The sequence below is a fragment of the Enterococcus sp. AZ078 genome (assembly GCF_051714985.1).
GTDB lineage: Bacteria > Bacillota > Bacilli > Lactobacillales > Enterococcaceae > Enterococcus_B > Enterococcus_B hirae.
Genome location: NZ_JBIOSW010000001.1, coordinates 2,054,636 through 2,169,978 on the forward strand (window position 1 = coordinate 2,054,636; position 115,343 = coordinate 2,169,978).

A 115,343-nucleotide genomic window follows, 5' to 3' on the forward strand; every position below is an offset into this window, starting at 1 on the left:
ATTTGGTAACACAAGTGGTGGTAAAATGGCTAATAAAACAGCTAATACTACTACCACTGGCGTGTAGTAACGAGCAAATTTAGTGATGAAATTTTCTGCTGGTGCCTTTTTACTACTTGCATTTTCTACTAATTCGAGCAATTTACTAATGGTTGAGTTTTGATAATTTTTTTCTACTTCAACAACTAATGGTTGATTGATATTGATAAAACCACTTAATACTGACTCTCCTTCAAAAACTTCTTTTGGAACCGATTCTCCCGTTAATGCAGAAGTGTCAACTAATGACTGCCCACTGATGACTTTCCCATCTAATGGTACTCGTTCTCCTGGTTTGACAAAAACATGCTCCCCAATCATTACTCTTTCTGGCTGGGTTGTCACCAATCCAGCTTCTGTTTCAACATGAGCCACTTCTGGTCGAATCTCCATCAATGCACGTATCGATTTTCTTGATTGGTTGACTGCAAAGCCTTGGAAATATTCACCTACTTGATAAAACAACATGACCGCTACTGCCTCTGGATATTCACCAATCAACATCGCACCGATCGTTGCGATTGCCATCAAAAAATTTTCATCAAACAATTGACCTCTCGTAATGTTTAATGCAGCTTGTTTAATAACATCAAAACCAATAAATAAATAGACAAGTAAAAATCCAATAAAACGAATCGGTTCAGCTGGAGCCCAAATAAACAAGCCTAATAAGCCAATAGCTGATAGGACAATACGAATCAGATCCCTTTTTTCTTCATTTAATGTCGAAGTCACTTCTTCCATCTCTTTTACCTCAACTTCTGGTTCTAATTCCTTGATCACTTTTCTAGTTTCAGTTTCGATTTCACCTATCTTATCCTGATCTGCGTCAATCGTTAATTTACCTACAGCAAAGTTAACATTTGCTTGCTTTACCCCATTGATTTCGTTGATTCTTTTTTCAATTTTCATTGCACAGTTTGCGCAATCCAATCCTTCTAATCGATAGCTTTTCATGCTCTGACCTCCTCACTTTAAACATGAACGTTTATTCATGTATAATTATATATGAGTGGTCACTCATTTGTCAAACTAATACTTCTTCTATTTTTTATCAATCAAAAAAGCATTACCTTTACAATAAAAAAAGCGACTCATAAAGTGAAAACCATATCATCCATTGTAAGAGTACAGGAGTGTCACAAATAAAAAAGAACTGAACAACGGAATCTACACTTGTCCTTACCCGAACTAATCCATACCTAATAGCTATCTTATCAGCAATAAAAAAAATAAGCATTTCTCCTATTTGATTAAAACTCCCCCACTAGCCAAACGAGTGAGGGAGTTTTTTTATTGTTGTCGTATCTCTTCATCCTAAGCGATATCTATTTTACTGGGATTATTCCACTTCTATAGTCGCTAGTAGTTGTTGGAAACTATTCGTAGTACTTGTTCCTGGTCGATTACCTACTAATTTAACTGAAATGATATCGCCAGCAACCACGCCTTTACTGTAAGTCACCCGAACAGTCTCATTCATTTTTTTGACTGATGAATAGTAAGCTTTTCCTTTATAAGTTTCCGCGATATATGCATCATTTTTATAAAGTACGATTCGATTGTCTTGCTCAAATATTTCTCGATCAATATCCATCACTACTTTATTTCCAACTACTTGAATATCTTTCACGATCTGATCATATTCAGTCGCTGCTGATTCCAATTTTTTCTCTACTACATAGGTTTCTAACAATACTTTACCTGCAGAGCTTTGACCAGGTGATCCAGGCGCTAAATAAACTTCAATTTTTTCACCTTTGTTGCCTTCAAACCCACGACGTATCTTTACTAGTTCGTCTGTTATATCTTTATAAGAATAGTATGCTTTACCATTATACGTTTCAAAATAATAGTTACCATCCAAATAAACCATCAGGCGTTGTTTGCTATTAAATTGTTCTGGCGTTAAGTTTAAGTAGATATATGGTTGGTGACTTTCTACTCCAACAGATAACAAAGTATTTTGGGATATGTCATCTTCTGATTGGATATCGATATTTTTAAAAGTTGCCCAACCATTTCCCGTAGAAGAAAAACGGATAATATATGTATTGTCTTTTTCTGGTGTCGTAAAAGTAAACGAATGTCTTTCCCATTGTTCATTATTATGTGCCGATTCTTGTAAAGAAACAAATTCTTCTCCGTGATTCAATGTACCAAACTCGACTTTACCCGGAAAATTTTTACTTCCCGCAGCGTCATAAGAAAATGTGTAGGTCGTGTTGGGTTGTAATTTCACATATTGATGGATATTTTCGCCCAACATTGCTTTCACATAAGAAACCCCATTTTCAGTTACCAGTGTTGGATTGTTCGATTCTGGGTTTGACACGATCCAATGATCCAAACCAGCGCTAAAATCCCCGTTACTGATAATCGAGTCCTCAACCACTTCTTTCAAGTTATCACTGATAGTAATAGCTTCCTTACCTATGGTTGTTGCATGTACGCCTATAGAAGTTCCTAAAGACAGACAGGCAATGCTTGCGACAAACAGCTTGTTCATGTTATTTTTCATTCTATTTTCCCCCACTAATTGATTTCTGCTGTTACGATTAGGTAACGAGACTCATTCTATATTATCTCTGGAGATACTCTTTTATTTGCCTTGAATTTTCATGAACATTTTATTTTAAAGATCCTTTTTTACACAAAAAAAGAAATAAATCGCCAAATCCCCATTTTTCATCTCTCTATTTAGCAATCCTGCTAATGTTTACTAATTTTTTGGAATTGTCCATAATTTTTTTTTCCAAAAAAAGAAATTATCATTGCCGATAGCAGCTATTTCATTAGTACAATCCTTATAACGAGTAAGGAGGTTCCAACCAAGATGAAAGCGATATTATCCAAAAAACATTATATCCAATTAATTATTTTAGAAACATATTTAGCAAATGGACAAGTGACCGTTCAACAACTAGAAGAAACAACCCAAGCAACCAAGCAAACGATTCTTAAACAATTGAATGAGCTGGAAAATCGTGGCTTTTTTCAAGTGGAAAAGAAAAAAGATCATTTATTGCTGAGAAAAAATAAACCAATCAGCTATAGTGAAGTATACAGTTATATTTATCAAGATTCTGTACAGATTCAATTTATTTCTCTGGTTTTTTCTTGTCCGTTTATAACAACTTCGGAAATTTTAAAAAAACTAAAAATCAGTAAATCTCAATTTCGCCGTATCAAAAAACAAGTAGCTGATTTTTTGAACTGCCATGATATTTGTCTGACTGACTCTCCTTTCTACTTTACAGGAGATTCATCTAAACTACATCAGTTTTTTTATGTCTTTTTTTCAGAAAAATATCACGCTAATACTCAATATATTCTTCCGAAAGAACAATTAATTCTTGATCAACTGTTGCAAGGATTTACCGAATTGCCCAACTTCTCTACTTCTCGAGAACAACAACGATTAAGTAGCTGGATCTGGGTGATTATTAAGCTTAGTGTCCATATCCAAAAATCAACGACTTATTATAAATCAGCGGATAAAAATGCAATATCCTCAGCAACTTTACCATTTGATGATTCACGAATCGTCATTGATTATGCACACTTCAAAGAAGTATTCAAGCTTTCATATACGGGTGATGTCCAATCAAATCTCTTAACATTTCAGTCAATGATGAAAGAACCAAAGCTTTCACTAGAAATGCAAGGGAAAAAGCAATCCTTGATTCAGTTGACAACTGAACTCTACCAGCTATTTGGAGAAAATAAAGAAATTGAGCTCCATTATTCGATCGATCAATCACTAACTTTGTCTGGAAAAATCAAATATTTGTTAAATGATCAAAAAAAAAGATTTGTGATTGAATTTTTTAAGCAAAATGGGCGCTTTTCTGCCCATACTGCTAACCGACTGTTACAAAAATTGATCACTTTCAGAAATGAAATAAATGATGATCCTTTATTTTATGAATGGCTCTATCTTACAATTATCTATGATAAACACTTAAAGGAACTTATTAGAAAAAATCAACAGAAGAAAAAAATTGGTCTTGCTTTTACCTACGACCAAGTACATAGTGAATTACTGATTACGCTTCTTAAAACGAAATTGAATGAGTACGCAGTTTTTGAAATCATTGATGTCCAAGATTCTGTAATGAACGATCAAAATGCAGATTCCATCGATTACTGGATTTCTAATATTCCAATAGCTCCTCAGAAAAACTGGCTACTTTTAGACAATTATCCTTCGCTAAAAGAGATTCGTACCTTAGAATTGCTTCTTCAGCAATCAACGATCCAACCATTAATCGAAGCTTTAAAAAAGCCATTACCAACTGACTAAGTTATAAAAAAACTGCAGAAAGTTAACCTCCTAAGAGGCCACTTTCTGCAGTTTTTTGTGGTTGAACCAGCTATTTCATTTTTATGGATAGATACGGTTCAACAAACGTGGGAATGGAATTGCTTCACGCACATGGTCGATACCTGCGATCCAAGTAACTGTTCGCTCTAAGCCCAATCCAAATCCAGAATGTGGCACTGAACCATATTTACGCAAATCAAGATACCAAGAATATTCATTTTCGTCTAAACCATGATTTTTGATCTGTTCTAATAAGAATTCATAATCCGTTGCCCGTTCACTACCACCAATGATCTCACCGTATCCTTCTGGTGCGATCATATCGGCACAGATCACTACATCTTCACGAGTTGGATGTGGTTTCATATAGAAAGGTTTGATTGCTTTTGGATAATTCAAGATAAATACGGGTTGTTCAAATGAATTGGCAATGAATGTCTCATGCGGAGAACCAAAATCATCGCCCCACTCAATATCATCAAACCCATTTTTCTTCAATAATTCAATCGCATCATCATAAGAGATACGTGGGAATGGTAACTTCGTATAAGTTTTCAATACTTCTTTGTCTCGTTCCAAGACATCTAATGCGTAATCACAGTGATCCAATACATTTTGTACTAAGAAAGCAACATATTGTTCTTGGACCTCTAGACTTTCTTCTTGATGTGTAAATGCCATCTCAGGTTCAATCATCCAAAATTCGATCAAATGACGACGTGTTTTTGATTTTTCTGCACGGAATGTTGGACCAAAGGAGAATACTTTACCAAAAGCCATCGCTGCAGCTTCCATATATAATTGACCACTTTGTGATAAGTACGCTTTTTGGTCAAAATAGTTCGTTTCAAATAAGTCAGTCGTTCCTTCTGGTGCAGAACCAGTTAAAATTGGAGGATCGATTTTGACAAAGTTATGGTTATTAAAGAACTCATATGTTGCACGAATAATTTCATTTCTGATTTGCATGATTGCATGTTGTCTGGAAGAACGTAACCATAAATGACGGTGATCCATCAAAAAATCAGTTCCATGTTCTTTAGGTGTGATGGGATAATCATGACTTTCACTGACAACTTCGATTGTCTTAATCCCGATTTCGTAGCCAAATTTTGAACGGCTATCTTCACGGATTTCTCCGGTCAAGATGATTGATGTTTCTTGGTGAAGATTTTTCGCTAATTGAAATACTTCTTCTGGAACTTCACTTTTCACAACTACTCCTTGAAAATAAGCTGTTCCATCTCTTAGTTGTAGAAAAGCAATTTTTCCGCTTGAACGTTTATTTGCTACCCAAGCGCCAATCTTTACTGTTTCTCCTACATGATTTTTCGAATCAATGATTTGAATTGTTTCCACTTATGACTCTCCTTCGCTCTACCTTAATTATTAGGATTATATTTGACTTTTACTCTCAATAAATTGCGCAATACGTCGGACTGCTTCTTCCAAAGTTCCAAGATCCGTTGCATAACTTAATCGCACATTTTCTGGCGCACCAAACCCTTCACCAGTTACTAAAGCAACACCCGTTTCCTCTAATAGATCTTCTACCCACTTCGTGACATTCTCATAACCGCACATAGCCAACGTTTCTTTTACATTCGGAAACAAATAAAAAGCACCTTGTGGTTTATTAAGTGTCACTCCAGGTAAGTTTGAAACAAGTGGATATAAGATATTTAGGCGTTCTTCAAATGCCAGGCGCATTTCTTCCACTGGATCTTGCTCACCAGTCAACGCTTCAATCGCAGCATATTGGCTGACTGCTGTTGAATTACTTGTTGATTGAGAAGCAATTGCAATCATCCCATCGATGATTTCTTGGTTCCCCAAAGCATAGCCGATTCTCCATCCCGTCATTGCATAAGTTTTTGAGACCCCATTGATGATGATCGTTTGCTTACGAATAGCTTCAGAGATTGTTGCAATTGGAGTAAACTCATTGCCATTATAAACTAAACGTCCATAAATATCATCTGCAACTATCAAAATATCATGTTTGACAGCCCACTCTCCGATTGCTTGCAGCTCTTTTTGATCATAGATCATTCCTGTCGGATTCGAAGGAGAATTGATGATCAATGCTTTCGTTTTAGGGGTTCGTGATGCTTCTAGCTGGGAAACAGTTATTTTAAATCCATTGTTTTCCTCGCCTTTAACAAATACTGGTCGACCTTCTGCTAATTTTACTTGCTCTCCATAACTTACCCAATAAGGTACTGGGATGATCACTTCATCTTCAGGATCTAAAATCGTCTGAAAAAGGGCATATAACGCAAATTTTGCACCATCCGTTACAATTGTTTGAGAAGGTTCATAGGTGATCCCATAATACTCCTTGATATAATCGACAATTGCTTGGCGTAGTTCAGGAATCCCTGCGCTCGGCGTATAGTAACTTGCTTTGCCGTTTCTAATTGCCTGAACCGCCACTTCTTGGATATTTTCGGGCGTTGCAAAGTCAGGTTCTCCGACCGTTAGACTTAAGATATCTTTTCCTTGTGCCTTCAAAGCTTTTGCTTTTGCTGCTGCAGCAAGCGTCACAGAAGGTTCTAATTGTTGTACTCTTTTTGACAGCTTCATCCTACTCATCCTTTACAAATTATATTCCAGTGATAGTTTTTATTTCTTTCCCTGACTCGAAAGAAAGCAAATAATAATTGAATTGATCCTTTGAATTTTTTCCAACAACTTCCCAGACAGCTTGATTATCGTACATTCCTAGTGAAGCTTTTTCGATTTGGACTTCTGGATGAGCTTGAGCAATTTTTTCTTTTGCTTCTTGTTCAGTTATCCCATCTTTTTGAGCTAATACTTTGACCTTTTCGCCCGATTTAGGAATAATGACCGCAATTTCTTGCCCTTTATCGTTTTTACCAGTCAAAGAAAAGTAAGTATGATTCCGAGTAAACCAATAAAAGTGATCTGCTTCTTCAAGTCCTGCGTATTTTTTAGCAATCTCAATTGCTTCTTGTTTGGCTTGCATCCTTGGGCGGCTCGCACGTAAATAAAAAATCGAACTAAATACGATGATCGCTAATAAAGCGATAATCAACCCTAGTAATACATGATTAATTGTTTTTTCTTTCGGAGATTCTTGCTTTTGTTTTGATTGTTTCTTCAAGGATCGTCGCTCCTTTTATATTCGCTAAGTTTTATTATAGCAGATTTTTCATGCGAAAATAGATTGTCTGAAGAAGTTTATTCTTCGTTTTTCTTTAAGAATTTTGGGATATCTTTGCAAATATCGTCCAATGTTTCTTCTTTGATCGTAATATTCTTCGGTAAGGCCTGCAAGATCCGATTACTGTATTTCGCAGACAGTAATCGACGATCCAGAATCAATAAAACGCCTCGATCTTCTTCACCACGAATCAATCTTCCTAAGGCTTGTCTCAATTTTAAAGCAGCTTTAGGGATCGATTCTTGATAGAATGGGTTGATTCCTTCTGATTCAAGGTAGGTATTCCTTGCCTTCACCATCGGTCGTAACGGATTGTCAAAAGGTAAGCGGGTAACCACGACAATCTGTAAAGCATCCCCCGGTAAATCCACACCTTCCCAAAAACTATCAGCTCCAAATAAAACACTCATTTCAGACAGCATGAATCGTTTCAACAATTTCTGTCGGCTACCGCCGATCCCTTGGGCTAAGATTTCCCGTCCTTGCTCTAACATGGATAAATGAATCGTCTGATAAACTTTTTGTAAAATATCATGTGACGTAAACAAAACCAAGATTGGCCGCTTTTCTTGTAAGATCAATTGAGACAACGTCTGAGACAAATAGTCCACGTATTGTTGCTGATCAACTTGACTAATTGACGGTGCTTCTTTGGGTACATAGATACGGGCTTGTTTTTCGTAATCATAAGGAGATGCGATCACTTTCAATGGTGTACCTTCAATTCCTAAACGTTTCGCAAGATACTGGCGATTCGGTCCCACTTTAAGCGTGCCGCCAATATATAAAATATGCGTGTAGCGCGGATACCAAACTGTTCTTTTCAGTGAGGCTGCCTTGAAATCGTGAAGATGAAAAATCGTTTGTTGCGCCGTTTTGTTGGGAACAAACCAATGGATCAAATTTTCATGCCAATCTTCCAGCCACTGTTCCATCAAAGTTGCTTGCTTTTCCATTTGATCGAATAATTGATAAAGAGTGGCTAAATCAATGCGCATTTGTTTCGTCCAGCTTTCTTGAATGATTGTCAAACTTAAGCGCATTTGGTCTTGTAGTTGTTTGATTTCACGATAAAACACATGGAGATGGTCAATTGCAAGGCTCGACTCAAATGGTAACTGCGAAAGCATTTCTTGAGTAATCATCATTTCTTCTGGATACTGACCGTTTGTTTGCTTTGCCGCAAATTGATTCAGTCCTTCTGCCAGAAAAATTTGCGCTTCGTTAAGTGCGTTTAACTCCTCTTGGTAAATCTCTAACCAACGTTGAACTTCGTGGTTTTCTGGTAAATACGCTTTGATCCGGTCAAACAAATGATCCGATTCGTTAAACTGTTGGATTTGTTTGAAAAAATACGCAATACTTAAGCGGCGATCATTGACTTTCTCTGCAATATCAGGCAAATGATGCGCCTCATCGATCAATAAATATGGACTCTCTGGTAACAATGGTCGCTTTCTTTGGGTTTCTTGGACTAAAAAAGCATGATTCACAATCAAAAAATTGCTTTGCTGGATCTTTCTCTCTAAAAAACGAACAAAATCTTGTGCATAAAACGGCTGATTTTTAGCTAAAAATGAAGTCCCCCGATGGGCAATCTCACTAAAGAGAAGATGATTCAAGTTGGTCAAATGCAATTCGTCTAAATCACCGGTTTTCGTTTGAGTCAACCAAACAAGGATTGCCATTTGGTAAAGTAAATACTGTTTTTGTTCTTTTGGCGCTTCAAGGGTCGCTTTGAACCTTTGCAAATCGATATAATGGCGATAACTTTTAATCACTGTTGCTTGAATCGGCTGATCCAACAATTGATTTAACAATGGGATATCTTTCTCCAAGATCTGCTGCTGGAGTACCAGTGAGACAGTACTGATGATCGCCGGCTTTTCAGGAGTGGCTAAATAGCTGAGTGGGAGTAGATACCCGATCGTTTTTCCCATTCCAGTAGCGGCTTCAATCATCAAATCTTTGGATTCATCTTTGGTAAAATGGTCGTATACTGCATTCATCAAGCGATTTTGTTCCTTACGATACATCAATGTTTTCCCAAATATCTTTTCTTTAGCTTGTTTCTTTCTAGGATAAACTTGCTCATTGTAATGAATGCTGGTATAAAGATCTACTTCTTTTTTTTGCAAAGCTAACCCATCGATTATCTCTAATTCTTCGTTTAACGGCTGAGGTTGTTCTCTCATCTCTTCCATCACACTTTGAATAAATCGACTTGTATCCATTCCAGTTTGCCCACTTAATGCATAAATGGCTTCTAATGTGACTAACGGTAAACGGCGCATCCGTTCTTCAATCAATAGAAGAAGTTGGGCAGTCACTTCGGCATCACTATCAGCTTGGTGTGGGTTTTCATGAATAAAGCCTAGACTCTCTGACAGATCAACCAATCGAAAACTTGGCTCACTTGGCAAGAAGATTTGAGCTAATTCAACAGTATCGATGCCAGGAATCTTTAATCCCGGTGTTTGGCACCTTAATAGCTCCTGATTAAGAAAGTTATAATCAAAATAAATATTATGAGCAACAAAAATCGTATCCGCCAACAGATTATAGATGGTTGCGGCCACATCTTCAAAATAAGGTGCTTGTTGGACACGACGATTGGTAATTCCTGTCAGATGTTGGATTTGTTTGGAAATCTTGCGTCCGGGATTAATATCAATCGAAAAACGAGAAGTGATTCGACCACCTTCAATCATGACACATCCAAATTGGATAATGCGATCTTCTTTTGGATTTGTCCCAGTCGTTTCAATATCGACAACTGCATAAGTTTTTGATTTCAAATTTACTTCCTCTTCTCTTGCCTTTAAATGTTCTCTTGCGATTATACTACAATCACAAGAAAATTTCTTAATCTCTCTTTCCATTTGTGAAAAAAAACCTTTATATTATTGGTTCACTTTCTAAATCATCTGATCATCTTAACTACCGGCTGATTACTCAACTACCTATTGATGCAGAATCAATTCCACTTATCTGAAGAACGTATTTAACTTCGTGATTGATCCAAAACAAAAAAGCTCGACAACTACAATGTAGTTATCGAGCTTTTATTCAAATCAATTAATTAAGCTTTAACAACGTTAGTTGCTTGAGGGCCACGTTGACCTTCTTCAACGTCAAAGTTTACTGTTTGACCTTCTTCAAGAGTTTTGAATCCGTCGCCTTGGATAGCTGAGAAATGAACGAATACATCGTTACCGTTTTCTGCTGTAATGAATCCAAAACCTTTTTCTGAGTTAAACCATTTTACTGTACCTGTTTCCATAATAAAAATCCTCCTTGTGTTTCAACACATATTTTGCAATTACTTGAATGGTGTATATCTGGAAGATGTTTATTTGAAACATGCCACAGATTACCGAACAAAAACTACACTCTTAATATATCATATCGGTTACAAAATAGCCACTATTTTCCCTTCTTTTTTTCCTTTTCATCTGGTGTTTTCTGACAAAAACGAGAAAAAGAGGGATATCTCTGTATTCCGTCCTAACAAATATGGAATCGTTTCCTTATAATTCAGACTTTCTCTAACGATTTTTTTTGATAAGATTCCCCATAAGAACGATAGTTGATAGTAAAATAACACCAGTTGAATTGATTTCTTCTACTTTTTATTTTTTAACTATAAACAAGACTGAGGAAAAAATTTCCCCAGTCGTGCTCTTTCATTTCTTTATTCAAAATGCAAAATCTCACATCACTCTATTAGTAACGAAGGATTGCTACTAAACTTTTCTCATCTGGTGCCTCTTTTTGTTCAAGAATGACTACTTGTCCTCCGTTCATGATGACATTATCTGCCAATTCATTTAAAACTTGACGACGGTCATACTCTGTTTCTGGATCTTCTCCAAATCCATCCACTAAGTTAGACGTAGCAATAAACAAGTGAGAAATTTTCCCTTCTTTAGCAGCTGGAACGATATCCACTAGTTGATCGATAAATTTCTTATCTAACAAACGATTATACCCTTCTGCTTCTTTCGCAGCTAATTCCTCAGAGAGTTTTTTAGCTCCTGCTTCGATTTCTTTTAACGATAATTGTGCAGGTGAGGCAGAGATCGCCACATCAGAACAATAGTACGGATTTTTAGCAATTTTTTTGAACATCGTTTGGTTTTCCGGTAATGCAAAGAGATAAATTGGGCGTTTTTCAGGATTGTCAAAGGTATCCTTAAGATAATCATCAACTGCTTGATAATAATTGACCCAGTCGATCTCTACTTCCTCATCTTTTGGATTGACACCATGAAACGTAGCTCCCTCACTACCATTTGAAGTATAGTTTAATCCGCCACCTGTTAACTCAGAACCTAAAGCTGTTACTACATCTTTCGGTGCATCTTCCGGTAATTTTACTTCAGTTACCTGCTTATTGTTTACTTCGTACAACTTCATTGAATCACGATTCAATCCTAGTAGATAATAAGCGTAGTTAAAGTGACTATTTTTGATAATCGCTAGAAGATATGGCAGATCACTCACATAATATTGGTCATCTACAGGAATACCTAAGCGATGGATATACGTATGTTCTGGAGATAAGATGACAGCCACGCTTGTTGTAGCGCTTCGCCAAAATGAAGCATCTTCTAACAAACTAGTGATTTTTTCTTGGAACAAGGACCAGTCATGTTCAGCATATTTTTTTTCAAACCGTTTTTTTGCTTCTTTCGCAAAATTTTTGAACTTGATTTGATCTTTTTCTACATCTTGATGTGCGACATGGGTGTTCAACATAATCGTGACGAATGGGCCTGTTGCACCTTCTGAAGTCAGCTGTGACAATAATTCTTTCGCCATTTTTGTCATAATCGTATCCCTCCTAAAAAAAGTCATTCCTTTACTATAAGTAAAGTCTACCACAACAAATTTTTTCGAGATAATAAAACGAATTTTACTAAAACGACTTATTTCTATTTTTGTTTTATTTAATTAATTTCATAATTATTTCATACTTTACTCAATCATTCTTTTGATTTCTTAAAAAGAAATTCAATTCTTTTTGCTACACTAAGAGAAAATAAATGAATGAGGTGATCACATGCACATATTCATGATCTTCAGTTTATTAACCCTAACTGCTGTTACTATTTTTGTTGCTTCTCGATTGAATGAGCCAGAAGTGCAACCGGTAAAAATTCGTAGCAAAGATCAAGAGAAGTAACCACTTTTCTCCTTTTTCTATAAATATCTTTTATTATGTTTTTATCAGAAATATTGAAACTACTCTATCTCTTTGATAAAATTTTAATTTATAGGAAAACTATTAGAAAACAAGGAGAAAATAAATGCCTCAAAAAAAATTACGATTGTTCATGTTATTAACAAGTTTGATCTTGTGCCTCACTGCGATTTTACCAATCACAGCAGTTCACGCTGACGAATCATTCAAAGTCAATGCAAAAGCCGCTTTTGCTGTTGATGCAGAGAGTGGTAAGATCCTTTATGATCAAGATGGAGAAAAACCAATGGGAATTGCTTCAATCACCAAAATAATTGGTCTTTATATCGTTCTTGATCAAGTAAAAGAAGGAAAACTGACTTGGGATGAAAAAGTGCCAATTTCAGATTATGCTGAAAAATTGAGCGTTGTTCCTGACTTGTCAAACGTACCTTTGCACAAAGAGAACAGCTATACGGTCAAAGAACTTTTTGATTCAGCCTTTATTCAATCTGCTAACGCCTCAATGGTAGCTTTAGCCGAAAAAATAGCTGGCAGTGAAACAAAGTTTCTTGAATTGATGAAAAAACAATTAAAAGATTGGGGTATTAACGACGCAACGATTGTGAACGCCTCTGGATTAAATAATTCCTATCTCGGTGAGAATCGTCCTGAAGGTACCTCGGAAACAGAAGAAAACCAAATGTCAGCCAAAGATGTTGCGATCGTTGCCAGACACTTGATCTTAGATTTCCCTGAGGTATTAAAAGTGACAAATACTACTAATGAAACATTCGGCGAAGGGACTCAGTCACCTGTCGAAATGGTGAATTGGAATTGGATGCTTTCTGGGTTTGTTAACTACAAAGAAGGCGTAGATGGTTTAAAAACTGGTACAACTGAATTTGCTGGTGCTTGTTTTGTTGGAACGATCAATAAAGAGGGTAGACGAGTCATTACGGTTGTTTTAAATGCCGATGACCATGCTACAAATCCAAGTGCCCGCTTCAACGAAACCGGACGTTTAATGGATTACTGCTATGATAATTGGTCAATTAAAGAACTTGGAAAGTCCAATGCAAGTATTCCAGATTTAAAAAACTTAGCAGTGAAAGATGGCAAAGAAACTTCAGTAGCAGTTGCCTTAAAAAATCCTGTAAAAGTTTGGGTAAGAAATGGTATGGATACTGGTAAATTAAAAATTACTCCTACCCTTGATAAAAAAGTCGTAACGAATAATCAAGTAGCAGCTCCCGTCAATAAAGGTATGAAGGTAGGGACAGCAACGATTACCTTAGCCGATGATTCACTGGGCTATTTGGAAGACAATAAAGAACCAACCACAGATATTATTACTGCTAAATCAGTTGAAAAAGCAAATATCTTTGTGATTGGTTGGCGACATGTTACTGATTTTTTTAGTAATTTGTTCTAATCCAGCTAAAATACCAACAAGTAGAACGTAGAATTTTAAGTACACCTCTTAAGTCAGAATGTCATTGTCTAACTTAGGAGGTGTACTTTTATCTAACAATCCCTGCTACATGCCTCAAGTTTTCCTTTTTTTAGTTTTTAATTTTTCAGAACAGCTTTTTTCTCTAATTTTAGCTATAATAGTAAAGGTTGTGTCAATTTTATTGATTTTATCTTTCAATCAATCGTTATTGCGTAAATTGGTATCAACCTAAACAAAACACGTTTTATTTCGTGTTCATTAAACGAAAGGAGTTAATTCTATGAATTTGACAAGAGACCTGACTTTCTTGGTTCTCTATGTTTTAGGGTTTACCGGTATTCTTTATTGGCGCCGTCGTCAAAGTGATCCTGCTCTGTTCTTTTATTGTGGATCTTGGACATTTATGATGATGGTCACTTACTTCATTGTTTTGGAAATTTTTTATTCCACCTTTTACTTTTTGATCCCACTTGTTTTTTTCAGTATTTTTGCATTCTCCTATTTTACTGAAAAACGCAAACTATTGAACGGGGTATTGTTCAATTTCTTTTTAATTAGTTTTGGTGGCTACTTAGTCACCTTGCTGCTTGAAACACAAAATATTTTTATTGGTGGTTTATTTGCAATAATTGCTATCCCCGTTTTGTTGATCTTGTTATTTGGCGTCTACATTTTGATCGTCTTTTTATTTTGGAACGGGTTATTAGTTTTAAAAAGAGAATCTCGCTCATTAGCCAATCTCTTAACTTTATTATTAGCAATCTTTTTGACGTTATATACTATATTTCAAATCTTCTTTATCCAATATTTCCCACAATGGTTCAATGTATTATTCACGGCTGTCCCATTGATTCTGTTTTATCTTTTTGTGGTTTTCTATAACTTTATAACCGTTTCTTTTTTGTATCAGTTCAACCGTCCACGATACAACCAAAATTACATTATCGTTTTAGGGGCTGGTCTACTAAATGGCGAAACGGTATCCCCTCTTTTAGCAAAAAGAATCGACAAAGCGATCGCCTTTTATTGGGCACAAAGTAAAGCAACCTTGAACCCGCCTATTCTATTGATGTCTGGTGGTCAAGGATCAGATGAAAAAGTGCCGGAAGCAATTGCGATGAAGCAATATGCTTTAGCTAAAGGCATTCCTGAGAGAGATATCTTGGTGGAAGCCAATTCAAAGACAACTTTAGAAAATATGCGTTTTTCTAAAGAACTCATGGATCAACAAACTGGTGGGCCATATCGAGCGATTTTCACTTCTAATAATTACCACATCTTCCGTGCAGGTCTTTATGCAAAGCAAGCTGGTTTAAAAGCGGATGGAATCGGAGCGAAAACTGCCTTTTACTACTTGCCGAATGCATTTTTGCGAGAATATATCGCCATCTTGGTTCTGCACAAAAAAAGACACTTGATCGTTGGTGGCTTAATCGTGCTATTTACCGTATTATTCGCAGCTTTGAGCATCTTTATTTAAATAAGGCATTTGGGTGCCCCCCAAATGCCTTTTACTTTTTGTAATCTTTCCTTTTGCAACAACTATTTTCGTGTTTTCGTTCTCCCCTTAGATCGCTCAGACTGTTTCTGACTTCCCATCATTGGCAGGAAAAGAATTCCCTTTTTCACTACTACTTTTTGTGCTGAATAAATTCCACTATTACCAGAACACATGAAGCTCACCAGACAGATCATAAAGAAATAACTGGCTGCTTGTCCACCGAACAATTCGATTCCCATAACAAAACAAGCAATGGGTGTATTTGTTGCTCCTGAAAAGACGCCAATGAAACCCAAGGCTGCTAAAAAAGGAATGGACACATGTAAGATTGGTGCTAGAGCAGCACCTAATGTCGCTCCGATTTCAAATAAAGGAGTTACCTCTCCACCTTGATAACCAGCACCTAAAGACAAGACAGTAAATCCAAGCTTTCCAAGAAAATCATAGAAATGGGCGGTACCATTAAAGGCATCAGTTAACAAAGGCAAACTGAGCCCCAAATATCTTTGGGTTTGCAATAAGAGCGCTGCGATGACGACCACAGCTCCGCCAATAAAATTACGTAGAACTGGACTAGCCATTCTTTTGGCATACCAAGTTTTCAAAAAAACGATCGAACGACTAAATACCCAACCAATAAGACCAAAAGCAATGCCTGCAACGAATAATTTAAAGAAAAGAGATACATCCCAATTTGGAATCGTCCCCATAGGGTAATGGATATGTTTCACCCCAAAGCTTTCAGTCACAAAGTTAGCAAACAGTGCTGCAAAAAAACTTGGAAATAAGGCTTCTGTTCTAACTTTTCCAATTGCTAAAACTTCTAACCCAAATAGTGTTCCAGCCAGAGGCGTACCAAAAACGGAACTAAAACCAGCACTGATCCCGCTGATCACCAATAACTCCCGTTCCACTTTATTTAACTGAAAGAGACGGGCTAAATTTTCTGCTAAAGCGCCTCCCATTTGCACAGCTGTTCCTTCTCGTCCGACAGAACCACCAAATAAATGGGTGGTAATCGTTCCAAATAACGTTAAAGGAATCAGGCGTAAAGGAATTTTTTCTTCCCCACCATTTCCTTGATCAATCACTAAGTTATTTCCTCTACCAGAATTTCCTCCGTACTTACTATATAAAAAAGCAAAAATTCCACCACTTACTGGTAAAAGAAACAACAACCAGGGTGAAGCAAGGCGTATATTAGTAACCCACGTTAAACTATTGAGAAAAAAGGCTGATAAACTCCCCATAAAGATTCCCAATAACAATGTGATTAATAGCCACTTGAACATGTATACGACGACCCTAATTGGATCAGGTAATCGATTTTCCATCTCTTTTCCTCCTCAAAAAAACGCCTACTAAAAAAAGGGGTATCCCGATTCTTAGTAGGCGTCATTAGTTATCTTAAGATTAACGTTTAAAGGCGAACACCATCACCTATTCACTTCATCAATTAAAATAGCATATATTTATGAAAAATACAATGAAATTATCCTTCTTTTTTTACAATCTCAGTAAATTCATAAAAAGGAGTCAATTGGACTAAATTGTGGTTACAATGCTCACTATCATGGCAAATATAGTTTCCTTTTTTCGTATAGGTGCCATCTGAATTCGATTTTGTTGTTGCTAAAAAGAGTGACACACTCGAAGTTTTTTTACAAATCGTACAAATCCCTTTCGTGATGGTCGGGGATAAAGTCCCGCGAATACCGTTTAACTTCCCTGATTCATCATAATAAACAAGAAATTTTTTCTGGGTACCAGGATCATTCCATCCAATATAGGTGTGTTCTCTTAAATCCAAATGATTCCAATCAGGTTGTTTTAGCTTTTTCACTTTTCGGAATAATTTTTCGATTTGAGCTTTCGAAGGTTGCTCAAAAGGTTGAACTGATTCTTTTAATTCTTCTAATAAGCGTTCAGCAGTTTCTTTGGTCAAAGAAGTATCTAAGATGTTTTCTAAGAAAAGGTTCATCCTTTGTGAGGGTTCTACTAGTTCCTCTATTCTCTCCACAGCTAATGCTTGGACCGTTTCGATCGTTTTAGAATCGTTTACTGAATGATAGACTGATATTAATTGTTCGACTTCTCTTTTAATAAAATAATATTGATAAGGTTTAATTGTTTTTTCCATGACTTTGAGTCCTTTCTTCTTTCAAGTGAATGTACTTTGAAGAAAAGAACTTCAACAAAGTACGTTAGTTAAAGCTTTTCCACTCTTTTAAATAAGATCCATATGGCATCTTATCATCACCCCCTTTAATTTTGTTTCAACAACTTGTTCTTGATACAAAGTAAACAGTAAAAATCATGGTTCGTCAATAAAAAAAAACCTGAGAAATTTTATGAAATTTCTCAGGAAGAATTCTTAATCACATCGTATTAAATCGATTGTTCTTTGCCGAAATATCTTTGCCATTTTTGTTTCATCGAAGCAGTCATCGGCTGTGCTGCTTCTTTCACAGCACAATATTTGTCGACAAACGTCACAATATAGCTTTCTTTATACTTAGGCGGTGCGATCGTAGCGCCCCACATATGTTTTAAGATGATATCACGCTCTAAATCGGATAGGTCAGTAATTTTTTCTGCATTTTTCACTGCGATCCTTGGATGGATATAAGCATGCGTTCCTTCATCAAATTTTGTTGTACGCCAATCATAGTAGAAAAGATCATGCAAAAGACCTGCACGTGCAGTCGCTTTTGCATTACCGCCCCATTTTTTGGCTAATTTATAACTATAGTAAGAAACACTAAGAGAATGCTCTAATCGAGTGGAGTGGACATGTTGTGTATAATTGGCTAATTTCTTCACTGCATCTGTTGCTAATAGATCTTCTACATAAGACATATATTCTTCGTCTTCACGCCATTTTTCTGTCATAATTATTGATCTGCCACCTTTTTTGAATTTCATTTTCCTTTGAAATTGATCCTAGTATACCATTAGTGTTCGGAATATTCTAGTGAGGTTCCATCAAAATGTAGAAAGCTTAATAGTTCCTTAATCATAAAGAGAAATGGTAAAGTACGATGCCTGCTGCCACTCCTACATTTAATGATTCAGCATTTCCGCGAATCGGAATATAGATATTTTTATCCGTCAAGGAAAGAATTTCGGGCCGCACGCCTTGCCCTTCATTCCCCATGACAATTGCATACTTCTCAGGAACAGTTACCTGTTCTAATGAACGAGCATCCTCGTTCAATTCCGTTCCATAGATATTAAAATTGTGTTCCTTTAAAAGCGGGATCATTTGCTCAAGGTCTGTTTGAAGTATTGGTAGATGGTAATTGCTCCCCTGCATACTTCTTAACACTTTTGTACTATAAATGTCAGCTGATCCTTTTCCTAAAACGACACCAGATAGTCCAAAAGCATCTGCCGTACGAATCATTGTTCCAACATTCCCAGGATCTTGGACATTATCTAACAATAACCATCCTCCAGTTAATTCGGGCATGTTTACTTTTTCGTAGAGCATAACGGCTAAGATACCTTGGGGTGTTGGCAAATCTGATACCACAGCCATGACTTCATTCGTTACCAAGGTACAAGGGATGTCTAAATGGTTTTTAAGCCACTCCTCCCACTCTTCTAACCCTTTTTCTGTGATTAAGATTTCTTTTACTTTGGCATGAGAAGCAACTGCCTCTTCAACCAAATGGAATCCTTCGAGTAGATACTCGCCTGTTTCTTCCCGGTATTTTTTCTTATGTAGTTTTTTCAATTCTTTGATTCTTGGATTTTTTGCTGATTGGATTTCTTTCACATTTTTCACCTCACTTAATTATAGCATGAATTCGAACCTTGAACTTGTTACAACATCAAAAAATCGGTATCATTAATTTAAAAAGCAAGGAAAGAAAGGTGGATATGATGAAAAAAATCAAGATGAACGTTCAAGGACGTGTCCAAGGTGTTGGCTTTCGTTATATGACAAAAATCGTTGCCGATCAATTAGGGATCACAGGCACAGTTAAAAACGAAGAAGATGGTTCGGTGACAATCGAAGCATGTGGCGATGAGGAAACGATCAAAAGATTCATTGAAGAAGTAAAGGATTCTCCAAGTCCTAGTGGTCGCGTACAATACGTTGACTTGCAAGATAATCCGATGATGGAAGAACGAAAAAAATTTGATGTGATCGGCTAATTTACTGATTCTGAATGGACGAAACACGCAAAAGGTAGTTCTATTTACACTATGAGAAGGCTCACATGACTTTAAGAAAGTTTGACGATAAAGGACTTTTTTAAAGAAACAACGTGCCTTCTCTCTTCTAATCGTCCCTCACTCGTTTGATCGTTTTTGCTTCTGTTTAACCGATGGCTTTTCTCCCTTTCCTTTTTGTGGTTTGACAAATAACTTTTTTATTTTTTTAAGACCATATAGGTAGGAATCTATGAATTTTCTATAAAGTAGATTGAATTGTGTGTGCTTTTTTAGTATAGTTAATTTTGTGTAAAAATTATAAAAGAGGAAGTATTTTATGAATAAATGGAAAAATTGGGTATTGGGTTCTGGCCTTGTCACAGTCATGCTTTTCTTATCTGGTTGTGTTCGTCTGGATTCAAATGGTAACCCTGACACATCAGGTATCGTGTACCGAGTATTAGTCCATCCAATGGGACAAGCGATTACATATTTAGTGGAGAACTTCAACTGGTCCTATGGTTGGGCTGTTATTTTAATGACAGTCATCGTTCGTATCATCATTTTGCCATTAGGTATTAGTCAATCGAAAAAGACAATGATCCAATCTGAAAAAATGCAAGCATTGAAGCCGCAAGTCGAAGCCGCTCAACAAAAACTAAAAACGGCGACTACTCGTGAAGAACAAATGGCTGCACAAGCTGAAATGCAACAAGTTTATCGTGAAAATGGGTTAAGTATGACTGGCGGGATTGGCTGCTTGCCTCTCTTGATCCAAATGCCGATCTTTTCAGCCCTTTATTTCACAGCTCGTTATACAGAAGGCATTCGTGAATCCTCTTTCTATGGGATCGACTTAGGACACCCTAGTTTTGTATTAGTTGCGATTGCTGGTGCTGCTTATTTACTTCAAGGATATATTTCAACAATCGGTATCCCTGAAGAACAAAAGAAAACAATGCGTACGATGCTTATCGTTTCGCCTGCGATGATCGTCTTCATGTCGATCAGTGCGCCAGCTGGAGTCACACTTTATTGGGTAGTTGGTGGTATCTTTAGTTGTTTGCAAACCTTCATTACAAATGTCATCATGAAGCCTAAATTAAAAGCTCAAGTGGCAGAAGAGTTAAAACAAAATCCACCGAAGCAAGTCGTAACACCTCGTAAAGACGTGACACCTGCGGATAGCGAACAACCAGTGAAGAAACAAGTCAAAGCACCTAAAAACCAAACAGGTCGTAACGCTGGAAAACAACAAAAACGGAAATAACTAAGCATTTCGTTTATTTCTCAAAATAGCTAAAATAAAAAAGGAAGAGAGAACGCCTCTCCTCCTTTTTTATTTTGTCCTCTGATCATTGACTATTCTTCGCTATATTGCCGAATCAATGGTTCGGATTGAATGAAAATCAGTGTAAACATTTTTCTTTTCACTAGCAGCAACCACTTTCAAGGTCTTTGACCTGTTGTTTGTCATCATTAGATTTTCTTTTTGATCCTCAATAAATCAACTAGTGGATTGACTTTCGTTATCGTTGTGATTGCGAGATAGATCGGACAAGCAATGACGAATTGGATCAGATTGGTTCGGATATTACTCGTTAAATGACCTGTTAAAAACCTGGTGATCAAACACATGATCAATCCAGCAATTATAAATATCCCGATTTTTCTGAGAGAAAAGGTAAACGTCGTCTGTTTCAGAAAAGCTCTTGTTCTTACAACTGTAACAAAACTTTCGGCGAGAATAGTTGAAAATACGACGCCCAAAAAGCCAATAGACGGCAATAGTATAAGATTTGCCACAAGATTGATGATAGCTCCAATGATTACTGAACGATTATACTCTTTAACCTGACCGATTGGCATTAGATATTGTCTAGAAATCGCCATGCCTAAAGGAACGATCACAATCAAAACCGTAAAATAAGGAATAATTTGAGTGATGTAGCTAAATTTTTCGCCAAAAAACCAAGGAACGAGCTTGTCATAAACTGTCAACATCCCAAACATGATTGGAATCGAAAAAAACAATTGTAAATGAATCGTTTTTTCCATCGTGCGAACGATTTTCTCCATATTTTTTTTTGCAAAAAAACTTGTCATATGGGGAAGTAAGACGATGTCTAAGGTAGTTATGATCGTGATGAATACGGTATTCAATTGCAGAGAATTGGTAAAATAGCCCACTGCAACACTTCCTAATGTGAAACCTAAAAGGGTCTTATTCAAATTGGTATACAACATGATTGCAATTTGAGGAATAAAATAATCAAAAGAGCCCTTTAAATGACTAAGACTTTTCTTTAAATCAACTTTCGTCAAATGAATGTATTTAGGAATAAAGAACCAGACACTCACTTGTGAACAAACTAAACCTAGTCCTTGAATCAAGGTATATTTTAACGTGTCGTCTTCGTTTTTAATCAAGAAAAGAATGAGAAAAAACGTGACTAGTTGGACTACTAAATTAGCTATACTAGTTTTCTTAAAATCTTCAATTCCCATAAAAAACCAAGATACGTCAAATAATACAGCAAAAATCGCCAAGGATTGGACAAACAAATACGAACGATTATTTAATAAAGAGGCAACAATAAAGTAAGCGACTATGACAATTAAGCTCGCTAATGCCTTAAAAAGCAGAATTTCCCAAAAAACTTCTGATAACGCTTCTTTCTTACGGTTGTAAGTCAAAGTTATTTCCCGGTTCCCGTACATCGTTACCCCTAGCCCCGCAAACAAAACAAAATATTGGACAATTGAAAACGTATAATTATAAAGACCGATCCCACTTGGCCCTAAAGCATTAGAAACGATTGGAATGGTAATAATCGGAAGAATGATTTTCGTCAGTTGAAACAAGCTCTGATAAAAAAAATTTTTGGCTATATTTTTCATTTATTCATCCCGTCTAAAAATATCTCTCGTATAGACTTTTTCGATCACATCTTTTAATTGATGGTCCATCCGATTTGAGACGATCACATCCGATAGTTGTTTGAATCGCGCAAGATCCGAAACGACAGGCGCATGATGAAATTCTTCAACAGGTAACGTTGGCTCATAGACAACCACCGAAACTCCTTGTTCCTGGATTCGTTTCATGACTCCTTGAATCGATGAATAACGGAAATTGTCTGAATCGGCTTTCATCGTTAACCGATAGATTCCCACAGTCTTAGGCTTTTGGGCTAAAATTTGTTCTGCAATAAAATCTTTTCTGGTTGTATTTGCTTCAACGATCGCTTGGATAAGATTGTTAGGCACATCGGTATAATTTGCTTTCAACTGTTTCGTATCTTTTGGCAAACAATACCCTCCATAACCAAATGATGGATTATTGTAATGAGAGCCGATACGTGGGTCCAGTCCGACGCCTTCAATGATTTGTTTCGTATTTAAGCCTCGTATCTCCGCATAACTATCCAATTCATTGAAGTAAGCCACACGCAACGCCAGATACGTATTTGAGAATAACTTGATTGCTTCCGCTTCTGTTGAATGAGTCAATAAAACTGGGACATTATCTGCTTGCGTATTCTTTTTGAACATATTCGCAATCTCTGTCCCTCTATCTGAACATTCTCCTACAACAATGCGGGAAGGATAAAGATTATCGTACAATGCTTTACCTTCACGTAAAAATTCTGGTGAAAAAACAATATTTTCTGTTTGATATTTTTTCTTTAATTCGGCCGTATACCCTACTGGTACCGTGGACTTAATGATAAATTTTGCTTCTGGACGAATGGCGAGAGCTTGTTCAATGATGCTCTCAATCGATGAGGTATTAAAATAATTTTTCTTTTCATCGTAATCAGTGGGTGTGGCAATAATCAAATAATCACCAAAAAGAACCGCTTCTCGGAAATCCTTAATAAATTCGATTGCTAGGTCTTCTCTTTGAAGAAAATTATGTACTTCACGGTCTTCAATTGGTGACTCCTTCTTTTGTAGTCGTTCGATCTTTTCTGCTACGATGTCATAAGCTTTGACATTCTCATGCTGGCTAAGTAATAACGCATTGGCTAGCCCTACATAGCCTAGGCCGAAAATTGATACGTTCAATTGGTTTCACCTCTATAATTAGTTTTATTAACATAAAAAACACAAACTGGAACGTTATTGGTCGTTCTTCGTTTCATTCGCTTTATCATTCTTCTAAAAAAACAAAGCCATTTACTTTTCCTTTGAACCCAGGCTCATTTCGTCAGTCACTCTTACAAATAATCAAAACATTCTTGAGGTTAAGAGCTTTTCACCTCATTTTCCCTGTTTAAGTGCTTTTTTTATTTTGTGAAATTCCTTTAGTTATAAAGTTTCATAAAGTTCTGCTACTTGATTGAGGATTACATTTTCGCTGAATTGTTGGATATGAGCAGCAGCGTTCTCGGAATATTTTGTAACAGGTAACGTTCCAGCAAAAAAATCTTGAAGAATATTCACTAGTTCTTCTGACTCTTTGACATCAAACAATTTTCCTGTGTTCTCATCATAGATCAGATCTTTATTGCCTCGTATATTTGAAGCAACTACCGGTAAACCAACGCTCATAGCCTCCATGATCGATACGGGCAATCCTTCTCTTAAAGAAGGAAAGAGAAATAGATCACTCATTTTCATGATCTCAATAATATCCTTACGATATCCGAGTAAACTGACTTTCTTTTCCAAACCTAAAAATTTAATTTTTTGTTCCAGCGTTTGTTTCAAAGGCCCCGTTCCACAAATAAAATAGTGGAAATCTTGATCTTTAAATGAAGCGAGTGCATGAATCACCAGTTCGTGGTTTTTGTTTTTATTTAATTCACCGACTGAAAGGAGTACTTTGGTTGTTGGCTGAGCTAGTGAAAGTACCTTACTTTTTAGCCGTTTATCAACCAAGGTTTTCTCGAACTTTTCGACTTGGATTCCAACCCCCTGAATCAAATGAGTTTGTGTTGCTTTAAATTTTTGTGAAGCAAGCAAATAATCTTCCTGATTAATGGTAATAAGCTTACTTGTATAACGAGATAAGTATTTTTCAACTGGGTAATAGACGAACCAATTAAGCATTGGGGCTCCTTGATAAAAGTGAAACCCATGTGCCGTATAGTAGATAGGAATATTGATCCGCTTACAAGCAAGTCTTGTCACCATCGAAGCAACTGGCGTATGCGTATGTACGATATCGATATTCTCTTCTTTGATCAGCTGTTTGATTTTCTTATAGGCTAAAAGATTGCTTTTAGCTAATGGATTCCTATTGAATGGTATTTGAAACACAGGTATTTTTTTATCAGAAAAATAAGATGCCAACGGTTGTTCAAGCGCACATGCCACACTCACTTCATGTCCATTTTTGATTAGTTGATCAATATGCGGGATTAAAAAAGCATTGAGTGTATTGGAGATCGTCGTCACATATAAAATTTTCAGTATGGTTCATTCCCTTCAAATTTTTCACTTGTTGGTCCAAAATTTGAGCTAATCCCTTCTTGTTTGAACACTTTAAGGACTGTTTGTAACAAGATCCAAACATCTTTGCCAAACGAATAACTTTCAACGTACAAACAATCATACGTAAACTTTTCTTCCCAACTGATCGCATTTCTACCACTGACTTGGGCCAATCCGGTCAAACCTGGGCGAATGTTGTGGCGTTTTCGTTGCTCTTCATTATAAAGTGTCAAATATTCTACCAATAATGGACGAGGACCAACAAAAGACATTTCGCCTTTAAAGATATTCCAAAGCTCTGGCAGCTCGTCAAGGCTAGTCGCTCTAAGTAGTTTGCCGAATTTTGTTAGACGAACTTCATCTGGAAGATACGCGCCATGTTGATCTTTCTCGTCTGTCATCGTGCGAAACTTGTACATAAAAAATAATTGTTCATTCTTCCCTGGTCTTGTTTGCTTAAAAATAATCGGTGAACCTAATTTTAATCGCACACACCCTGCAAGTATGAGCATCAGTGGTGCAAGCAAAAGCAATAAAAGACCTGAGAAAAAAAGATCGAACGCACGCTTTCCAAAAAGTCGATAAAAGGTTGGTTTACTCATAACGCATCACTCGCTTGATCGTTGCAACGACTCTATTTAACTCTTCATCCGTCATTTTAGTATCTGAGGGAAGACAAACTCCAGAAGAAAAAAGCGATTCTGCAACTTCGCCGCCAATAAAATCAAAAGAGTCAAAAACAGGCTGTAAGTGCATCGGTTTCCAGACAGGACGTGCTTCGATCTGTTCTTTTTCCAATTCTTCAATCAAATAAGATGGATCTATTCCTTCTAAACGAATGACACTCAACCAATAGTTAGGTTCGTTCCAAGAGTTTTCCGGCATAAATTGTATATTAGGAAACTCGGACAATTCTTCTTGATAAAATTGATAGATGGCACGCTTCTTTTGGATTCTTTCATTTAATACTTTTAATTGACCACGCCCGATTCCTGCTAATATATTGCTCATACGATAGTTATAACCGATTTCTAAATGTTGATAATAACGTTCATTTTCACGAGATTGAGTGGCCCAAAATTTGACTTTTTCGATTTTTGATTGATCGTCAGAGATTAATGCTCCCCCACCTGAAGTTGTGATGATCTTATTTCCATTGAAGGAATAAATCCCATAGTCTCCAAACGTTCCTGTATATTTACCTTGGTAAGTCGTTCCTAATGATTCGGCAGCATCTTCAATCAACGTCACTTGATATTCTTGACAGATCTGCATGATTTCAGCTAAGTTTGCAGCTAATCCATATAAGTGAACGACGATCACCGCTTTCGCTTTTGGATATTTTTCTAAAGCTGCGCGTAAATGGACAGGACTCATATTCCAAGTTTCGGCATCACTATCCACAAAGATTGGGACGGCTCCTTGATAAAGAATCGGGTTGACCGTAGCTGCAAAAGTCAAGGATTGACAAATCACTTGATCTCCTTTCGTGACACCTGCTGCCTTTAATGCTAAATGAATCGCTGCCGTACCTGAAGAAAGCGCAGCAACATGCTTGGCTCCCACATGATCTGCCAGTTCTTGCTCAAAACCATCGACATTGGCACCTAAAGGGGCAATCCAGTTCGTATCAAAGGCTTCTTTGACAAACGCTTGTTCATAGCCTGCTTCACTCATATGGGGCGAAGCTAATAATATTCGCTTTTTTCTCACATCAACTCCACCTTTCAATTATCTTTGCTGGTACCCCCACCCATTTTGAATGATGAGGGATATCTCTGATGACAACACTGCCAGCCCCAATAATGTTACCATCACCAATCGAACGTTCTTGAATAATCTTTGTACCGACACCCAGTTCATTTTTATCTCCTAAAGTGACTGCTCCCGAAATATTGACATTAGGAAAAATGGCATTGTAACTACCTATAATGGAGTCATGACCGATTGTTGAACCAATATTGATCATATTGAAGTCACCGATTGAAATATCTGCAGTATAGGTCGTGTAAGGCATCAATATGTTCCCAATGCCCAGTTGAACATTTAAGCCAATCAATGCGCTAGGGGCAAACAAATTTGGAAAAAGCAAGTGAGGGTTTTGTCGTAACTGTTCATAGATGTTTTCTTTGACCGTCGGAGCCGCAATCCCAAGAAAAACTGCCATTGGTGTTTTGACTTGAAGCAAGTCAGCAATTTTGCCAATCACAGGTTTTCCTAGAACATCGCTTTGCTCACTTTTACGATCATCGACAAAACCGACCCACTGATACTCATTTTGTTGTTGGAGCAAAAAAGCAATTTCTTTACCAAACCCACCTGCTCCTACTATTATTGCATCCACTCGCTTTCTCCTCTCGTTTCTTTTTTTGATGGTCAAACGTTTTTTTACATGTGATTTGAATAACGTATCCCTATGCAATTTTTGATCGCAGGAATCGTATAATCCAGCACATAAAGCAATGATTTTACTACTTTACTAATAGTACGTTCAGCTTAAAACAGCTAGTTTCTATTGATTAGAAGCATTGGCAAAACGAATCACTTCTCTTGCTAATTGTTTCTCATCTTTTGGCAAATGACGGATAAAATCCATCACTTTTTGATTTGAATAACCTTTGATGTTTCCGACAAAAATTTTTTCATAGACAGCTTCATCGTTTCTCTCTTTATCCAACAGTAGTTCTTCATATAGTTTTTCCCCAGGACGGATACCCGTTTCAAGAATCTCAATTTCGTCTTCACGATAGCCACTCAGGCGAATCATATTTTTGGCAAGGTTGACGATTTTGACTGGTTCACCCATATCTAAAATAAAAATCTCTCCACCTTTCGCCAAGACTCCTGATTGAATGACCAATCGACTTGCTTCAGGAATTGTCATAAAGTAACGTGTCATCCGAAAATCAGTAATCGTGACTGGTCCACCTTGCGCAATTTGTTCACGAAAGACAGGAATCACACTTCCTCGTGAACCTAATACATTTCCAAAGCGAACAGCGGAAAATGTTGTTCCATTTTTTTCGTTCAATCCTGTTACAATCATTTCTGCAATCCGCTTTGTCGCTCCCATCACATTAGGTGGATGATTCGCTTTATCTGTTGAGACCATCACAAAATTTTTGACTTTCGCTTGCTTGGCTGCTTCCGCAACATTTTTTGTTCCAAGAATATTATTTTTTACTGCTTCTTTGGGATTTACTTCCATGAGAGGAACATGCTTATGTGCTGCAGCATGATAAACGATATCTGGGCGATAGTTTTGCATGATCTCATTGATTTTGTCACGATCTTGAATATCTGCAATGAGCGGGACGATTTTTGTCTGCTGATTTTGCCGATTCATGCGGAGTTCCCGATCGATCAAATAAATCGAATTTTCCCCATGTCCTACTAGTAATAATTGTGCTGGGGAAAACTGGATAATCTGCCGACAAATCTCTGAGCCGATCGAGCCACCCGCACCAGTCACAAGAATGGTTTTCCCTGTCAAATGACCTTTGATCGATTCAATGTCCAATTCAACTTCATCTCTTTCTAGTAAATCAACTACGTCAATTTTTTTTAATTTTGTGACACTGACTTTTCCAGAAGCGATTTCTTCCATTGAAGGCATCGTGTTTACTTTGACATGCAAGGATTCTACCATTTGAAAGATATTCCTGATTTTTGTTTTGGATAAGGAAGGAATGGCGATGGTAACGATTTGTACATCATGTTTCTTGATTAGTGCAGGGAGGTCTTTGATCATACCGATCACTTTTTTTCCTGAAAGATATGTATTTTGCTTATTAGGATCATCATCAACAAAACCAATGACATAGGTGTCACTTGCTGTTTTTGATCCAAGTAAGATATTTGCCAAAATTCTACCGCCTTCACCAGCGCCTACGATGATTGTCTTCTTGGCAGTGGCTCTAGGTTGTAGCTTTGTCTGCTTTTTCTCAATGTAAAGACGCCACTCCAGACGGCTTCCCATGATTAAAAGCAAAGACAAAATATAGGTAAAGATCGTTAGACGTAACATATACTGATGATTGATAAAAAACAAGACAAAAAGATTTGAAATCATAGTGATCGACAAAGAAACAAAAATCGCCCTGATTTCTTCTAAATTCATATAGCGATTGATCCTTGTAAAGACTTTAAATAAACTCCCATAAAACAAATAGAAACCTATTGAAACGCCTGTAGAGATGAACATAAAATCCGTTGATACTTCTGCGAATGGCTTCATGAATCTAATTGTAGCAATGTTTGCCAAAAACAACAATAAGCTATCAACTCCTATCAAAATAGCAATCTTTCTTTTTCTTGTGACTTCAAACACCTTTACTCCCCCTAAAATAACCCAAACTTCTTCTTTTTTATCGCTTGATAAGTTGGATAATGAATCTGCTCCCCATTGATTAAATCTTTGGCGACTTGTTTCATTTGCTCAACTTTTTCGTTATTGAAGTCTTTAGCGATTTGTTCATAACATTCTTTTAAATAAAAAGAGCGTCGCTCAACACCGTGAGCATCCGAAGCAACCATTTGTACAAGATTGTACTTGACCATTTTTTTTGCTGTTTTTTGGATTTCTTTGCCAAAGCGCCCCAGATAACTTGGCGCTGTCAACTGTGTCAAACACCCCATTTCTAGATAAGGCAACAAACGATTCGGATCTTTTGCAAAATAAGTATTACGCTCAGGATGCACGATTACTGGTATTTTTCCTAGTTTCAACAGTTCAAAAAAAAGGTTCTTTGCATATAACGGTACTTCTAATGTAGGAAATTCAATCAACAGATAAGTATCATTTAAATCTGTAAAAAGAAGTTCATCTCGGTGAAGCGCTTCAAGCAATTCTCCAGTAATACGAACTTCTTGACCTTCTAATAACACCAACGGTAAATTTCTTTTATCCAGCTCTTTTTGTAAAGTGGCGACTAGGGGAATGACTTTTTTCTTTTGATTACAATACTTGCCATTGTTATGGTGCGGTGTACATAAAATATGAGTAATCCCTTGTTCAACCGCTTTTTCAGCCATTGCCAGGCTTTCTTCCAGGTTTTGCGCACCATCGTCAACTGCTGGTAATAGATGACAATGTAAATCGATCATTCCCTTTACCTCCTCTTTATCATTCATAATAATAACTTGTATCTTTGCTTTGTTCGACTCCGTTATAAACAATTCCCAGTACCTTTGCCTGAGCCATCTCTAATAATTTTTTGGCTTTCACAACTGCTTCTTTTCGTGAAGTCTTTTCACGTACTACCAGAAGCGTACCATCTGCCTTTGATGACAAGATTTGAGCATCTGTCACAGTTACAATCGGCGGCAAATCAAACATCACGATATCATAGAGCTGACTTGCTTCTACCATTAGCTGATCCATTCTTTTCGAGCTTAACAGCTCTGATGGATTAGGAGGAATCGGTCCACTTGGTAATACTGATAATTCCTTGATTGTCGTTTTTTGGATCCCTTTACTGATCGTTTCAGTTGAACTGAGTAGATTACTTAACCCATAATGATTATTTATTTGAAATGCTTTGTAAATAACTGGTTTTCGCATGTCAGCATCAACTAATAACACTTTCTGACCAGCTTTTGCAAAGACAACAGCCAGATTTGCAGCCGTGGTCGATTTCCCTTCACCTGGTCCAGATGACGTGACCACGATCGTTTTGACTTGTTGATCATTGATTGAAACAAATTGGATATTGGTTCGAATCGTTCGGTAGTGCTCAGCCGCTGCTGATGAAGGATTAGTTAAAGTAATCAAACGAATCGGTTGAAGTAGTGTTTCTTTTTGTTTTATGACACGTCGCATGTTTTCCCTCCTACACTCTCGAACGAGCTCTACGAGAAGCTCTCGCTTGTTCACCAGTTTCATCGTTTATTGTCACCGGTGCGTTATTGTTTTTGTCATTTCTATTGAAATCTTTGGCAGTCATTTCTGGTACCGTCCCTAAAATTGGAAACCCTATGACCTCCGAAAGATATTTTTCATCTTTCACAGTCTGGTCGAACAATTCCAATAACAGAGCTATCCCCATGCCAATCATCAGACCTAAAATAAGGCCAAGGGCAATATTTATTTTTTTATTTGGTGACACCGATGTTCCGTCCGCAACCGCTTCAGAAATGATCGATATTTTATCGACATTCATCACATCTTTTGCTTTCGTTTGAAACACCTCAGCTGTGGTATTCGCAATTTTCTGAGCATTATCTGGAATCGAACTAATCGCTTGGATAGAAAACATTTGTGAATTTTCGGATTGATTCACTGTGATTGCTTGTTTGATTTCTCCAACCGTCATTGCTAGCTGATCTTGCGTTTCTAATTGATCTTTCACTTCACTTAAAACTAAGTCACTAATGATCATATCTTTGTAGGTGTTAATCATTTGTAAATTCGTATTCACATCATTGACATTCGTAATATTTGACTGAGGCAACGTGACAATCAATTGGGCTTGTGAACTAAACTTGGGTGTTAAAATAAAGAATGTAACGAAACTTGCTACCGCCAAACCAACTAACGTTGAAATAAATAAGGTCAACAAACGCTTACGAAATACTCCGATGATCTCTTTTATACTAATTGTATCTTCCATTTCTCTCCACTTTCCTGTTACTTTCCTAGATTCATTTTTCTTTTAACACATGACATCCTGCTGATGTTACTTGTTCTCATAAAATATACTCATTTCAGTGAAGCTTCGTGAGACTTCCATCCTATGAATATACTTAGATAATAAAATGACATCGATTTCTAAAAAAATTTTTAGTTTATCATTCAGATGATAATTATTATCATCTAGAGTAAGATACTGGATCCCATCGTTTTAAAAACTTTTTATTCCCAAAAAAATAAATCGTTACTTTATCTAATCGCTTCCAAATCACGGGAAATTTGCTAATTTCATTAGACAAGTAAAGAATTTCTACCTGAGATCCTATTTACTATTATCCCATTCATAACAAGCTTTTCTTGTTATGAATAACAATTTTTCTATATTAATTATACCTAACTTTCATTTTTAAATAAAGGATGATTTAAAAATAACAAAAACTATGCATTTCACTCAATAGCACTAACCGATTGTTCTCTTTTTACCAAAAAATGTCATATTGTTCTGATTCGTGAAAGATAAGTCGTTTATTGCTAGATAGCATGAATAAAAACGATATACACTACATAAAAAGAGTCTGAGGTATTAAGACCTTAAGCTTACTTTTTATACTAAGATGAGTAATTGCTATGAAAGCATCCACTCTGGTACTTTCACAATCTTATCGACGGCGTTCAAAGATCTGCACTTCGGTAATCAGTCAAAAAATAAGCCGAAGCATTTAAAAATAGAAGAAACTATTTTCGGATGCTTCGGCTTATATCTCAGAGCTAGACTTGTCATAACGCTTGTTTCAAATCAAGTTGGCAAAGGGCTACCTGATTTATTTAGTGATAATCTGATCTAAGCTTGCTATTGATAGTGCCATTTCAGCAATTTGTTTCAGCTGTGCCAAACGATTGTTACGGACAGCAGGATCGTCTACCATGACCATGGTTTGGTCAAAATACGTTTCGATCAATGGACGTAAAGCAACAAGTTGATCATAATCTTCTTTCAGCGTTTGTGTACCAAATTGTTTTTTCATTTCTGCTACCGCTTGATAAAGTGCTGTTTCAGCTTCATTTTCAAATAACGCAGGATTAATCTCTGTTGTCGTTGTTTCTTGCGCTTTCTTCGCTAAATTAACCACTCGAGTCAATGCTTCCATCGATGGCTTAAACTCTTCCTCATCTAAACGTTCTTTAAACAGTTGAGCTGCTGCAAAAACTTTTGTCAAATCGCTTTGTTTTGCATTTAAAACTGCATCAATCACATCGTGTCGGATTTGTTTTGTAGTTAGTAACTGACGGAAACGTCCTTTGATAAAATCAATGACTGCCTGTTGTCCATCCGATAACTGGACGCCAAAACGTTCTTGATCTTCATTGATTGCCTGGTCGATTTCACGTTGTAAACGAACCAATGGAAATGCCCAATTTTTTGCTTCGATGATGCGGACAATCCCATACGCTTGACGACGAAGAGCATACGGATCATTTGACCCACTTGGGATCATTCCAACTGTAAAGAAAGAGAAGATACTATCTAATTTGTCTGCAATCGCTAATACTGCACCAATTTTGGTTTCTGGTAAGTCACCTTCACTTGAAATTGGCAGATAGTGTTCCTTGATAGCTGTTGCTACAGCTGATGTTTCGCCGTGTAATCGCGCATATTTTTCACCCATGATCCCTTGAAGCTCTGGAAACTCACCTACCATGTTGGTCACTAAATCAAATTTATAGATTTCAGCAGCACGTTGTAAATCCGTTAACTCTTCTGGTGATAAGCCGACAGATTTACCTAAAATACGAGCAATAACTTGTACTCGTTGCATTTTTTCGTAGATGCTTCCAATTTTTTCATGGAAAGTCACTGATTTTAATTTATCAACAAAAGTATCGATTTCAATCTTTTTATCTTCATTGTAGAAAAACTCTGCATCTTCTAAACGAGCAGTCAATACTTTTTGATTTCCACGGATCACGTTTTCTAGTTTGACACGATCCCCATTTCGAGCAGAAATAAAATGTGGCAAGAGTAATCCTTGGTCATTTCTTACTTCAAAATAACGTTGGTGCTCCTTCATTGAAGTAACCAATACTTCCTCAGGGACAGACAGATATTTTTCTTCAAAATCGCCAGCAAAAACTGTGGGATATTCGACTAAATTATTCACTTCTTCTAATAACTTTTCGTCTAAATCGATCGTCCAATGGTTTTTCTCTGCTAATTCTGTTGCTTGTTGGACAATCATTTCTTTTCTTTTATGTGGCGCAGCTATCACGAATTGTTCTTGTAATTTTTCTTCATACTCATTGGCATGAGCGAAACGAACTGTTTCTCCTAAGAAACGATGACCACGTGATGTGCGATCTGTTGTAACATCTAAAATCTCGAAAGGAATCACTTCATCATCTAGTAAAGCAACAATCCAATGAATAGGACGAATATATTCAAAGTCAAAATTTGCCCAATGCATCGTAACAGGAAATGTCAAACTTTTGATGACATCTGCAAGTCCAGTCAATACTTCTTTCGCTGGTTGTCCATGTGTATATTTGGTTACGTACACATACTCTACACCCTTCAGCTCTTTAAAGGTAATATCGTCAGTCGTCAAACCTTGACCACGTACAAACCCTTCTGCGGCTTTCGTCCAATTTCCATCTGAATCCAATGCGATTTTTTTAGCCGGACCCTTTAATTCTTCTTCGCTATCTGCTTGACGTTCTGGGATATTGGTTACTTTGATCGCTAAACGTCTTGGCGTTGAAAAAGTTTCGATTGTATCATAAGACAATTGGTGTTCATCTAAAAACTTTGCTGTTTTTTGTTCCAGTTGTTTCATGCTTGGTGTAACTACATGGGCAGGCATTTCTTCCAACCCGATTTCTAAAAGTAACTCTTTTGCCATGTTATTCAGCCTCCTTAACCGTTTCTGGATTTGCTGTGTTTTTATTCAATAAAGGAAATCCTAATTTTTCACGCTCTGCCACAAAAATCTTTGCAACAGATTTTGCCATATTTCTGATACGTGACAGATAACCAGCACGTTCTGTGACAGAAACTGCCCCACGAGCATCTAATAGATTGAATGTATGGCTGCATTTTAAAATGTAATCATAGGCAGGATGAACTAAATTTTCATCAATGCATCGTTTAGCTTCTTTTTCAAAACGATCAAAATTACTTAATAATAGTTCTTGATCACTGACTTCAAATGAATACTTGGAGTGTTCGTATTCAGGCTGTTTGAAAATCTCCCCATATTTTACGCCATCTGACCATTCAAGATCATAGACACTTTCTACTTCTTGGATGTAGGATGCCAAGCGCTCCAAACCATAAGTAATTTCAGATGTCACTGGTTTACATGGCAGACCGCCGACTTGTTGGAAATACGTGAATTGTGTAATTTCCATTCCATCGAGCCAAACTTCCCAACCAACACCAGCACAGCCCATCGAAGGGTTTTCCCAGTTATCTTCGACAAACCGAATGTCGTGTTCCAAAGGATCGATCCCCAATAAACGTAAACTTTCTAAATAAAGTTCTTGGATATTTTCAGGTGATGGTTTCATCACTACTTGGAACTGATGATGTTGATACAGACGGTTTGGATTTTCCCCATAACGACCGTCGGCTGGGCGACGAGAAGGCTCTACGTATGCTGCATTCCAAGGCTCTGGTCCAATTGCTCGTAAAAAGGTATATGGGCTCATTGTACCTGCCCCCTTTTCTGTATCATAGGCTTGCATCAACATGCACCCATTTGATGACCAAAATTTTTGTAACGTCAAGATCATGTCTTGTACAGATAATTTTTTGCTCATTTAAAATGACTCCTTCCACTTCTAAATAGTTTGCTGAGAATTTGAAACAACAAAAAGTCCCTATGCTTGTCTAAACAAACATAGGGACGAATAACTTCGCGGTTCCACCCTACTTCCGAAAATTTCGGCAGCTTCATTGTCAGTACTCCCAAGTGCCTCTTCAAAAACCGACAGCATTCGGCTCACACCCTCCCGAACTCGCTTTTGCTACGTATTTTTTACTGATCTTGTTCAACGTACTTTATTCTTTTATTTAGCCAATCAAGTTTTTGTACAAAACTCTCATTTATCTAGGTTCCATAATAGACGTATAGTTAGGCTTTTGTCAAATAGTTTTGAATGTTGATTGAACATTCTACTCATTTTTTTGGTTTTCAGAAGCACTTTCTCCTTCCGAATCAGGCTTTTTTAGGACATGTTCCCATGATTTCATTTGATCAATGAACTTTTTACTTTTTAGATGAATCCCTACGTATTCTTCGTATAACTGGTCAATCAGTTGCCTGATCGTTGCCTTGGTTTCGTCTTTTAAATTGATCCCTGTGATCTTATCATAAGAAATAGCAGAGAACATACGCACGAAATAAACAGCTCTTGGATCTGCATGATAACGACGGTGATCCATTGACCAATGTTCTTCGCATAGCACGCCTCCATATTTGGAAGAATAATCAAATTTACCTTGTGTTTTGCCACACACCACACAATGTGTCCAAATCGGTGCAATCCCAAAGCGTTGCAATAATTGTACCTCAAAGATGTTGGTGATGATTTCCGCGTCGTCCCCCTGATCCATCCGTTGCAATGCTGCTTGTGTAAATTGAAAAAGATGGGGATCATATTGATGGTCTTCGATCGCTGCATCCACTAAGTTTAACAAATACGTGCCGTAACCACTTAAAAAAATGTCTTCTTGAATTTTTCTAAAGGAGTGAACATCTTTTACGCTGGTTATAAACGAAAGTCCTTCACTTTTAAACGTACCAATGTAGATTCCTTCAGTAAAAGGGAGTAGTGCAGGTGCTAATGGTTGGTTTTGCCGGTGAATTCCTTTGACATAAAACATCAGTTTCCCCGCAGACTCAGTAAAAATTTTCACTAATTTGTCTTTTTCTTTATAATTTCGACTGGACAATATGATCCCTTTTGATTCGGCTAGCTGGCTCATTTTTTTCGCCCCCTTTTAGAAAAAGAATAAGGAAAAGAAAAATCATTCACTGAATCATTTTCCTTTCCCACTTATTCTACTCATTTTCTTGTCTTCTGACTTTTACACGCGGTTTCGTCTATCGAATATTCACGTTCAACTCATTTTTATCTACTTAAAGTTAGTATTCCTCTTTGCGGTAACCAAAATCTTGTAAATAAACTCTTTTATCGCGCCAATCTTTTTGAACTTTAACCCATAGTTCTAGAAATACTTTGTCACCAAGCAAATTTTCAATATCTTTTCTTGCTTTCGTCCCAATTTCTTTTAGCATTTTACCACCTTTACCGATGATAATCCCTTTTTGACTATCACGTTCAACGATAATGGTTGCTTGAATTTGGATTTTATCATTTTCATTGCGTTTCATTGAGTCAACAACAACAGCCACTGAATGTGGGACTTCATCTCTAGTCAAAAACAGGACTTTTTCACGAATCAATTCCGAAACGATAAAGTATTCTGGATGATCCGTTACTTGATCATCCGGGAAGTATTGAGGACCTTCTGGCATCTCAGCGATCAACACTTCCATTAGACGGTCCACATTGTTCCCTTCGGTAGCCGAAATCGGTACAACTTGTGCAAAAGGCATTTGTGCCGAATAATCTTCGATGATTCCCAATAATTCATCTGGATGAACTTTATCAATTTTATTGATGATCAAATAAACAGGTGATTGAACATTTTTTAATCGTTCAATAATAAAATCATCCCCACGTCCACGTTTTTGATCCGCACTAATCATAAATAAGACAGCATCCACTTCTCTTAGTGCACTGTAGGCTGATTCCACCATAAAATCACCCAAACGATGTTTTGGTTTATGGATTCCCGGAGTGTCGATAAAAATCAACTGTGCTTCTGGTGTCGTATAAACGCCTTGGATCTTATTTCTGGTCGTTTGTGCCTTGTCACTCATGATAGCAATTTTTTGCCCAACGATTCGATTTAATAATGTTGATTTACCAACATTTGGTCGTCCCACAATAGCGACAAAACCTGATTTATGTTCTAACATATTATTCTCCTTTTAATTAAAAAACATTTGATAGATTTTAGGTACAAATAAAATGAGACCGACGATCACTGCAAAACAAGCGGTGACTAACACTGCTCCTGCCGCCATATCTTTGATTTTTTTCCCAATTGGATGGAAATGAAAATCGGTAAACATATCCACCACATTCTCAAAAACAGTATTTAAAATCTCAACGATCCACACCAGAAAAACTGCTAAAACTAACCACAGCCATTCTATTTGATTCAGTTGAAATACAACTCCCATAAAAAACGCCAGCAACCCAAAACCTACATGTTTTTTCATATTACGTTCCTCATCAAAGACTGTTTTAACCCCTTGAAGAGCAAATTCTACTGACATAGCGAAGTGCTTATTTTTCTCAACCTTTTTCTCGCACTCTTTATCTTTTAAGTCCATAAGCATCTAAAATCTCTTTCTGTAAACCAAACATCTCTGCTTCATCTTCGGGTGTCATGTGATCATAACCATTGATGTGCAAAAAGCCATGCACTGCCAAAAATCCCAACTCTCGATCATACGAATGACCATATTCTTCCGCTTGTTCCTGGGCACGCTCAATTGAGATCATGATATCTCCTAATACTCGTGGTAAAGGATTATCGCCTTCTTCAAAAATCACGGGAATTTCGTCTTCCCCTTCGTCTTCTAATGCAAAACTAATCACATCTGTTGGGGCATCTTTGCCACGGTAGACACGGTTGATTTCTTGGATTGCTGCATTGTCCATAAAAGTAACAGACATTTCTGTTTCCTCGGATAATTTCAAATGAGCCGCTGCAAATTGCAGAAGGTCCTCGATCTCCTTGATTTTTTCTGTTGAAACTTTCTGTGTTTCATCCATAAATGTGATGTCCATATTTATCGCTTCTTTCTTACTTATTGCTGATATTTTTTATTTTAGCCATTTTCTTTTTCTACTTTCATCGTTTCCGCTTCCGATTTCATTTTAGGATATTTGATCCGTGAATGGAAGGTACTACTTAACCCACTGATCAAAGATTTTTCCACTTTGCGAATTTCTTTTAATGTTAAACCACTATCATCAAGTTGACCATCAGAGATTCGTTCTTCAATCAAATTATGGACAAATTTTTCGATTTTTTCACCTGTTGGATGATCCATTGCCCGTACTGCCGCTTCACAACTATCTGCAATATTCACGATGCCGGCTTCTCGGGTCTGTGGTTTGGGACCAGGATAACGAAATTGTTCTTCGGTGACTTCAGGATTTCTTTCTTTTGCCTTGATATAGAAATACTTCATCAATGTTGTTCCATGATGCTGTCGGCAAATATCGATTACCATTTGCGGCATGCCATATTCCTCTAAAATTTTCGCTCCATCGGTCACATGACCAAAAATGATCTGTTTACTATCTTCCGGTAATAAGAAATTATGTGGATTTTCAGCACCAGAAGGCAAGTTTTCTACAAAAAAGCTAGCATGTTTGATTTTACCAATATCGTGGTAGTAACAAGCTACACGCGTCAATAATGACCGCCCATTGATCTCAGCCACTGCGTTCGCGCTTAAATTGGCGACCATCATACTGTGATGATAAGTTCCTGGTGCTTCTTCCAATAGCTGTTTTAACAATGGATGGTTAGGATTACTTAACTCATTCAAGACGATCACACTATCATCGTTGACCATCAATTCGATATACGGATGTAATCCCATCGTTAACAGATACGACAGCAAAGCCCCCATAAAGCCACAAATCAGTGTTAACCAAGTTGTTCCATTACTAAAGCTCATACCTTGATAAACGATCAACACAACATCCATCATCAACGGAAAAATAATGACCCACATCATAGCTGAAAACCATTGTTCTGACACTCGTTGGCGTTTTAAAACCGTCGCTAATAAACCTGAAAAAAGATAAGCCATCAAGATAACGGTCAAAAAGTTGGTCCCAATCGAGCCATAAAAAATAAACAATGCAGATACGGCTTGGAACAAGGCAGCCATGATTCCTGCCCTCCGGTTCAAAAAGAAATTTAAAACTAAAGGAACAAAAGCTGCAGGATAAAACAGCGGGATAAAAGCTGCTTGTTCCGTTTGGAATAGTTGGAAAAATTTCATTAATAACACACTGATGGACATAGCCGTAACGTAAAAGAGAACATACTCTGTTCGTTTTCCGGCTTCATGGTACTGCATTGAGTTGTAGACTAAAACAGCAATTTGCAATAAGACTGCTAAGATCATTGCTACTAAAGGAAAAATTGACGTTGTTTGACTGGTCAATCCTAATAATTCAAGCTTTTTCATTGCATCTGCATCGATTTGATTTCCTTCACGAACAATGATTTCGCCTTGATAGATCATGACCGGTTGAACCGCACTCCTTGCTGATTGTTTCAATTCCTCTGTTTTCTTTTCATTTAAGACATCATTTACGACGATTCCTTGATCGACAAGATAATGGATCGTTTGTTGTTGGTCAGGTGTCACGTTCAAATATTGGATCTGTTCTTCCGCCTGTTGCTTGAAGGTTTCTAAATCACTTTCTCGAACTTGTTTTTTCATTTGTTCATTGATCAATCGCAGACTTTCATCTCGGACTGTCGCAATTTGACTATCTGACATGCCAAAGATTTTTGTGTAAAAGTTAGTCGGTAATTTTTGATAAAATGCCACGTTTTCAGCATTAGCATTTTCAAAACTCTTCTTTAGAGCTGCAATTCGCTCATCTATAGTTGGTTTGGGAACATTCTCATTTTCTTTTGCTTTATCCACTTTTTCTTTATACGCTTTATTGATCGAATCATTTGTTTTATTGATCAATTCAAAAAGCTGCTTGATGCGACTACTTTGTTCACTCGCCAAATCTTGTTGATACGTATATTCTGGCGTAACAGCTTCCGCTGCTAGTTTTCTTTTTTGTTCCGTTTCTTCTGTATTTTCGATCGTTTTATTCGCACGGATACTTTCTTCTGCCACTTGTCCTTCTTTGAAATCATTGGCTTTTTGCTTGACGCTACTGAACGTAACGCCACAAACGATCACAAAAAACAAAAGCAATAAGAAAGGCATTGCCGCCTTTCCTAATTTTGCTTGCAGTTGTTGGAGTATTTTATTCAACATTGCTTATCCCCCTAAGCCTTACTCTTGATGAAGATCTGCCTTTTCATAAGCTTTGATGATTTCGGCTACAACAGGATGACGAACGACGTCACTTGCTTCAAAATTGACAAAAGCAATTTTTTTGATTTGTTTCAATGTACGTTCTGCATGAATCAAACCACTCATCGTCCCTTTAGGTAAGTCAATCTGACTTGTATCGCCGTTTACGATCATTTTTGATTGATACCCCAAACGAGTCAAGAACATTTTCATCTGTGCCACTGTTGTATTTTGAGCTTCATCTAGTATTACAAAAGCATCGTCAAGTGTTCGCCCACGCATATAAGCTAATGGCGCAATTTCGATGATCCCACGCTCCATCAAACGATTGGTATGATCTAAACCAAATATTTGATACAGTGCATCATACACTGGACGTAAATAAGGATCAACCTTTTCTTTCAGATCACCCGGTAAGAAACCAAGATTTTCTCCTGCTTCCACCGCTGGACGAGTCAAAATGATTTTTTGGACTTCGCCTTTTTTCAACGCAGCAATTGCTAAAACGACAGCTAGAAATGTTTTACCTGTTCCAGCAGGACCGACACCAAATACGATGTCATGTTTAGCAACGGCCTCGACATATTGTTTTTGTCCACTATTTTTCACTCGAATCGGTTTACCATTGCGGTCTTTGACGATTTCTTCTTCATACATTTCAATGAAGTAATCCAATGTCCCTTTTTGCCCCATTTTTAAGGCAGTAACAACATCAGGTGTACTGACATGTATCCCCCGCTTGATCAATTCTTGTAAGGTACGTATCACCGATTGTGCTAACGAAAGCCCCGGCTCTTCTCCAATAATCTGGATCATTTCGCCTCTCGTATGAATCGTTGTTTCAGTCATTTCTTCAATTAATTTTACATGTTTGTCATGCGAGCCTAACAACATACTGATATCGTCAGCATCTGTTAATCTAATTTCTAAAGAACTGGATGCTTCTGTCAAAAATAGACATCTCCTTTACTTCAATTCATTCCTTCCTATTTTACCATATTCGTAAAAAACTATATAGCAAATAAAAAAGGTTGTCTCACTCCTTATTCGTTTCATTCATTTTAACCTAAAATTACTTTGCTGAACTTCCATGATTTACTTTATGTTATTCCATGATTGAGAGATTCCTGCCTATCAATAAATAGCTTTTACTTAATAGATAAGGCAAAGAACCAATCTAACCAAGCCTAGATCTATCGAGTGAGGAAGAGAGATAAAAGAAGGATATGTATGATTGCATGGGGAACAAGGCGTACCGATTGATGTTGCCTTGGCGCTCACCTTGAGGAAATTGGGACATGCATGAAAAAAAATCTAAAAAAAATAAGTCTGATTTTGACGTTGTGGATCAAAATCAGGCTTATTTTCTTTTTAAGAGAGGGCGGTTGTCCCAAACTCTTTAAATGATAAGTTTAAGATTGTAATAGCTCTTTCACAATCGCATTCACTTGGTTCCCATCTGCTTTTCCTTTGACTTTCGGCATGATCGCACCCATGACTTTGCCAAATTCTTTGACAGAAGAAGCTCCAGTTTGTGTAATCGCTTCTTGAACAAGTTGACGAATATCATCCTCAGAAAGTTGTTCTGGCATGTATTTTTCAACAATTACTATTTCACTTTTCACTTTTTCAGCTAAATCGTCACGTCCAGCTTCTTCGAACTCATGTAAAGAATCACGCCGTTGTTTCATTTCACGAGACAACACTGTTAATTCTTCATCTTCAGTCAAGTCGTGACCTTCTTTGATTTGCTCGTTTTGAATGGATGACTTAATCATACGTATGACTTGTAAAGATTCTTTATCTTTTGCTTTCATCGCTGTTTTCATGTCATCGTTCAATCTACTTAGTAGTGACACACTACCAACTCCAATTCATAAAGGAACTAGTTTTTTTGCGTTTTTTTGCGTTTTTTCGCTGCTTTTCTAGCTGCTTCAGATTTTTTCTTACGTTTTACGCTTGGTTTTTCGTAGAATTCACGTTTACGAGATTCTTGTAAAGTACCCGCTTTTGACACGGAACGTTTGAAGCGACGAAGAGCATCGTCAATTGATTCGTTTTTACGAATGACTGTTTTTGACATGTTAATTCCCTCCCTCCGAGCTTAAAAAGTAACCGTAATTGTTATTGAAATTATAATCCAAAAAACAAGACTGTTCTATAAAACATTATATCTAATGCTGATTTGACCGTCAAGGGAATCTTTGGATTTTTTAAAATAATGATATGTTATTTTATTATAAAACAACTACTGACAGTTTTCACATCGACCGAAAATTTCAAACCGATGCCCTTCGATCGTACAACCTGATAATTGATTTTCAAAATAATCCATTGGACACATATGGATTTCTTTTGTCATCCCACAAACGGTACAAATAAAATGATGATGGTGACCGATCTCTCCCTGGCAACAATGAAAACGAAACTTCATTTCGCCATTCAAATCGGTTTCTTCTAATAAGTCTAACTCAGAGAAATCATGGAGATTACGATAAATCGTATCATAACTCACTCCTTTAAATTCCTCATTCATAAAATCAAATACTTCTTTTGCTGACACATAACGATTTCTTTTGACCAAATAAGTCAATAATGCTTCTCGCTTTTTCGTGTATTTAAATCCGTTATTTTTCAAAATTTCTAACGATTGTTCGATTAATGTTTGGTTTTTCAAGTCTTTCCCTCCAAATCAAAATGATTACGAAGTACATATTCCACAGTATGGTATACTAAAGATAAAAAAAATGCAAGTGAGGTTTTTTATTTATGGCTTTTGATTCTACTGAGATCGTTACTTTTTTTGTCATTTCTGATTCAGCTGGTGAAACAGCAACAAAACTCGCACAGGCAACCATGGCACAATATCCTACAGTTGAATTTAATTTATTTCGTCGAACGTTTGTCACTGACCAAGACACCCTCGAACAAGCCTTACAAGATGCGTTAGCAGAAAAAGCGTTAGTACTTCATACCTTGATCAACCAAGAGCTGATTGATTATACCCGAAGTTTTTGCGAAGAAAACAACTTATTTAGTTTTGACGTGATGACTCCACCGATCGAAGAAATCCAACGATTAACAGGAATTCAACCTACTCGTCAACCTGGAGCCCTACATTTATTGAATGAAAATTATTTTAAACGAATCAAGGCAATGGAATTTGCTGTAAAATACGATGATGGGAAAGATCCAAGAGGTTTCTTAGAAGCAGACGTGGTGTTGCTAGGAGTTTCCAGAACGTCAAAGACACCGTTAAGTCTTTTTTTAGCGAATAAAAACTTAAAAGTGGCGAATCTCCCACTCATTCCTCAAGCCCATATCCCAAAACAACTTTGGGAGATCGATCCTAAAAAAATTGTTGGTTTAACCAATAACCCCGATATTTTAAATAATATTCGAAAAGAACGGATGCGTTCCTATGGATTAAATCCTGATACGGCTTATTCTGATATCGAAAAAATACGAGCAGAATTAGATTTTGCTAATGATTTGTATGAAAAATTAGGTTGCGTTGTGATCAATGTTGCTTCTCTCTCAATTGAAGAAACGGCTTCGTTGATCCTAAATGCCTTAGATTTAGAGGACCACAGTTATTATGGCACGGATACTTCAGGAGAAAAATAAAGAACAAATAATTGTATCCAGTAAGCAGCTATAACAAACAACCAGAACCAAACGCATAACTAGTTGAAAAAAAAGCCAACTGACACGTGTCTGCTGGCTTTTTTTTCAGTATAATCTATTTACATTCCCTTAGAAATGCCTCATTCTTATTTTACTGATGTTCCACATGTTTCAAGGTTTGTTCCAAGATATCCAACACGTGAAAATCATCTAAACTATACAATATTGCTTTGCCTTCACGATGCGATTTTACCACATGATTTTCCCTTAATAAACGTAGTTGGTGGGAAACAGCGGATTGTTCCATTTCCACCGCTTGGCTGATGGCCGTCACATTTTGTTCTCCATCTTTTAAATACATCAATATTTTCAATCGGGTAGGATCACTTAAGACTTTAAATAATTGACTCACTTTTTCTATTTCGCTTTTTGGTGTGTCTGTCAACCGATTCACCTCCATAAAAAAGACTGACTTCTAAAGTTTACCACTTTTTCCATCAGTCTCAATTATTTTATTCTTCTGTCATTGATTTGATGATTGCTTCATAGGTATCGATCTTTTCTTGTGCCTCTTGTGCGGAATTGCCTTTTACACCGATATAGAATTTGATTTTTGGCTCTGTTCCTGAAGGACGGATCGCTACCCAACCATGTTCTTCTAATACATATTTTAATACGTCAGATGGAGGTGTCGTTAATTTTTCCACTCGTCCAGCTGAATCTGTTTTCGTTAATTCTTTGAAATCTTCTGTTTGAAGAACTTTTGCTCCAGCAAATTCTGATGGGGCATGGTCACGGAATTTCTTCATCAAAGCAGCGATTTTGGCTGAACCTTCTTGACCACTCATCGTGACTGAGATTGTTTTTTCAGCAAAATAACCATATTTTTCAAAAATCATTTGTAAGCCGTCATAAAGTGTCTTCCCTTGTTTTTTATAAAAAGCAGCCACTTCGGCTAACAATAAGAGTGCTTGGATTGCATCTTTATCACGTACAAATGGTTTGACCAAGTAACCATAGCTTTCTTCAAAACCAAACATAAATGTATGAGAATGATCTTTTTCAAATTGATGGATTTTTTCTGCAATAAATTTAAAGCCTGTTAAGACATTGATCATCGTAGCGCCATAGCTTTCAGCGATGGCTGCAGGAAGTTCACTTGATACGATTGACTTAAGTACGGCTGCATTTTCAGGTAAAGTCCCTCGTGATTGATGTGCTTCTAAAATATATTGAATCATTAACGCACCGATTTGATTACCGGTCAAAACTTTATAAGAGCCATCAGGTTGGCGAACTGCTGCTCCTAAGCGATCCGCATCAGGATCAGTTGCAATCAATAAATCAGCGCCTTCTTTTTCACCTAAACGAATCGCATACTCAAATGCTGAATGTTCTTCAGGGTTTGGTGATTGAACCGTTGTAAAGTCAGGATCAGCTACAGCTTGTTCAGGTACAAGCATAAATTGTTCGAAACCAGCTTGTTGTAATGCTCTTTCTCCTAGCATTTTTCCTGTACCATGAAGGGGTGTAAACACCAATTTTAAGTCTTTCCCCATTGTTTGGACTAATTCTTGATCAATCGTGACTGCTTTGATTTCTTCCAAATATGCTTTATCGACTTCTTCACCAATGATCGTAATCAATCCACTAGTTTCTACTTCGTCATCAGCTAAAACAGCGACTTTTAAAGGATTACTTACTTCACGTACATATTTTGTCAATGCATCCGCATCAGCGGGTGGCATTTGTCCGCCATCTTCTCCATAAACTTTATAGCCATTGTAAGCTGCTGGGTTATGAGAAGCTGTCACCATGATTCCCGCAAACGTATTCAAATGACGAACAGCGAAAGAAAGCTCAGGTGTTGGACGTAGACTCTCAAAGACAAAAGAAGGAATATCGTGTTGTGCCAAAGTCTTCGCTGCTTCCATCGCAAATTCAGGCGATTGATGGCGTGAATCATAAGCAATCGCTACGCCGCGACGTTTTGTTTCTTCTCCTTGTGTATCCATAAAACGTGCCAGCCCTTCTGTTGCTTGTCTGACCGTATAAATATTCATTCGATTGATCCCAGGACCTAAAATTCCCCGCATTCCTGCTGTTCCAAATTCTAAAGGAGCATAAAAAGCATCTTCCAGCTTTTCAGGGTCCTGACTAAGATCAGTTAATTGTTTTTTTAAATTTTCTTCTAAATTTTCTTCATTGGCCCATTGTTGGTATACTTGTTCCCAAGACATGAAGCGAACACCTCTTTCTAAAATATCTACCTCTTTCAGTATAGCATTCTCTTTTTAGATAGAAAAGTCAGAAGGAAAAATAAGCGCAGATGGGTTCTTCTTTTCTTTCGCCAAGATCAAGATTATTCCTACTGTTCTTACAATATCAAACAAGATTTTTCTTGTTTTTGAAATTGCACTGAACCGTTACGATTATCTGGTTGAGTTTTTTTATTTTTTAGAATATCAAATAATTTTCTTTTTTATTTGTTTGCTCTTCTTTCTTTTGCAAAGTTCCAAGATTATTCCAACTCTTCGGCTGATATGCTTGCCAAACTTCTGGTTCCTGTTCCCAAGGTGCTTTTACCCTCTGTCCTCCTTTCATAAAAATAACTTTCTCGCTCAATTCCTTCCAATTGCGATAAACGTAGCGAAGCTCAGTTGATGTTATCTTTTTTCCGTTGCAATTGTCTTTAGATAAAACCTCACTCATAATTTAGCCCATCTAAACAAAAATGGATCTTTAAATTTGGATTTAGTTTTGCACTATTCAAGCCAATTTTGCATCCTCTACGTATATGGCTTATGGAGAGGAAAGTGCGCATAACAGAAAAAATAAGTTCGATTTTGACAATAAACATCAAAATCGAACTTATTTTCTTTTTGAGAAAGAACTATTGTCCCACTCTCTCTTTAGTAGTATAAAAATAAATAGTATTCAAGAAGCTCTTCATCTCTTTTGATCACTTTACGCTTGTGTTGTTTCTTCTAATGCTTCTAAATATTTATAAACTTGTTGACCAGCAATGCCTCCATCGCCGACTGCTGTCGTGATTTGTCGTAAATCTTTTTCACGAACATCCCCAATAGCGAACACACCAGGCATAGTCGTACGCATGTCTTGATCTGTTGGAATCCAACCAGCTGCATTAGTTAAACCAGCTTTTTTAAATGGTTCAGTCAACGGATCTAATCCTACGTAAATAAACACGCCATCTGCTGCTAAATCAATGGTTTCATTCGTTTTCACATTATGCGCTTTAACCCCAGTGACCACCATGTCATTACCAACGATTTCATCTGTGACAGTGTCCCAGACAAATGAAATCTTTTCATTAGCAAAGGCACGATCTTGGATGATTTTTTGCGCACGTAATTCGTCTCTTCGATGAACAATCACGACTTCAGAAGCAAATTGTGTTAGGTAGATGGCTTCTTCTACCGCAGAATCGCCCCCGCCGATCACGACTAAGCGTTTGTTTCGGAAAAAAGCACCATCACATACGGCACAATAGGAAACACCTCGTCCAGCGTATTCTTCTTCTCCAGGAACACCTAACTTACGATGGATACAACCCGTTGCGATAATCACTGTTTTGGCTTCATAAGATTGATCTTCACAAATCACTTCTTTGTAATTTCCATGGTCTTTGATGTCTTGCACAATTCCATAGACATTTTCTGTTCCAAATTTAGTGACACCTTCATACATTTTATAAGCAAGATCAGGTCCCATGATGGAATCAAATCCAGGATAATTTTCAACTTCAGCGGTGTTATTCATTTGTCCACCCGGTGCGCCTTGTTCAATCATAGCAACTGAAAGATTTGAACGTGACGCATATAACGCAGCAGTCATTCCAGCAGGTCCAGCACCAATCACGATAACATCATACATATGTACATTCCTCCATTATAAAAATCAAGTAAGCTTACTTTACAGCCTATAGAAAAAAAAGTCTATTGTTCTGCTTACTCTTTTCTCGAATAGATTTATTATACTCGAAAAATCAGTTTAAAAACAATAGACTTTTATTTGATTCGCTATTCGTTACTTAAATCTTCTCCATTTGTTGCAATGACTTTTTTATACCAATTGAACGATTTCTTCTTCGAGCGTTCCAATGTCCCATTTCCTTCGTTGTCACGGTCAACGTAGATGAACCCATAGCGTTTCTTCATTTCGCCAGTCCCAGCAGAGACAAGATCGATACAGCCCCAAGTCGTGTAGCCTAGGAGATCCACACCATCGAGCTCAACCGCATCTTTCATTGCTTGGATATGTTGTGCTAAATAATCGATCCGATAGTCGTCTTCTACATAGCCATTTTCATCTGGTGTATCAATGGCACCTAACCCATTTTCGACGATGAACAATGGTTTTTGGTAACGATCATAAAGATCATTCATCGTGATACGTAACCCCAATGGATCAATTTGCCAGCCCCATTCACTGGCTGAAAGATAAGGATTTTTAGCCGATTCAAAAATATTACCGGCCGTTTGCTCTAATACTTTTGGATCAGTAGTAGCTACCCGGGAAGAGTAATAGGAGAATGAAATAAAATCAACGGTATGTTCTTTTAATATTTCTAAGTCAGTTGGTTCCATCTCGATTTTGATTCCATTACGTGCCATTTCTTTTAAAGCATAGGCTGGATAACTTCCCCTTGACTGGACATCAATAAAGAAATAGTTTTCCCGGTCCGCCTTTCTTGACGCCCAGACATCTTCAGGTTTACAAGTGTAAGGATAATTTGCGCCGGCTGCTAACATACAGCCAACTTTATTTTCTGGATCCACTTCATGAGCGATCTTTGTAGCGATTGCACTAGCAACTAGTTCATGATGGGCTGCTTGGTATTTGATTTGTTCCACATCGTCCCCTTCTTCAAAATACAATCCAGCGCCCATAAATGGAGCATGTAAAATCATATTGATTTCGTTGAAGGTCAACCAGTATTTCACTAGTCCTTTGTAACGATTAAAAATGACATGGCAAAGTCTTTCATAAAACTCTATCAACTTTCGAGAACGCCAAGCACCATATTCTTTGACCAAATGCATCGGACAATCAAAATGAGTAATCGTCACTAACGGTTCGATTCCATATTTTTGACATTCTTTAAAGACATCTTCATAGAACTTCAACCCTTCTTCATTTGGTTCCTTTTCATCACCTTTTGGAAAAATACGACTCCACCCAATGGATAAGCGATAGGTTTTAAATCCCATTTCCGCAAAAAGTGCAATATCCTCTTTGTAACGATGGTACATATCAATAGCTGTTTTTGCTGGATAAAAATGTTCCTCATCAAAGTCAAACATTTTTTGTTTCCCAGTGATCACTGAAAAACGATCTTTACCAATCGGAACAACATCAACATTAGCTAAACCACGTCCACCTTCAGCGTAGCCTCCTTCACATTGATTGGCAGCCGTTGCGCCACCCCATAAAAAGTCTTTTCTAAATGCCATCCTACTTCCTCCATTATTGTTTTTGATAAGTTTTTGTCAGGTTGTTTGCTATTTCATCTTGTACTTCGATCCCCTCTTCTTTTAAGCGGTGGATCGTTTCCTTAAATTGTGGCAAATACGCTTCGTGAGCAACAAACAATTCATCCATGATCCGTTTCGCTGTTTCACCCGAACGTACTAAGGGATTGATCGTAAATGCTTGAAGCGCTGTGCCATAATCACCCGTCACTGCCGCTTCGATCGTCAATAGTTCCATATTTTTCATGACTTGAAGCCAGCCACGTTCAGCTGGTGGCAAAGAACCGAAAGCAACGTTACGTGCCCCCTGTGCCCCGACATACGCTGTGACCTCCACGACACAATCAGCGGGCAGATCAGGAACAGCGCCGTCATTTTTTGTTGAAACAACGATTTGGGTTTCTTTATTGGCATAGATCGAAGCGATCGTTTCACAGGCAGCATCTGAATAATAAGCACCCCCACGTTGTTGTAACTGTTCTGGTTTATGGTCTAGTTCTGGGTCCTGATACAACTCAAATAATTCTGCTTCCGTTTTTTTAACTTGTTCTGCTCTTGTACCAATTGTTTGATATTCTTCTAAAGCATGGTTCAACATTTCTTCTTCACGATAATAATAGCGATGGTAGCCACAAGGAATCATTTGCATTTGTTGTAATTGTTCCTTGAAAAACGGCACATCGAATATATTTTTTGGTAAGCCATTATTTTCAGCATAAAGTCGGTCGATTAGCTCATTCGTTCGATCGTTTCCATGTGAATCTGCTACTTTATGCCAATGAAAGTGATTGAGTCCAGCAAATTTATAAATCAAGTTTTCTTTGGTTTCTCCCAGCATTTCTGGCTCTGTCATCATTGCCATAACTGGTACATTACAAAGCCCAATCACCTTTTCCCATTTTCCGTAGCGAACGACAGCTTCTGTAACCATTCCACTAGGATTGGCAAAATTGATCAGCCAAGCATCGGGACATAGTCTTTTCATATCTTCTACGATTGAAAGAATGACCGGAATGGTACGAAACGCTTTGAACATACCGCCAGCTCCATTGGTTTCTTGTCCAAGCATGCCATAATATGCAGGGATTCGTTCATCTTTCACTCTGGCATCTAATTGACCTACCCGAAACTGAGTTGTTACAAAATCAGCATCTCGCAGTGCTTCTTCTCGATCCAACGTCGCATAGATCTTAACATCATAAGGCGAAGCATCCCACATTCGTTGAGACATTTCACTGACGATTCTTAATTTTTCTTGACCCTCTGCTACATCCACTAACCAGATTTCTTTAATCGGTAATTCTTCATATCGTTTAATAAACCCTTCCATCAATTCAGGGGTATAGCTACTTCCGCCACCAATTGTTGCAATCTTCACTTTTCGTTCCATGAGCTTCCTCCTTTTTTGTTTTTACAACTATATTATGTTTTTTGTAAACGAAAACAACAAGTTAACTTTATTCTTTTGCATTTCCATTTACAAAAATTCATTATATAGCAGATTATTTTGTAAAAATCTTGTATAAGAACAACGAACGATTGACGAATCAATAAATAGCGCTTACAATATTTTTACACAAAAAATTAAAAAAATGTAAAAGAGGATCGTCATGCTATTAAAAGAAAAATTAAAAAAAATTGCTTTTTCTCCCGCAGAAACAGAAGTGATCCATTTTATTCAAAGCCATGAACATCAACTCAAAGAAGCAACAATCCAACAAATTGCGAAGGCATGTTATGTCCATCCTTCTACGCTGATCCGGATTGCCAAAAAGGCTGGGTTCAACGGTTGGGTCCACTTTAAGGAAGCTTTTTTGGCGGAAAACGAGTATTTGGAAGGAAATTTTCAAGAAGTTGATGCCAACCTCCCCTTTCTAGAAAACGATGGAATCATGTCTATTGCGAACAAAGTCGCTGCACTGGAACGAATGACGATTGAAGACACACTCTCATTGCTTCACCACGATGACTTACAACGAGCAAAACAGCTTTTATTGAAAGCAAAAAAAATCGTCCTTTTTTCTAGTAATTCGAATACTTTGATCTCGCAGGCTTTTATGTTGAAAATGAAGCGAATCAAACGAGACGTAACGATCGTGACGACTTCAGGCGAATCCTACTATGAAGCCTACAACTGTACGCCTGATACTTGTGCCATCTTAATTTCTTATACCGGCGAAAATAAAATGATGTTACGAACAGCCAAGATTTTGCAAGAAATCAATGTGCCGATTTTAACATTGACGAGTATTGGTGATTCCACTCTTTCTACTTTCAGCTCAGCTATCCTTCGTATCACTACCAGAGAACGATTGTATTCCAAAATCAGTAATTTTACGATCAATACTTCAATTTGTTACTTACTAGACGTACTATACAGCTGTATCTTTGCAGAGGAATATCAAAAAAACCTCAACCATTTAATCAAAATCGGACAAAAAGTAGACGACCGCCCAATCAGCTCCTCTATTATGGAAGAGCCTCCTACAATTAAGGAATAAATTATCTCACACTTTTCAGCTTCTTATGCATTTTCTCTTTTCACCATCTAGCTTGTTAAGTTAGTCGTGTCCAAAAAGAAAAACCTAAAAAATTTACCATGACAACATGGATATTTTTTAGGTTTTATTTGCTTAAATTTCATGTTGTTTTTCGTAGTTGTTAGCAGTTGGACTAGGCTCAGTAGCGCCTATTAGTCCACGTTCTCTTGCCTGACTAAAACTTGCTCCCCCCCTCACTCTCTTTGTTTCTTTGTTTTGATTCAATTGATGAGAGTTGTTCCATTTTGGCAGCCACTACTTTTTTGAGCTCTTCTACGGATACTTTTGGATCATCAATCTTGTCGGCCATTAAGTCTACCAAAACTGCTTTTTGTTTTTCATTAAGTTCTGACAGACGATAAAATGTCTCCGCTAAGAAATGATCACTAAATAGTTATTTTATATCTGTTTGTTTATTTCAAACGCTATTGTTCAAGGTACTCTACTTCTGATACTCAATAAAATTGTCTTTATTAAAAAAACAGAGAAAAAGAAGATGATTTCCTCTTTTTCTCTGTCTGATTACTTCTATTTGGAACAACTATTCACTTTGGAGTTTATACATATCAGCATACAGTCCTTCTTTTACTAGCAACTCCTGGTGGGTTCCTTGTTCAACGATTTTTCCTTTATCCAAGACAAGAATGAGTTCTGCATCTTTGATCGTTGACAAGCGGTGCGCAATCGCAATAGTGGTTCTTCCTTGACGCATCTTTGCTAATCCTTCTTGGATCAACCCTTCTGTCTCGGTATCAATATTGGCAGTTGCTTCATCTAAAACCAAGATTTTAGGATCAGTAACAATGGTTCGTGCGAATGTGATCAATTGTCGTTGTCCACTAGAATAACTTGCGCCTCGCTCAATCACTTTTGAATGATACCCATTTGGTAATTCATTAATAAAGCGATCGGCTTGGACAAATTCTGCCGCTGCACGTATCTGTTCATCTGTGATCGCTGGATCCATCATACGTATATTTCCTGCAATATCCCCATAGAATAGAAAAGCATCTTGGAGAACTAACCCCATTTTTTTACGAAGTTCAGCAATCGGATATTCTCGAATATCACACCCGTCAATTAAAATCTGCCCTTCATAAAATTCATAAAAACGCATCAATACATTGATGATCGAACTTTTCCCACTGCCAGTATGACCGACTAATGCGACAGTTTCACCAGGATTGGCAACAAAAGAAATGTTGTTCAACACTTTATTTTTTCCATCATAGGAAAAGCTGACATTACGAAATTCAATTTTCCCCTCAGTGATGGTTTTGTTTGCTCCTTCATGTTGCTGTGGTGCGTATTCTTCTGTGTCCATGATTTTTAAGATTCTGCTACCAGCGACGATTCCGTCAGTGAATATACTTAAGAAATCCATCATTTGAGACATCGGATTGAAGAACCCTTGGACATATGTGGTGAAAGCATAGATCAGCCCAACTTCCACTGGTGATTTTAAGGCATCTAAGCCAAAAAGTGTCAGTGCCCAAGCAATGGCTAATGCATATAAAAAGCTGATAATCGGGCTCAATAACAGCGAATTGGTTTTGATCATAGCGTATCGTGTATTGAGATAATCCGTATTGACCGCTTCAAATTCGTTTGCTAACCGTTTTTCCTGCCGGAATTGCTGAATGATCCGCATCCCTGAAATGGATTCATTTAATTTAGTATTCAACTGACTTAACTTTTCTCGCATATTACGATAAATCCGAGAACTAAATTTTTGATAATACCAGATCACGACTCCTAGAACAGGTAAAAAAAGCAACAGCCATAAAGCAATGCGTCCGTTGATTTGAAACATTGCAATAAAGGAGGAAACTACTGCGAAAATGCCTGTCAATACCATCAGAAAAACATACCAAAATTCAAAAAGCGTTTCGGTGTCATTCGTGACTCTTGAGACAGTCGAGCCGGCTGGTGTCTGGTCAAAATATCTCATTCCCAATGTATGCAATTTTTCAAATAATTTTATACGGATATATTGATAGGTTTTAAGCGAAGCATTGGAATACAAATACCATTGGAAAAACCAGATGATACTTTTGACGATGACCCCAAATAAATACAAGCCTGCAAAAAATAAAATCACTTGTGTCGTAGCAGATTGTTTGGCTAAATATTCATCCATAAAGGTTTGAATGATTCGAGGTAATAGGACATTGATTACTGACAATCCCAAAGCAAACAGGATGGCAATGATGAAAGTCGCTTTAAAGGGTTTAGCAAAATGCAACAAGCGTTTAATGATTTGCTTTTGCTCTCGCAATGGAATGGATTTTGACCATTCGGATTGATAGTTATCTTCCATCATTTTCTCCCCTTTCAATTTTGGCTTCTAACTGTTGTTTTTCCCACATTTGTTTGTACCAACCACCTAAAGCCAATAGCTCGGCGTGACGGCCACGTTCAACGATCTGTCCTTTGTCAATGACGATGATTTCATCAGCATGCATCACACTGCTTAGTCGATGAGCGGCAATGATCGTGGTTTTACTTTGACGAATTTCTTTTAAATTTCGCAAAATTCTTTCTTCTGTTTTAGCATCCACTGCCGACAACGCATCGTCAAGGATCAATAACTCTGGATTTTGGATCAATGCTCTGGCAATCGAGATCCGCTGTTTTTGTCCACCAGATAAGGAAACCCCCCGCTCACCAACTAATGTTTCATACCCCTTCGGTAATTCTTTGATCTCTTGGTTGATTGATGCTAACGAAGCAGCAGCTTCCACTTCTTCGTTAGATAACTTAGGATCAGAAAAACGGATATTCTCACGAATCGTCATTGAAAACAAAAAATGATCTTGTGGTACATAGCCAATAGAATGTAAAAGAGCATCTAAGGAATATTCTTTGATCGAACGACCACCAAATTTGATTTGTCCTTGATAGTCATCATATTCACGCATCAGCAACTTCATGATCGTGGTTTTTCCAGCACCAGTTTTACCAACAATTCCTAATGTATCCCCTTCTTTAATTGCAAACTTGATTTGTTCCAAGGCGGGTAATTCTTCTTTGGGATAATGGAATTGCGCGATCTCTACATTTAATTCTCCTTTTGCGGGTGTCTTCACTGCACCAAGTTGTTCGACGATATGGGTCTTCTCATGTAAGAGTTCATTCACTCGGTCATAAGAAGCATTTCCTCTTTCCAGAACATTGAACAACCGACCAATAGCAAACATCGGCCAAACCAACATTCCAATGTAACTGATGAAGGAAACCATTTGTCCAATCGTGATCGTGCCATCTAGCACATATTTACCACCCAAGATGATCGTTAAAACATAAGATAACCCAATGATCAGCGTGATAAACGGATCAAACAAAGCATCTAAAAAGTTGACACGTTTATTCTTGGTGATTGCCTGTTCGATTTTTTCTTGAAAATCTGCCAGATCTTCCTGCTCTTGCCCAAAAGTTTTGATTACTTTAATCCCAGTAATACTTTCTTGCGTTTTGTCGTTGATACTGGAAAAAGCTTCTTGTGATTCTCGAAAAGCATCATGTAGTTTTGATCCTAATATCCTTGAAGTAACAGCTAATAGCGGCAAAGGGATCAGAGCAAGCAAAGTCAAGCGCCAGTCAATGAAAAGGATCATGGCAATGATTGTGGTTCCACCGGTAATGACCGAATCAGCAAATGTCAAGATGCCTGCTCCTGCCACATTTTGAATCGCATTTAAATCATTGGTCGCATGTGCCATTAAATCACCTGTACGATATTTTTGATAAAACATACTATCCATACGGGTGAAATGGATAAACAAACGCTGACGTAATTCCTTCTCTAACCTCGCTGCACTTCCCCAAATATTCACCCGCCAAATGAAACGAAAGAGATACTGTAAAATAGCAGATCCGATTAATACAGCGATCCAAAAGACGATAAATCGCATGGAGAGATTCTTATCTGCAATCTCATCGATGATGATCCCGATTACTTTAGGCGGAACTAACTGAACCAAGGCAACACATAATAAAGAAAAAACGCCGATCACATAGTGCTTCTTTTCTTGTTTAAAAAACCAACCCAACTTCCTAAAAATAGACATATTTTTCCTCCTTTTTAACTCCCATCAACCTCTTTTTCTCTTAAAAATTTAGTCAGTGTCACTCATTTTTCTCACTAACTACACAACCTTGTTTTTAATCGCTTCCATAAATCCATCTAACAAAAAAAGCGAGCTGAAATCAATCAGCCCGCTATGATTTGTCCAATGAAAACCCTATTTTTTCCCTTGGTTTTTCATTTGTTGCATCATCTGACGAATTTTCTTTTCAGATGGTTTTTGCCCCATTGACATCATCATTGATCGTAACATGTCCTCATTAACGGGAGGATTTTTTTCTAAATAATCTTTCATATATTTACGCGCAAAAAAGAATCCACCGATTGCGCCGATTAATAAAGCAATAACTGCGATAAGTACGACTATTCCTGTTTTTACCATATAAATCTCTCCTTTCTATTTCCGAATTGCTCTCAATGACTTATTTTACTAAAGTTTTCCCAAAAAAGAAAGGCGTTTTCTTTAGTTTTGGCTAAAAAGTTTATTTTACTGCTTTCCTATAACTTCGCCAAATAGAAGCTTAACCATATATTTTTTTTAGGCAAACCGAATAAATTGCTTTCAATTTTTTTGATGCAGGTGTAGAATGGTGTCGTGAAGAAAATGAGAGGTGATTTTTTTGAGTAATCAATTCCATAAACAAAAATTGATTGAACACACCAACGGCTTATCTTTAGCTGAAGTGAACGGAACAGTCAAAGTTCCTAAAGGGAAAAGTTTTTTTAAAACATTATTAGCTTATTCAGGTCCTGGCGCACTCGTTGCGGTAGGTTATATGGACCCAGGAAACTGGTCGACTTCTATTACAGGAGGTCAAAACTTTCAATATTTACTGATGTCAGTCATTCTTTTATCCAGCTTAGTCGCTATGCTTTTGCAATATATGGCAGCAAAACTAGGCATCGTTAGTCAAATGGATTTAGCCCAAGCCATCCGAGCCCGTACAAGTAAAACACTTGGTGTGATTTTGTGGGTGTTAACTGAATTGGCAATCATGGCAACCGATATTGCAGAAGTAATTGGGGCCGCCATTGCCCTTTATTTACTTTTTGATATTCCATTAGTAATTGCCGTATTTATTACTGTTTTTGATGTTTTTGTTTTATTGATGTTAACTAAGATTGGCTTTCGTAAAATTGAAGCGATCGTCGTTTGTTTGATCTTTGTCATTTTATTCGTTTTTGTCTACCAAGTGGCTTTGTCAAATCCCGACTGGAAACATTTATTTGCTGGCTTTGTTCCTAATAGCAAAACGTTTGCTGATTCACCGATGATTGGTGGTGAGACACCATTGACAGGTGCATTAGGAATCATTGGCGCAACTGTCATGCCTCATAATTTGTATCTCCATTCTGCAGTCTCACAAACGAGAGAAATCGATCGGAAAGACCCAACCGATATCGCTCGAGCTGTTCGTTTTACAACTTGGGATTCTAATATTCAATTAACTATGGCTTTTTTAGTCAATGCTTTACTTTTGATCATGGGCGTTGCAGTATTTAAAAATGGTTCTGTGCAAGACCCATCATTTTTTGGGCTTTACGAAGCATTGTCTAATCCTTCTGTTATGAGCAATGATGTATTGACCACTGTAGCAAAATCTGGCATTTTATCTACATTATTTGCTGTTGCCCTTTTAGCTTCTGGACAAAATTCTACGATTACTGGAACACTGACAGGACAAGTGATCATGGAAGGCTTTATCCACATGCGTATGCCGATTTGGTTACGTCGTTTGGTCACACGTCTCTTGTCTGTCATCCCTGTTTTACTCTGTGTCCTCTTTACCAGCACGAAAGGAACGATCGAAGAACATACTGCTTTGAATCATTTGATGAACGAATCTCAAGTATTCCTTGCATTTGCGCTTCCTTTTTCAATGATTCCATTATTGATGATGACAAATAGTGAAGTAGAGATGGGGAAACAATTTAAAAATAATCTATTCGTTAAATCTTTAGGCTGGATCTCCGTAATCAGTCTGACATTCTTGAATTTACGAGGGTTGCCTGGACAAATCGAAAGTTTCTTAGGTGATCAAGCAACTACCAATGAATTGATGTGGGCAGACAATGTGGCCTACTTGATTATCTTTGCTGTCTTAGCCTTATTGTGTTGGACGATCGTCGACTTGTATAAAGGGAACAAAAGATACGCAGAACGTTTGCAACAACTAACCGTCCAAGAAAATAACTAATAAAAAGATTAGATGATAAAAAAGTTGTTCCTTAAGTGTCCAACTTTAAAAAATAAGCCAAAGAATCCCGAAATGGTTACTCAGGGAAATTCTTCGGCTTATTTTAATTCGTATAACTACATTCAACAACTTTTATGTCCATTTGTTGAAATGTCTTCGTGAAGCAAATGAATCACGTTTTTTACTACTAATATCATGTAGGTTTTGCACAGATCCTACAATCAAAACTTTAAGGTTTCATTTGTTTATTCATTCACTGCTGCTAATAATTCTGGGAAAGCTTCTGGATCAAAGTGTTTTTCTTTTAACATAGCAATTTCTTTTCCATATGGTGCATAGGCCGTTTTTTTCTCTTTCCCTACATAAGGGGTTTCTAAGATTTTGGCAATATCTGAAAACATCGGTTCATGTACGATTTCTTTCAGTGCATCAAAACCGATCGTCCCGAAACCAATATTAGCATGACGATCCTTATGTGACCCTTGAGGATTCTTCGAGTCATTGATGTGTAACACTTTCAATCGATCCAAGCCGATTACTTTATCAAATTCTGTCATGACACCTGAAAAATCATGACACACGTCATAGCCTGCATCGTTCGTATGACAAGTATCAAATGTCACAGACAATTTTTCATTCAAAGTCACGCCATCAATGATCTGCGCTAATTCTTCAAATGTCCGACCGACTTCCGTCCCTTTACCAGCCATTGTCTCTAAAGCAATTTGTGCAGTCTGTTCTTTCGTCAAAACTTCATTCAACCCTTCAATGATTTTGGCAATACCTGCTGCGGCACCTGCACCGACATGGGCACCTGGATGTAAAGTGATCTGGGTTGCTCCTAAAGCCTCCGCTCGGACGATCTCTTCTCTTAAAAATTGAACCGCAAAAGGAAACATCTCCGGTTTAATCGTATTTCCCAAATTAATAATATAAGGTGCATGAACCACTATATCAGATAATCCATGTTCCTTCATATACGCTTTCCCCGCTTCGATATTCATGTCTTCAATTGCTTTACGTCTAGTATTTTGCGGTGCTCCAGTATAAATCATAAAGGTTGAAGCACCGTAACTTGCAGCTTCTTCTGCTGCCCCTAATAGCATTTTTTTCCCACTCATGCTTACGTGTGACCCTAATAACATAAAATTCTTCCTCTCCATAAAAAGTGAGTCAATGATCGAAATCCTTATCAAGCCATATTCCATTCATTGATAATCACTCTAAATAAGCTAATCTTTTTCTATTTTAACTGAACATATAGTGAAAGGAAAGTTTACGACTCGAAAACCGGTCTAGTGCTTTAAGTTTCTCGTTCACTCTATCATTCAGAAAAAGAAAGTTGAAATAATCCTTATAAAAATCACCATATCTGTTTTTTTGTTCCATTATTTGCTATAATTAGCGAAATAAAACTATTAGTTGAGGTGAACCCTTTTGCCACGTAAAGATACTCGGAAAAAGCAACATCGAAGGAAAAAGCAAAAATGGTTGGGATTAAACATCGCTTTTGGTGTCTTCCAATCACTGACTACTTTTATCGTCGTCCTTCTTCTGCTACTGGCAGCCCTTGGTGTTGGTATCGGAGCTGGTTATTTTGCCTATCTTGTTGAAGATACCGAAATACCATCCAAAGCAACCCTGCAATCAGAGCTTGGCAACATTACAGAAACATCTAAACTTGTTTATGCTGACAATTCTGAAATATCAAAGATCCAAACTGATTTAATGCGGACAGCCGTTCCTTCAGATCAAATTTCGCCTTTATTGAAAACTGCAATCATTAGTACTGAAGATGAGTATTTTGAGCGACATAACGGCTATGTACCAAAAGCTGTTTTGCGTGCTTTATTTTCTGAAGCAACTGGTATCGGTTCTTCCGGTGGTTCCACGTTGACTCAACAGTTAGTCAAACAACAAATCTTAACTGATGAAACAACATTCAAGCGAAAAGCAAATGAAATTTTATTAGCAGCACAAGTCGAGAAACACTTTTCCAAGAATGAAATTATTTCTATGTATCTAAATGTTTCTCCATTTGGTCGAAACAATAAAGGACAAAATATCGCTGGTGTACAAGAAGCAGCGAAAGGAATCTTTGGTGTTAATGCCAAAGATGTCAACTTACCACAAGCTGCCTTTATCGCAGGCTTGCCACAAAGTCCGATCACTTATAGTCCTTACACAAATACTGGGAGTTTAAAAGAAGACCTTTCAGCAGGATTGAATCGAAAAGATGTGGTTCTATTCAGCATGTATCGTGAAAATAAAATCACAAAACAACAATATGAAGAAGCGAAAGCTTATGATCTCACGAAAGATTTCTTACCACAACAGATTGCTGAACAAAGTGATCGTGAGTTTCTATATTATACCGTTATGGGTGAAGCCACAGAGATCATCACTAAACAATTAGCTGAAAAAGATGATGCAGATTTATCTGATAGTTCAGTCTATGATGCCTACTATCAAAAAGCACAACAAACGATCCAAAACAAAGGTTATACGATCCATTCAACGATCGATAAAAATGTTTATGCGGCAATGCAAGAAGCAGCAAAAAGTTATGGTCATCTATTAGACGATGGCAAAGCCACACAAGTTGAGACAGGAAATGTCTTGATGGATAATAAAACTGGTCGTATCTATGGTTTTGTTGGTGGTAGAAATTATCTACAAAACCAAAATAATCATGCTTTTGACACCCAAAGACAAGCTGGGTCTTCGATTAAACCAGTACTCGTGTATGGTCCAGCCATCGATATGGGGCTCGTAGGATCAGAATCACGTGTTTCTGATTACGCAACTACCTGGCAAGAAGGAAGTAACGCAGGAGAAAAAATCGTCAATGCAACGAATGAAGGTTCTAATACCTTCCAAACGATTCGAGAATCTTTGGAATGGTCTAACAATATCCCTGCCTATCATTTATATCAGGATGTTTTAGAAAATGGTGGTTCTAAACAATATGCTTATGAAAATTACTTGGCAAAAATGAATTATCCAACCAATGATAATTGGGGTGTTGAGTCTGCGCCGTTGGGAACCGTTGATGTAACGACTTTGGAACAAACCAATGGCTTCCAAGCTTTGGCTAATGGCGGGGTCTATCAAGAAGGTTATTTGATTGATTCAATTACTGATAACTCAGGAAACGTCATCTACAAACATGAGGAAAAACCTGTAAGAGTGTATTCTGAAGCTACAGCATCAATTATGAATGATATGATGCGTAGTGTAATCACTGCGAAAATCACGACACCTTTTAAAGATGATATTACTGCTTTAAATCATGAACTGGGACAAGCGGATTGGATCGGCAAAACAGGTTCAACAAATGACTACCGTGATTCTTGGCTGATTGTTTCAACGCCATCTATTACGATCAGTAGTTGGGCAGGTCACGATGACAACACTGGAATGGACTCAAGAGCCCGATTACGTTCTTCTAGCTATTTAGCCAATCTCATTAATCAAGTATACCAAGCAAATCCAGCGGTGTTCGGGACAAAGGATAAATTTGAATTATCTTCTGATGTCTCCAAGAAAAAAGTAGCATCCTTTACAGGACAACTTCCTGGTAAAGTTACTGTTGATAAGAAAACCATCGAAACGCCAAGTCAGACAGTTGAATCGCTTTGGGCAAAAAATGGTCCAAAAAAATCAACATTCAAGTTTGGTGTCGGTGGAACGGATGAAAACTATAAAAACTATTGGGGAACTGCTTCATCCTTTGCTCGAGCGCATCCAGCAAAAAAAGAAAATGATAAAGAAAAAGAATAACTCAGACTTTGTCAAATAATATTGATGAAACGTACCAACATTATTTGACAAAGGACCTAAAAAAGAGAGTGGGACAATAGTCAGAAAAAAATCTGATTATTGCCCCATTTTTTTTTGATTTTAAGGTACACAAAAAGCACACAACCTTGTATGATTAAAGTGCCTAAACAAAAATCAAAGGAGTGTGCCTTATGTTTAAAAATTATACCATCAACCAAACAACTTTACCACTAGATGTAGAACATTATATTCCAGAAACGGATGTTGCCTTTGCGGTTCACTCGTTAGTAGAAGCAATCCCGCAAGCGCTCTTCAACCAAATTGAACAACAGCTGGGACGTCCAGCCTATCACCCCAAAATGATGTTGAAAATTCTTCTTTATGCCTACACGCAACGTGTTTTTTCTGGCAGAAAGATCGAATTTTTATTAGACGATAGTTACCGTATGCGTTGGCTAGCCAATCATGAACAAGTGAGTTACCGCACGATCAATCGATTCAGAAGTCAGGAAACGACAGCTCAGCTTCTAGCAGAGGCTTTTGTGTTGTTTCGCCGTCAACTGATAACCAATCAAGTGATAGATAATGAAGCCATCTTCGTTGACGGTACGAAAATTGAAGCAGACGCCAATAAGTTCAGCTTTGTTTGGCGTAAAGCCACCACTCGGTGTGAACGGTTGTTAGATGAAAAATCAGAAGCTTTTTATCAAACGCTTTATCAAGAGGAAATTCTTCCTTGCTTAAAAGAAGAAAGTCAATCCGATGGATTGACGAGCGACCAGTTAGAAGAAGTCGCTCATCATTTAGAAGCTGAACTCCATGAAACACAAGTACAATTAACACATGAAAAATGCAAAGAAAAGCAAAGTCAACTAAAGAAAAAAAGAAGAATGTATAAAAAATATCTCCGACAGGTACAAACGGATTATCTGCCAAGAAAACAAAAGTATGAACGGTATGCTCAACTATTTCAAGAACGAAATAGCTTTTCAAAAACAGATACTGATGCCACCTTTATGCGGATGAAAGACGATTATATGCGAAATGGACAGCTCAAGCCAGGTTATAATTTACAAATCGCCACCGAAAATCAGTATGTTTTGAGCTATGAATTATTTCCAAATCCCACAGACACCAAAACATTGAATCCATTTTTAGACAGTTTTTTAGACCGACATAAGGAGTTACCGGAGTACATTGTGGCAGATGCAGGGTATGGTAGCGAAGAAAATTACATGTATATCAACGATGTTCTACATAAAACTCCCTTAATTACATATGGCAGTTATCACAAAGAAAATAAAAAGAAGTACAAGGATAATCCGTTTAACGTGGAGAATTGGCGTTATCTTGAAGAACAAGACACCTATATTTGCCCAGCGAATCGTCCGGTACCGTTCAAAAATTATAGTCGCAGAAAAGATAAAGGTGGCTTTATTCGAGATTTCAAAATCTATGAATGTGAGGATTGTCGGAACTGTTCAGTTCGTCGTCAATGTACGCGTGCGAAAAGTGAACAAAAGCGAAAAATTCAAGTAAATAATAATTGGCGCTATTTCAAAGCAGAATGCAGAAAAAAGCTTTTAGAGGAGAAAACTGGTTCGATTTATCGGAAACGAAAAATTGATGTCGAACCCGTGTTCGGACATCTAAAGGCTCATTTGGCGTTCCATCGTTTCCATTTGCGTGGGAAACAAGGAGCAACGATTGATATTGGTTTGGCACTGATGGCATTAAATTTAAGAAAATTAGGAAAATATATGGAGAGGAAAGTGCGCAAAACAGAAAAAATAAGTTCTATTTTGACAATAAACATCAAAATCGAACTTATTTTCTTTTTGAGAAAGAACTATTGTCCCACTCTCTTTTATCTTGTTAATTTTTCAGTAGCGCCCATACGCTTTTTTTCTTGCTGTTTGACTAAGTTCATTGCTTTATTCCTTTTTTGATCCACTGTTTGCTGTTGATGAGTATTTTTATCTGTAGTCGGTGAATATTTAGACTGATTTAGATCATTGATAGCAGGTTTGCTTTTTTCTTTTTCATATGTGACTGGTTCCCATACCCCAATTTCAAACCACAGCGGGTTCGTTTCACTTGATTTCTTTAGGTTATCTGACTGTTGGTCATTTCCATTGATATTCATTGAGGGCTCAGCTTTTTCTAAATATAGGCTGGTTCCTTCTTTGAATTTAGGAGCAGTCAAGCTTTTAAAGGTGCTAGGGTTAAAACTATTTAGATCATTGGTAGCAGGTTTGCTTTTTTCTTTTTCATGTATGACTGGTTCCCATACCCCAATTTCAAACCACAGCGGGTTCGTTTCACTTGATTTCTTTAGGTTATCTGACTGTTGGTCATTTCCATCGATATTCATCGAGGGCTCAGCTTTTTCTAAATATAGGCTGGTTCCTTCTTTGAATTTAGGAGCAGTCAAGCTTTTAAATGTGCTAGAGTTAAAACTATTTAGATCATTGGTAGCAAGGTTGCTTTTTTCTTTTTCATGTATGACTGGTTCCCATACCCCAATTTCAAACCACAGCGGGTTCGTTTCACTTGATTTCTTTAGGTTATCTGACTGTTGGTCATTTCCATCGATATTCATCGAGGGCTCAGCTTTTTCTAAATATAGGCTTGCATCATCTTTGTCTTTTCCTTTAAAGTCACCTGATTGCCGGTTATCCCCTTCTTTGACAGTCATCACTTGCTTACTTTCGATTTCCCTACAATAATCGCTATTGTTTTCTCTATTTGGCTCTTCAGGACTTTGCATTTTACTTTCATCTTTATTCCAATTGGTTCTTTCGCTACTGTTCGTTTGTACTTCTATCCATACTTGTGGGTCATGCTGTTTTTGTTTCTCTTCTTCCAAACGTATGCTGTCAACCCTTTTTTGATTACGTTCCTTTGAAGCTTCACGTCCTTTTCTCCTTTTGTTGACAGGGTCTAATAACTCAATAGATTGATTGTTTTGAAATTGGAAGACTGTATCATTTTCCATGCTTTTTTTCAAAATATCGTTAAAATTGTCTCTAAACCGTCCATATATTTGACTTACTTTCCTACTAATGCTAACTAAAATAGCATCGATTTTACTGTCAGACAATTCACTTTTTTTCAAAGTAGAAAGATATTCAAAAGAATAACTTTCCGTATGTAAACCTATATGTTTTGCTAAGATATAACCAATCGCTTCTGATTTAAAATATTCTAATTGGTCTGGATAATCGGTACTAGTCCCTCTTGTCTTATGTATGGCTGAACGCATAAAGTTACTCAATGTTTGTTTATCATTCATCCCTGATTGAATCTCGATTGGCATACTTTTAAATTGGTTAATACTTTGGAACAAAATTTGGTAGAGAGATGAATCAACTGTTTGATTCCCTACATAGTATGCTGGTCTGGGTATTTCTTGCTTTTCCGCTAATTCACTAACATCGAAAACCTGTACTAGAAAAGAGGCTGTTAGTTTACTTTTTGTTTCTTTGTCGAAACGTACTTCTGTATGGTCTCTATAAAGTGCCTCTGGACCCAGTTTTAATTTTTTTTCTAGTTTCTTCCATTCCTGAGCCTCGAGAGCCAATTGGACATCTGGTTTTTGGGCGATCAGGTTTTGGGTTATTTTTGAGTGTTGCCAAGGAAGATGCGCTGTAACAGATAAAAACTTAATAAAATTATCCTCTTCTAGAAAAGTTGAAAGTTGTTTTTTTCGATACGTTTCAATCCCTTCCCTATCCCCCCGTTTATTCAAGCTTTGTATACTTTTATCGTCTATTTCCTCATTAAACCTAAGATTTAGTATATATTCAATTCCTTCTGGAAATAAGTCAATTGAGTTAACCAACTTATTACCACGTTCATTAATATGATGTGCCATACTTACAAAATAATAAAATTTTTCTATGATCTTTTCTTTATTTTCTTCTATAAACGGACGATATAATTCCATTCCCGGATCCTTAGTTACTATTACCAGTGAAGAATCAAGATACAAGGAATGATTAAAAACAAAACCTGGAGTACAGCGACGATTGTTCTTGTACTTCTCTTCCATTACTGGCAATGGATATACAAACTCTGTAAAAATTTTCTCTGTAAAAGATTTAATAGGAATATACCAATTTCTCCTATTTCTTTCCAATGCAAGATATGTCCTATTTAAATTTTCTAATGTTATTTCTTTGTACTTTGAAGTTTTTAACTCATCGTAAACATCAGGAAGCAGTTTCACAAAATAAATATCTGACATTTATAACTTCTCCTTACAATTTAGATTTTCTCTTCTGATAGAGATTCCATTTCATTATACGGAATAAAAAGCTAAAATTTGTCCAAGTTTTTACAAAAAAAATAAATAGTTGTTCTTGTTAACTAGCTAAAAGCTTCAACGAATGTTTACTTATTTCAATCACTAAATCTTTTTTAGAAGTTAAAACGAGAGTGGGACAATAGTTCTTTCTCAATCGTTGGCGATTTGGAAATTATAACCTGGTTTGCGCTGTCCATTTCGCATATAACCGTCTTTCATCCACATAAAGGTGGTAACAGTTAATGTTCTACATTTCGTGGTAAAGTTGTTTGGCTGATGGTATAATTTTTAAACATAAAGCACACTCCTTTGATTTTTGTTTAAGCACTTTAATCATACAAGGTTGTGCTTTTTATGTACCTTAAAATCAAAAAAATGGGGAAATAATCAGATTTTTTTCTGACTATTGTCCCACTCTCGTTTTTATCTGGTTATGGTTTTAAAGAAGCTTTTTTATCTTGCCACTGTTCTACGCCCGGATACTCCATTTTTTTTCTGCCGATTGTTTTTATTTGCTTTTTCCTGAGCTATCCTTTGCCATTGCGGAATGAATTTATCTGTAGTCAATGAATTTAGACTGTTAGTATCTACTTTTTCTAAAGTGCTTTTGTTGCTTTTGTTGCTTTTTTTACTTCCTTTTTTTGTAACTGTTTCCCAAGTCATTTCTTCCGGCTCACTTTGATCCGCTTGATGATCTGTCTGCTGATATTTTCCATTAATAGTCGTCGAAAGTTTAGATTCAGTTCGGTTGGTATCCTCAGCTTTTTTCAAAGATAGGCTTTCACCTTCTTTGGCTTTCATGTCAAACAAGCTTGCAAAGGTTCTAGGGGTAGAAGATTCTTGATGCTCTGTCTGCGGGTTAATTCTATTAATAGTCGTCGAATGTTCAGATTTATTTCGATTGGTATCCTCAGCTTTACTCAAAGGTAGACTTGCACCTTCTTTGGCTTTAAGGATAATCGATCCTTCAAAAGTTCTAAGTTTAGAACACTTTAAATCATTGGTAACAACATTTTCTGAAGTACTTGTGTTACTTCCTTTACTTGTGTCTTTTTCCAAAGTTCCTTTCTCAAACCATTGTTGATTCGCTTCTCCGTATTTCACTAGATTATCTAGCTGATTGTTTCTTTCTGTGCTTGAGTTCTCTTTCCAAGATCTCTCTTTAACTTCTTGTTGCTTAGTACCATTTGATCCTTTAATATGAACTGTCTGTTGCTCATTTCCCTTAATATCCATCGAGAGTTCATTTTTTTTTATGCTGGCACCCTCAGCTTTTTCCAAAGATATTTTGACTTCAGGTCTAATCAATCCTTTAGAGTCGCCTGATAGCTGGTGGTTCCCTTCTTTGACTTTCCTCACGTGTTTACTTTCGATTTCCCACCAATACTCGCTATTATATTCGCTATTTTGCCCTTCAGAATTTTGTATTTTACTCTCATATATATTCGGATGGATTCTTTTACTCTTTTTAGTTTTAACTTCTGTCCAAGTTTGTGGATCACGCTGCTGTTTTTCTCCTACTTTCAAACGTTTGTCGCTAAACTTTTTTTTACTATTTTCAATCAAAGCTTCACGTCTTTTTTTCCCTTTATTGACGGGGTCTAATATCTCTATAGATTGATTGTTTTGAAGTTGGGTAACTTTATTCTTTTCGTTACTTTTATTCAAAATAATATTAAATTTTTCTCTAAAGTCATTATATATTTTATTTACTTCTGAACTAATGCTCTCTAAAATATTATCTATTGTAGTTTCAGACAATTTATTCTGCCTCAAAGTAGAAAGATATTCAAAAGAATAACTCTCCGTAGATAATCCTAAATGTTTTGCTAAGGTATAACCGACCGCTTCTGATTTAAAATATTCTAAATGGTCTTGATCACCGATACTAGTCCATCTTCTCTTATGTATGGCTGAACGCAATAAGATACTCAATTTTTCTTTATCATTCATTCCCGATTGTATCTCGATTGACCTACTTGTAAGTCCTCTGATACTTTGGAATAAAATTTTATAGAGAAATGAATCAACTGTTTGATCTCCTACGTAGTAAGCAGGTCTAGGTATTTCTTGATTTTCCTTTAATTCACTAACATCAAAAACCTGTACTTGAAAATAATCTGTTGGTTTAGAGTTTGTTTTTTTTTTTTGAAAACTTCTCCTGTATATGCTCTAAGGAGGGATTCCGGACACAGATTTAGTTTTTTTTCAAGTTTCTTCCATTCCCAAGCCTGAAGAGCCAATTGGACGTCTGGTTTTTGGGCGATCAAGATTTGGATTATGCTTGAATCTTGCCAAGGAAGATGAGATTTAACAGATAAAAACTTAATAAAATAATCTTCTTCTAGAAAATTTGGAAGTTGTTTTTCTCGATATGCTTCAATCCCTTTTATATCACCTCGTTTGCTCAAATTTTGTATACTTTTATCACTTATTCCCTCATTAAACTTAAGATTGCATATTTCCTCTATTTCTTTTAGAAATAATTCAAGCGTTCCGGTCTTTTTATCGTATACACAATGATTATAATATCCTCTTAGATAATGATAAAAAGCGTCCTTAATTTTTTCCAAATTTTTTTCTATAAACGGTAGGTATAAATCAGCTATCTCTTCACTTTTTATCTTTACTTCTATTACATCTGAAGAGGAAAGATTTAAGGACTGATAGAAAACTAATCCCGGAGAAACAAGATGAGGGTCCTCCTCCAATATTGGCAAAAAAAATACAGAATCTGGATGTTTTGTACTTGTATGAGCTTTAAAAGGAATATACCAATTTCTTTCATTTTGTTCGAACGCAAGATACATTCTTGTTTCTTTATTTAATATCCTATTTTTAGTTTCCTTTGAAGTTATTAAATCATTGTAAACTTCAGGGCGTAGTTTTACAAAATAAAAATCTGACATATACAGTAACTCCTGGCATTTTAGATTTTCTCTTCTGATAGAGATTCCATTTCATTATACGGAATAAAAAGCTAAAATTTGTCCAAATTTTTACAAAAAAATAAATAGTTGTTCTTGTTAACTAGCTAAAAGCTTCAACGAATGTTTACTTATTTCAATCACTGAATCTTTTTAGAGGTTAAAAACACTCCACTAGCATCATCTAGTGGAGTGTTAATCACTTATTATTTCGTCGATCCTTTTTCTTCAATTCCATAAGGTAAGATAATTGTTTTTTCTTCAACTTCTTCTTTATTCATCATTTTTGTTAATAGACGCATTGAAACGGCACCTAAATCATACAATGGTTGTGTGATACTTGTTAGGCGTGGACGTGCAACTTCTGTTAACAATGAGTTATTACTTGTAATGATCTCAAATTCTTCCGGTACTTTCACACCCTTATCTAAAAGTCCATCTAAAATACCGATAGCTAATTCATCATCTGAAACATAAACAGCTGTTGCGCCACTGTTATGAATGCGATCAACTAGGGTTAATCCGTCTTTAAAGTTATACTCTGCTTCAAAGATCAAACCTTCGCTGTAAGGTAAATTATTTTCTTTAAGTGCTTCTTTATATCCTTTCAAGCGATTTTGACCATTGATTGGATCAATCAATGCCCCACTGACAAAGGCAATTTTTTTATTGCCATTCTTAGCTAATTTATTGACAGCATCCTTAGTTGCTGAAGTGTAATCGATATTCACACTTCCAACTTGTTCATCAGGGTCAATTGAGCCAGCCAATACTACAGGAGTCTTAGATCGAGAAAACTCACCACGGATTTCATCAGTGATATGATGTCCCATGAAGATCACGCCATCTACTTGTTTTGCTAACAAGTTATTTAATACATTCACTTCTTTTTGATCATTGCCGTCTGAATTTGCTAAAATGATGTTGTATTTGTACATTGTAGCAACATCATCGATCCCACGTGCTAAAGAAGCAAAAAACATATTGCTGACATCTGGAATGATTACCCCTACTGTCGTTGTCTTCTTACTTGCTAGCCCACGTGCAACAGCATTCGGACGATAGTCCAATCGATCAATGACTTCTAACACTTTTTTTCTAGTCGCAGGTTTGACATTCGGATTCCCGTTAACGACACGTGAAACAGTAGCCATCGAAACATTTGCCTCTCTCGCTACATCATAAATAGTAATTGTTTGCTTTTCCATTCTTGCTCTCCTGTTCATTTTTATATGTTTTCTGAAAATACGCTTTACATTTCTAAAACAGGATAACAAATAATACTCAAAATTGCAACCGTTTTACTACCGCTTTCATGAAAATAATTCATTTTTTCACTTTTATACGTTGGTCTTTGAAACATTAAGTGGTACAATTATCTAATAATTCAATAAATTAGAAAGAAGGATGCCAAAATGAATAACGTAAAAATCAACGAATTACGTAAATGGATGGCTCAAAATCAAGTGGATCTTGCCTATATTAGTGATCCAGGACACATCGCTTATTTTTCAGGATACGAAAGTGAACCCCATGAACGTGTCTTAGCACTATTTATCCCACTTGAACAGGATCCTTTTTTATTCACTCCGGCTTTAGAAGTTGAAGATGCACAAAACAGTGCATGGTCTTTTGATGTTCGTGGCTATTTAGACAGCGAAAATCCTTGGGAAATCATTGGGAAAGAAATTCGTCACCGTTATGGTCAGCCTGGAAATATCGGAATCGAAAAAAATGCGTTAACCGTTGATCGTTTCGATGCCATTTCAGATGTTCTAACTGGTTCTGACAACTTTACTGATTTAACAGCAATCATTCAACGTCTCCAATTAATCAAAACACTGGAAGAAAAAGACCAATTACTTGCTGCTGGTAAATGGGCAGATGTTGCCTTTGAAATCGGCTTTAAGGCAGTAAAAGAAGGTGTTACTGAGCAAGCAATCATTGCAGAAATCGAATATCAACTAAAAAAACAAGGTGTTTCGCAAATGTCGTTTGACACGCTTGTTTTAGCTGGTAAAAACGCAGCAAGCCCCCACGGTGCTCCAGGCAGCACAAAAATTTCGCCTAATGAACTTGTTTTGTTTGATTTAGGTGTTGTTTGGGATGGTTATTGCAGCGATGCTACTCGAACTGTAGCCTATAAAAAACCAACTGAATTTCAGGAAAAAATTTATCAAATCACACTTGAGGCACAATTAGCTGCCCAAGCAGCTGTACGTCCCGGCGTAACGGCTGCCGAACTAGATCAAATTGCAAGAAATGTAATCAATAGCTATGGCTATGGCGAATACTTCAATCATCGTCTAGGTCACGGAATCGGAACCACTGTCCATGAATTTCCTTCCCTTGTAGCAGGAAATGATTTAGTCATCGAAGAAGGCATGTGCTTCTCCCTTGAACCAGGAATCTATATCCCTGATCAAGTAGGTGTTCGAATCGAAGACTGTGTCTATGTGACAAAAGACGGCTGTATTCCATTTACAACTACGCCAAAAGAATTATTGGTTATTGAGTAAGATCGTGAAAGAAGCGGTTAACTCCGAACGAATAAGCGATGATTTTTTAAAATAGCTTCTCATATTTTAGAAAATTATCGTTTATTGTTGAGGAGTTGCTTCTTGAACGCCGTGGATCACTTCTACATCTATTAATGAGTCTAGGGCGACTGTTAGTCCTAGACTCATTTTTTTCTTATCTTCAACCTCACTAATTGTTGTTGACCCATTCATACCAAAGAGCTCTGGTTACCATTAGATTTTACGAATTCTTCTGATCATTCTGGTTCTTTTATAGTGTCTTCACTCTCATGGTGATAAGCATGCTATCAAGTGATTACGCAAATTAGACCTTTACATTATGTATTATTCTAGTAATTATCAAACAAAAAAATATCAAAGCTAGGAAACTTTGCTAGCTTTGATATTCATCACTTGTTCCGTTCGATTAACCAAAATCGAGATAGCATCTATTGATTATTTACAAAAAATAGAAATTGCCTATTTTCCATTGTCAGTAAATGTATCTTTTAAATCTTCTTTTTTAGCTTTTACGTCTTCTTTAGCCATATCTGCCATTGCTTGCGCATCTTTTGCGACTGGTTTTGCTTCAGCAATGCCTTCTTTGACTGTTTGTCCAGCTTCACCTGCAGCATCTTTCGCATTGATCATCATATCTTCAGATGCATCTTTAACTGTTTCATTCATTTGTCCGACTGGCTTTTTAAGCTCATCTGCTGATTTCTTGAAGCGATGAGAAAGATCTTCTGATTGTTCTTTTAATGTTAATAAAATGTCTTCAGACTCATCTTCGACATCATTGGCAGAATGATTGACTTTATTTTTCACGCTACCAGCTAAGTCACCAGCTTGTTGGGATAGATCTTGCGCTTTTTCTTTTGCGATGTCTGTTAATGTCGCTGATTTTTCTTTTGCCATATCCGTGTAGTCTGAAGCCATATCAAGTAAATCATCTGCTTGTGCAGCAAGTTCATCGCGTAGTTCTTTTCCTGACTTTGGTGCTAATAATAATGCTGCGACTGCCGCTGCTGTCCCACCAATAACTGCTCCTAGTAAAAATCCACCTTTTTTTGCCATAATTAAATTCCTCCAGTCTTTTCTGTATGTTTTTTATTTTTGAAAAACTTTAAAGCTGTGCCACCAACTTTTCCAGCCACGGTAGCTTTAGCTGTTGTACGCCCAATCCCACCAACTTTGGTTACGATATTTTTACTTGATGTATTCAATTCTGACACGCTTTCACTTAAATCCGCGATAGCTGTAAATAATGGATCAATCGTTTCTACTTTCCCATTGATGTCTAAAAGCAATTCATTACTTTTGACTAGTAAACCTTCCACCTGCCTTGACAAAAGATCGACATCTTTGGTGACGACTTCAATCGTCGTATTTGCTTCTGCCACTGTTTGATCCACTTTTTCTAATGTTTTTGATAATTGTAACAATACTCTTATGATAAAAACAACGAGGACTGCAAATGCGATGGCCGCAATCAGCCCAGCAATTTCTCCGCCTGTCATACTCGAACTCCCTTCTGATACTCTTTCTATAAGCATAGCATTTTCGCATTTTTTAAACAAATAAAAAATAGCAAAGCTTCAACTACTTTTTTTGGATAAGAGCAGTTGAAGCTTTCATTGCTAAAAAATTTATTTTTTCAGCTCATCTTTTGATTCAATTTTTTTGTTGTCTTTTTTTGGTACCATCGTTTGATCAGCTTCTAATTGTTTCCCTAGCTCTTTGATATATTCTTTTAATGGTTCGCCGACTTCTGGATGAGTCAAGCCGTATTCGATACTGGTTTTCATGAAACCAAACTTGTCACCAACATCATAGCGTTTGCCTGTAAAGTTACGAGCAAATACTCGTTGTGTTTTATTCAATGTATCAATCGCATCTGTCAGTTGGATCTCATTCCCAGCACCTGGTTGTTGTTCTGCCAAAACATCAAAGATTTCGGGAGTTAATAAATAGCGTCCAATAATAGCTAAATTACTTGGTGCTTTACTTGGGTCTGGTTTTTCAACGAAGTTTTTAACATTGAACAATCCTTCTTCTAATTCTTCACCAGGATTAATAATTCCGTATTTAGACGTATCTTTTTGTGGCACTTCCATCACTGCGATTGTTGATGCATGTGTCCGCTCATAGTCATCAATCAATTGTTGTGTCAAAGGTACTTCATCTTCCATGATATCATCACCTAACATCACAACAAAAGGTTCATTACCGATAAAAGCACGGGCTTGTAATACAGCATGTCCTAACCCTTTTGGATGAGATTGACGAATGAAGTGTAGATTTACATCAGTTGTTTCTTCAACCAACTTCAATAATTCTGTTTTCCCTTTTTCACTCAAATTCGTTTCTAACTCGATATTTGAATCAAAATGGTCTTCGATTGGTCGTTTTGCTTTCCCAGTGACGATCAAAATGTCTTCGATCCCTGATTTAAGTGCTTCTTCTACGATAAATTGAATCGTTGGTTTGTCAACGATTGGAAGCATTTCTTTTGCCATCGCTTTTGTTGCAGGTAAAAATCTTGTTCCTAAACCTGCTGCTGGAATAACTGCTTTTTTTACTTTCATTTGTCATCTCTCCTCTAAAAAATTAATCGTGAAAATTCATTTTCTTTTTTTCCATCTCGCAACATGATTTCTCTTGCCGCAATTTGTACATTTTTATTTTCATAAAGTACTTCATAAATTGTTTGAGTGATTGGCATGTCTACACCTACTTGCTGAGCAAGTTCTTTTGCGGCTTTTGTCGTATGGACACCTTCCACAACCATCCCCATATTTTCCAATACTTCTGACAGTTCATGCCCTTTACCTAACAAATTGCCCGCTCGCCAATTTCGCGAATGGATACTAGTACAAGTAACGATCAAATCGCCCACACCACTAAGACCAATAAAAGTCAATGGGTTGGCACCCATGGCAACACCTAAACGACTGATTTCAGCTAAACCTCTAGTCATAATAGCAGCTTTTGCATTATCCCCGAAACCTAATCCGTGGATTGCTCCTGCACCAAGAGCAATAATATTTTTCAATGCAGCCCCCATTTCAACCCCAATCACATCAGGGTTGGTATAAATCCTAAAATAATGATTCATGAATAACCTTTGGACAAAGGAAGCTGTTTTTTGATCTGTGCTAGCAGCTGTGATCGTAGTAATGTCATGATTTGCTACTTCTTCTGCGTGACTCGGACCAGATAAAACAGCAATGGATTGACGTTTGTCACTCGGGATCTCTTCTAAAAGAATTTCTGAGATCCGTTTGTGTGTTTCCTGTTCTAGACCCTTGCTTGCATGAATGATTACAGGCTTGGTATTCAATTTAGTGACCACCTCTTGTGCTACAGAGCGAATGGCTCGTGTCGGAATCACGAATAACAAGGCATCAATATCTTGAACTGCCTGTTCCAACTCACTAAAACCACGGATTGACGTTGACAAATGATAGTCGGGTAAATATTTTTGATTGGTGTGTTGTTGGTTGATCTCGTCTATTTGCGATTGACGATGTCCCCATAGGCGAACATCATGTCCATTTTCAGCAAGAACTTGCGCAAGAGCTGTCCCCCATGAGCCAGCTCCTAAGACTGCCACCCTATATTTCATTTTACCACTCCTGCTATTTTTTTCATTTTTTTAGCTCTGTAAATTAGATAATCATTTGATTTTTACCAAAAGTGCGATCGTAATCTGGTAAATTTCCTTTTTTTCTACGCCAGATAAACAGAATAATTGTCCCAACGAATAAAAAGGCTGACAACAATTGGGAGATACGAATAACACCTAAGAAGTATAAACTATCTGTCCGTAATCCTTCGATAAAAAAGCGCCCGAAGCTGTACCACATCACATAAACAAGTAAAACTTCTCCTTTTTTCAGTAAATGCTTTTTGTTTCTTAAAAATAGGAGTAGGATAAAGCCAATCAAACTCCAAACGGATTCATATAAAAAGGTAGGTTGACGATAAAAACCTTCAATGTACATATTATCAATTATGAATCTTGGGATATGAAGATTTTCTAAAAAGATTCTCGTCGTGACAGGGCCATAAGCTTCATGATTCATAAAATTTCCCCAGCGCCCAATTGCTTGAGCGAGTAGGACACTTGGTGCTGCTATATCTAAAAATGTCCACATGGAAATAAAGTGGTATTTGGTAAAGAAGTATAAAGTAATGGCACCTGCGATTAATCCACCATAAATAGCTAACCCGCCAGAACGGATATTGAATATTTGAATAGGATCAGCTATATATTGTGGTAAATCAAATAAAATATAGTACAACCGTGCGCCAATAATTGAAAGTGGCAATCCCCACAACATAAAATCAGTGACATCCTCAGATTTTAAGCCAACTCGTACGGCTTCACGGCTACTTAGCCACATGGCAATAATTATTCCCGATACAATGATCAAAGCATACCAATAGATTGGTATTCCTAAAAGATTGAACGCTACCCGATCGATTTGCGCTATCATGTTTCCACTCCTTGCTATTGTGCCCCTGAATTTTCTTCGATCAGACGACTTAATCTTTCTTCAAACGTTTTTGTTGCATCAAATCCCATCGTTTTTGCTCGGAAATTCATTGCTGCAACTTCGATGATGATGGCCACGTTTCGTCCAGTTTTGACAGGTATTTTTATTTGTGGAATCCCCACTTCTGCAATTTCCACAGAAGTATCTTCAGAACCTAGTCGATCATATTTTTTGTCCTTCGCCCAGGCTTCTAAATAAACGGCTAACTGCACTTGCATTGAACCACGGACAGCACTTGCTCCAAACAAGTTCATGACATCAATGATTCCGATCCCTCTGATTTCTATCAAGTGTTCTAAGATTTTTGGTGGTTCACCAATGACTGTCAGTTCATCTTGTTGATAAACATCTACTCGGTCATCAGCAATCAGGCGATGACCACGTTTGATTAATTCTAATGCGGTTTCACTCTTACCAATTCCGCTATCCCCTTGAATGAGTACACCTAACCCATAAACATCGACTAGCACACCATGAACGCTCGTTCTAGGAGCTAAACGACCATCTAAATAACTAGATAATTCTCCAAGCAAACGGGATGTGGAGATTGGTGAACGTAAGACAGCCATACCGTATTCGTTGGCTGCTTGAATCATTTCTTCAGAAGCTGGAAGCCCCCGAGAAATAATGAATGCTGGCATATCCTCACTGCACAATCTTCTCATGATCATCAGTCTTTCTTCCGGCATCATCCGTTCAGCAAAGCTAATCTCTTTGCTCCCAAATAATTGTAAACGATCATGTGAATAATAATTAAAATAACCGGTCAATTCTAAACCAGGTCTTGAGATGTCACCAGTTACGATAACACGCTCCAAACTCTTTTCATCACCAGTCACTATTTCTAATGATAATTTTTCTACTAATTGGCTTACTTTTACAACTTCTGCCATTCGTGCTACCTCATTTCTATTAGAGTGTTCCTTCCCATTTTATCATTGTCTGACAAAAAGTACTACCAAATAAAAAAAACGTTTTTATTTTAAATTCACTTTTTTTATAAAACAAAGCAAAAAGGTACAACCAGGGAATTTAAAACATTTCCCATGGATGTACCCTTTTAGTCATTATCGATTGTTCACGTTTACCTTCTACTATTGTGTTCACTGACAATCATATTCACCACTGACATGATCACAGCAATCAAAAAAGCTGAACCAAAGGAAGCAAAATTAAAATTAGATGCTCCAACAAAAAAGGAAGTCATCTTCAAGATTGCCGCATTGATGACAAATGTGAACAAGCCCAGTGTCACTAAAGTGAATGGTAGTGATAAAATTGTTAGAATAGGTTTGATGAACATATTCAAGATGGACAATACGAAACTTGCTAAAATAGCTGTCCAAATACTATCTACATAAATCATCGTCGGAAAAATCACTGCCAGAGAGATGAACGTCAACGTATTCACGATGAGGCGCTGAAGATAAGACATTAGAAGTCACTCCATTCGTCAGCATTGACCTTTTCCGCCTCTTTACGTTTTTTTGTTTGTTCATGATGATAATTATTATTTTGATAATATTGGTTTTCATGCCCATAACGAGTCTGTTTGTTTCGTCCAGAAGGGATGAGCAAAGCCAATAAAATATATAAGATAACTGGACTTCCAAATGCCACTAAGCTTAGGAATACATAGATCACACGAACTACCGTTGGATCAATTCCAAGATATTCTGCGATCCCAGCTAATGTACCAGTCAAAACAATATTTTTATTTGATTTTGTCAATTTTCTTTTCATTTTACTTTCACCTCTGTTCTATTCATTTTAATGGAAGAAAAAGAGTGTGACAATAGATAAACTGTTCATTCTCACTACACTTTTTCTCCAAAGATTTTTGCTTTTCCTCGTTAAAGGAACGAATGACCAAGTATCATCGTCTAATAGTGAACGTACATCCCACTTATCAATCCTGCTTTCGATTGTTAGAATAAGCTAACTCACCGGTTGATTACTTTATTGATCCGTATCTTTTAAATAAATACTACCAGTCGTAGTCGATAATTGGATTCTAGCTACCTCATTTTCAGAGAGACGACGGAACTGTAGTAATTGATTGGTCCGTTCTTTTTTTTCACGGATTACTTCATAATCAGTCAGGCGGCTGTTGATGCTGCCTAAACTTGTTTTCGCATTACCTTCCATGCCAATTCCTGTTGGTAAAGCTACTTTGACATTGCCATTGACTGAACTTGCTTCAATTTTTTTCAAATGTTCTTCTTTCATTGTCAACCGTACATCCCCATTAACGAGAGAAACGGAAAGATTTTCAGGGGTTGTTCCTACAGTGACCGTACCATTCACTGTTTCGATGATCGAATCTAAGATTGCACCTGATTGAACATCGATATTCCCATTAACGCCTTCAATTTCAAGCATGGTTGCTTGTAATTTTTGAATGACGATATTTCCATTTGTCGATTTGGTGTACACATCTTTACCTTCTAAGTCGTTAATCGTAATATTCCCATTTAACAATTTGATTGCTGTATGGTCATATACTCGTTTTGGTAAATAAAAGACTAGATCCGCACGTACACGTTTATTTGGAATTTGGAATGAGACATGCTCATCATTGACTTCAATTTGACTACGTTCTAAGAATGCCTCGAATGGTTCTGCATTCATTTTACCGTATAATTTGATTTTAGCTTCAACTTTCACATCTTCACTTTCCCAAGTTTTCAATGTGACATTTCCGTTTGCAGCTTTGATATCAAGAATACTTGCTGCAGGTGCTTCATAATAAAATTCGTGTTCAAATTTTGTCGTTGCGATACCTGGTACACGGAGATTGACATCTTTCCATTCCATGTTTTCATTAACTGTTTCCGATACCGTTTGGAATGTCTTCCGCAAAAACTTGCCTAGCTGAGAACCAGCTTCAGACATTTTTTCTCCAACTTGGTTCAATGTATCGTTGGCTTGTTCTTTCCAGTCATCCGGTAACTCAAATTTATCAGCAATTGTTTCTTTCTTTTCTGTCCATTGGTTTTTGCGAATATCTTTTAATTCTGCTTCTAGTTTCAATTGTTCTTCTGTTAATTGTTCACTCGCAGCTTCTAATTCCTTGATCTCAGATTCAAGAGTCTTTCTTTGGAGAAGCTCATCTTCTGTTAGTTCATCCAATTCTTCTTTGGTATTCAGCTGCATCAATGTTTCCTGTTTGTCATTGCGTGCCGCTTTATTTTGTGCTAACTTTTCATTCACTTCGTCTAAATGAGCCGACGTTTGATTGGCTTGTGTTGCTAACTCATCTAAGATACGTTCCAAATTTTCTTGATCTTCTTTTTCATTTTGTTTTGGATCGGCATTAAAATGGATTTCTTCTGATGTGCCATTTTCCAATTCATCGATCAATTGAGTTGCTTGATCTTTTTCTTTATGACTAGCAGTTACTTTATCTGCTTCTTTTGCGATTTGCTTTTCATCTTTCTCAGTTGCCATGCTTTCTAATAAATCTAAGCCCTCTTCAGTGGAAAGGATCCCTTTTTTAACTAAGTCTAAAATACGTTCTCTTTCTTTCATGGAAATTGCCTCCTTAAGCAAATATAGTTTGCAAGCTTTTCCTTACATTCATATTATGCACGGAATGGAAGAAAAAGTCATAGGACTTAAGTTGTAACTTTTTCTCCAACTTGAGTTACTGAACGATTTACTTCCCATTGAACCAGCCAATAATGCTTTAAAAACAATATTTCTTTCCCTTTTTATGGCAAGAAATATTGTTTTCTAATTTTTTATGAATTATGTATGAATATTATGGATATTAAAAAAGCAATTGGATAAATGACCATAAATAGCGTATAACACGAAACAGGATAACTAGTAAAAATATATTTCCGACAATAAAACGTCCCATATTACCAATGCTTTCTTTTAAATTACTAAATGTAAACCGACGCAAAAAACGTGGCATTGAATGATAGCCGTTTCGCTTCAAACGAAACTTTTCTTCATAGGTTAGTTCAAGCATATCATAATAAACAATTTGAAGTGGTTCACGCGGAAAAAAGGACTTGGAGAATCCAACCATCAATGTATATTGTTTATTCCTTGACGGCAAATTACGCATACCAGTTTTGTTAATCCTGACACTCTTGTCTTCAAGATCATTATAGCTATACTCTGCTTCTTGGATCTTAACGATTTTTGCTTCTGGTTGATTTATCTCTAGATATTTTTGATAGACCTCTGGAAATTTTTGTTTTTGCAGATAAAGATAAATACCTCCCCCAGCAATGATTATCATCAGTAAAACATTATAAAGCAAATGTTCCTGAAAGATGCCTGTATAAGCCAGAACAATCACGAGTACGAATGCTAAGATTAGAATTCGCTTCCAATAATAACTTTGATACATTCTTTTGATTGTGCGCTCATAATAAGCAAAATCTTGCTCAACAAATTTCATCTTCTTTCACTCCTTTTCATCTCTATGCTCTTATTATAATTGAACGAGTTGAAAAAACAAAGACTAGTCGCTGAATTTCGATTATACAAATGACAATTAGTCTTGACCTTTTTCTCTCAGAGAAGTCAGCAATATTCACTCTAAGTCTTCAAGTTACAAAAAAACCGAAGAATTCCTAGGATATTTCCTATTTTGGAATTTTTCGGCTTATTTCTTATAACTCACACGTTGATCGTTACTTTTCAATCTTCAAGAGTTAGAAAATTTCGTTATGATTTGAGTTTAATTCGGTGATTTTTCCTGTAGCTAGATACACGATCCATTCACAAATATTCGTTACATAATCGCCAATCCGTTCTAAGTAGCTGGCAACATTTAGATAATCTGTCCCACTGATGACTGTTTCTGGATCAGACTGCATATTTTTGATCGTTGCATTGTAGATGCGATTGAAATAATCATTGACCCGTTGATCCATATTTGCGATCGTTCGAGCATCTTTTTCATCTGTTTTGACGTAAGCAACCAACACATTGTCCACCATTTTTTTGACATAATCAGACATATCAGAGATTTCTTTTTCGATCTCTGGGATTCTGGTTTGACCTTTCACACGGATCGTTGATTTGGCAACTGAAACCGCATGATCTGCCATTCGTTCCAAATCAGAACTAGCTTTCATCACGGTAATAATCATCCGTAAGTCTGTAGTCACTGGTTGTTGCAAAGCAATCATTTCAAAACTTTTTTTCTCTAAACGTGTTTCCATGTCGTTGATTTTAATATCATTTTCGATCACTTCTTGAGCAAGTGCTTTATCATGTTTGATATAAGAACGAACTGATTTATGCACTGCACTACTTACCATCATCCCCATCTCATAAAATTGATTATGAAGGTTAAGTAGTTCTTCTTCAAACTGTGTACGTAACATTTCGTTTCCTCCTTATCCAAATCGCCCTGAGATATAGTCTTCCGTTTCTTGTTTTTCTGGAGTCATAAAGATTTTTTTCGTATCATTGAACTCAATTAAATTCCCATCTAAGAAAAAGGCTGTTTTATCAGAAATCCGTGAAGCTTGTGACATATTATGCGTAACTATAATCATAGTATATCTTTCCTTTAATTCCAAGAGCATGCTTTCAATTTTCCCAGTAGAAACAGGATCAAGCGCACTAGTTGGCTCATCTAACAAAATAATTTCTGGATTGACGGCTAACACTCTTGCAATGCATACCCGTTGTTGTTGACCACCTGATAAGGATAAGGCACTTTTATGCAGTTTGTCTTTGACATCATCCCACACAGATGCAGCCTTTAAACTTTCTTCGACTACTTGATCAAGGACTTTTTTATCTTTTTCGCCTTTTAGTTTTAACCCATAGATCACATTTTCGTAAATCGAAAAGGGAAAAGGATTTGGTTGTTGGAAGACCATTCCAATTTCTTTACGCAATTCAACAATGTCCGTTTTAGGGCCATAGATATCTTTTCCTTTATACAGGACACTTCCAGTGATCGTCACACTCGGTATCAAATCATTCATTCGATTCAATGAGCGTAGATAAGTTGATTTACCACAGCCAGAAGGACCAATCATCGCTGTGATTTCGCCTTGATTGAAGCTTAGATCGATTCCTTTTAACGCTTCTTTTTTTCCATAATATAAGTGAAGATCTTTTGATGAGATAATTTCTTTTGTCATAACGAATCCTCCGTCTTACCCAAAATGACCCGATACATAATCTTCGGTCGCTTTAATTTTTGGTCTAGTAAATATCTTATTCGTTTTATCGTATTCGATCGCTTTTCCTAAGTAGAAAAAGGCAGTATAGTCACTGATACGAGCTGCTTGTTGCATGTTATGGGTCACAATGATGATCGTGTAATCATCTTTTAGATTCACCAATGTTTCTTCCACTGTCCCAGTAGAAATCGGATCAAGTGCGCTGGCTGGTTCATCTAATAACAAGATATCCGGTTTCATCGCAATCGCACGTGCAATACATAAACGTTGTTGTTGACCACCTGACAAGGCTAAAGCACTTTTATCCAGGCTATCTTTTACTTGATCCCATAATGCGGCTTGTTTCAAGCTGGTCTCAACGATCTCATCTAATTTCTTCTTGTTCTTTTCGCCATGTTGCTTCAATGCAAACGTGATATTTTCATAGATTGATTTACTAAATGGATTTGGTCGTTGGAAAACCATTCCGATTCGCTTACGCATCTCATAGACATCAATTTGTGGCGCATTGATATCGACATCTTTGTACATGATTTTACCAGTTACCTTAGTATTTGCGATCCCATCATTCATCCGATTCAACGAACGTAAATAAGTAGACTTACCACAGCCAGAAGGACCGATTAAAGCTGTGATCTTATTCTTTTCAAATTCCAGATCAACACCTTTGATTGCTTCGTTGTCACCGTACCAAACATGAAGATCATCTGTATAAAGGGCAATTTCTTTTTCTTGACCCATTGTGATGATATTTCTTTCATTCCAATTATATTCTTTCATCTTACTTCTTCTCCTTAAGCTGAAGTCATTTTCCGGTATAAACGTTTACCAATCGCACGAGCACCAAAATTGAATAGTAATACTGCGATAATTAAGACCGCAGATGCTCCAGCAGATACTGATACGCCATCTGGCATCGTTCCTTCCGTATTGATTTTCCAAATATGAACAGCTAGTGTTTCAGCTTGACGGAAAATACTGATTGGACTAGAGACACTCAATGGATTCCAGTTTGAGAAATCAAGTGCAGGCGCGCTTTGCCCAGCTGTATAGATCAAAGCTGCTGCTTCCCCAAAAATTCTCCCTGAGCTTAAAATGACTCCTGTTAAAATCCCTGGAGTTGCCTCAGGTACAACTACACGAATCACTGTTTCCCAACGTGACAAACCTAATGCAAGCCCTGCCTCACGCTGTGTGTAATGCACCGCTTGTAAAGATTCTTCTACCGTTCTCGTCAATAGAGGTAAGTTAAAAACTGTTAAAGCTAGTGCCCCAGAGATAATGGAGAAGCCATACTGGAATTGGATAACAAAAACTAAAAAGCCAAACAAACCAACGACTACAGATGGTAATGAGCTTAATATTTCAATTGAAGTACGGATAACATCAGTCAACCAGTTTTTACCAGCATATTCCGAAAGGTAAATACCGGCTCCTAAAGAAAGCGGAAAACTGATGATCATCGTGATCAATAATAAATAAATCGAGTTAAATAATTGGATACCGATTCCGCCGCCTACTTGATAGGCTTTTGATGGTTCAGTTAAAAATGACCAAGAGATATGAGGAATTCCTCGAACTAAAATATATAAAAGTAACGCAGCTAAGATTAATACAATAATTCCCGATATTGCATAAAGGACTCCCGTTGCGATTTTATCAGAGCGTTTTGCGTTCATTATTTCAATGCCCCTTTCTTACCAATCATTCGGATCACGATATTAAAGATTAATGACATCAATAGCAAGATCAAAGCTAATGACCATAACACGTTGTTTTCAATTGTTCCCATGATCGTATTTCCGATCCCCATTGTTAAAATCGATGTCAATGTTGAAGCAGGAGTTGTTAATCCTGTTGGCATCAAGGCAGCATTCCCGATGACCATTTGGATCGCTAATGCTTCACCAAATGCACGTGCCATACCAAATACAACGGCTGTCAAGATTCCCGGTACAGCAGCTCGTAAAACGACTTTATAGATCGTTTGCCAACGTGTAGCTCCTAAAGCTAATGATGCTTCACGATAATGACGCGGCACAGCTTTTAAGGCATCGACTGTCATAGTCGTCACAGTTGGTAAGATCATGACAAACAAAACAAATGTCCCAGCTAAAATACCAAAACCAGTTCCGCCAAAAATGTTTCGGATAAATGGTACGATGACTGATAATCCAATAAAACCATAAACAACAGATGGAATACCAACTAATAGTTCAATGACTGGTTGCAAGATTTTTGTGCCATTTTTTGGAGATATCTCTGTCATGAAGACCGCTGCACCGATGGCAAAAGGTGTCGCGATGATCGCAGATAAAAAAGTAACGATAAACGAACCAGCGATCATTGGTAATGCCCCGACCATCGGTTTACCATCTGCACCAATTTGTCCAGGATTCCAATTCGTTCCAAACAAGAAATCAAATACGTTGATTTTATCAACGAAAAAGGTCGCTAATCCTTTACTTGCAACAAAATAAAAAATGGCTACTACTACTAGAACGATCAAGGCGATACATAAGAAGCTGATGAATTTACCACGCTGCTCCATTTTTGAACGTTTTGATTTTGTTAATAATACTTTTTTCACATCTTCCACAGATGATTCCCCCCCAGTAAGGTTTAACATACTTATACAGTGTACAAAGCGAACATCAATTTGAGTTTAATAACATGTAAAATTTATGCGAAGTTTGTAAAGATTGTGTAAAGATGATTATTTTACAATATTTCCTTCCCAATCACGTTCTACTTGCATACGTGAAACCGGAATATAACCTAATTCACCTACGATATTATTTTGAACTTCTTCTGATAGCATGTAGTTTAAAAACTCTTTCGTTAACTGTTTTGGTTGATTTTTTGTATACATATGTTCATAAGCCCAAATGATCCATTTATTGGTCGTAACGTTGTCATCGGTTGGCTCTACACCATCAATACTCAAAGTAGCCACATCGTTGGTTACATATGAGAAAGCGACATAACTAATTGCTCCTGGAGTATCTGCAACGATTTGTCGCACCATTCCGCTTGAATCTTGTTCTTGCGCACGAATCGCCGTTTCTCCATCAAGGACCCATTTTTCAAAAGTACTACGTGTCCCACTTCCTGATGCACGATTTAAAATAACCACTGGTTGGTCTTTCCCGCCAAGTTCTTTCCAGTTGGTGATTTCACCCGTAAATAACTTCCGTAAGTTTTCCATTGAGATGTCTTTAACGCCCACTTCCTTGTTAACGATCGGTGTGATCCCAACTACAGCCACCCGATGATCAACTAAAGCAGATGCATCAATTCCAGATTTTTCCTCCGCAAATAAATCAGAATTCCCGATATCTACTGCTCCAGATTGGACTTGAGATAATCCAGTTCCACTTCCTCCTCCTTGGACATTGATGAATTTCCCAGGGTTTGCAGCCTGAAAAGATTCAGCGACTGTTTCAACTAATGGTTGCAATGCGGAAGACCCAACAGCTGTAATGGATTCTCCTCGATCGATCCATTTTGAACAACCTGATAAAAGAATAGTTAATCCTATTATTGGTAAAAGTAATTTTAATTTTTTCATTTAGAAATCTCCTTCAGTCCTAAAGTAAGTTCATTTTAACATTTAACAAAATACTTGAAAACGAATTAAAATTATAAAATAACAAAAATAATGATTATTAATAAAAAAACACTATCTCATTAGGTTATTCTATGCTATACTGGCTTTGAAATGTGTCTCTTTATCAAACATTATCTAACTTATTTCTTGCTTTCCCCAAAAACAAGAAGTACCCCAAAGTTAGTTTTGTTCCTGTGAGACGCTTTCTCCATTTCTGACAGTTTACAGAAATGGCCCCGACAGAAAAAGGACATGAGCTGACGTCTTAGACGCCTCCCTCATGTCCTTTTTGATTAGCTGGAAGTAGCAATTATAATAATGGCGAGATCAATCGTGCCAAACCTTCTTTTAATTTGATGATAAATCCTCGATTTTCATAGCGTTCTTTGGTTAACAGTTGTGACTTTCTTGAATCAGCAAAGAAAGCTTTTCTTACGTGAGTCGCCATTCCTTCATCATAGATCAACGCATTCACTTCAAAGTCTAATTTGAATGAACGGACATCAATATTTGCTGAACCAATTGAAACTATTCCACTGTCAATGATCATGGTCTTAGCATGGATAAACCCATTTTCATAGGTTTCGATCACTGCACCATATTCGATTAGTTCTGCTGCAAAAGAATAAGTTGCCCAATAGACTAACGGATGATCAGGTTTATTGGGAATCTGAATCTGAACTTTGACACCAGAAAGCAAGGCTAATTTCAATGCTTCATGAATGGATTCATCTGGGATATAGTAAGGCGTTTGAATCAATATTTCTTTTTTTGCTAATGAAATCATTTTTAAATAAGTCAATTTGATTTGTTCATGCTCAGAATCTGGGCCACTTGTGACGATTTGAAGTGCTAAAGTGCCTACAGAATCAATTTTTGGGAAAAATTTTGGTGCATAGCTGACTTCTTTCACGTGCTGCGAGTTCCAATCCATCAAGAAACGATTTTGTAGCGTATAAACTGCTTCCCCGTAGATTCGCAAATGATTGTCTCGCCAATAACCAAACTTTGAAACTTCTCCTAAATATTCGTTTCCTACATTGAATCCACCAGTATAACCAATTTTCCCATCAATGACAACGATTTTCCGATGGTTTCGATAATTGATTCGTGGATTGATATAAGGGACAAATAGTGGAAAGAAAAAAGCGACTTCACCACCAGCTACCTGTAATTCGTGGAAAAATTTTGCATTTACTTGGGTAGACCCCCAAGCATCTAATAATACACGGACTTTGACCCCTCTTTGAGCTGCTTCAGTCAGCGCGTCACGCACTTCCTTACCCAGAGCATCGCCCCGATAAATATAATATTGTAGATGGATATGATCTTTTGCCTGCTTGATGTCTTCAATCAATGCATCAAATTTTTCTCGTCCATCCGTAAATAAAGTCACTTCATTTCCAGTTGTGTACAATGTACTTTCAAACACTGTCAGCATATAGATTAGTTGCTTGACATCAACTTGTCCTGTTGGTGGATGCGGATAAAGTCCTCGCATCAAGGCTTGTTTGTCTTCTTCAATTTCCAAGTTCTTCCCGATTTTCCCTTGGATCTTCAAATCAAAGATCTTGTCTTGTGAAATACCTCTGCCAAAAAAGATATATAAAAGAAAACCGACAATCGGAATAAACATTAATACTAACAACCATGCCCATGTCTGAGCGGTTTCTTTTCGTTCACGAAAAACAATGACAATTGATAATAAGATATTCGCAATTAAGATGATCGTAAAAAAATTATCAACAACTACTCTCATGGCTCACCTCTTCACTTTTACACCTACTTAAGAATAGCCGAGATGTTTTTTAAAGTAAAGTGAAAGTATCAGACAGATAATGATCTCAATGAATTAAAATACCTACTGCTGAACCGATATGACCTCCTATTGATCATTACTTGATATTATTTTTTTATTTTATATTATGAGACAAAAAATGATAGCGTTTTACAAAGAAGTTGAGACAAAAGTGTTTAGCATCAAGAAATAAGAAGGAATTTCCGAAAATTGACAAGAAACACAAAAACTAGTTTTTGATGTTGATTATTATCTACTTGGTGCTTCTCAAATTTTTGGTAAATTTCGGCAAATTTTCCGAAGATGCTGCTTTTGTATCACCGTGAATCAGAGGTCGTGAAAACATCGGGTAGCTCTGATGACAATAAGAAAGAATTTTTTGAAACAGCTTCTCATGTTTTGAAAAATTCAGGCTTATTTCAAGGAGCTGATGTTTGAACACCGTTTAGCAAGAGGTCGTGAAAGAAGCGTTTAGCTCCGAGCGAATAAGAGAGGATTTTTTAAAATAGCTCCTCATATTTTAGAAAATCATCACTTATTGTTGAGGAGTTGCTTCTTGAACGCCGTTTATTCGTTATTAGAGATACTAGAAGAGACTGAGACGAGTTTTGTCCCAATCTCAACTAAAAAAGCAGACAGAAAAATGAATTTCTGTCTGCTGATTCATTGAATCATCCATTTAAACTTTAAAGTTGTTGGATCTTCTTGAAACAACTCGTTCCATCCTTTCATATGGTGAAACGATGGAAATGAATTAAAACTTCAAGAATCTTCTCATCGAAATAATTGATCCTAATGAACCGATAATGATTCCGATCCCAGCCATCAAAGCGTTGATTTTCCACACGATATCCTGTGGTTGGATCAAGGAATAGTGGGAGCGCAATAATGAAGGGTTAAGCATTCGGAATACTTCTTGGTACCCAAATGTAATCAGCAATACCGGAATAATTGCACCGATCAAACCAATCCAGCCACCTTCTAAAAAGAATGGCCAACGAATGTAGCCGTTTTTGGCACCAACTAATCGCATGATTTGAATTTCTTTTTGGCGAGATAAGATCGTGATTCTGATTGTATTTGAAATCAAAAACATTGCAATAAACAATAATAATGCTGCTGCAGCTAAGCCCCATGTTCGAACGGTTCCTGCAAGCTTAAGAATTTTATCTGAAGACGTTCCACCGTAATCCGCGCGAGAAACATTCGCTAATTTTCCGGCTTCTTGAGATACTTGTTTCGTATAAGAAGGTTCTGACGTTTGAACGACATAAACATCATATAACGGGTTATTATCTCCTTCAAATAAACTCCATGAATTCCCCATAGCATCCTGGATCTTTTTCAACTCTTGGTCTTTACTTGAGAATTTGACACTTTTGACGTGATCAATCTCTTTTAATTGTTTTTCAAGAGTCTTCATATCTTTTTCATTCGTGCCAATATCAACGAAAACAGAAACATCTACGTTACCTTCGATATCTTCGGCTAGTTTCGTTGCATTCATAATCACAGCCATGAACACCCCAACTAATGTTAATGTGATCGTCACGGCACTCACTGAAGCGACAGTCATCCAGCCGTTACGCTTTAAACTCTTGATACTCTCTAATAAATGTCGGAAAAAGGTTCTAATCATCGTATCCATATTCCCCTTCCGCTTGGTCACGTATGATTCGTCCATTTTCGATGGCGATCACTCGATGACGAATTGTATTCACGATCGTACTGTTATGGGTTGCCATAACGACCGTTGTCCCTTGAGCATTGATTCGGTCCAATAACTTCATGATCTCCCAAGAATTCTCCGGATCTAGATTTCCTGTAGGTTCGTCAGCAATCAATACTTTCGGCGTATTTACGATTGCACGGGCAATCGATACCCGTTGCTGTTCCCCACCAGATAGCTCACTTGGAAAAACACGCACTTTATGTTTCAATCCAACAAGATCTAACACTTCCATCACACGTTTTTTGATATCTCGTGGTTTTCTACCGATTACTTGCATCGCATAAGCGACATTTTCGTAAACTGTTTTTCTCGGCAACAGTTTGTAGTCTTGGAAAACTACCCCGATTTCTCTGCGTAAGTAAGGAACATCTTTGTTTTTGATTGCCATTAAATCATGACCAGCAACATTTAAGGTTCCTTTTGACGCTTTTTCTTCTCGATACATCAATTTGATGAATGTAGATTTCCCAGCCCCTGATGGACCAACTACATAAACGAACTCTCCTTGATCGATAACAACCGATAAATTTCGGATTGCAGTCGTACCATTTGAGTACTTTTTCATGACATCCTTCATTTCAATCATGGCGTTCTCTCCATATCTTTTCTCAGTCTCTCACCATTATAGCATGGTAATGTTTCATCTTGCTTTCAAAATCTTACAATTTTATTTCAATTAAAGTCAACTATTTAGAGGTGCATTTTTAAATATCCGTCAATAAATAAGTCTAAATCGCCATCCATTACAGCTTGAACATTACCAGTTTCTACGTTTGTCCGGTGATCTTTTACCATTGAATATGGATGGAAGACATAGGAACGAATTTGTGAACCCCAACCAATTTCTTTTTGCTCCCCACGCAATGCTGCAGCTTCTTGTTCTTTCTTTTCAACCTCAAGTTGATACAATTTCGCTTTCAACATGCTCATTGCTTGTTCTCGGTTTTTTAATTGTGAACGCTGCGCTTGACTAGCTACGACCGTTCCTGTTGGAAGATGAGTGATCCGAACGGCAGACTCTGTTTTATTGATATGTTGTCCTCCAGCACCGCTTGCTCGGTACGTATCGATCTTCAAGTCATCTGGGTTGATCGCAACATCAATCGTTTCATCTAGTTCTGGCATCACATCGACCGAACAAAACGAAGTGTGGCGCCGTTTGGCTGAATCAAAAGGGGAGATCCGAACAAGCCGGTGTACACCTTTTTCCGATTTTAAATAGCCATATGCATTATGCCCTTTGATCAGTAAAGTCACACTTTTTATTCCTGCTTCATCCCCTGCTTGGTAATCCAATGTTTCCACTTGGTAGCCATGTTGTTCTGCCCAACGTGTATACATGCGTAACAACATACTTCCCCAGTCTTGGGATTCTGTACCCCCTGCTCCAGGATGAAGTTCGACGATTGCATGGTTGCGATCATATGGACCATCTAAAAGCATGGCTAATTCATACGTCTTCATTTTTTCGTCTAATAGTTGGATTCTGTCTTCAGCTTCTTGTTGCATTTGTGCATCTGGTTCTTCTTGCAACATTTCTACCATTAGGGCTAACTCTTCTAATTCTTCAGCTAACGCATTGAATTGATCATACGTTTCTTTATTTGTGTTGTTTTCATTGATCACTTTTTGTGCTGCTTCGCTATCATCCCAAAAACCAGGCTCTGCCATTTTGGCTTCAGCTTCAGCGATGTCTTCTTCCAACCGATCTAAGTCAAAGAGACCTCCTGAAACTTGTGACCTTTTCTTCCATCTCAGCTAATAAGTTACGGATTTCTGAAATCTCCATAAACTTCCCTCTTTCTATCTACATTATTTTATGTTTTATTCAACCACTTTAGTTTAACAGAAACGCTTCATAACAGAAAGAAGGTGAGACGATTCTTAATCAAAAAGAACCGATCTCACCAATCTTATCTACTAGCTGTCAAAAATTAGTTCTCATCTTTTCCATGACAGTTTTTATATTTTTTCCCGCTACCACATGGACAAGGATCATTTCTGCCTACTTTGTTCACGTGAACCGGTTGTTTTTTGGCACTTGTGTTGCTATTTTCTTTTGCATCACCGGTAGTTGGTTGAACTGCTTCGCCGGTTGACACTTGCTCCCGTTGAACATTTTGACGAATCTCAGCTTTCATAAAGAGACGAGTCACTTCATATTCGATCGCTCCAACCATCTCTTCAAACATCTTGTATCCTTCTGTTTGATACTCAACCAATGGATTGTTTTGTCCATATGCTCTAAGACCGATTGATTGGCGTAATTGATCCATAGCATCGATATGATCGGTCCATTTCGAATCCACTACTCGTAGAATGACTACTTTTTCAAATTCTAGTAATTGTTCAGGTCCGTTGAGCTGGTTAGCTTTCGTATTAAATACTTCTTGGGCTAACTCATTTAAATATTCTTTGATCTGTTGCGGTTCTTTCCCTTTAAGATCATCGATTGAGATACTGTCTTCATGGACTAATGTACTACCTGCAAAATCAACGATTCCTTCAAGGTTCCAGTTTTCTTTTTCTAGTTGTGTGTGTGCATCTACTACCCGACTGATCGTACGTTTGATCATATTCATCATTGGTTTAGACAAACTTGTTTCTTCCATGATGACTTCTTGACGTTGTTTGTAGATAACTTCGCGTTGTTCTCGCATTACATCATCGTATTGTAAGACATTTTTACGAGTATCGTAGTTATTTCCTTCGACACGTTTTTGTGCTGATTCCACTTGTTTTGTCAGCATCTTACTTTGGATCACTGCATCCTCTTCACCGATTTTCATGCGATCTAAGAATGCTTTGATCCGTTCAGAACCAAATCGTTTCATCAGATCATCTTCCAATGAAAGATAGAATTGAGACATCCCTGGGTCTCCTTGACGTCCAGCCCTACCACGTAATTGGTTATCGATACGACGTGATTCATGACGTTCTGTCCCGATAACAGCTAGTCCGCCTAGTTCTCTGACACCAAGTCCCAACTTGATATCTGTACCACGTCCGGCCATATTCGTTGCAATCGTCACCGCACCTTTTTGACCAGCATTCATGATGATTTCCGCTTCTTTGAAGTGGTTTTTTGCATTCAATACTTCATGTGGGATACGTTCACGATTCAACATATCAGACAATAATTCTGAAGTTTCTACTGCTACCGTTCCGACAAGAACAGGTTGTCCTTTGCGGTAACGTTCTTTGATGTCTTGCACCACCGCTTGGAACTTGCTAGTCAATGTTGGATATAACAAATCAGGTCGGTCGTCACGAATGACTGGACGATTTGTTGGGATTTGACAAACTTGAATATTATAGATTTCCCGAAACTCTTCTTCTTCTGTTTTTGCTGTACCAGTCATACCTGACAGTTTCTTATACATTCGGAAATAGTTCTGGAACGTGATTGTCGCCATCGTTTTCGTTTCGTCTTCGATCTCTACGCCTTCTTTTGCTTCAATCGCCTGATGTAATCCATCAGAGTAGCGGCGTCCATCCATGATACGACCAGTAAATTGGTCAACGATCAAGACTTTTCCATCTTGGACCACATAATCAATATCCAAGATCATGATATAGTTGGCACGCAATGCTTGATCCAGATGGTGGGTTAAGGCAGTATTTTCGATATCATATAGATTTTCTAAGCCAAATGTTTCTTCGGCTTTCTCGATCCCCGCTTCAGTCAAGCTGATTGTTTTCGATTGCACATCGATTTTATAATCTTCTTCTTCTTTCAAACGTTTCACAAAATTATCTGTTCTTGTATATAAAGCTGTTGATTTTTCAGCTTGACCTGAAATAATCAACGGTGTTCTTGCTTCATCGATCAAGATCGAATCGACTTCATCGACAATCGCATAATTCAATGGTCTTTGAACCATTTGATGACGATAAACGACCATGTTGTCTCTTAGATAGTCGAAACCTAATTCATTATTGGTACTATAGGTAATATCACAATTGTAAGCATCTCGTTTTTCGTCCGCTGATTTTGAATTGATATTCAAGCCAACTGTTAAACCTAAAAAGTTATATAATTCGCCCATTTCAGAGGAGTCACGAGTAGCCAGGTATTCATTGACAGTAACGACGTGAACGCCTTCTCCCGTCAATGCATTCAAATAAACAGGCATTGTCGCTGTTAAAGTTTTCCCTTCACCAGTACGCATCTCTGGGATATTTCCATCGTGAAGAACGATCCCCCCCATCAATTGTACATGGTAAGGATAAAGTCCCAACACTCGTTTGGCAGCTTCACGAACTACCGCAAAGGCTTCCGGTAATAATTGATCTAAAGTTTCCCCTTTTTGATAGCGAGCTTTAAACTCAGCTGTTTTTGCTTGTAATTGTTCATCTGTTAATGCTGCCATTTCGTCAGCATGATCTTCTACTTTTTTAGCAATACGATCTAAACGTTTTAGTTCTTTTTTATCATTTTCGATAATCGAACGAATAAAATTGGCCATGCGTTGTATAATCTCCTTTTTACATATATTATCCAGATTATGTAGATTCTAGTTTCTATTTTATCATTAGTTCTAGATAATTGAAATATCTTAACACAATTAATGTAATATATTCACAATTAATTCACAATTTCTGACGTAGACAAAAAAGAAGCTGTGGCAAACCGTGAAGGGTTTGCCACAAGCTTTTTACTGCTTTTTCTAATTGTTATTTATCAGTCGGTTTCAATCAAACCGTATTTGCCATCTTTACGACGGTAAACGATACTTGTACCATTGGTTTCTGCATCTTCAAAAATAAAGAAATTATGACCAAGCATGTTCATTTGTAGAACAGCCTCTTCACTGTCCATTGGTTTCAGTGATAAACGTTTCGTACGGACAATGTCTAATTCAGAATCATTTTCATGATCTGCATCGTCAGCTTCGTTATTGAATAATACCGCTGCATCGGCTGTGTTCATACCGGTTTCGCGAGATTTACGGTTAATTTTTGTTTTGAATTTGCGGATTTGTCGTTCCAATTTGTCAACTACCAAATCAATACTTGCATAAAGATCAGGTGATGTTTCTTCGGCACGCAATACAAGATAAGGTAATGGAATAGTTACTTCCACTTTCGCTGTTTTTTCAGTATAAACTTTTAAATTTACATGTGCTGTAGCATCGGGTGCATCACTGAAATAGCGTTCAAGTTTTCCTACTTTTTTCTCAACGTAGTCACGAATCGCTTCAGTTACTTCGATATTTTCACCGCGTACATTGTATCTAAACATAAAAATTACCCCTTTCGTCTACCACAATCAAGAAGGAGAAGGACCACTCTTTCCCTCTTCTTACTACCATTATATCGAACTCTAATCCATTTGCAAACTAAATCGCTATCAAGGACATTCGTTTTTCATTTATTTATCGAGCTAGCGAAAAGGTGCGGATTTTTTCAGGAGCATGTGGCAATAAACAAGAAGCAGCATGGAAAAGGGTTTGCCCCGTCGTATAGACATCGTCTACCAACAATACTTTTTTCCCTTTGATGATCGTTGGAACAACAGCTAATTTGAAAGGTTGGGTAGTTTTTAAACGTTCCTGACGTGTTTTTTGGGATTGTGGAAGTGAATGATCAGAGCGAGTCAGCAGTTGACTATAAGGTATTTTAGCTACCCTCAACATTTCAATGACCTGATTAAACCCACGTTCTTTTAAACGAGCAGTTGCTAGTGGGATTGGACAGATTTGATAATCGCTAAATTCTTGTTGTATTATTTGCAACTGTTTAGCAAATGTACCTGCCAGTCGGACATCTCCCATAAATTTATAGCGCTTTAACCATTCTTTGAAGGCTGAATCATAGTAAAAACAAGCATGATGACTGAAATCATAATTGGGATAGTCGTTTTTCCAGGCAATACAATCTTCACAATACGTAATATCACCAGGCAGTTCTTTCTGGCAAGTTCGACAGCTTTGCTGTTTATTTATCGGACGAAACAAATTTGAACAGTCCTCACAAATCTGAGGAAGAATCTTTCCCAACCCAAGAATCTCGCTGATCTTCAAATTTCGGATGACTTGTTTTTGACAATAACTACAACGATTCATGTGTTTTTTCTCCTCTAGGCTCACTATTTTTCATAGCAAGCTGCTTTTTTCCTTGACGATTCATTTCTTTGATCTCACGACAGGCTAATTTGATAGCTTTTGTCAGTTCTTCATAGAAAAAATAGACTTGGCTATTGGTAAAATCTCCCTTTCGATCGGCTCGACCAGCGATTTGTACAAGGGAAGATTTAGTAAAAACACGGTGATCAGCGCCTAACACGATCACTGACACATTTGCAAATGTTACCCCACGTTCCAAAATCATTGTAGTAAGTAACACATCATATTGTTGCTTTCTCATTTGCTGAACTTTTTCTGAACGGTTTGGATCTTTTGCGGATGCATCGGTAATACGGTACATGGGTAAACAACGCTTTAACAGTGAGGCTAATCGATTCATCAAGGCAATCGACGGACAAAATAATAAGACATGATTTTGTTGGAGCAGCATGTTTAGACACTTCAAAAGTGGTCGAAGTTTTTTTTCTTTCAAACATTTATTCGGCCAGTCATTCCAAAAAAACAAATGTGGTTCAGGCAATAACCGTTGATGGAAGCGAAGGGGCAATTGATGGATCAAAAAGGTTGAACGGATTTTTTTCAGTAGCTGCTCATTAGGTGTCGCACTTAAATAGATAAATGTTCCTTTTGGTTTAATTGCAGTTTCAACAGCATAAGCTAACCCAGGATCTCCTGCAAAAGGGAACGCATCCACCTCATCGACGACTAACAGATCAAACGCCTGATAAAAACGATACAGCTGATGCGTAGTCGCAATCACGAATGGACTAAAGCGATAGGCTTCTTTCTTTTTTCCATGAAGCAGGACAATGTCTTCTTCTGGAAAAACGCCACAAAAACGCAGGTAAAGTTCGTTACACACATCAACCCTAGGTGAAACTAATGCGACTCGTCCACCTTTTTCTAACGTTTTTATGACCTTTTCATAAAGCATCTCAGTCTTTCCCGCTCCTGTCACAGCCCAAATCATGTGCTGTTTTCCCGAGACATCAGTGACCAAGTTCGTAGAAATCGCTTGTTGAGTTGGCGTTAACTTTCCTGTCCAAGTAAAACAGACATTTCTTTTCGGCAACTCAGGTTGTTCAAATAAAAATAATTCTTGTGTGTTGTCACAACGACCTAAAAAAAGACAAACAGGACAAAAGAGGATTGGTTGCTTTTGCTCTGATTTACCTATTTTTGTTCGCATGCTGCATCGATTACATGTTAACCAATTTCCTTGTAGATGAATGGCAGCTAGTTTCTGATAGCGAATCTGTTCAAAACTCTCTGTCCATTCTCTCAAGTCTCTCGTAAGTAATCGTCTACCATATAAACTGCATAAACTACTTTTTTTCATCTAATCCCCTAAAAGAAGATACGCTACATCAGTCCATTCTTCAAAAAATTTGAGAATAAATGGTTATTTGAAACGGTTGGTATAAAAAATAAGCCGAAAAATCCTTGAATAGGCGCCCTATTCGCTGGATTTTTCGGCTTATTTCCGATATGAACATCTTAGTATGCTCTGTCCTTTATTTGTTTTCAATTAAATGGATGGCTTGTTGTAATACTTTTTCGCCATTCATCAACCCATAATCTGCCATATTGATAATATCTAATGGGATTCCTTTTGGCTCTAGACGTTTTTCAAAATCAGCTTTCATGAAGCGGACTTGTGGTCCCAACAGCAAAACATCAACTTCTTTAGAAGCTAGCTGATTATCGGCATCAGAAGCTGATACGGCAAAAATATCCGTATCAATTCCTTGTTCTTCAGCAGCTTTTTGCATTTTTGTTACAAGTAAAATGGTACTCATCCCAGCAGAACATACGAGCATGATTGTTTTTTTAGTCATTTTACTCTCTCCATTCTTTTAACTTTTGCAAACGATTTCTTTTTTGCTTGTGTGATTATTATACAAAAAAGCAAGATAATGTCAACGTTTTCTTATCAGTCGAATAGCCAACTCGATTTAACTAATTGATTGAACACAACATATTCTTTTTTTAAATTGATCACCACAACCTCGTAGCCAGCATTGATCCAGCCATATGCTCCTTTTTCTGGGTGCTTATAATCATTTGCCCACCAATCAGTGCTTTGTCTAGCTGATTTAGGGAGCCCATAACTTGGAAAAAGAAGTTCGTCGATCTGTGTAAATGTTAAAGTAACCTGTGATCCCCCGTTATTTTTTAAATATTGGGTGATGGCGTCATATTTTTTTATGCGTTCTTTCATCCCCATCTCACCTTTCTTTCTTCTATTATCCCATAGACTCTCTTCATTACTCAAGTATTATAAGTGTTGAAACTAAAGGAATAATTCATTATACTTTGACTATTATCAACTACTTGTAAGGAGGAAGCATCACGCTGAATAGTTATAGAACCATCCAAGCAGACGGTCAAGCAGAAATCGAAGTCAAAAAATCTCGTTTTATTTGCTCTATGAAACGAATTGAAACGGAAGCAGAAGCTAAAGCGTTTATTCAGGCAATGAAAAAAGAGCATTGGAAAGCAAACCATAACTGTAGTGCTTTCGTTCTCGGTGAAAAAAATGAAATTCAACGCAGTAGTGATGACGGTGAGCCTAGTGGTACGGCAGGTGTCCCAATGCTGGAAGTACTAAAAAAAAATGAATTGATCAATGTGGTCGCTGTCGTCACACGCTATTTTGGTGGGACAAAATTGGGTACCGGTGGTTTGATTCGTGCCTATACACAGGCTGTTTCTCACGCACTAATTGAAATCGGGATCGTTGAAGGAACACAACAGCAAGAAATAGCTGTCCATATCACCTATCCGCAATTAGGTAAATTAGAAAATATGCTTGAGTTGAAACATATTCCTATAAAAGAAACGATCTACACAGACAAAGTCACGGTTCACTGTTTGATTGTAGAAAAAGAAGTTACTGCATTTAAAACAGCAGTCGTTGAATTATTGAATGGACAGGTGGAATTTACAGATGGTCCAATTTCCTATCATGAACAACTGGTAGAAGCTGACCAGTAATCACTCTATCCGCTGATCTCGAAATCAAAAAAGAAGAGCCTAGGACAAAACTTGTCTCAGGCTCTTCTTTATTTGGACTGTTTCGTGTCCCTCTTTTATTTCTCTAAATAAAATTCAAAACGATTCCCTACATATTGCGTACGAACATATTCAAATGGGGTACCGTCATCAAAATAAGAAGTTTGGCGTAAACGTAACACAGCATCTCCTTTTTTTACTTCTAAATATTCTGCAATTTTTTCTGAAGCAAGAATGGCTGTGATTGTTTGATTAGCTGCCCCGATCTTATGCCCACTTTTCTCTTCGAGTACCCGATAAAGAGAATTGGTAATTTCAGATTTACTATAGTCTGCAATAATCTTTTGCGGGATACTGGCTACTTCAAAACAGATTGGTATATCATCAGCATAACGAATTCGTTCCATACGAAGAATCGTTTCGTCTTTTTCCAGTTGCAGCTTCTCCATTTCACTAGAACTTGGGGAAGTTAAAAAATAAGAGATTGTCCGACTAGAGGGTACTCGATTCTGTGATTCCATAATTTCAGTAAAACTGGTCGCACCAGACATCTTTTCTTGGACTTTTTCTCTTGCTACATATGTACCTGAGCCAATTTTTCTTTCCAAAATCCCTTCATCAGCCAGGTTTTGAATGGCTTGACGTAAAGTCATTCGACTAACATTGAATTTCACTGCCAATTCTCTTTCAGAAGGAAGGCGATCACCGATTTTCCAAATACCTTGTTCGATTTCACTTTTGATCTGATCATGGATTTGTATATAGACTGGTAGTTGATTCGACATAACGTATATCCGCCCTTTCATTTCCTTTATTATAACTGGTATATACCTGGTTCACAACTGAAAAGGAAAAAGTTTCTTTTGCTCGACTAATTGTCGATCAATCATTTGCCAACCCGATTATTTTATCCAAAAGTTTATGTAAGTAAATGTGTGTCCTTCCTCTTTAATCCAAGTGGAAGGATTGAAAATCATTTTGTAAAATAACAAAATCTCCAAAAGACAGCAAAATCACTGTTTTTTAGAGATTGTGTTATTCTTAACGGTTTTTTGAAAGCCATTTTTTTGTGTGATTGGTTGGACGCTTTGATTTCACTTGTATCGCATTTTCTGATTTTTTCGGTAACCGGACTTCTACCTGATACTTTTCCGACTTAATCAAATCATAGATTTTCTCTGCGGTCTCATCTACTTTTTCTTTCCACTTCATTTTACTGCCCCCTTTTTTTGATCTATCTACTATTCACTCTAGCCTATTTCTTGATAATCTTCAAGAAACAAGCTGTTTTCACACAAAAAAAGAGTGATCTTAATAGATCACTCCGTACTACTGGGGTAGCTGGATTCGAACCAACGCATGAGGGAGTCAAAGTCCCTTGCCTTACCGCTTGGCTATACCCCAATGAAATGGAGGAGAGTGGATTCGAACCACTGAACCCTAAGGAACGGATTTACAGTCCGTCGCGTTTAGCCACTTCGCTACTCCTCCGAAAGGTTTGTATCAACCTGACTTAGTTATAATACCTAATTTTCCAGATTTTTGCAACCCCTTATTGAAAATTTTTTTGATATTTTTTTATTCGTGTAGATTCCAGTGACGAATAACTGTTTCTATCGCGTTTTCAAGACTCTTTTCTTTCCCAAAATCTTCTTCACCAAAAAAAATTTCAAATTCTTTTGGTCCATAAGCCAAAATTTCCCCAATCATTTTTTTACCAATAAATAACTGAGTCACATCATAAGTTGTTCCTTTGATTTGTTTTTTGACTTCTTCGATACGTACTTCAATATCTTTATTTTTTTTTGACATCTTTTTCCACCTCCATGATAGTTTATCATATTCAATCATGGAATGCCTACCATATGTCTAAAAGTTTTGTTCAACGCTATGCATCATTGAACTAAACCTTCTCGTTGAGCGGTGAAATTGGCAGCTGCTCCAATCAAGTTTGCATCATTTCGATAATCACATAATAAAATTTTAGGATCAAAGTCATTTAGTTCTAAATCTGTAGTTAATTGTTTCATTCGTTGATTGATTTCTGTTAATAACCCTGCTTTTGCAGAGATCCCCCCACCAATCACGATGACTTCAGGATCAATCGAAAATTGGATACTAAACAAACCTTTTGTTAAATAATTATAAAAATTATCTACCTCTTCTTTTGCTAGTTCATCCCCTTGTTCTGCTCGTTCAAAGACTTCTTTTCCGCTATAAGTCGTACGTGAAACTCCCAAACGGTCACAGTAACGCCAAGCCATTTGAACTGCTGTACCAAGCTTACTAAATGTTTGATTGCCTTCTAAAAACATCAAGCCAAATTCTCCCCCGTACAAATGAGCGCCTTTATTTAGTTGTCCTTGGGTAAAGATTGCCCCACCTACTCCAGTCCCAAGTACAACAAATGCTACATGTTGATATTCTTTCGCTGCGCCTTCATAATACTCAGCCATTCCAGCACAATTAGCATCATTTTCGATCGTCACTGGTAAATGGAAGAGTTCTTCCAGTTCATGAAAAATATTGAATCCGTGGATATAAGGAATGGCACTAATCCCTTCAATCAGCTGTTTCTCCTGATTCACTACTCCAGGTGCGCTGATTGCTACGCCTTCAATCGCCTTCTGTTTTACAAACGTTTGGAATACCTGTTTTAAATGCGCTTTCATTTCTTCCCATGTCTTAGGAGTCGGAAATTGGCTGGTGTCTTCAAGCGCTTGTCCATTCCAATAGCCATATTTTACTGCGGAACCACCAAAATCAAAAACTAAAATACCCATCATTTATTTGTCTCCTTTTCTCATACTGTTTTTATTTTAAGTCAAGCCACAGTATTTTGAAAGCCTTTTTATGGATGAGTTCAAATTTTCTTTGCTAGAGTTACTTGATCTCGTAAACGTTGGCCATTTTCATAGATTGGCTGTTTATAATTTTTGACAAAATAATCTTTTTCTCTAGAGATTTCCAGGAAGCCGATTTTTTTATACAGTTGTAAAGCTGCTGATGACGTACTCCCCGTCCGAATAATGACTTGTTGTTGAGTGTTTTTTAACTTTTTCATTTCTTTTAGTGTATGGGTAAGCAACGCGTAGCCGATTCCTTGACCTTGAACTTTTGGAGCTACAGCTAAATTCATTATTTCAAACACTAATTTATTTGTGAGAAAAACGATCACTCCCTGAATGTCGTTTTCTGCTTTCCATATAAAACCAGACCCTTGATCAATATATCGTTGGACGTTTTCCTCTTCAGGATCTGCATCCAACAATAATGACCAAGGTAAAGTTGATTGATCTAATGCGACGATACTTTTTTCTCCAGAATGCTCGGTCTTACCTGACTGTTTATTTTTCATCATAATTAGGCATCTCTTTATCTTTCTTATTACGTGTCAATTGACAATTTAAAGGTACGTAATCGATTCCGCCCTTTACGAATGGATGGCAACGCAAAATGCGTGCTGTCCCCATCAGCGTTCCTTTAAATGCACCGTGTACTTGAATCGCACGTATCATATAGTTTGAACAAGTAGGATAGTACCGACAGCTAGGTGGGAAAGCAGGAGAAATAAACCGTTGATAAAAACGGACAATAGCCACTAAGATTTTTTTCATCTCATCACCTCATTATTAAAGCTTTGCTCCTCATTCTCCTATTCATGACAAACGACTGTTCAAAGGAGCAATAATCTGCCAAACAGTGGAATGACTCACAATAAAAAAGGACTTCTCAAAAGCGAAAATTCGTTTTAAGAAATCCTTTGTTTGCTTACACTATCATTTTCACACAACTCTTTATCTGAAAAAATCTTGGATGTGCAGCCACAAACTTGGTTGAAAAACCTTAAACGGATTTCCACCACCGATAACCCCGTATCCAATCATTGTTCCAGCTATAAATAAAAGAATCAGTAATAGTATGACAACTAAAATCTTCACCAATGTGATTAAAATATACCGTTGGCTACTCATTTTATCACGTCCTTAAACAGTGACTTGAGCTGTTTTATCAGCGGGCGTTTGATCGATTGCCACACGTTCCACATCTGCACCTAAGTTTTGCAATTTAATATGGAATTGATAATAACCACGATCTAAGTATTTAAGATTGCGAACGCGTGTTATGCCATTTGCTTTTAAACCAGCAAGTACTAATGCTGCAGCAGCTCGTAAATCTGTTGCATAAACTTCAGCACCTTGTAATTCATGATTCCCGTCCATAATCGCTACGTTTCCATCAATCTTCACATGGGCGTTCATACGGCGCATTTCTTCCAAATGTTGGAAGCGATTCTCAAAAACTGTTTCAGTCACCATGCTCGTTCCCTCAGCGACTAACTGAATAGCAGTCATTTGGGCTTGCATGTCTGTCGGAAAACCAGGATGAGGCATTGTTTTGACGTCAGTTGGTAAAATATGTTTTGGACCAACAACTCGAATGCCGCCTTCTTCTTCAGTGATCGTTGCACCCATTTCAATTAATTTAGAAATCAACGGACGATTATGTTCTGAGATTGCATCTGCGATCAAGACATTTCCTTCAGTCATCGCTGCTGCTACCATAAAGGTACCTGCTTCGATCCGGTCTTGAACAATTGCGTGTTTCACTGCATGCAGATGATCGACTCCTTCGATACGCATCGTTTCCGTACCAGCACCATAGATATTTGCGCCCATTTTATTTAAAATATTTGCAAGATCTACAATTTCAGGTTCTCGAGCGACGTTTTCGATGATCGTTGTTCCTTTAGCTTTTACTGCTGCCATCATGATATTTTGAGTGGCTCCAACACTTGGAAAATCTAAATAGATCGTGTTACCGATCAATTCATCCGCAATAGCTTCGATGTAGCCATTTTTTTGAATGATTTTCGCACCCAATGCTTGGAATCCTTTAAGATGTAAATCAATTGGACGTTTCCCAATCGCACATCCCCCTGGCATGGCAACTTTTGCATGACCATTTCTAGCAAGTAATGGTCCCATTACAACGATAGAAGCACGCATTTGACTCACATATTCATATGGCGCTTCGATTTCTAATTGTCTTGACGCATCAAGCGTTACTTGATTATTGTCTTCATCAAACACTACATCTACGTTTAAATGACGAATCACTTGATTCATAGTGAAGACGTCAGAAAGAATTGGAACGTTGTCTAAAACGGTTGTTCCTTCTTCAGCCAACAAACTAGCAGCTAAAATAGGTAGAACAGCATTTTTAGCTCCTTCGATTTTTACTGTTCCATTCAATTGTTTGCCACCTTTGACGATGATCTCTTCCATGTTGTTCCCCCCAAAAAATTCCAATGAGCTATAAAGACTCAAAATCTTTTCTATTATATCATTTCTTTTATTAAAATAGTACCTTTTTTTTACTGCAGGCTAACGAAAAGATTTCGACACAATGCAATAATTTCTAAGAAGAAATTACTGGCAGTATATCCTAAAAAAATAGAGAAGAATACAATCGCCATTCGAATTTGCGTATCATGCATTTTTTTAAAAAACATCTCAATTCGCAGTGACCGCAACGACCAGAAAGCCAGATAAATAAAAGCTAAATGACTCACGATTCGAATAATTGCATCAATTCCGTATACTTGCATAGTGACGTCCCTTCAAAATTATACTTTTTTTAATAACTAACAAAATGATGATACCATAAATTGGAAAAATAGAGAAATTATTGGTTGTAAAAAGATGGAATTTGTTGGCTAAACGAGACGAGAATTTTCAAGAACTTTACATTCAAATGATGACTCTGTTTCAATACCTTATTTTTATAAACTATTTTAACTACTATTTCACATGCTTTTTTGATGAAAGTTGTTCCTTATTTGCTTATGTACTCATATCATTATAATAGAATTTACCATTGATAATTAAACGATTATTTAATATAAATATATGCCCTCTCTTATAGTGTAGGAACAAAAAATCCTTTGTTTAATTTCTTGATGATCGTACAATCAAGTCTATTTCTTTTTTTTGCCATCTTCTTTGCTTGTACTTTAAGGTCAGCTAAGTTATTTGTTATTGTTTCATTTAAATTCTTTTATCTACATATTCGTTGGTTGATTGTTTCTGGTTTCACTTGATTCTCTTGAGAGGGTGGTTGTTCTGCTACTTTTAGCTTAAATAAATTATTTTTTATTTCATTTAGATACTTTTGTCTACATATTCGTTGGTTGATTGTTTCTGGTTTCACTGGATTCTTTTGAAAGGGTGGTTGTTCATTCAACGTTTGCCAACTTTTTGGTTTATAACTTTCCCATTCATTTGGAGATGTTTTCCAAGGTGCAGGCACTTCATATCCATCTTCAAAAAAATGTACCTTTCCTTCAAAATCTTTCCAATTGCGAAAGAGATAGCGAAGTTCTTTAGGAGTGAAAGCCTTTTTATCTTTTTTTTCTATAATACGTTTCATATCTAAATCATCAATACAATAATAAATGGTTACATTTTCATTATCTCTTGCACTGTCTAATCCAATTTTACAACCTCTAACAATCAGCTGTCCTGTATATTTGCGATTTTTCTCACATAGGTGTTCTATATTTTTTTTCGTAGCTTTATGTAGCCCAGGATTAAAATTGATTACTTTATTTTTTTCAGTATCTTGTGTGCGTTGAAAATAGTAAGACCATAAAGGCCACCAATTTTTAAATGGTGAAATATATTTTTTCCAATTTATTGAAAAATCTTTTAAGTATTCAAGATTCATCGGATTTTTTGGGTGATCATATGTAATCGATGAAAAATGATTATTGTACTCTCTGATATCACAGGGACCTTGTCCTTCAGTATCACTTGAATAGAATCCTTTTTTTCTAATTTTTTCAATCTGTTTCTGTAAGTTCTCCGCTTTTAGTGATAAGCCATAAAATAGAATTATTTCCTGTTTCATCGTTCATTTTCCTTCCCATAAGTTTATTTATTTTTAGTTTTCAAGGTAAATAATAACAGCAATAATCGTCCTCCTTTGAACTTTTTTCTTTTGTCCTAGTCCGATTTAACAAAAAAAATAGTCATACTACGAAAATTAAAACACTCAACGTTCTTCCATAGCGGGAGATTGATTGTTTCTAATCGGTTGGTTTTTTAACTGAGTTCTCTGATCCATAATTGTCTTGTTTTTTTGTTCTGCTGTTTCAAACTCAGCTTTTCTAGCGAGATTTAATTTTATTCGTTCCTTCAAATAAGCAATGTTTTGATCAGTACTAGGATTAAAAAATTGATTTGTTTGATCAGTAGGAATCGATTTATCTTGTATTATTGCATCATAAAATGGCTTTTGGATTTTCTCATTTAGTTGCGGGTGAAACATATAAATTGGTGGGAGATATTGCTGATAATTTAACTGTCCTATTCGCTTGATGACATCAATTTGGCTACATGGTATTTTCTTTAATATTTCATTTATGTTTATTACGCCGTGTTTATCTATCTGTTCTTTTAATTCAGTATCCAGCCTTGACAATTTATATTGCATTGGCATAGTCCATCCAGAATATGTCAAAAGAATCCTATCTATTGAAGTTTCCTTCTGAGAACCATTCAGATGAGATGCGTGTGCTTGTTCTAGGAGAACTTTTAAGTGATTCTTAGCTAAAATTGTAATATCATTGTTGTTCAATCGTACCATTTGTTTAATATTTTCAAATGATAAATTTTTCCTTCCGTGAAATACTTCCGTTAATAATTGCCGTGCTTTTTCTTCAGACTCTACTTTTATTTTATTATTCTCAGCAGTTACATCTATATTATTCTCAATTAAAATGTTTTTTACAGTTTGACAACTCATCTCATGTTTTTTAGCTAATCGCAAAAAAAATAGTTTATGTCTTTGCTCCAACAAACACTTCACTGATTCAACAAGCGCTTGTTCCTTCTTACTTTGAGTGCTTGTCTGCCCATTCTCCAATGGTTGTTGTGTTGAACACCTGAACTCGCTATTACTTTCTATTGGCACGTTTGTATCTTGTACAAATTCCTTAGTTTCATATAAAGACTCTTGGGCTTTGGTAGACAGCGTTGTTGATTGGGAAGTGTTTCTGATCCCCAACATTTCTTCTATTTCTAGTAACCGTTCGACATCTAATGAGTACTCCAAATGATTTTCCAGTTCGTTCTCTGGAGCAACTTTTTGTTTCTTATACGGGGGAACTTGTACTTTGTTATTCTGTTCTGACACTGCATGACTATCTTGGTTTTGTGTCATTTTCAGTTCATTTTCGTTAATAATGTTTTGCAACGTTCTCTTTCTTTGAATTGTTTCCGATCGCGAGTGTTGTTGCTCAGCAAGATTACCTGTATTATTTTCCGATAGAGGTGGACCAAAATGATGTCTGTTAGATGGAAACTCCTCTTTTTCTTGTTTTTCTGATTCAAGGCTCTTCTTTAAAAGATAGTCCCTAAATTCTTGTAATTGTTTATGTAACGAAACTGTTTGATCATCCGTAAGATTGCCTACTATTTCTGAGTAAGATAGTGATTTTTGTTGCGTATGTGTTTCTTCTTTTGTGTCTACTGAGGAAAAACGTTGAATTTTTTTGGGCATTATGATACCTCCTTTTTTACTGCAATTAGTTTACCATAGTATCATAATGATGAAAGTTCCATATTTTTATGTAATAAAGAAGTAATTGTTCTTTACTTTTTATGTTTAGAATATAACTACCAATTAAAAAAAACGATAAAAAAATCCAAAATTCTAAGGAATCTCCTTAAGAATCTTGGATTTTTTAAGGCCTACTTGTTAGGTCCTCATTCGTTGCTTTTAAGAATGTTTTGAAACCTTGATTCGGTTGATCGCACGATGCAAAGCAACTGTCGCACGTTTCAATTCATTCGTATCTTCTTTTTCTTTTGCTTCTGCGATTTGTCGCTCAGCACGTTGTTTGGCTCTTTCTGCCCGAGAAACGTCAATATCTCTTTCACGTTCTGCACTATCGGCAACGATTGAAACAACATTGTCACGAACTTCCATGATTCCGCCATTGACAGCAATCCAATCGACGTGGGTATCAGAGTCTGTTCTCTTCACACGGACTTCATCAATTGTTAATGGAACAATGATCGGCGCATGTTTAGGTAAAATACCAAGTTCCCCCGCTGTAGTACGTGCTACTACGATCGCTGCATGGTGATCATAGACCAAACCGTCAGGAGTCACCACATTCACAGTTAAATATTGATCCATGGGGCACCCCTTTCTAGTAGCCTAGTTTTTTCGCTTTTTCTACGACGTCTTCTATTCTACCAACACTTCGGAATGCTTCTTCAGGAAGATCATCGTATTTACCTTCTAAGATTTCACGGAAACCTTTGACTGTTTCTTCAACTGGTACATAAGAACCAGGAAGACCTGTAAATTGTTCCGCTACGTTAAAGTTTTGTGACAAGAAGAATTGAACTCTACGTGCACGTGAAACTAAAACTTTTTCTTGATCAGATAATTCATCCATCCCTAAGATTGCAATGATATCTTGTAATTCACGGTAACGTTGTAAGACATGTTGGACTTCAGTCGCTACTTTATAATGTTCTTCACCAACGATTTCAGGTGCCAAAGCACTTGAAGATGAAGCCAATGGGTCCACGGCTGGATAGATCCCTTGTTCTGTCAATTTACGCTCTAAGTTTGTTGTAGCATCTAAGTGGGCAAATGCTGTTGCTGGCGCTGGGTCAGTATAGTCATCGGCTGGTACATAGATTGCTTGGATCGAAGTGATCGAACCTTTTTTCGTTGATGTGATACGTTCTTGTAATTGACCCATTTCAGTTGCTAACGTTGGTTGGTAACCAACGGCAGAAGGCATACGACCTAAAAGGGCAGATACTTCTGAACCAGCTTGAGTGAAACGGAAAATATTATCAATAAACAATAGCACGTCTTGACCTTCTACATCACGGAAGTATTCAGCGATCGTCAAACCAGTCAAAGCTACCCGCATCCGAGCACCTGGTGGTTCGTTCATTTGTCCGAACACCATCGCTGTTTTTTCGATAACGCCTGAATCTTTCATTTCATAGTAAAGGTCATTTCCTTCACGAGTACGTTCCCCAACACCGGTAAATACAGAAATACCACCATGTTCTTGGGCAATATTATGGATCAATTCTTGGATCAATACCGTTTTACCTACACCGGCACCACCGAATAATCCAACTTTCCCACCTTTTAAGTAAGGTGCTAACAAATCGATAACTTTGATCCCAGTTTCAAGGATCTCCGTACTAGTACTTAATTCATCAAAGCTTGGTGCTTTTTTATGAATCTCACTACGTTCTGCATCTTCTGGGAAAGATGATCCTAAATCGATCGTATCTCCTAAAACGTTGAATACACGTCCTAGTGTATCTTTCCCTACTGGAACAGAAATAGCTTTACCAGTATCGATAACTTCCATACCACGTTGTAAACCATCTGTTGATTCCATGGCAATGGTACGGATCACTCCGTCCCCTAATTCTAATGCTGTTTCAAGAACAACTTTTGATTTTTTCTCATCATTTTTATAAACAACTAATGCGTTGTTGATATCTGGTAAGGATTGGTCTAAAGAAAATTCCACGTCGACAACGGGACCGATTACTTGAACAATCTTGCCTGAACTCATCTTTTTTCCTCCAATCTCAATACTATTCTAGCGCCGAAGCTCCGGCAACAATTTCGGTAATTTCTTGGGTAATAGCCCCTTGTCTTGCACGGTTATAAGATACCGTCAAATCATCAATGATCGTTGCAGCATTATCCGTTGCTGTCTTCATGGCAGTCATGCCGGCAGCGTGTTCTGCTGTCTTCGCATCAACGATTGCACCATAGATTAAGCTTTCCGCATATTGAGGCAATAACTGCGCCAAGATTTCTTCTTTTGAAGGTTCAAAAATGTATTCTTGGTCAAAAGTAGTTGCTTCTTCTGGATCTAAATCTGAAATTGGCAGCATTTTTTCTACACGAAATTGGCTAGTTAGTGAATTGATATGATGATTGTAGCATACGTACAATTCATCAAATACTTCATTTTGATACATCGTTGTTGCCATACCTACAATTTTACGCACTTCATCAAAACTTGGTTGATCCGATAAATTACGTAATTCGTAAGCTAAATTAATTCCTCTAGCTTTGAAGAAATCTGCGCCTGTACCTCCGATTGCGATCATCACATAATCGTCAGGAGATTTATGGTCTTCTTCTAAAATAGACATTGTTTGCTTTAAAATCGAACTGTTATAGCCACCAACTAAACCACCATCAGCGGTAATCACGATATACCCCGTTTTCTTTACCGGACGGCTGATTAACATACTATTGTAATTGATATCTCCACGAGGATTATCAGAAGCAATATCATTTAGTTGAGTAGCTGTCAAATGAGTGACGATTTCTCTGACTTTATTTGCATAAATCTGAAACTTCTGAGAAGAAGCTTCAGATTTTGTCAGTTTAGAAGCGGACACCATTTGCATTGCTCGAGTGATTTGACTCGTTTTCTTCGTTGAAGCAATCCGAGTCTTGATTTCATTTAATGAAGCGCCCATTCATCTCACCTCACTATGCATTTTGAATGGATTTCAATTTGTCTTCTGTTGAAGAAGTGTTTCCTTTTGTCGCTAAGAAAATATCTTTGTATTCTTGGATCGCTTGATTCAATCGTTCTTCTTCTGGAAGATCTTTCGTTGTACGGATCGTTTCAAAGATATCTGCATGATTCGTATCTAGATATTCAAATAATTCATGTTCAAAATCTAAGATGCTGTCAACTGGAATACTATCTAAGAATCCATGTGTCAAAGCATATAAGATAACTACTTGTTTTTCAACAGCTAGTGGTGCATGAAGTTTTTGTTTCAAGATCTCAACTGTACGACGTCCACGATTCAATTTTGCTTGAGTCGCAGCATCTAAATCAGAACCAAATTGGGTAAATGCTTCTAATTCACGGTAACTTGCTAAGTCAAGACGTAATGTTCCTGCCACTTTTTTCATTGCTTTGATTTGAGCAGAACCACCTACACGGGAAACGGATAACCCAGCATCAACGGCTGGACGAGTTCCGGCGTAGAACAAGTCACTTTCTAAGAAGATTTGTCCGTCAGTGATTGAAATAACGTTTGTTGGAATATAAGCCGAGATATCTCCGGCTTGTGTTTCAACAAATGGTAAAGCAGTCATTGAACCGCCACCTAAATCATCACTTAGTTTTGCCGCACGTTCTAATAAACGTGAGTGCAAGTAGAAAACATCCCCTGGATAAGCTTCACGACCTGGAGGACGGCGTAATAGCAATGAAAGTTCACGATAAGCAACAGCTTGTTTTGATAAGTCATCAAAGATAATCAATACATGTTTGCCGTTGTACATGAATTCTTCACCCATTGCAGTTCCTGCATAAGGCGCAATATAAAGTAATGGCGCAGGTTGTGATGCACCCGCATTGACTACGATCGTGTAATCCATTGCTCCATATTTTTTCAAAGTTTCTACTTGTGTACGCACAGTAGAATCCTTTTGACCGATCGCCACATAGATACAGATCATATCTTGACCTTTTTGGTTAAGGATCGTATCGATTGCGATAGATGTTTTACCCGTTTTACGGTCACCAATAACTAATTCACGTTGGCCACGTCCGATTGGAACTAAAGCATCGATGGCTTTTAGACCTGTTTGCATTGGTTCATTGACAGATTTACGTTGCATAACGCCTGGTGCCATTGCTTCGACTGGACGAGCTTTATCTGTAACGATTTCTCCTAACCCATCGATTGGTTGACCTAGCGGATTAACGACACGTCCGATCAAGGCGTCCCCAACTGGAACTTCCATGATTTTACCTGTTCGTTTTACTTTGTCTCCTTCACGAATGGATTCGAAATCACCAAGGATAATGATACCTACATCATTTGATTCTAAGTTTTGCGCCATTCCGTATGAGCCGTTTGAAAATTCAAGCAACTCACCACTCATCGCATTTTCTAAACCGTGTGCACGAGCAATCCCGTCACCGACATAAGTCACGGTACCGATTTCTTCGACTGAAAGCACGTTTTGATAATTTTCAATTTGTTCTTTGATCAAGGCACTAATTTCTTCTGCTTTGATAGCCATTCGATTCACCTACCTCTTTGTACTATCTATTTAATTGATTACGCATTTTTTCTAATTGCGTGCGAATGCTTCCGTCGATCACTCGATGGTTGGCTTCAACAATTGCCCCACCAATAATAGAAGAATCAACGATTTGCTTCAATTCAACTGTTTGATAGTCCATTGTTTTTGCAACATTCATTTCTAGTTTTTGTAATTGTTCATCAGAAAGTGGTACTGCTGTTTTTACACTACCTAAAAGTAGTCCTTTGTAATCGTTGTAACGGTGTTCGTATTCATCGATCATAAACGATAATTCAGACATCCGATTATAACTATAGACCACTTCTAAAAAGTTTTTCACGATACCGTCAAACCCACTGACAAGTTTATCCATAATGATTCGTTTTTCGTGAGGTTCTAAGCGGACGTCACTAAGTACGTTGCCTAATCCAGGTACTTCACTATAGATTTGGCGTAAGCTTAGTAATTCTTGGTAAATTTCTTCTGCGCTATTTGAATCGATCGCCAGTTCAAATAGTGCTTTACCGTAGCGTCTGCCGACAGTATATTTATCTAGTTTCATTTGAAGAACCTAGACCTTCGATATATTGATTGATTAAAGATTCATGCATTTCTGGAGACAATTCTTTGTTCAAGATTTTAGCCGCGATTTGAAGAGAAAGATCTGCTACATCATCTTTTACAGAGTTTAAAGCTGTATCACGTTCTAACATGATATCAGTTTGCGCTTTGCTTTTTAGACGTGCAACTTCTTCTTGTGTTTCCTTCAAAATATTTTGACGGCTTAATTCTCCACTTTCTTTCGCATTTTTAATGATATCAGCTGCATCAGAGCGAGACGCTAACAATTGTTGTTCGCGTTCTTGTTCCATTTTTGCTGAATTGATGCGAGATTTTTCGGCAGAATCTAAATCATTGGCGATCTTATCTTCACGTTTTTTCAAAATATCGCTGATTGGTCCCCAAGCAAAATGTTTCAATAGAAACATTAGTATCAAAAATGAGCCGCTGACAACGATGATATTACCTAACATCGGATTACCAACTTCTGCAATTGCCAATTGATTCAGCATAGGCTAGCCTTCCTTTCTTTAAGGTGTATCTCATGGATGATGAAGGAATCCTGACTTCAATGATTGAAACAGCCTCCTCAACGCCTTTTGTTCTAGTATTATGATGAAACAACTCAATTATTTTGAAAATAATCAGGTTGTTTTTTTTCAGTTTTTGACAATTAAAAGAGGATTAGTGACAGTAGTCCTATCCTCAAACAGTTAATTGATTAAACAGCAAAGACTAGAATCAAGGCAATAACCACACCTAGAATAGGAACAGCTTCAACTAAGGCTACCCCGATGAACATTGTTGTACGTAATTGACCAGACATTTCAGGTTGGCGTGCCATTGATTCGATTGTTTTAGAGATTACTTGACCATTACCATAACCAGCTCCGATAGCTGCTCCCATGATTGCGATTGCTGCTGCGATATAATTCATAATTTATTTCCTCCTAAATATAGATAAATAGTAGTTTGTTAAAAACGATGTTACTCTTCTACTTCAATCTTATGGCTCATATATACCATCGATAAAGTGACAAAGACAAATGCTTGGATGCTTCCGATAAACAATGAGAATGCGATCCAGACCATCTCTAAAGGAATTGCTAACGGTAATGAGAACCAACCTAAATTATTCATCATATTGGCAATCAAGGTAAGTAAAACTTCCCCCGCGTAGATATTCCCGTAAAGACGCAAAGCAAGTGTTAATAGGTTCGTAAATTCTTCGATCAGCTTCATTGGAAACATGAAACTATATGGTTTCAAGAACGAATTTACAAAATACCCTTTAAATCCAAGCTTTTTCACCCCGAATAAATGAGTAAGTGTGATCATTATAAATGCCAAAGTTAAAGTAACAAACGGGTCTGCTGTCGGACTTTTCCAAAGTGTTATTTCGCTAGGTAAGACGATTTTCGTTATTAAACCTATATTATTTGCCACGAAGACAAACAAGAACAATGTAAAAGCCAACAAATGAAAATTATTCAATTCTTTTCTAGGCAGATTATCTGTTACGATCCCTCGGGTAAAGTCAATGACCCATTCCAGCGCATTTTGTTTCCCCGTTGGTTTCATCTTAAGATTTCTTGTAAAGAAGTAAACTAAGAAGAAGACAATCAAACAGGTCAATAACACCATCATACAAACAGTACCATCAAACCAAACCGGTCCAATATGGAACGTTAGCGAGCGTTCATCCAATCCATTTCACCTCTTTTCCCTGAATTTCACATAAAATCAAATTCATGTGTACATCTGGTTTTTCTAAATCGTTTTCTAACCAAACGGTATCATACCACCATGAAACAGAAAATTCAAAACATTTTCATGAAAATCAGACAATTTTTTATTTCAGTCAAAAAAGTTTGCTTTTTCCTAAAAATCATCGTGGCGTTTTACAAGAAAAAACCTGTGATATCATGCTTTATCAGATTAAATGCTAACAAATTTTATCATTAAGTAAACCTAAAAGCACCGAATATGCGAAAAAGGATAATGAAATTATCTAGAGAAATTTTTTAATGTTCGATCAATTTGACGATCCACATCTTTTCGTTTTAGATC

108 protein-coding genes, 2 tRNA genes and 1 riboswitch (2 of these 111 running past the window's edge) are annotated in these 115,343 nt (G+C 37.1%); of the genes, 13 read left to right on the forward strand and 97 right to left on the reverse strand.

Features of this window, described 5'->3' with window-relative positions:
• Positions 1-996 carry the 5' portion of a heavy metal translocating P-type ATPase gene (locus IGJ18_RS09620; protein WP_438843271.1) on the reverse strand. Its footprint begins 1,065 nt before the window's first position, so only the first 996 of its 2,061 coding nucleotides appear in the window; it begins with the start codon at positions 994-996; its stop codon lies off the left edge, out of view.
• A 385-nt stretch (positions 997-1,381) separates the two neighbouring features.
• Entirely contained in the window at positions 1,382-2,560 is a 1,179-nt protein-coding gene (locus tag IGJ18_RS09625; protein WP_207427115.1) for a carbohydrate binding domain-containing protein, read from the reverse strand.
• Between the two features lie 315 nt (positions 2,561-2,875).
• Between IGJ18_RS09625 and IGJ18_RS09630 the strand changes: the two genes are divergently transcribed.
• Complete coding sequence (locus tag IGJ18_RS09630) at positions 2,876-4,345, forward strand: MarR family transcriptional regulator (RefSeq protein ID WP_342081830.1); 1,470 nt, start codon at positions 2,876-2,878, stop codon at positions 4,343-4,345.
• A gap of 81 nt (positions 4,346-4,426) precedes the next feature.
• Here the strand turns inward: IGJ18_RS09630 and asnS are convergent, their stop codons facing one another.
• The 6 genes from asnS to IGJ18_RS09660 form a co-directional block, all read right to left on the reverse strand.
• Positions 4,427-5,725 (reverse strand): asparagine--tRNA ligase, encoded by a 1,299-nt coding sequence (gene asnS / locus IGJ18_RS09635; protein WP_010718497.1) that lies wholly within the window; start codon positions 5,723-5,725, stop codon positions 4,427-4,429.
• 36 nt (positions 5,726-5,761) lie between these two features.
• Positions 5,762-6,952, reverse strand: a complete 1,191-nt coding sequence (locus IGJ18_RS09640) for a pyridoxal phosphate-dependent aminotransferase (protein ID WP_053766602.1) — start codon at positions 6,950-6,952, stop codon at positions 5,762-5,764.
• Positions 6,953-6,971: 19 nt separating this feature from the next.
• Positions 6,972-7,493 carry a cell wall elongation regulator TseB-like domain-containing protein gene (locus IGJ18_RS09645; RefSeq protein ID WP_010718499.1) on the reverse strand — a complete coding sequence of 174 codons (522 nt, stop codon included), beginning with the start codon at positions 7,491-7,493 and terminating at the stop codon, positions 6,972-6,974.
• Between the two features lie 77 nt (positions 7,494-7,570).
• Complete coding sequence (locus IGJ18_RS09650; RefSeq protein ID WP_438843272.1) at positions 7,571-10,351, reverse strand: helicase C-terminal domain-containing protein; 2,781 nt, start codon at positions 10,349-10,351, stop codon at positions 7,571-7,573.
• 284 nt (positions 10,352-10,635) lie between these two features.
• A complete protein-coding gene (locus IGJ18_RS09655) occupies positions 10,636-10,836 on the reverse strand; it encodes a cold-shock protein (protein ID WP_005875554.1) in 201 nt (66 codons plus the stop codon).
• Between the two features lie 443 nt (positions 10,837-11,279).
• On the reverse strand, positions 11,280-12,386 hold the full coding sequence (locus IGJ18_RS09660) for a baeRF6 domain-containing protein (protein ID WP_010737935.1): 1,107 nt from the start codon (positions 12,384-12,386) through the stop codon (positions 11,280-11,282).
• A gap of 232 nt (positions 12,387-12,618) precedes the next feature.
• On the opposite strand from IGJ18_RS09660, the gene IGJ18_RS09665 reads away from it, so the two are divergent.
• The 3 genes from IGJ18_RS09665 to IGJ18_RS09675 all read left to right on the forward strand — a co-directional run bounded on the left by IGJ18_RS09665 (position 12,619) and on the right by IGJ18_RS09675 (position 15,674).
• Positions 12,619-12,741 (forward strand): hypothetical protein, encoded by a 123-nt coding sequence (locus IGJ18_RS09665; protein WP_010718502.1) that lies wholly within the window; start codon positions 12,619-12,621, stop codon positions 12,739-12,741.
• A 124-nt stretch (positions 12,742-12,865) separates the two neighbouring features.
• Positions 12,866-14,173, forward strand: a complete 1,308-nt coding sequence (locus IGJ18_RS09670) for a serine hydrolase (protein WP_438843273.1) — start codon at positions 12,866-12,868, stop codon at positions 14,171-14,173.
• A gap of 301 nt (positions 14,174-14,474) precedes the next feature.
• Positions 14,475-15,674 carry a YdcF family protein gene (locus IGJ18_RS09675; RefSeq protein ID WP_010718504.1) on the forward strand — a complete coding sequence of 400 codons (1,200 nt, stop codon included), beginning with the start codon at positions 14,475-14,477 and terminating at the stop codon, positions 15,672-15,674.
• A 62-nt stretch (positions 15,675-15,736) separates the two neighbouring features.
• On the opposite strand, the gene IGJ18_RS09680 is transcribed toward IGJ18_RS09675, so the two are convergent.
• The 4 genes from IGJ18_RS09680 to IGJ18_RS09695 form a co-directional block, all read right to left on the reverse strand.
• On the reverse strand, positions 15,737-17,029 hold the full coding sequence (locus IGJ18_RS09680) for a voltage-gated chloride channel family protein (RefSeq protein WP_438843274.1): 1,293 nt from the start codon (positions 17,027-17,029) through the stop codon (positions 15,737-15,739).
• 48 nt (positions 17,030-17,077) lie between these two features.
• A riboswitch (Fluoride riboswitch) is annotated at positions 17,078-17,145 on the reverse strand.
• A 42-nt stretch (positions 17,146-17,187) separates the two neighbouring features.
• Entirely contained in the window at positions 17,188-17,835 is a 648-nt protein-coding gene (locus IGJ18_RS09685) for a FusB/FusC family EF-G-binding protein (protein ID WP_010718506.1), read from the reverse strand.
• A gap of 248 nt (positions 17,836-18,083) precedes the next feature.
• The gene (locus tag IGJ18_RS09690) at positions 18,084-18,587 is read right to left on the reverse strand and encodes an HD domain-containing protein (protein WP_010737939.1); all 504 of its coding nucleotides are present in this window, start codon (positions 18,585-18,587) and stop codon (positions 18,084-18,086) included.
• Positions 18,588-18,711: 124 nt separating this feature from the next.
• Positions 18,712-19,476: a TrmH family RNA methyltransferase gene (locus IGJ18_RS09695; protein ID WP_034700883.1), complete on the reverse strand. Its 765-nt coding sequence runs from the start codon at positions 19,474-19,476 to the stop codon at positions 18,712-18,714.
• Positions 19,477-19,583: 107 nt separating this feature from the next.
• Between IGJ18_RS09695 and IGJ18_RS09700 the strand changes: the two genes are divergently transcribed.
• Both IGJ18_RS09700 and yidC read left to right on the forward strand, forming a co-directional pair.
• The gene (locus IGJ18_RS09700; protein ID WP_010718509.1) at positions 19,584-19,859 is read left to right on the forward strand and encodes an acylphosphatase; all 276 of its coding nucleotides are present in this window, start codon (positions 19,584-19,586) and stop codon (positions 19,857-19,859) included.
• 337 nt (positions 19,860-20,196) lie between these two features.
• A complete protein-coding gene (gene yidC / locus IGJ18_RS09705; protein ID WP_010718510.1) occupies positions 20,197-21,129 on the forward strand; it encodes a membrane protein insertase YidC in 933 nt (310 codons plus the stop codon).
• 209 nt (positions 21,130-21,338) lie between these two features.
• On the opposite strand, the gene IGJ18_RS09710 is transcribed toward yidC, so the two are convergent.
• From IGJ18_RS09710 to IGJ18_RS09810, 21 genes are all read right to left on the reverse strand, one after another.
• On the reverse strand, positions 21,339-22,760 hold the full coding sequence (locus IGJ18_RS09710) for an oligosaccharide flippase family protein (RefSeq protein WP_096710099.1): 1,422 nt from the start codon (positions 22,758-22,760) through the stop codon (positions 21,339-21,341).
• Positions 22,761-23,930, reverse strand: coding sequence for a nucleotide sugar dehydrogenase (locus IGJ18_RS09715; RefSeq protein ID WP_063627376.1), 1,170 nt, complete (start codon positions 23,928-23,930; stop codon positions 22,761-22,763).
• A gap of 243 nt (positions 23,931-24,173) precedes the next feature.
• Positions 24,174-25,265 (reverse strand): glycosyltransferase family 4 protein, encoded by a 1,092-nt coding sequence (locus tag IGJ18_RS09720; protein WP_438843275.1) that lies wholly within the window; start codon positions 25,263-25,265, stop codon positions 24,174-24,176.
• A gap of 11 nt (positions 25,266-25,276) precedes the next feature.
• Complete coding sequence (locus IGJ18_RS09725; RefSeq protein WP_096710097.1) at positions 25,277-25,903, reverse strand: sugar transferase; 627 nt, start codon at positions 25,901-25,903, stop codon at positions 25,277-25,279.
• Complete coding sequence (locus tag IGJ18_RS09730; RefSeq protein ID WP_053766592.1) at positions 25,896-27,014, reverse strand: DegT/DnrJ/EryC1/StrS family aminotransferase; 1,119 nt, start codon at positions 27,012-27,014, stop codon at positions 25,896-25,898. The genes IGJ18_RS09725 and IGJ18_RS09730 overlap by 8 nt, the downstream gene beginning before the upstream one ends.
• Position 27,015: 1 nt before the next feature.
• Complete coding sequence (locus IGJ18_RS09735; protein WP_010718516.1) at positions 27,016-27,645, reverse strand: acetyltransferase; 630 nt, start codon at positions 27,643-27,645, stop codon at positions 27,016-27,018.
• A gap of 168 nt (positions 27,646-27,813) precedes the next feature.
• Positions 27,814-29,631 (reverse strand): polysaccharide biosynthesis protein, encoded by a 1,818-nt coding sequence (locus IGJ18_RS09740; protein ID WP_438843276.1) that lies wholly within the window; start codon positions 29,629-29,631, stop codon positions 27,814-27,816.
• A gap of 11 nt (positions 29,632-29,642) precedes the next feature.
• The gene (locus IGJ18_RS09745) at positions 29,643-30,407 is read right to left on the reverse strand and encodes a tyrosine-protein phosphatase (RefSeq protein WP_438843277.1); all 765 of its coding nucleotides are present in this window, start codon (positions 30,405-30,407) and stop codon (positions 29,643-29,645) included.
• Between the two features lie 19 nt (positions 30,408-30,426).
• Positions 30,427-31,122 carry a CpsD/CapB family tyrosine-protein kinase gene (locus IGJ18_RS09750; protein WP_438843278.1) on the reverse strand — a complete coding sequence of 232 codons (696 nt, stop codon included), beginning with the start codon at positions 31,120-31,122 and terminating at the stop codon, positions 30,427-30,429.
• A 10-nt stretch (positions 31,123-31,132) separates the two neighbouring features.
• Positions 31,133-31,912, reverse strand: a complete 780-nt coding sequence (locus IGJ18_RS09755) for a YveK family protein (protein ID WP_438843279.1) — start codon at positions 31,910-31,912, stop codon at positions 31,133-31,135.
• An 841-nt stretch (positions 31,913-32,753) separates the two neighbouring features.
• Positions 32,754-34,829 (reverse strand): glycine--tRNA ligase subunit beta, encoded by a 2,076-nt coding sequence (gene glyS / locus IGJ18_RS09760; RefSeq protein WP_096708865.1) that lies wholly within the window; start codon positions 34,827-34,829, stop codon positions 32,754-32,756.
• 1 nt (position 34,830) lies between these two features.
• Positions 34,831-35,748, reverse strand: a complete 918-nt coding sequence (gene glyQ, locus IGJ18_RS09765; protein WP_010718522.1) for a glycine--tRNA ligase subunit alpha — start codon at positions 35,746-35,748, stop codon at positions 34,831-34,833.
• A 355-nt stretch (positions 35,749-36,103) separates the two neighbouring features.
• Positions 36,104-36,916 (reverse strand): DNA repair protein RecO, encoded by an 813-nt coding sequence (gene recO / locus IGJ18_RS09770; RefSeq protein ID WP_126343513.1) that lies wholly within the window; start codon positions 36,914-36,916, stop codon positions 36,104-36,106.
• A gap of 160 nt (positions 36,917-37,076) precedes the next feature.
• Positions 37,077-37,976: a GTPase Era gene (gene era, locus IGJ18_RS09775; protein WP_010718524.1), complete on the reverse strand. Its 900-nt coding sequence runs from the start codon at positions 37,974-37,976 to the stop codon at positions 37,077-37,079.
• 12 nt (positions 37,977-37,988) lie between these two features.
• Complete coding sequence (locus tag IGJ18_RS09780; protein ID WP_034700929.1) at positions 37,989-38,402, reverse strand: diacylglycerol kinase family protein; 414 nt, start codon at positions 38,400-38,402, stop codon at positions 37,989-37,991.
• A complete protein-coding gene (gene ybeY / locus IGJ18_RS09785) occupies positions 38,380-38,856 on the reverse strand; it encodes an rRNA maturation RNase YbeY (RefSeq protein WP_025480127.1) in 477 nt (158 codons plus the stop codon). The genes IGJ18_RS09780 and ybeY overlap by 23 nt, the downstream gene beginning before the upstream one ends.
• Positions 38,857-38,897: 41 nt before the next feature.
• Positions 38,898-41,093: an HD family phosphohydrolase gene (locus IGJ18_RS09790; protein ID WP_010737951.1), complete on the reverse strand. Its 2,196-nt coding sequence runs from the start codon at positions 41,091-41,093 to the stop codon at positions 38,898-38,900.
• 18 nt (positions 41,094-41,111) lie between these two features.
• Positions 41,112-42,083, reverse strand: a complete 972-nt coding sequence (locus IGJ18_RS09795) for a PhoH family protein (RefSeq protein WP_438843280.1) — start codon at positions 42,081-42,083, stop codon at positions 41,112-41,114.
• 461 nt (positions 42,084-42,544) lie between these two features.
• Positions 42,545-42,991 carry a GatB/YqeY domain-containing protein gene (locus tag IGJ18_RS09800; protein WP_010718529.1) on the reverse strand — a complete coding sequence of 149 codons (447 nt, stop codon included), beginning with the start codon at positions 42,989-42,991 and terminating at the stop codon, positions 42,545-42,547.
• A gap of 26 nt (positions 42,992-43,017) precedes the next feature.
• Positions 43,018-43,215 carry a 30S ribosomal protein S21 gene (gene rpsU, locus IGJ18_RS09805; protein WP_010718530.1) on the reverse strand — a complete coding sequence of 66 codons (198 nt, stop codon included), beginning with the start codon at positions 43,213-43,215 and terminating at the stop codon, positions 43,018-43,020.
• Between the two features lie 165 nt (positions 43,216-43,380).
• A complete protein-coding gene (locus IGJ18_RS09810; RefSeq protein WP_010718531.1) occupies positions 43,381-43,809 on the reverse strand; it encodes a Fur family transcriptional regulator in 429 nt (142 codons plus the stop codon).
• 92 nt (positions 43,810-43,901) lie between these two features.
• Here IGJ18_RS09810 and IGJ18_RS09815 point away from each other — a divergent pair, with 92 nt between their 5' ends.
• Positions 43,902-44,759, forward strand: a complete 858-nt coding sequence (locus IGJ18_RS09815; protein WP_010718532.1) for a pyruvate, water dikinase regulatory protein — start codon at positions 43,902-43,904, stop codon at positions 44,757-44,759.
• 151 nt (positions 44,760-44,910) lie between these two features.
• Here IGJ18_RS09815 and IGJ18_RS09820 read toward each other — a convergent pair whose 3' ends face one another.
• The 6 genes from IGJ18_RS09820 to IGJ18_RS09845 form a co-directional block, all read right to left on the reverse strand.
• A complete protein-coding gene (locus IGJ18_RS09820) occupies positions 44,911-45,204 on the reverse strand; it encodes an ArsR/SmtB family transcription factor (RefSeq protein ID WP_010718533.1) in 294 nt (97 codons plus the stop codon).
• A gap of 67 nt (positions 45,205-45,271) precedes the next feature.
• Positions 45,272-46,999, reverse strand: coding sequence for a phospho-sugar mutase (locus IGJ18_RS09825; protein WP_010737954.1), 1,728 nt, complete (start codon positions 46,997-46,999; stop codon positions 45,272-45,274).
• A gap of 217 nt (positions 47,000-47,216) precedes the next feature.
• On the reverse strand, positions 47,217-47,471 hold the full coding sequence (locus tag IGJ18_RS09830; protein WP_438843281.1) for a hypothetical protein: 255 nt from the start codon (positions 47,469-47,471) through the stop codon (positions 47,217-47,219).
• A 255-nt stretch (positions 47,472-47,726) separates the two neighbouring features.
• Positions 47,727-48,656: a thioredoxin-disulfide reductase gene (gene trxB, locus IGJ18_RS09835; protein WP_081128033.1), complete on the reverse strand. Its 930-nt coding sequence runs from the start codon at positions 48,654-48,656 to the stop codon at positions 47,727-47,729.
• 146 nt (positions 48,657-48,802) lie between these two features.
• A complete protein-coding gene (locus IGJ18_RS09840; RefSeq protein WP_081128034.1) occupies positions 48,803-50,236 on the reverse strand; it encodes a 6-phospho-beta-glucosidase in 1,434 nt (477 codons plus the stop codon).
• 13 nt (positions 50,237-50,249) lie between these two features.
• A complete protein-coding gene (locus tag IGJ18_RS09845) occupies positions 50,250-51,644 on the reverse strand; it encodes a 6-phospho-beta-glucosidase (RefSeq protein WP_063627386.1) in 1,395 nt (464 codons plus the stop codon).
• A gap of 220 nt (positions 51,645-51,864) precedes the next feature.
• Here IGJ18_RS09845 and IGJ18_RS09850 point away from each other — a divergent pair, with 220 nt between their 5' ends.
• Positions 51,865-52,755: a MurR/RpiR family transcriptional regulator gene (locus IGJ18_RS09850; protein ID WP_010718539.1), complete on the forward strand. Its 891-nt coding sequence runs from the start codon at positions 51,865-51,867 to the stop codon at positions 52,753-52,755.
• A gap of 214 nt (positions 52,756-52,969) precedes the next feature.
• Here the strand turns inward: IGJ18_RS09850 and IGJ18_RS09855 are convergent, their stop codons facing one another.
• The 4 genes from IGJ18_RS09855 to IGJ18_RS09870 all read right to left on the reverse strand — a co-directional run bounded on the left by IGJ18_RS09855 (position 52,970) and on the right by IGJ18_RS09870 (position 57,263).
• Positions 52,970-53,104, reverse strand: a complete 135-nt coding sequence (locus IGJ18_RS09855; protein ID WP_265096494.1) for a hypothetical protein — start codon at positions 53,102-53,104, stop codon at positions 52,970-52,972.
• Between the two features lie 231 nt (positions 53,105-53,335).
• The gene (locus tag IGJ18_RS09860) at positions 53,336-55,114 is read right to left on the reverse strand and encodes an ABC transporter ATP-binding protein (RefSeq protein ID WP_010718540.1); all 1,779 of its coding nucleotides are present in this window, start codon (positions 55,112-55,114) and stop codon (positions 53,336-53,338) included.
• Positions 55,104-56,864: an ABC transporter ATP-binding protein gene (locus IGJ18_RS09865; protein WP_034700948.1), complete on the reverse strand. Its 1,761-nt coding sequence runs from the start codon at positions 56,862-56,864 to the stop codon at positions 55,104-55,106. Before IGJ18_RS09865 ends, IGJ18_RS09860 begins: the two co-directional genes overlap by 11 nt.
• Positions 56,865-57,038: 174 nt before the next feature.
• A complete protein-coding gene (locus IGJ18_RS09870) occupies positions 57,039-57,263 on the reverse strand; it encodes a YneF family protein (protein WP_010718542.1) in 225 nt (74 codons plus the stop codon).
• 238 nt (positions 57,264-57,501) lie between these two features.
• On the opposite strand from IGJ18_RS09870, the gene IGJ18_RS09875 reads away from it, so the two are divergent.
• A complete protein-coding gene (locus IGJ18_RS09875; RefSeq protein ID WP_081128035.1) occupies positions 57,502-59,079 on the forward strand; it encodes an Nramp family divalent metal transporter in 1,578 nt (525 codons plus the stop codon).
• A 245-nt stretch (positions 59,080-59,324) separates the two neighbouring features.
• On the opposite strand, the gene IGJ18_RS09880 is transcribed toward IGJ18_RS09875, so the two are convergent.
• The gene (locus tag IGJ18_RS09880; RefSeq protein WP_081128037.1) at positions 59,325-60,224 is read right to left on the reverse strand and encodes a deoxyribonuclease IV; all 900 of its coding nucleotides are present in this window, start codon (positions 60,222-60,224) and stop codon (positions 59,325-59,327) included.
• A 292-nt stretch (positions 60,225-60,516) separates the two neighbouring features.
• On the opposite strand from IGJ18_RS09880, the gene IGJ18_RS09885 reads away from it, so the two are divergent.
• Together IGJ18_RS09885 and IGJ18_RS09890 are read left to right on the forward strand one after the other, a co-directional pair.
• The gene (locus IGJ18_RS09885; protein WP_081128039.1) at positions 60,517-62,862 is read left to right on the forward strand and encodes a transglycosylase domain-containing protein; all 2,346 of its coding nucleotides are present in this window, start codon (positions 60,517-60,519) and stop codon (positions 62,860-62,862) included.
• Positions 62,863-63,053: 191 nt separating this feature from the next.
• A complete protein-coding gene (locus IGJ18_RS09890; protein WP_438843282.1) occupies positions 63,054-64,811 on the forward strand; it encodes an IS1182 family transposase in 1,758 nt (585 codons plus the stop codon).
• On the opposite strand, the gene IGJ18_RS09895 is transcribed toward IGJ18_RS09890, so the two are convergent.
• The 4 genes from IGJ18_RS09895 to ccpA all read right to left on the reverse strand — a co-directional run bounded on the left by IGJ18_RS09895 (position 64,730) and on the right by ccpA (position 71,306).
• A complete protein-coding gene (locus IGJ18_RS09895; RefSeq protein ID WP_438843283.1) occupies positions 64,730-67,111 on the reverse strand; it encodes a hypothetical protein in 2,382 nt (793 codons plus the stop codon). The two genes, IGJ18_RS09890 and IGJ18_RS09895, sit on opposite strands and share 82 nt — an antisense overlap.
• Positions 67,112-67,624: 513 nt before the next feature.
• On the reverse strand, positions 67,625-69,124 hold the full coding sequence (locus IGJ18_RS09900; protein ID WP_438843284.1) for a hypothetical protein: 1,500 nt from the start codon (positions 69,122-69,124) through the stop codon (positions 67,625-67,627).
• Between the two features lie 128 nt (positions 69,125-69,252).
• Complete coding sequence (locus tag IGJ18_RS09905; RefSeq protein ID WP_438843285.1) at positions 69,253-70,080, reverse strand: hypothetical protein; 828 nt, start codon at positions 70,078-70,080, stop codon at positions 69,253-69,255.
• A 224-nt stretch (positions 70,081-70,304) separates the two neighbouring features.
• Positions 70,305-71,306, reverse strand: coding sequence for a catabolite control protein A (gene ccpA / locus IGJ18_RS09910; protein WP_010718548.1), 1,002 nt, complete (start codon positions 71,304-71,306; stop codon positions 70,305-70,307).
• A 207-nt stretch (positions 71,307-71,513) separates the two neighbouring features.
• Here ccpA and IGJ18_RS09915 point away from each other — a divergent pair, with 207 nt between their 5' ends.
• Complete coding sequence (locus tag IGJ18_RS09915; protein ID WP_010737965.1) at positions 71,514-72,617, forward strand: M24 family metallopeptidase; 1,104 nt, start codon at positions 71,514-71,516, stop codon at positions 72,615-72,617.
• A gap of 81 nt (positions 72,618-72,698) precedes the next feature.
• Here the strand turns inward: IGJ18_RS09915 and IGJ18_RS09920 are convergent, their stop codons facing one another.
• The 27 genes from IGJ18_RS09920 to IGJ18_RS10050 all read right to left on the reverse strand — a co-directional run bounded on the left by IGJ18_RS09920 (position 72,699) and on the right by IGJ18_RS10050 (position 98,793).
• Positions 72,699-72,830 (reverse strand): hypothetical protein, encoded by a 132-nt coding sequence (locus IGJ18_RS09920; protein ID WP_278250468.1) that lies wholly within the window; start codon positions 72,828-72,830, stop codon positions 72,699-72,701.
• Between the two features lie 267 nt (positions 72,831-73,097).
• Positions 73,098-73,694 (reverse strand): YtxH domain-containing protein, encoded by a 597-nt coding sequence (locus IGJ18_RS09925; protein ID WP_034699167.1) that lies wholly within the window; start codon positions 73,692-73,694, stop codon positions 73,098-73,100.
• Between the two features lie 2 nt (positions 73,695-73,696).
• A complete protein-coding gene (locus tag IGJ18_RS09930) occupies positions 73,697-74,137 on the reverse strand; it encodes a DUF948 domain-containing protein (protein ID WP_010718552.1) in 441 nt (146 codons plus the stop codon).
• Positions 74,138-74,266: 129 nt separating this feature from the next.
• Entirely contained in the window at positions 74,267-75,205 is a 939-nt protein-coding gene (gene galU, locus IGJ18_RS09935; RefSeq protein ID WP_010718553.1) for a UTP--glucose-1-phosphate uridylyltransferase GalU, read from the reverse strand.
• Positions 75,206-75,219: 14 nt separating this feature from the next.
• Positions 75,220-76,245, reverse strand: coding sequence for an NAD(P)H-dependent glycerol-3-phosphate dehydrogenase (locus tag IGJ18_RS09940; protein WP_010718554.1), 1,026 nt, complete (start codon positions 76,243-76,245; stop codon positions 75,220-75,222).
• Positions 76,246-76,288: 43 nt separating this feature from the next.
• Positions 76,289-77,119, reverse strand: a complete 831-nt coding sequence (lgt, locus tag IGJ18_RS09945) for a prolipoprotein diacylglyceryl transferase (RefSeq protein WP_010718555.1) — start codon at positions 77,117-77,119, stop codon at positions 76,289-76,291.
• A 14-nt stretch (positions 77,120-77,133) separates the two neighbouring features.
• Positions 77,134-78,072 (reverse strand): HPr(Ser) kinase/phosphatase, encoded by a 939-nt coding sequence (gene hprK, locus IGJ18_RS09950; RefSeq protein ID WP_010718556.1) that lies wholly within the window; start codon positions 78,070-78,072, stop codon positions 77,134-77,136.
• A gap of 191 nt (positions 78,073-78,263) precedes the next feature.
• Positions 78,264-78,614, reverse strand: coding sequence for a phage holin family protein (locus tag IGJ18_RS09955; RefSeq protein ID WP_010737969.1), 351 nt, complete (start codon positions 78,612-78,614; stop codon positions 78,264-78,266).
• Complete coding sequence (locus IGJ18_RS09960; protein ID WP_438843286.1) at positions 78,614-78,922, reverse strand: PspC domain-containing protein; 309 nt, start codon at positions 78,920-78,922, stop codon at positions 78,614-78,616. The genes IGJ18_RS09955 and IGJ18_RS09960 overlap by 1 nt, the downstream gene beginning before the upstream one ends.
• Before the next feature lie 216 nt (positions 78,923-79,138).
• Positions 79,139-80,710: a daptomycin-sensing surface protein LiaX gene (gene liaX / locus IGJ18_RS09965; RefSeq protein WP_010737970.1), complete on the reverse strand. Its 1,572-nt coding sequence runs from the start codon at positions 80,708-80,710 to the stop codon at positions 79,139-79,141.
• Between the two features lie 241 nt (positions 80,711-80,951).
• Positions 80,952-81,596 carry a hypothetical protein gene (locus IGJ18_RS09970; RefSeq protein ID WP_034699165.1) on the reverse strand — a complete coding sequence of 215 codons (645 nt, stop codon included), beginning with the start codon at positions 81,594-81,596 and terminating at the stop codon, positions 80,952-80,954.
• 256 nt (positions 81,597-81,852) lie between these two features.
• A complete protein-coding gene (gene phoU / locus IGJ18_RS09975) occupies positions 81,853-82,530 on the reverse strand; it encodes a phosphate signaling complex protein PhoU (protein WP_010718561.1) in 678 nt (225 codons plus the stop codon).
• 12 nt (positions 82,531-82,542) lie between these two features.
• On the reverse strand, positions 82,543-83,301 hold the full coding sequence (gene pstB, locus IGJ18_RS09980) for a phosphate ABC transporter ATP-binding protein PstB (RefSeq protein ID WP_010718562.1): 759 nt from the start codon (positions 83,299-83,301) through the stop codon (positions 82,543-82,545).
• Positions 83,302-83,316: 15 nt separating this feature from the next.
• Positions 83,317-84,123 (reverse strand): phosphate ABC transporter ATP-binding protein PstB, encoded by an 807-nt coding sequence (pstB, locus tag IGJ18_RS09985; RefSeq protein ID WP_010718563.1) that lies wholly within the window; start codon positions 84,121-84,123, stop codon positions 83,317-83,319.
• A 14-nt stretch (positions 84,124-84,137) separates the two neighbouring features.
• A complete protein-coding gene (gene pstA, locus IGJ18_RS09990; protein WP_010718564.1) occupies positions 84,138-85,022 on the reverse strand; it encodes a phosphate ABC transporter permease PstA in 885 nt (294 codons plus the stop codon).
• On the reverse strand, positions 85,022-85,942 hold the full coding sequence (gene pstC / locus IGJ18_RS09995; RefSeq protein WP_010718565.1) for a phosphate ABC transporter permease subunit PstC: 921 nt from the start codon (positions 85,940-85,942) through the stop codon (positions 85,022-85,024). Before pstC ends, pstA begins: the two co-directional genes overlap by 1 nt.
• Before the next feature lie 117 nt (positions 85,943-86,059).
• Positions 86,060-86,914, reverse strand: a complete 855-nt coding sequence (locus tag IGJ18_RS10000; protein WP_010718566.1) for a phosphate ABC transporter substrate-binding protein PstS — start codon at positions 86,912-86,914, stop codon at positions 86,060-86,062.
• Positions 86,915-87,263: 349 nt separating this feature from the next.
• A complete protein-coding gene (gene cls / locus IGJ18_RS10005) occupies positions 87,264-88,712 on the reverse strand; it encodes a cardiolipin synthase (RefSeq protein WP_010718567.1) in 1,449 nt (482 codons plus the stop codon).
• Positions 88,713-89,505: 793 nt separating this feature from the next.
• Positions 89,506-90,390, reverse strand: a complete 885-nt coding sequence (gene ftsX, locus IGJ18_RS10010) for a permease-like cell division protein FtsX (RefSeq protein ID WP_278250225.1) — start codon at positions 90,388-90,390, stop codon at positions 89,506-89,508.
• Positions 90,383-91,069: a cell division ATP-binding protein FtsE gene (ftsE, locus tag IGJ18_RS10015; protein WP_010718569.1), complete on the reverse strand. Its 687-nt coding sequence runs from the start codon at positions 91,067-91,069 to the stop codon at positions 90,383-90,385. The genes ftsX and ftsE overlap by 8 nt, the downstream gene beginning before the upstream one ends.
• A gap of 104 nt (positions 91,070-91,173) precedes the next feature.
• Positions 91,174-92,272 (reverse strand): peptide chain release factor 2 gene (gene prfB / locus IGJ18_RS10020; protein ID WP_178243920.1). Its coding sequence is split into 2 segments (ribosomal slippage): positions 91,174-92,199 and positions 92,201-92,272, totalling 1,098 coding nucleotides; the frame shifts between segments, so codons are not numbered across the junction.
• A gap of 145 nt (positions 92,273-92,417) precedes the next feature.
• Complete coding sequence (gene secA, locus IGJ18_RS10025) at positions 92,418-94,952, reverse strand: preprotein translocase subunit SecA (protein WP_438843287.1); 2,535 nt, start codon at positions 94,950-94,952, stop codon at positions 92,418-92,420.
• A gap of 215 nt (positions 94,953-95,167) precedes the next feature.
• Positions 95,168-95,728, reverse strand: a complete 561-nt coding sequence (hpf, locus tag IGJ18_RS10030; RefSeq protein WP_010718572.1) for a ribosome hibernation-promoting factor, HPF/YfiA family — start codon at positions 95,726-95,728, stop codon at positions 95,168-95,170.
• Between the two features lie 133 nt (positions 95,729-95,861).
• Positions 95,862-96,551: a ComF family protein gene (locus IGJ18_RS10035; protein WP_063627397.1), complete on the reverse strand. Its 690-nt coding sequence runs from the start codon at positions 96,549-96,551 to the stop codon at positions 95,862-95,864.
• Positions 96,538-97,911 (reverse strand): DEAD/DEAH box helicase, encoded by a 1,374-nt coding sequence (locus tag IGJ18_RS10040; protein ID WP_161637932.1) that lies wholly within the window; start codon positions 97,909-97,911, stop codon positions 96,538-96,540. The genes IGJ18_RS10035 and IGJ18_RS10040 overlap by 14 nt, the downstream gene beginning before the upstream one ends.
• A 175-nt stretch (positions 97,912-98,086) precedes the next feature.
• The gene (locus IGJ18_RS10045; protein ID WP_438843288.1) at positions 98,087-98,410 is read right to left on the reverse strand and encodes a PTS sugar transporter subunit IIB; all 324 of its coding nucleotides are present in this window, start codon (positions 98,408-98,410) and stop codon (positions 98,087-98,089) included.
• 95 nt (positions 98,411-98,505) lie between these two features.
• On the reverse strand, positions 98,506-98,793 hold the full coding sequence (locus IGJ18_RS10050; RefSeq protein WP_010718578.1) for a DUF7662 domain-containing protein: 288 nt from the start codon (positions 98,791-98,793) through the stop codon (positions 98,506-98,508).
• A gap of 128 nt (positions 98,794-98,921) precedes the next feature.
• Here IGJ18_RS10050 and IGJ18_RS10055 point away from each other — a divergent pair, with 128 nt between their 5' ends.
• Positions 98,922-99,569: a YigZ family protein gene (locus IGJ18_RS10055; protein WP_053765692.1), complete on the forward strand. Its 648-nt coding sequence runs from the start codon at positions 98,922-98,924 to the stop codon at positions 99,567-99,569.
• 95 nt (positions 99,570-99,664) lie between these two features.
• Here the strand turns inward: IGJ18_RS10055 and IGJ18_RS10060 are convergent, their stop codons facing one another.
• The 22 genes from IGJ18_RS10060 to smpB all read right to left on the reverse strand — a co-directional run.
• Entirely contained in the window at positions 99,665-100,372 is a 708-nt protein-coding gene (locus IGJ18_RS10060) for a GntR family transcriptional regulator (protein ID WP_010718580.1), read from the reverse strand.
• 256 nt (positions 100,373-100,628) lie between these two features.
• A complete protein-coding gene (locus tag IGJ18_RS10065) occupies positions 100,629-100,799 on the reverse strand; it encodes a hypothetical protein (RefSeq protein ID WP_438843289.1) in 171 nt (56 codons plus the stop codon).
• Between the two features lie 120 nt (positions 100,800-100,919).
• Positions 100,920-100,991, reverse strand: a tRNA-Gln gene (locus IGJ18_RS10070).
• A gap of 6 nt (positions 100,992-100,997) precedes the next feature.
• A tRNA-Tyr gene (locus IGJ18_RS10075) sits at positions 100,998-101,078 on the reverse strand.
• An 87-nt stretch (positions 101,079-101,165) separates the two neighbouring features.
• On the reverse strand, positions 101,166-101,399 hold the full coding sequence (locus tag IGJ18_RS10080) for a DUF2969 domain-containing protein (protein WP_010718582.1): 234 nt from the start codon (positions 101,397-101,399) through the stop codon (positions 101,166-101,168).
• 83 nt (positions 101,400-101,482) lie between these two features.
• Positions 101,483-102,370 carry an ROK family protein gene (locus IGJ18_RS10085; protein ID WP_025480524.1) on the reverse strand — a complete coding sequence of 296 codons (888 nt, stop codon included), beginning with the start codon at positions 102,368-102,370 and terminating at the stop codon, positions 101,483-101,485.
• 80 nt (positions 102,371-102,450) lie between these two features.
• On the reverse strand, positions 102,451-102,948 hold the full coding sequence (locus tag IGJ18_RS10090) for a GNAT family N-acetyltransferase (RefSeq protein ID WP_161637933.1): 498 nt from the start codon (positions 102,946-102,948) through the stop codon (positions 102,451-102,453).
• Complete coding sequence (gene yidD / locus IGJ18_RS10095; protein ID WP_010718585.1) at positions 102,935-103,204, reverse strand: membrane protein insertion efficiency factor YidD; 270 nt, start codon at positions 103,202-103,204, stop codon at positions 102,935-102,937. The genes IGJ18_RS10090 and yidD overlap by 14 nt, the downstream gene beginning before the upstream one ends.
• Positions 103,205-103,384: 180 nt before the next feature.
• Positions 103,385-103,561, reverse strand: coding sequence for a DNA-directed RNA polymerase subunit beta (locus IGJ18_RS10100; RefSeq protein WP_010718586.1), 177 nt, complete (start codon positions 103,559-103,561; stop codon positions 103,385-103,387).
• Positions 103,562-103,573: 12 nt separating this feature from the next.
• Positions 103,574-104,875, reverse strand: coding sequence for a UDP-N-acetylglucosamine 1-carboxyvinyltransferase (gene murA, locus IGJ18_RS10105; protein WP_010718587.1), 1,302 nt, complete (start codon positions 104,873-104,875; stop codon positions 103,574-103,576).
• A gap of 89 nt (positions 104,876-104,964) precedes the next feature.
• The gene (locus IGJ18_RS10110) at positions 104,965-105,198 is read right to left on the reverse strand and encodes a DUF1146 family protein (protein WP_010718588.1); all 234 of its coding nucleotides are present in this window, start codon (positions 105,196-105,198) and stop codon (positions 104,965-104,967) included.
• Positions 105,199-105,647: 449 nt separating this feature from the next.
• Complete coding sequence (locus IGJ18_RS10115) at positions 105,648-106,499, reverse strand: hypothetical protein (protein ID WP_438843290.1); 852 nt, start codon at positions 106,497-106,499, stop codon at positions 105,648-105,650.
• Between the two features lie 144 nt (positions 106,500-106,643).
• Positions 106,644-108,152, reverse strand: a complete 1,509-nt coding sequence (locus IGJ18_RS10120; protein ID WP_438843291.1) for a hypothetical protein — start codon at positions 108,150-108,152, stop codon at positions 106,644-106,646.
• 219 nt (positions 108,153-108,371) lie between these two features.
• Positions 108,372-108,794 carry a F0F1 ATP synthase subunit epsilon gene (locus IGJ18_RS10125; RefSeq protein WP_010718593.1) on the reverse strand — a complete coding sequence of 141 codons (423 nt, stop codon included), beginning with the start codon at positions 108,792-108,794 and terminating at the stop codon, positions 108,372-108,374.
• Positions 108,795-108,807: 13 nt separating this feature from the next.
• Positions 108,808-110,214, reverse strand: a complete 1,407-nt coding sequence (gene atpD, locus IGJ18_RS10130) for a F0F1 ATP synthase subunit beta (protein WP_010718594.1) — start codon at positions 110,212-110,214, stop codon at positions 108,808-108,810.
• A gap of 22 nt (positions 110,215-110,236) precedes the next feature.
• Complete coding sequence (locus IGJ18_RS10135) at positions 110,237-111,139, reverse strand: F0F1 ATP synthase subunit gamma (protein WP_010737986.1); 903 nt, start codon at positions 111,137-111,139, stop codon at positions 110,237-110,239.
• 13 nt (positions 111,140-111,152) lie between these two features.
• Positions 111,153-112,709 carry a F0F1 ATP synthase subunit alpha gene (gene atpA, locus IGJ18_RS10140; RefSeq protein WP_010718596.1) on the reverse strand — a complete coding sequence of 519 codons (1,557 nt, stop codon included), beginning with the start codon at positions 112,707-112,709 and terminating at the stop codon, positions 111,153-111,155.
• A gap of 22 nt (positions 112,710-112,731) precedes the next feature.
• Positions 112,732-113,274 carry an ATP synthase F1 subunit delta gene (gene atpH, locus IGJ18_RS10145; protein ID WP_034699144.1) on the reverse strand — a complete coding sequence of 181 codons (543 nt, stop codon included), beginning with the start codon at positions 113,272-113,274 and terminating at the stop codon, positions 112,732-112,734.
• The gene (gene atpF / locus IGJ18_RS10150) at positions 113,261-113,785 is read right to left on the reverse strand and encodes a F0F1 ATP synthase subunit B (RefSeq protein ID WP_010718598.1); all 525 of its coding nucleotides are present in this window, start codon (positions 113,783-113,785) and stop codon (positions 113,261-113,263) included. The genes atpH and atpF overlap by 14 nt, the downstream gene beginning before the upstream one ends.
• A gap of 209 nt (positions 113,786-113,994) precedes the next feature.
• Positions 113,995-114,210 (reverse strand): ATP synthase F0 subunit C, encoded by a 216-nt coding sequence (gene atpE, locus IGJ18_RS10155; protein WP_010718599.1) that lies wholly within the window; start codon positions 114,208-114,210, stop codon positions 113,995-113,997.
• Positions 114,211-114,260: 50 nt separating this feature from the next.
• Positions 114,261-114,980: a F0F1 ATP synthase subunit A gene (gene atpB, locus IGJ18_RS10160; protein ID WP_438843292.1), complete on the reverse strand. Its 720-nt coding sequence runs from the start codon at positions 114,978-114,980 to the stop codon at positions 114,261-114,263.
• A gap of 300 nt (positions 114,981-115,280) precedes the next feature.
• Positions 115,281-115,343, reverse strand: partial view of an SsrA-binding protein SmpB gene (gene smpB / locus IGJ18_RS10165; RefSeq protein ID WP_010718601.1) — the end only. The gene runs 402 nt beyond the window's last position; only the last 63 of its 465 coding nucleotides appear in the window; the start codon falls outside the window, past its right edge; its stop codon occupies positions 115,281-115,283.

What these genes read in the sequence shown, in the direction of transcription:
- IGJ18_RS09625 (WP_207427115.1), bottom strand. Translation starts at nt 2,560, where the DNA reads ATGAAAAATAACATGAACAAGCTGTTTGTCGCAAGCATTGCCTGTCTG.
- IGJ18_RS09630 (WP_342081830.1), top strand. Translation starts at nt 2,876, where the DNA reads ATGAAAGCGATATTATCCAAAAAACATTATATCCAATTAATTATTTTA.
- IGJ18_RS09640 (WP_053766602.1), bottom strand. Translation starts at nt 6,952, where the DNA reads ATGAAGCTGTCAAAAAGAGTACAACAATTAGAACCTTCTGTGACGCTT.
- IGJ18_RS09655 (WP_005875554.1), bottom strand. Translation starts at nt 10,836, where the DNA reads ATGGAAACAGGTACAGTAAAATGGTTTAACTCAGAAAAAGGTTTTGGA.
- IGJ18_RS09660 (WP_010737935.1), bottom strand. Translation starts at nt 12,386, where the DNA reads ATGACAAAAATGGCGAAAGAATTATTGTCACAGCTGACTTCAGAAGGT.
- IGJ18_RS09665 (WP_010718502.1), top strand. Translation starts at nt 12,619, where the DNA reads ATGCACATATTCATGATCTTCAGTTTATTAACCCTAACTGCTGTTACT.
- IGJ18_RS09670 (WP_438843273.1), top strand. Translation starts at nt 12,866, where the DNA reads ATGCCTCAAAAAAAATTACGATTGTTCATGTTATTAACAAGTTTGATC.
- IGJ18_RS09675 (WP_010718504.1), top strand. Translation starts at nt 14,475, where the DNA reads ATGAATTTGACAAGAGACCTGACTTTCTTGGTTCTCTATGTTTTAGGG.
- IGJ18_RS09680 (WP_438843274.1), bottom strand. Translation starts at nt 17,029, where the DNA reads ATGGAAAATCGATTACCTGATCCAATTAGGGTCGTCGTATACATGTTC.
- IGJ18_RS09685 (WP_010718506.1), bottom strand. Translation starts at nt 17,835, where the DNA reads ATGGAAAAAACAATTAAACCTTATCAATATTATTTTATTAAAAGAGAA.
- IGJ18_RS09690 (WP_010737939.1), bottom strand. Translation starts at nt 18,587, where the DNA reads ATGACAGAAAAATGGCGTGAAGACGAAGAATATATGTCTTATGTAGAA.
- IGJ18_RS09700 (WP_010718509.1), top strand. Translation starts at nt 19,584, where the DNA reads ATGAAAAAAATCAAGATGAACGTTCAAGGACGTGTCCAAGGTGTTGGC.
- yidC (WP_010718510.1), top strand. Translation starts at nt 20,197, where the DNA reads ATGAATAAATGGAAAAATTGGGTATTGGGTTCTGGCCTTGTCACAGTC.
- IGJ18_RS09710 (WP_096710099.1), bottom strand. Translation starts at nt 22,760, where the DNA reads ATGAAAAATATAGCCAAAAATTTTTTTTATCAGAGCTTGTTTCAACTG.
- IGJ18_RS09725 (WP_096710097.1), bottom strand. Translation starts at nt 25,903, where the DNA reads ATGAGTAAACCAACCTTTTATCGACTTTTTGGAAAGCGTGCGTTCGAT.
- IGJ18_RS09745 (WP_438843277.1), bottom strand. Translation starts at nt 30,407, where the DNA reads ATGATCGATTTACATTGTCATCTATTACCAGCAGTTGACGATGGTGCG.
- IGJ18_RS09750 (WP_438843278.1), bottom strand. Translation starts at nt 31,122, where the DNA reads ATGCGACGTGTCATAAAACAAAAAGAAACACTACTTCAACCGATTCGT.
- IGJ18_RS09755 (WP_438843279.1), bottom strand. Translation starts at nt 31,912, where the DNA reads ATGGAAGATACAATTAGTATAAAAGAGATCATCGGAGTATTTCGTAAG.
- glyS (WP_096708865.1), bottom strand. Translation starts at nt 34,829, where the DNA reads ATGGCAAAAGAGTTACTTTTAGAAATCGGGTTGGAAGAAATGCCTGCC.
- glyQ (WP_010718522.1), bottom strand. Translation starts at nt 35,748, where the DNA reads ATGAGCAAAAAATTATCTGTACAAGACATGATCTTGACGTTACAAAAA.
- recO (WP_126343513.1), bottom strand. Translation starts at nt 36,916, where the DNA reads ATGAGCCAGCTAGCCGAATCAAAAGGGATCATATTGTCCAGTCGAAAT.
- era (WP_010718524.1), bottom strand. Translation starts at nt 37,976, where the DNA reads ATGTTAGAACATAAATCAGGTTTTGTCGCTATTGTGGGACGACCAAAT.
- IGJ18_RS09780 (WP_034700929.1), bottom strand. Translation starts at nt 38,402, where the DNA reads ATGCTTATGGACTTAAAAGATAAAGAGTGCGAGAAAAAGGTTGAGAAA.
- ybeY (WP_025480127.1), bottom strand. Translation starts at nt 38,856, where the DNA reads ATGGACATCACATTTATGGATGAAACACAGAAAGTTTCAACAGAAAAA.
- IGJ18_RS09790 (WP_010737951.1), bottom strand. Translation starts at nt 41,093, where the DNA reads ATGTTGAATAAAATACTCCAACAACTGCAAGCAAAATTAGGAAAGGCG.
- rpsU (WP_010718530.1), bottom strand. Translation starts at nt 43,215, where the DNA reads ATGTCAAAAACAGTCATTCGTAAAAACGAATCAATTGACGATGCTCTT.
- IGJ18_RS09815 (WP_010718532.1), top strand. Translation starts at nt 43,902, where the DNA reads ATGGCTTTTGATTCTACTGAGATCGTTACTTTTTTTGTCATTTCTGAT.
- IGJ18_RS09825 (WP_010737954.1), bottom strand. Translation starts at nt 46,999, where the DNA reads ATGTCTTGGGAACAAGTATACCAACAATGGGCCAATGAAGAAAATTTA.
- IGJ18_RS09830 (WP_438843281.1), bottom strand. Translation starts at nt 47,471, where the DNA reads ATGAGTGAGGTTTTATCTAAAGACAATTGCAACGGAAAAAAGATAACA.
- trxB (WP_081128033.1), bottom strand. Translation starts at nt 48,656, where the DNA reads ATGTATGATGTTATCGTGATTGGTGCTGGACCTGCTGGAATGACTGCT.
- IGJ18_RS09840 (WP_081128034.1), bottom strand. Translation starts at nt 50,236, where the DNA reads ATGGCATTTAGAAAAGACTTTTTATGGGGTGGCGCAACGGCTGCCAAT.
- IGJ18_RS09845 (WP_063627386.1), bottom strand. Translation starts at nt 51,644, where the DNA reads ATGGAACGAAAAGTGAAGATTGCAACAATTGGTGGCGGAAGTAGCTAT.
- IGJ18_RS09850 (WP_010718539.1), top strand. Translation starts at nt 51,865, where the DNA reads ATGCTATTAAAAGAAAAATTAAAAAAAATTGCTTTTTCTCCCGCAGAA.
- IGJ18_RS09855 (WP_265096494.1), bottom strand. Translation starts at nt 53,104, where the DNA reads ATGGCCGACAAGATTGATGATCCAAAAGTATCCGTAGAAGAGCTCAAA.
- IGJ18_RS09860 (WP_010718540.1), bottom strand. Translation starts at nt 55,114, where the DNA reads ATGGAAGATAACTATCAATCCGAATGGTCAAAATCCATTCCATTGCGA.
- IGJ18_RS09865 (WP_034700948.1), bottom strand. Translation starts at nt 56,864, where the DNA reads ATGTCTATTTTTAGGAAGTTGGGTTGGTTTTTTAAACAAGAAAAGAAG.
- IGJ18_RS09870 (WP_010718542.1), bottom strand. Translation starts at nt 57,263, where the DNA reads ATGGTAAAAACAGGAATAGTCGTACTTATCGCAGTTATTGCTTTATTA.
- IGJ18_RS09880 (WP_081128037.1), bottom strand. Translation starts at nt 60,224, where the DNA reads ATGTTATTAGGGTCACACGTAAGCATGAGTGGGAAAAAAATGCTATTA.
- IGJ18_RS09890 (WP_438843282.1), top strand. Translation starts at nt 63,054, where the DNA reads ATGTTTAAAAATTATACCATCAACCAAACAACTTTACCACTAGATGTA.
- IGJ18_RS09895 (WP_438843283.1), bottom strand. Translation starts at nt 67,111, where the DNA reads ATGTCAGATATTTATTTTGTGAAACTGCTTCCTGATGTTTACGATGAG.
- IGJ18_RS09900 (WP_438843284.1), bottom strand. Translation starts at nt 69,124, where the DNA reads ATGAATGATAAAGAAAAATTGAGTATCTTATTGCGTTCAGCCATACAT.
- IGJ18_RS09905 (WP_438843285.1), bottom strand. Translation starts at nt 70,080, where the DNA reads ATGTCAGATTTTTATTTTGTAAAACTACGCCCTGAAGTTTACAATGAT.
- ccpA (WP_010718548.1), bottom strand. Translation starts at nt 71,306, where the DNA reads ATGGAAAAGCAAACAATTACTATTTATGATGTAGCGAGAGAGGCAAAT.
- IGJ18_RS09915 (WP_010737965.1), top strand. Translation starts at nt 71,514, where the DNA reads ATGAATAACGTAAAAATCAACGAATTACGTAAATGGATGGCTCAAAAT.
- IGJ18_RS09920 (WP_278250468.1), bottom strand. Translation starts at nt 72,830, where the DNA reads ATGAATGGGTCAACAACAATTAGTGAGGTTGAAGATAAGAAAAAAATG.
- IGJ18_RS09925 (WP_034699167.1), bottom strand. Translation starts at nt 73,694, where the DNA reads ATGGCAAAAAAAGGTGGATTTTTACTAGGAGCAGTTATTGGTGGGACA.
- IGJ18_RS09930 (WP_010718552.1), bottom strand. Translation starts at nt 74,137, where the DNA reads ATGACAGGCGGAGAAATTGCTGGGCTGATTGCGGCCATCGCATTTGCA.
- galU (WP_010718553.1), bottom strand. Translation starts at nt 75,205, where the DNA reads ATGAAAGTAAAAAAAGCAGTTATTCCAGCAGCAGGTTTAGGAACAAGA.
- IGJ18_RS09940 (WP_010718554.1), bottom strand. Translation starts at nt 76,245, where the DNA reads ATGAAATATAGGGTGGCAGTCTTAGGAGCTGGCTCATGGGGGACAGCT.
- lgt (WP_010718555.1), bottom strand. Translation starts at nt 77,119, where the DNA reads ATGATAGCGCAAATCGATCGGGTAGCGTTCAATCTTTTAGGAATACCA.
- hprK (WP_010718556.1), bottom strand. Translation starts at nt 78,072, where the DNA reads ATGGCAGAAGTTGTAAAAGTAAGCCAATTAGTAGAAAAATTATCATTA.
- IGJ18_RS09955 (WP_010737969.1), bottom strand. Translation starts at nt 78,614, where the DNA reads ATGTCTTATCTTCAGCGCCTCATCGTGAATACGTTGACGTTCATCTCT.
- IGJ18_RS09960 (WP_438843286.1), bottom strand. Translation starts at nt 78,922, where the DNA reads ATGAAAAGAAAATTGACAAAATCAAATAAAAATATTGTTTTGACTGGT.
- liaX (WP_010737970.1), bottom strand. Translation starts at nt 80,710, where the DNA reads ATGAAAGAAAGAGAACGTATTTTAGACTTAGTTAAAAAAGGGATCCTT.
- IGJ18_RS09970 (WP_034699165.1), bottom strand. Translation starts at nt 81,596, where the DNA reads ATGAAATTTGTTGAGCAAGATTTTGCTTATTATGAGCGCACAATCAAA.
- phoU (WP_010718561.1), bottom strand. Translation starts at nt 82,530, where the DNA reads ATGTTACGTACACAGTTTGAAGAAGAACTACTTAACCTTCATAATCAA.
- pstB (WP_010718562.1), bottom strand. Translation starts at nt 83,301, where the DNA reads ATGACAAAAGAAATTATCTCATCAAAAGATCTTCACTTATATTATGGA.
- pstB (WP_010718563.1), bottom strand. Translation starts at nt 84,123, where the DNA reads ATGAAAGAATATAATTGGAATGAAAGAAATATCATCACAATGGGTCAA.
- pstA (WP_010718564.1), bottom strand. Translation starts at nt 85,022, where the DNA reads ATGAACGCAAAACGCTCTGATAAAATCGCAACGGGAGTCCTTTATGCA.
- IGJ18_RS10000 (WP_010718566.1), bottom strand. Translation starts at nt 86,914, where the DNA reads ATGAAAAAATTAAAATTACTTTTACCAATAATAGGATTAACTATTCTT.
- cls (WP_010718567.1), bottom strand. Translation starts at nt 88,712, where the DNA reads ATGAGAGTAGTTGTTGATAATTTTTTTACGATCATCTTAATTGCGAAT.
- ftsX (WP_278250225.1), bottom strand. Translation starts at nt 90,390, where the DNA reads ATGATTAGAACCTTTTTCCGACATTTATTAGAGAGTATCAAGAGTTTA.
- ftsE (WP_010718569.1), bottom strand. Translation starts at nt 91,069, where the DNA reads ATGATTGAAATGAAGGATGTCATGAAAAAGTACTCAAATGGTACGACT.
- secA (WP_438843287.1), bottom strand. Translation starts at nt 94,952, where the DNA reads ATGGCCAATTTTATTCGTTCGATTATCGAAAATGATAAAAAAGAACTA.
- hpf (WP_010718572.1), bottom strand. Translation starts at nt 95,728, where the DNA reads ATGTTTAGATACAATGTACGCGGTGAAAATATCGAAGTAACTGAAGCG.
- IGJ18_RS10035 (WP_063627397.1), bottom strand. Translation starts at nt 96,551, where the DNA reads ATGAATCGTTGTAGTTATTGTCAAAAACAAGTCATCCGAAATTTGAAG.
- IGJ18_RS10040 (WP_161637932.1), bottom strand. Translation starts at nt 97,911, where the DNA reads ATGAAAAAAAGTAGTTTATGCAGTTTATATGGTAGACGATTACTTACG.
- IGJ18_RS10045 (WP_438843288.1), bottom strand. Translation starts at nt 98,410, where the DNA reads ATGACTAAAAAAACAATCATGCTCGTATGTTCTGCTGGGATGAGTACC.
- IGJ18_RS10050 (WP_010718578.1), bottom strand. Translation starts at nt 98,793, where the DNA reads ATGAAAGAACGCATAAAAAAATATGACGCCATCACCCAATATTTAAAA.
- IGJ18_RS10060 (WP_010718580.1), bottom strand. Translation starts at nt 100,372, where the DNA reads ATGTCGAATCAACTACCAGTCTATATACAAATCCATGATCAGATCAAA.
- IGJ18_RS10065 (WP_438843289.1), bottom strand. Translation starts at nt 100,799, where the DNA reads ATGAAGTGGAAAGAAAAAGTAGATGAGACCGCAGAGAAAATCTATGAT.
- IGJ18_RS10080 (WP_010718582.1), bottom strand. Translation starts at nt 101,399, where the DNA reads ATGTCAAAAAAAAATAAAGATATTGAAGTACGTATCGAAGAAGTCAAA.
- IGJ18_RS10085 (WP_025480524.1), bottom strand. Translation starts at nt 102,370, where the DNA reads ATGGGTATTTTAGTTTTTGATTTTGGTGGTTCCGCAGTAAAATATGGC.
- IGJ18_RS10090 (WP_161637933.1), bottom strand. Translation starts at nt 102,948, where the DNA reads ATGATGAAAAATAAACAGTCAGGTAAGACCGAGCATTCTGGAGAAAAA.
- yidD (WP_010718585.1), bottom strand. Translation starts at nt 103,204, where the DNA reads ATGAAAAAAATCTTAGTGGCTATTGTCCGTTTTTATCAACGGTTTATT.
- IGJ18_RS10100 (WP_010718586.1), bottom strand. Translation starts at nt 103,561, where the DNA reads ATGAGTAGCCAACGGTATATTTTAATCACATTGGTGAAGATTTTAGTT.
- murA (WP_010718587.1), bottom strand. Translation starts at nt 104,875, where the DNA reads ATGGAAGAGATCATCGTCAAAGGTGGCAAACAATTGAATGGAACAGTA.
- IGJ18_RS10110 (WP_010718588.1), bottom strand. Translation starts at nt 105,198, where the DNA reads ATGCAAGTATACGGAATTGATGCAATTATTCGAATCGTGAGTCATTTA.
- IGJ18_RS10115 (WP_438843290.1), bottom strand. Translation starts at nt 106,499, where the DNA reads ATGAAACAGGAAATAATTCTATTTTATGGCTTATCACTAAAAGCGGAG.
- IGJ18_RS10120 (WP_438843291.1), bottom strand. Translation starts at nt 108,152, where the DNA reads ATGCCCAAAAAAATTCAACGTTTTTCCTCAGTAGACACAAAAGAAGAA.
- IGJ18_RS10125 (WP_010718593.1), bottom strand. Translation starts at nt 108,794, where the DNA reads ATGGATCAATATTTAACTGTGAATGTGGTGACTCCTGACGGTTTGGTC.
- atpD (WP_010718594.1), bottom strand. Translation starts at nt 110,214, where the DNA reads ATGAGTTCAGGCAAGATTGTTCAAGTAATCGGTCCCGTTGTCGACGTG.
- IGJ18_RS10135 (WP_010737986.1), bottom strand. Translation starts at nt 111,139, where the DNA reads ATGGGCGCTTCATTAAATGAAATCAAGACTCGGATTGCTTCAACGAAG.
- atpA (WP_010718596.1), bottom strand. Translation starts at nt 112,709, where the DNA reads ATGGCTATCAAAGCAGAAGAAATTAGTGCCTTGATCAAAGAACAAATT.
- atpH (WP_034699144.1), bottom strand. Translation starts at nt 113,274, where the DNA reads ATGAAACTAGATAAATATACTGTCGGCAGACGCTACGGTAAAGCACTA.
- atpF (WP_010718598.1), bottom strand. Translation starts at nt 113,785, where the DNA reads ATGCTGAATCAATTGGCAATTGCAGAAGTTGGTAATCCGATGTTAGGT.
- atpE (WP_010718599.1), bottom strand. Translation starts at nt 114,210, where the DNA reads ATGAATTATATCGCAGCAGCAATCGCAATCATGGGAGCAGCTATCGGA.